Source organism: Streptomyces angustmyceticus (assembly GCF_019933235.1).
Classification (GTDB): domain Bacteria; phylum Actinomycetota; class Actinomycetes; order Streptomycetales; family Streptomycetaceae; genus Streptomyces; species Streptomyces angustmyceticus.
Window position 1 is genome coordinate 3,363,958 of record NZ_CP082945.1, and the last position, 110,333, is coordinate 3,474,290.

Annotated in this window: 109 protein-coding genes, 1 tRNA gene, 2 pseudogenes and 1 riboswitch (2 of these 113 only partly in view); of the genes and pseudogenes, 50 read left to right on the forward strand and 62 right to left on the reverse strand. The window is 72.7% G+C overall.

The genetic code is table 11. The annotated features are described in order from the left end of the window. On the forward strand, positions 1-282 hold the 3' end of the coding sequence (locus K7396_RS15000) for a Cmx/CmrA family chloramphenicol efflux MFS transporter (protein WP_174886944.1). The gene continues 1,056 nt to the left of window position 1, outside the view; 282 of the gene's 1,338 nt are visible here — the last part of the coding sequence; its start codon lies off the left edge, out of view; the stop codon is at positions 280-282. 158 nt (positions 283-440) lie between these two features. Here K7396_RS15000 and K7396_RS15005 read toward each other — a convergent pair whose 3' ends face one another. From K7396_RS15005 to K7396_RS15015, 3 genes are all read right to left on the reverse strand, one after another. Beyond that, positions 441-986 (reverse strand): pyridoxamine 5'-phosphate oxidase family protein, encoded by a 546-nt coding sequence (locus K7396_RS15005; protein WP_086720859.1) that lies wholly within the window; start codon positions 984-986, stop codon positions 441-443. A gap of 270 nt (positions 987-1,256) precedes the next feature. Further along, positions 1,257-1,532 carry a DUF4031 domain-containing protein gene (locus tag K7396_RS15010; protein WP_086721694.1) on the reverse strand — a complete coding sequence of 92 codons (276 nt, stop codon included), beginning with the start codon at positions 1,530-1,532 and terminating at the stop codon, positions 1,257-1,259. A 57-nt stretch (positions 1,533-1,589) separates the two neighbouring features. Continuing rightward, entirely contained in the window at positions 1,590-1,952 is a 363-nt protein-coding gene (locus K7396_RS15015; protein ID WP_086721693.1) for a hypothetical protein, read from the reverse strand. Between the two features lie 129 nt (positions 1,953-2,081). Here K7396_RS15015 and K7396_RS15020 point away from each other — a divergent pair, with 129 nt between their 5' ends. From K7396_RS15020 to K7396_RS15030, 3 genes are all read left to right on the forward strand, one after another. Then, positions 2,082-3,038 carry a MurR/RpiR family transcriptional regulator gene (locus K7396_RS15020; protein ID WP_373866936.1) on the forward strand — a complete coding sequence of 319 codons (957 nt, stop codon included), beginning with the start codon at positions 2,082-2,084 and terminating at the stop codon, positions 3,036-3,038. A 175-nt stretch (positions 3,039-3,213) separates the two neighbouring features. After that, positions 3,214-4,152: an N-acetylmuramic acid 6-phosphate etherase gene (gene murQ, locus K7396_RS15025; protein ID WP_086721691.1), complete on the forward strand. Its 939-nt coding sequence runs from the start codon at positions 3,214-3,216 to the stop codon at positions 4,150-4,152. A gap of 103 nt (positions 4,153-4,255) precedes the next feature. Further along, positions 4,256-5,992 (forward strand): PTS transporter subunit EIIC, encoded by a 1,737-nt coding sequence (locus K7396_RS15030; RefSeq protein ID WP_152104732.1) that lies wholly within the window; start codon positions 4,256-4,258, stop codon positions 5,990-5,992. 83 nt (positions 5,993-6,075) lie between these two features. Here the strand turns inward: K7396_RS15030 and K7396_RS15035 are convergent, their stop codons facing one another. The 4 genes from K7396_RS15035 to K7396_RS15050 all read right to left on the reverse strand — a co-directional run bounded on the left by K7396_RS15035 (position 6,076) and on the right by K7396_RS15050 (position 7,432). After that, positions 6,076-6,282, reverse strand: coding sequence for a hypothetical protein (locus tag K7396_RS15035; RefSeq protein WP_152104759.1), 207 nt, complete (start codon positions 6,280-6,282; stop codon positions 6,076-6,078). Next, a complete protein-coding gene (locus K7396_RS15040; protein ID WP_152104733.1) occupies positions 6,282-6,533 on the reverse strand; it encodes a hypothetical protein in 252 nt (83 codons plus the stop codon). The genes K7396_RS15035 and K7396_RS15040 overlap by 1 nt, the downstream gene beginning before the upstream one ends. A 417-nt stretch (positions 6,534-6,950) precedes the next feature. Beyond that, the gene (locus tag K7396_RS15045) at positions 6,951-7,181 is read right to left on the reverse strand and encodes a hypothetical protein (protein WP_086717140.1); all 231 of its coding nucleotides are present in this window, start codon (positions 7,179-7,181) and stop codon (positions 6,951-6,953) included. Then, positions 7,181-7,432 carry a hypothetical protein gene (locus K7396_RS15050; protein ID WP_223659976.1) on the reverse strand — a complete coding sequence of 84 codons (252 nt, stop codon included), beginning with the start codon at positions 7,430-7,432 and terminating at the stop codon, positions 7,181-7,183. The genes K7396_RS15045 and K7396_RS15050 overlap by 1 nt, the downstream gene beginning before the upstream one ends. A gap of 120 nt (positions 7,433-7,552) precedes the next feature. Here K7396_RS15050 and K7396_RS15055 point away from each other — a divergent pair. The 4 genes and pseudogenes from K7396_RS15055 to K7396_RS15070 all read left to right on the forward strand — a co-directional run bounded on the left by K7396_RS15055 (position 7,553) and on the right by K7396_RS15070 (position 10,357). After that, positions 7,553-8,393, forward strand: a pseudogene (locus K7396_RS15055) (helix-turn-helix domain-containing protein). Further along, positions 8,377-8,703: a DUF397 domain-containing protein gene (locus K7396_RS15060; RefSeq protein ID WP_152104734.1), complete on the forward strand. Its 327-nt coding sequence runs from the start codon at positions 8,377-8,379 to the stop codon at positions 8,701-8,703. Before K7396_RS15055 ends, K7396_RS15060 begins: the two are co-directional and overlap by 17 nt. Positions 8,704-8,959: 256 nt before the next feature. Then, complete coding sequence (locus K7396_RS15065; protein ID WP_152104735.1) at positions 8,960-10,009, forward strand: hypothetical protein; 1,050 nt, start codon at positions 8,960-8,962, stop codon at positions 10,007-10,009. Positions 10,010-10,060: 51 nt separating this feature from the next. Further along, positions 10,061-10,357, forward strand: a complete 297-nt coding sequence (locus tag K7396_RS15070; RefSeq protein WP_086721744.1) for a hypothetical protein — start codon at positions 10,061-10,063, stop codon at positions 10,355-10,357. A gap of 106 nt (positions 10,358-10,463) precedes the next feature. On the opposite strand, the gene groL is transcribed toward K7396_RS15070, so the two are convergent. The 4 genes from groL to thrC all read right to left on the reverse strand — a co-directional run bounded on the left by groL (position 10,464) and on the right by thrC (position 14,696). Then, the gene (gene groL, locus K7396_RS15075; RefSeq protein WP_086721745.1) at positions 10,464-12,089 is read right to left on the reverse strand and encodes a chaperonin GroEL; all 1,626 of its coding nucleotides are present in this window, start codon (positions 12,087-12,089) and stop codon (positions 10,464-10,466) included. A gap of 340 nt (positions 12,090-12,429) precedes the next feature. Next, positions 12,430-12,633, reverse strand: coding sequence for a cold-shock protein (locus K7396_RS15080; RefSeq protein ID WP_003986833.1), 204 nt, complete (start codon positions 12,631-12,633; stop codon positions 12,430-12,432). A gap of 423 nt (positions 12,634-13,056) precedes the next feature. Next, entirely contained in the window at positions 13,057-13,335 is a 279-nt protein-coding gene (locus tag K7396_RS15085; RefSeq protein ID WP_086721746.1) for a MoaD/ThiS family protein, read from the reverse strand. A gap of 77 nt (positions 13,336-13,412) precedes the next feature. After that, positions 13,413-14,696 (reverse strand): threonine synthase, encoded by a 1,284-nt coding sequence (gene thrC / locus K7396_RS15090; protein ID WP_174886945.1) that lies wholly within the window; start codon positions 14,694-14,696, stop codon positions 13,413-13,415. Between the two features lie 17 nt (positions 14,697-14,713). Beyond that, positions 14,714-14,874, reverse strand: a riboswitch (SAM riboswitch). A gap of 169 nt (positions 14,875-15,043) precedes the next feature. Here thrC and K7396_RS15095 point away from each other — a divergent pair. Continuing rightward, on the forward strand, positions 15,044-16,006 hold the full coding sequence (locus K7396_RS15095) for a glucosyl-3-phosphoglycerate synthase (RefSeq protein ID WP_086721748.1): 963 nt from the start codon (positions 15,044-15,046) through the stop codon (positions 16,004-16,006). A 3-nt stretch (positions 16,007-16,009) separates the two neighbouring features. Here K7396_RS15095 and K7396_RS15100 read toward each other — a convergent pair whose 3' ends face one another. Further along, positions 16,010-16,765 (reverse strand): GntR family transcriptional regulator, encoded by a 756-nt coding sequence (locus K7396_RS15100; RefSeq protein ID WP_086721749.1) that lies wholly within the window; start codon positions 16,763-16,765, stop codon positions 16,010-16,012. A gap of 532 nt (positions 16,766-17,297) precedes the next feature. On the opposite strand from K7396_RS15100, the gene K7396_RS15110 reads away from it, so the two are divergent. Next, positions 17,298-18,761 carry an alpha,alpha-trehalose-phosphate synthase (UDP-forming) gene (locus K7396_RS15110; protein WP_086721750.1) on the forward strand — a complete coding sequence of 488 codons (1,464 nt, stop codon included), beginning with the start codon at positions 17,298-17,300 and terminating at the stop codon, positions 18,759-18,761. A 56-nt stretch (positions 18,762-18,817) separates the two neighbouring features. Here K7396_RS15110 and otsB read toward each other — a convergent pair whose 3' ends face one another. The 3 genes from otsB to K7396_RS15125 form a co-directional block, all read right to left on the reverse strand. Beyond that, positions 18,818-19,723 carry a trehalose-phosphatase gene (gene otsB, locus K7396_RS15115; RefSeq protein ID WP_086721751.1) on the reverse strand — a complete coding sequence of 302 codons (906 nt, stop codon included), beginning with the start codon at positions 19,721-19,723 and terminating at the stop codon, positions 18,818-18,820. 173 nt (positions 19,724-19,896) lie between these two features. Further along, positions 19,897-20,232 (reverse strand): DUF3263 domain-containing protein, encoded by a 336-nt coding sequence (locus K7396_RS15120; protein WP_308686907.1) that lies wholly within the window; start codon positions 20,230-20,232, stop codon positions 19,897-19,899. A 94-nt stretch (positions 20,233-20,326) separates the two neighbouring features. After that, positions 20,327-21,595 (reverse strand): ABC transporter substrate-binding protein, encoded by a 1,269-nt coding sequence (locus K7396_RS15125; RefSeq protein ID WP_086719099.1) that lies wholly within the window; start codon positions 21,593-21,595, stop codon positions 20,327-20,329. A gap of 271 nt (positions 21,596-21,866) precedes the next feature. On the opposite strand from K7396_RS15125, the gene K7396_RS15130 reads away from it, so the two are divergent. The 3 genes from K7396_RS15130 (at position 21,867) to pfkB (ending at position 25,160) form a co-directional block, all read left to right on the forward strand. Continuing rightward, the gene (locus tag K7396_RS15130) at positions 21,867-22,832 is read left to right on the forward strand and encodes an ROK family protein (protein ID WP_086719100.1); all 966 of its coding nucleotides are present in this window, start codon (positions 21,867-21,869) and stop codon (positions 22,830-22,832) included. After that, the gene (gene nagA, locus K7396_RS15135) at positions 22,832-24,043 is read left to right on the forward strand and encodes an N-acetylglucosamine-6-phosphate deacetylase (RefSeq protein WP_086719101.1); all 1,212 of its coding nucleotides are present in this window, start codon (positions 22,832-22,834) and stop codon (positions 24,041-24,043) included. The genes K7396_RS15130 and nagA overlap by 1 nt, the downstream gene beginning before the upstream one ends. A 190-nt stretch (positions 24,044-24,233) precedes the next feature. Next, complete coding sequence (pfkB, locus tag K7396_RS15140; RefSeq protein ID WP_086719102.1) at positions 24,234-25,160, forward strand: 1-phosphofructokinase; 927 nt, start codon at positions 24,234-24,236, stop codon at positions 25,158-25,160. A gap of 74 nt (positions 25,161-25,234) precedes the next feature. On the opposite strand, the gene K7396_RS15145 is transcribed toward pfkB, so the two are convergent. Beyond that, positions 25,235-26,143, reverse strand: a complete 909-nt coding sequence (locus K7396_RS15145; protein ID WP_086719103.1) for a CBM35 domain-containing protein — start codon at positions 26,141-26,143, stop codon at positions 25,235-25,237. Positions 26,144-26,391: 248 nt separating this feature from the next. Continuing rightward, positions 26,392-28,068, reverse strand: coding sequence for a diguanylate cyclase CdgB (gene cdgB / locus K7396_RS15150; RefSeq protein WP_086719104.1), 1,677 nt, complete (start codon positions 28,066-28,068; stop codon positions 26,392-26,394). 422 nt (positions 28,069-28,490) lie between these two features. On the opposite strand from cdgB, the gene K7396_RS15155 reads away from it, so the two are divergent. Then, positions 28,491-28,991 carry a flavin reductase family protein gene (locus K7396_RS15155; RefSeq protein ID WP_366419175.1) on the forward strand — a complete coding sequence of 167 codons (501 nt, stop codon included), beginning with the start codon at positions 28,491-28,493 and terminating at the stop codon, positions 28,989-28,991. Between the two features lie 144 nt (positions 28,992-29,135). Here K7396_RS15155 and arfB read toward each other — a convergent pair whose 3' ends face one another. Beyond that, positions 29,136-29,564 carry an alternative ribosome rescue aminoacyl-tRNA hydrolase ArfB gene (gene arfB, locus K7396_RS15160; RefSeq protein WP_152104736.1) on the reverse strand — a complete coding sequence of 143 codons (429 nt, stop codon included), beginning with the start codon at positions 29,562-29,564 and terminating at the stop codon, positions 29,136-29,138. A 203-nt stretch (positions 29,565-29,767) separates the two neighbouring features. Here arfB and K7396_RS15165 point away from each other — a divergent pair, with 203 nt between their 5' ends. Next, positions 29,768-30,343, forward strand: coding sequence for a TerD family protein (locus K7396_RS15165; protein ID WP_006603875.1), 576 nt, complete (start codon positions 29,768-29,770; stop codon positions 30,341-30,343). Positions 30,344-30,496: 153 nt separating this feature from the next. Here the strand turns inward: K7396_RS15165 and K7396_RS15170 are convergent, their stop codons facing one another. After that, positions 30,497-30,766 carry a helix-turn-helix domain-containing protein gene (locus K7396_RS15170; protein ID WP_152104737.1) on the reverse strand — a complete coding sequence of 90 codons (270 nt, stop codon included), beginning with the start codon at positions 30,764-30,766 and terminating at the stop codon, positions 30,497-30,499. Between the two features lie 124 nt (positions 30,767-30,890). Here K7396_RS15170 and map point away from each other — a divergent pair, with 124 nt between their 5' ends. Continuing rightward, positions 30,891-31,658, forward strand: a complete 768-nt coding sequence (gene map / locus K7396_RS15175) for a type I methionyl aminopeptidase (RefSeq protein ID WP_152104738.1) — start codon at positions 30,891-30,893, stop codon at positions 31,656-31,658. A 248-nt stretch (positions 31,659-31,906) separates the two neighbouring features. Then, positions 31,907-32,404, forward strand: a complete 498-nt coding sequence (locus tag K7396_RS15180; protein ID WP_152104739.1) for a hypothetical protein — start codon at positions 31,907-31,909, stop codon at positions 32,402-32,404. 19 nt (positions 32,405-32,423) lie between these two features. Here the strand turns inward: K7396_RS15180 and K7396_RS15185 are convergent, their stop codons facing one another. From K7396_RS15185 to K7396_RS15205, 5 genes are all read right to left on the reverse strand, one after another. Continuing rightward, a complete protein-coding gene (locus K7396_RS15185; protein WP_152104760.1) occupies positions 32,424-33,068 on the reverse strand; it encodes a pentapeptide repeat-containing protein in 645 nt (214 codons plus the stop codon). A 305-nt stretch (positions 33,069-33,373) separates the two neighbouring features. Continuing rightward, positions 33,374-34,477, reverse strand: a complete 1,104-nt coding sequence (locus K7396_RS15190) for an aminopeptidase P family protein (protein WP_152104740.1) — start codon at positions 34,475-34,477, stop codon at positions 33,374-33,376. A 147-nt stretch (positions 34,478-34,624) separates the two neighbouring features. Then, the gene (locus K7396_RS15195; protein WP_152104741.1) at positions 34,625-34,828 is read right to left on the reverse strand and encodes a ferredoxin; all 204 of its coding nucleotides are present in this window, start codon (positions 34,826-34,828) and stop codon (positions 34,625-34,627) included. Positions 34,829-34,933: 105 nt separating this feature from the next. Continuing rightward, positions 34,934-36,226 (reverse strand): cytochrome P450, encoded by a 1,293-nt coding sequence (locus K7396_RS15200; protein WP_152104742.1) that lies wholly within the window; start codon positions 36,224-36,226, stop codon positions 34,934-34,936. Next, entirely contained in the window at positions 36,223-36,993 is a 771-nt protein-coding gene (locus K7396_RS15205) for a DUF3159 domain-containing protein (RefSeq protein WP_152104743.1), read from the reverse strand. The genes K7396_RS15200 and K7396_RS15205 overlap by 4 nt, the downstream gene beginning before the upstream one ends. A 206-nt stretch (positions 36,994-37,199) precedes the next feature. On the opposite strand from K7396_RS15205, the gene K7396_RS15210 reads away from it, so the two are divergent. Together K7396_RS15210 and K7396_RS15215 are read left to right on the forward strand one after the other, a co-directional pair. Then, positions 37,200-37,928 (forward strand): response regulator transcription factor, encoded by a 729-nt coding sequence (locus K7396_RS15210; protein WP_167392736.1) that lies wholly within the window; start codon positions 37,200-37,202, stop codon positions 37,926-37,928. 1 nt (position 37,929) lies between these two features. Continuing rightward, on the forward strand, positions 37,930-39,363 hold the full coding sequence (locus K7396_RS15215) for a sensor histidine kinase (protein ID WP_086717067.1): 1,434 nt from the start codon (positions 37,930-37,932) through the stop codon (positions 39,361-39,363). A gap of 72 nt (positions 39,364-39,435) precedes the next feature. Here the strand turns inward: K7396_RS15215 and K7396_RS15220 are convergent, their stop codons facing one another. Further along, positions 39,436-40,659 (reverse strand): aromatic acid exporter family protein, encoded by a 1,224-nt coding sequence (locus K7396_RS15220; RefSeq protein ID WP_086717066.1) that lies wholly within the window; start codon positions 40,657-40,659, stop codon positions 39,436-39,438. A 344-nt stretch (positions 40,660-41,003) separates the two neighbouring features. Here K7396_RS15220 and K7396_RS15225 point away from each other — a divergent pair, with 344 nt between their 5' ends. Next, the gene (locus tag K7396_RS15225; RefSeq protein WP_086717065.1) at positions 41,004-42,221 is read left to right on the forward strand and encodes a phospholipase D-like domain-containing protein; all 1,218 of its coding nucleotides are present in this window, start codon (positions 41,004-41,006) and stop codon (positions 42,219-42,221) included. Positions 42,222-42,306: 85 nt separating this feature from the next. Here K7396_RS15225 and K7396_RS15230 read toward each other — a convergent pair whose 3' ends face one another. Next, a complete protein-coding gene (locus tag K7396_RS15230; RefSeq protein WP_086717064.1) occupies positions 42,307-43,005 on the reverse strand; it encodes a restriction endonuclease in 699 nt (232 codons plus the stop codon). Positions 43,006-43,091: 86 nt separating this feature from the next. Beyond that, on the reverse strand, positions 43,092-44,105 hold the full coding sequence (locus K7396_RS15235; RefSeq protein WP_086717068.1) for a cation diffusion facilitator family transporter: 1,014 nt from the start codon (positions 44,103-44,105) through the stop codon (positions 43,092-43,094). A 238-nt stretch (positions 44,106-44,343) separates the two neighbouring features. Here K7396_RS15235 and K7396_RS15240 point away from each other — a divergent pair, with 238 nt between their 5' ends. Continuing rightward, complete coding sequence (locus K7396_RS15240) at positions 44,344-44,817, forward strand: nuclear transport factor 2 family protein (protein WP_152104744.1); 474 nt, start codon at positions 44,344-44,346, stop codon at positions 44,815-44,817. A gap of 756 nt (positions 44,818-45,573) precedes the next feature. Here K7396_RS15240 and K7396_RS15245 read toward each other — a convergent pair. From K7396_RS15245 to K7396_RS15255, 3 genes and pseudogenes are all read right to left on the reverse strand, one after another. Then, positions 45,574-45,774, reverse strand: coding sequence for a hypothetical protein (locus K7396_RS15245; RefSeq protein ID WP_143589182.1), 201 nt, complete (start codon positions 45,772-45,774; stop codon positions 45,574-45,576). 793 nt (positions 45,775-46,567) lie between these two features. Next, positions 46,568-46,734, reverse strand: a pseudogene (locus K7396_RS15250) (GntR family transcriptional regulator); the annotation flags it as partial. An 896-nt stretch (positions 46,735-47,630) separates the two neighbouring features. Beyond that, positions 47,631-47,704: transfer RNA gene (locus K7396_RS15255), tRNA-Thr, on the reverse strand. 177 nt (positions 47,705-47,881) lie between these two features. Between K7396_RS15255 and K7396_RS15260 the strand changes: the two genes are divergently transcribed. From K7396_RS15260 to K7396_RS15270, 3 genes are all read left to right on the forward strand, one after another. After that, positions 47,882-49,018 (forward strand): ABC transporter ATP-binding protein, encoded by a 1,137-nt coding sequence (locus K7396_RS15260; RefSeq protein ID WP_086719777.1) that lies wholly within the window; start codon positions 47,882-47,884, stop codon positions 49,016-49,018. Positions 49,019-49,362: 344 nt separating this feature from the next. Next, the gene (locus K7396_RS15265; protein ID WP_086719776.1) at positions 49,363-49,779 is read left to right on the forward strand and encodes a hypothetical protein; all 417 of its coding nucleotides are present in this window, start codon (positions 49,363-49,365) and stop codon (positions 49,777-49,779) included. A gap of 30 nt (positions 49,780-49,809) precedes the next feature. Then, entirely contained in the window at positions 49,810-50,538 is a 729-nt protein-coding gene (locus K7396_RS15270) for a nucleotidyltransferase family protein (RefSeq protein WP_086719775.1), read from the forward strand. Positions 50,539-50,759: 221 nt separating this feature from the next. Here the strand turns inward: K7396_RS15270 and K7396_RS15275 are convergent, their stop codons facing one another. The 7 genes from K7396_RS15275 to K7396_RS15305 all read right to left on the reverse strand — a co-directional run bounded on the left by K7396_RS15275 (position 50,760) and on the right by K7396_RS15305 (position 57,845). Beyond that, positions 50,760-52,394, reverse strand: a complete 1,635-nt coding sequence (locus K7396_RS15275) for a DoxX family protein (protein WP_170314287.1) — start codon at positions 52,392-52,394, stop codon at positions 50,760-50,762. A 157-nt stretch (positions 52,395-52,551) separates the two neighbouring features. Beyond that, positions 52,552-53,508, reverse strand: a complete 957-nt coding sequence (rlmB, locus tag K7396_RS15280) for a 23S rRNA (guanosine(2251)-2'-O)-methyltransferase RlmB (RefSeq protein WP_086717365.1) — start codon at positions 53,506-53,508, stop codon at positions 52,552-52,554. Between the two features lie 128 nt (positions 53,509-53,636). Next, complete coding sequence (gene cysS / locus K7396_RS15285; RefSeq protein ID WP_086717364.1) at positions 53,637-55,031, reverse strand: cysteine--tRNA ligase; 1,395 nt, start codon at positions 55,029-55,031, stop codon at positions 53,637-53,639. Between the two features lie 119 nt (positions 55,032-55,150). After that, the gene (locus tag K7396_RS15290) at positions 55,151-55,555 is read right to left on the reverse strand and encodes a PPOX class F420-dependent oxidoreductase (RefSeq protein WP_086717363.1); all 405 of its coding nucleotides are present in this window, start codon (positions 55,553-55,555) and stop codon (positions 55,151-55,153) included. A 138-nt stretch (positions 55,556-55,693) separates the two neighbouring features. Continuing rightward, the gene (gene ispF / locus K7396_RS15295; protein WP_373866940.1) at positions 55,694-56,224 is read right to left on the reverse strand and encodes a 2-C-methyl-D-erythritol 2,4-cyclodiphosphate synthase; all 531 of its coding nucleotides are present in this window, start codon (positions 56,222-56,224) and stop codon (positions 55,694-55,696) included. Further along, positions 56,217-56,963: a 2-C-methyl-D-erythritol 4-phosphate cytidylyltransferase gene (gene ispD / locus K7396_RS15300; protein WP_086717361.1), complete on the reverse strand. Its 747-nt coding sequence runs from the start codon at positions 56,961-56,963 to the stop codon at positions 56,217-56,219. Before ispD ends, ispF begins: the two co-directional genes overlap by 8 nt. A 399-nt stretch (positions 56,964-57,362) precedes the next feature. Further along, on the reverse strand, positions 57,363-57,845 hold the full coding sequence (locus K7396_RS15305) for a CarD family transcriptional regulator (protein ID WP_003953493.1): 483 nt from the start codon (positions 57,843-57,845) through the stop codon (positions 57,363-57,365). 872 nt (positions 57,846-58,717) lie between these two features. On the opposite strand from K7396_RS15305, the gene K7396_RS15310 reads away from it, so the two are divergent. Beyond that, the gene (locus K7396_RS15310; RefSeq protein WP_152104745.1) at positions 58,718-59,356 is read left to right on the forward strand and encodes a copper chaperone PCu(A)C; all 639 of its coding nucleotides are present in this window, start codon (positions 58,718-58,720) and stop codon (positions 59,354-59,356) included. Between the two features lie 159 nt (positions 59,357-59,515). On the opposite strand, the gene K7396_RS15315 is transcribed toward K7396_RS15310, so the two are convergent. Together K7396_RS15315 and K7396_RS15320 are read right to left on the reverse strand one after the other, a co-directional pair. Next, positions 59,516-60,196 carry a response regulator transcription factor gene (locus K7396_RS15315; protein WP_086721180.1) on the reverse strand — a complete coding sequence of 227 codons (681 nt, stop codon included), beginning with the start codon at positions 60,194-60,196 and terminating at the stop codon, positions 59,516-59,518. Beyond that, on the reverse strand, positions 60,193-61,461 hold the full coding sequence (locus tag K7396_RS15320; RefSeq protein ID WP_086721181.1) for a sensor histidine kinase: 1,269 nt from the start codon (positions 61,459-61,461) through the stop codon (positions 60,193-60,195). The genes K7396_RS15315 and K7396_RS15320 overlap by 4 nt, the downstream gene beginning before the upstream one ends. A gap of 537 nt (positions 61,462-61,998) precedes the next feature. Here K7396_RS15320 and phoU point away from each other — a divergent pair. Together phoU and K7396_RS15330 are read left to right on the forward strand one after the other, a co-directional pair. Further along, positions 61,999-62,676: a phosphate signaling complex protein PhoU gene (phoU, locus tag K7396_RS15325; RefSeq protein ID WP_086721182.1), complete on the forward strand. Its 678-nt coding sequence runs from the start codon at positions 61,999-62,001 to the stop codon at positions 62,674-62,676. Positions 62,677-62,832: 156 nt separating this feature from the next. Then, positions 62,833-62,988, forward strand: a complete 156-nt coding sequence (locus tag K7396_RS15330) for a hypothetical protein (protein ID WP_158101195.1) — start codon at positions 62,833-62,835, stop codon at positions 62,986-62,988. A gap of 215 nt (positions 62,989-63,203) precedes the next feature. On the opposite strand, the gene K7396_RS15335 is transcribed toward K7396_RS15330, so the two are convergent. Continuing rightward, positions 63,204-63,452: an SCO4226 family nickel-binding protein gene (locus K7396_RS15335; RefSeq protein ID WP_086721184.1), complete on the reverse strand. Its 249-nt coding sequence runs from the start codon at positions 63,450-63,452 to the stop codon at positions 63,204-63,206. A gap of 186 nt (positions 63,453-63,638) precedes the next feature. Here K7396_RS15335 and K7396_RS15340 point away from each other — a divergent pair, with 186 nt between their 5' ends. Further along, positions 63,639-64,388, forward strand: coding sequence for a hypothetical protein (locus K7396_RS15340; protein ID WP_152104746.1), 750 nt, complete (start codon positions 63,639-63,641; stop codon positions 64,386-64,388). Between the two features lie 157 nt (positions 64,389-64,545). On the opposite strand, the gene K7396_RS15345 is transcribed toward K7396_RS15340, so the two are convergent. The 3 genes from K7396_RS15345 to mshA form a co-directional block, all read right to left on the reverse strand. Then, positions 64,546-65,307 (reverse strand): phosphoglyceromutase, encoded by a 762-nt coding sequence (locus K7396_RS15345; protein ID WP_086721901.1) that lies wholly within the window; start codon positions 65,305-65,307, stop codon positions 64,546-64,548. A 337-nt stretch (positions 65,308-65,644) separates the two neighbouring features. Then, entirely contained in the window at positions 65,645-66,190 is a 546-nt protein-coding gene (locus K7396_RS15350) for a type III secretion system chaperone family protein (RefSeq protein WP_223659981.1), read from the reverse strand. Beyond that, positions 66,183-67,553, reverse strand: a complete 1,371-nt coding sequence (mshA, locus tag K7396_RS15355; RefSeq protein WP_086721434.1) for a D-inositol-3-phosphate glycosyltransferase — start codon at positions 67,551-67,553, stop codon at positions 66,183-66,185. The genes K7396_RS15350 and mshA overlap by 8 nt, the downstream gene beginning before the upstream one ends. Before the next feature lie 240 nt (positions 67,554-67,793). On the opposite strand from mshA, the gene K7396_RS15360 reads away from it, so the two are divergent. After that, a complete protein-coding gene (locus K7396_RS15360) occupies positions 67,794-68,717 on the forward strand; it encodes a class I SAM-dependent methyltransferase (protein WP_223659983.1) in 924 nt (307 codons plus the stop codon). A 106-nt stretch (positions 68,718-68,823) separates the two neighbouring features. Here the strand turns inward: K7396_RS15360 and K7396_RS15365 are convergent, their stop codons facing one another. Next, positions 68,824-69,711: a helix-turn-helix domain-containing protein gene (locus K7396_RS15365; RefSeq protein WP_086721433.1), complete on the reverse strand. Its 888-nt coding sequence runs from the start codon at positions 69,709-69,711 to the stop codon at positions 68,824-68,826. Between the two features lie 230 nt (positions 69,712-69,941). Here K7396_RS15365 and K7396_RS15370 point away from each other — a divergent pair, with 230 nt between their 5' ends. Beyond that, entirely contained in the window at positions 69,942-70,949 is a 1,008-nt protein-coding gene (locus K7396_RS15370) for an aldo/keto reductase (protein WP_086721432.1), read from the forward strand. 200 nt (positions 70,950-71,149) lie between these two features. On the opposite strand, the gene K7396_RS15375 is transcribed toward K7396_RS15370, so the two are convergent. The 6 genes from K7396_RS15375 to K7396_RS15400 form a co-directional block, all read right to left on the reverse strand. Next, the gene (locus K7396_RS15375) at positions 71,150-71,476 is read right to left on the reverse strand and encodes a histone-like nucleoid-structuring protein Lsr2 (protein WP_086721431.1); all 327 of its coding nucleotides are present in this window, start codon (positions 71,474-71,476) and stop codon (positions 71,150-71,152) included. Positions 71,477-71,684: 208 nt separating this feature from the next. Beyond that, positions 71,685-72,104, reverse strand: coding sequence for an NUDIX hydrolase (locus K7396_RS15380; protein WP_086721430.1), 420 nt, complete (start codon positions 72,102-72,104; stop codon positions 71,685-71,687). Between the two features lie 104 nt (positions 72,105-72,208). After that, positions 72,209-73,324 carry a CHAD domain-containing protein gene (locus K7396_RS15385; RefSeq protein WP_086721437.1) on the reverse strand — a complete coding sequence of 372 codons (1,116 nt, stop codon included), beginning with the start codon at positions 73,322-73,324 and terminating at the stop codon, positions 72,209-72,211. Positions 73,325-73,466: 142 nt separating this feature from the next. Beyond that, complete coding sequence (locus K7396_RS15390; protein ID WP_086721429.1) at positions 73,467-75,749, reverse strand: RNA degradosome polyphosphate kinase; 2,283 nt, start codon at positions 75,747-75,749, stop codon at positions 73,467-73,469. Between the two features lie 413 nt (positions 75,750-76,162). Next, complete coding sequence (locus K7396_RS15395) at positions 76,163-77,206, reverse strand: ABC transporter permease (RefSeq protein ID WP_086721428.1); 1,044 nt, start codon at positions 77,204-77,206, stop codon at positions 76,163-76,165. Beyond that, positions 77,203-78,294: an ATP-binding cassette domain-containing protein gene (locus tag K7396_RS15400; RefSeq protein ID WP_086721427.1), complete on the reverse strand. Its 1,092-nt coding sequence runs from the start codon at positions 78,292-78,294 to the stop codon at positions 77,203-77,205. Before K7396_RS15400 ends, K7396_RS15395 begins: the two co-directional genes overlap by 4 nt. A 101-nt stretch (positions 78,295-78,395) precedes the next feature. Here K7396_RS15400 and K7396_RS15405 point away from each other — a divergent pair, with 101 nt between their 5' ends. Continuing rightward, a complete protein-coding gene (locus K7396_RS15405) occupies positions 78,396-79,013 on the forward strand; it encodes a GNAT family N-acetyltransferase (protein WP_086721426.1) in 618 nt (205 codons plus the stop codon). Between the two features lie 58 nt (positions 79,014-79,071). On the opposite strand, the gene mshD is transcribed toward K7396_RS15405, so the two are convergent. After that, positions 79,072-80,010: a mycothiol synthase gene (mshD, locus tag K7396_RS15410; protein WP_223659985.1), complete on the reverse strand. Its 939-nt coding sequence runs from the start codon at positions 80,008-80,010 to the stop codon at positions 79,072-79,074. Positions 80,011-80,164: 154 nt separating this feature from the next. On the opposite strand from mshD, the gene K7396_RS15415 reads away from it, so the two are divergent. Then, the gene (locus K7396_RS15415) at positions 80,165-81,973 is read left to right on the forward strand and encodes a bifunctional metallophosphatase/5'-nucleotidase (RefSeq protein WP_086721424.1); all 1,809 of its coding nucleotides are present in this window, start codon (positions 80,165-80,167) and stop codon (positions 81,971-81,973) included. Positions 81,974-82,039: 66 nt separating this feature from the next. Here the strand turns inward: K7396_RS15415 and K7396_RS15420 are convergent, their stop codons facing one another. Then, complete coding sequence (locus K7396_RS15420) at positions 82,040-82,966, reverse strand: aminoglycoside phosphotransferase family protein (protein ID WP_086721423.1); 927 nt, start codon at positions 82,964-82,966, stop codon at positions 82,040-82,042. A 170-nt stretch (positions 82,967-83,136) separates the two neighbouring features. Further along, positions 83,137-84,018 (reverse strand): NAD(P)H-binding protein, encoded by an 882-nt coding sequence (locus K7396_RS15425; RefSeq protein WP_223659987.1) that lies wholly within the window; start codon positions 84,016-84,018, stop codon positions 83,137-83,139. 288 nt (positions 84,019-84,306) lie between these two features. Between K7396_RS15425 and K7396_RS15430 the strand changes: the two genes are divergently transcribed. Continuing rightward, the gene (locus K7396_RS15430) at positions 84,307-85,683 is read left to right on the forward strand and encodes an LmeA family phospholipid-binding protein (RefSeq protein ID WP_086721422.1); all 1,377 of its coding nucleotides are present in this window, start codon (positions 84,307-84,309) and stop codon (positions 85,681-85,683) included. Between the two features lie 95 nt (positions 85,684-85,778). On the opposite strand, the gene K7396_RS15435 is transcribed toward K7396_RS15430, so the two are convergent. The 7 genes from K7396_RS15435 to K7396_RS15465 all read right to left on the reverse strand — a co-directional run bounded on the left by K7396_RS15435 (position 85,779) and on the right by K7396_RS15465 (position 96,013). Then, positions 85,779-87,275, reverse strand: coding sequence for a HAMP domain-containing sensor histidine kinase (locus K7396_RS15435; protein ID WP_223659989.1), 1,497 nt, complete (start codon positions 87,273-87,275; stop codon positions 85,779-85,781). Continuing rightward, positions 87,272-88,009, reverse strand: coding sequence for a response regulator transcription factor (locus tag K7396_RS15440; RefSeq protein WP_152104747.1), 738 nt, complete (start codon positions 88,007-88,009; stop codon positions 87,272-87,274). Before K7396_RS15440 ends, K7396_RS15435 begins: the two co-directional genes overlap by 4 nt. Before the next feature lie 113 nt (positions 88,010-88,122). After that, positions 88,123-89,187 carry a S1C family serine protease gene (locus tag K7396_RS15445; RefSeq protein WP_086721082.1) on the reverse strand — a complete coding sequence of 355 codons (1,065 nt, stop codon included), beginning with the start codon at positions 89,185-89,187 and terminating at the stop codon, positions 88,123-88,125. A 117-nt stretch (positions 89,188-89,304) separates the two neighbouring features. Further along, complete coding sequence (locus K7396_RS15450; RefSeq protein ID WP_086721083.1) at positions 89,305-90,330, reverse strand: LacI family DNA-binding transcriptional regulator; 1,026 nt, start codon at positions 90,328-90,330, stop codon at positions 89,305-89,307. A 79-nt stretch (positions 90,331-90,409) separates the two neighbouring features. After that, positions 90,410-91,258, reverse strand: a complete 849-nt coding sequence (locus K7396_RS15455; protein ID WP_086721084.1) for a response regulator transcription factor — start codon at positions 91,256-91,258, stop codon at positions 90,410-90,412. Between the two features lie 1,024 nt (positions 91,259-92,282). Continuing rightward, complete coding sequence (locus tag K7396_RS15460; protein ID WP_152105264.1) at positions 92,283-94,178, reverse strand: ABC transporter ATP-binding protein; 1,896 nt, start codon at positions 94,176-94,178, stop codon at positions 92,283-92,285. A 101-nt stretch (positions 94,179-94,279) separates the two neighbouring features. Next, complete coding sequence (locus tag K7396_RS15465) at positions 94,280-96,013, reverse strand: ABC transporter ATP-binding protein (RefSeq protein WP_086718479.1); 1,734 nt, start codon at positions 96,011-96,013, stop codon at positions 94,280-94,282. A gap of 205 nt (positions 96,014-96,218) precedes the next feature. Here K7396_RS15465 and K7396_RS15470 point away from each other — a divergent pair, with 205 nt between their 5' ends. The 7 genes from K7396_RS15470 to K7396_RS15495 all read left to right on the forward strand — a co-directional run bounded on the left by K7396_RS15470 (position 96,219) and on the right by K7396_RS15495 (position 100,878). Then, positions 96,219-96,464: a MoaD/ThiS family protein gene (locus K7396_RS15470; RefSeq protein WP_040900257.1), complete on the forward strand. Its 246-nt coding sequence runs from the start codon at positions 96,219-96,221 to the stop codon at positions 96,462-96,464. Positions 96,465-96,474: 10 nt separating this feature from the next. Then, the gene (locus K7396_RS15475; protein ID WP_086718478.1) at positions 96,475-97,863 is read left to right on the forward strand and encodes a hypothetical protein; all 1,389 of its coding nucleotides are present in this window, start codon (positions 96,475-96,477) and stop codon (positions 97,861-97,863) included. 176 nt (positions 97,864-98,039) lie between these two features. Beyond that, entirely contained in the window at positions 98,040-98,741 is a 702-nt protein-coding gene (locus tag K7396_RS15480; RefSeq protein ID WP_167392771.1) for an LmeA family phospholipid-binding protein, read from the forward strand. Between the two features lie 223 nt (positions 98,742-98,964). After that, complete coding sequence (locus K7396_RS35960) at positions 98,965-99,072, forward strand: putative leader peptide (protein WP_350252853.1); 108 nt, start codon at positions 98,965-98,967, stop codon at positions 99,070-99,072. Positions 99,073-99,242: 170 nt separating this feature from the next. Then, entirely contained in the window at positions 99,243-100,088 is an 846-nt protein-coding gene (locus K7396_RS15485; protein WP_086718476.1) for a sulfurtransferase, read from the forward strand. 38 nt (positions 100,089-100,126) lie between these two features. After that, positions 100,127-100,414, forward strand: a complete 288-nt coding sequence (locus tag K7396_RS15490) for a DUF1416 domain-containing protein (RefSeq protein ID WP_030085405.1) — start codon at positions 100,127-100,129, stop codon at positions 100,412-100,414. Positions 100,415-100,590: 176 nt separating this feature from the next. After that, a complete protein-coding gene (locus K7396_RS15495; protein ID WP_086718475.1) occupies positions 100,591-100,878 on the forward strand; it encodes a DUF3099 domain-containing protein in 288 nt (95 codons plus the stop codon). A gap of 22 nt (positions 100,879-100,900) precedes the next feature. On the opposite strand, the gene K7396_RS15500 is transcribed toward K7396_RS15495, so the two are convergent. Further along, positions 100,901-101,266, reverse strand: coding sequence for a DsrE family protein (locus K7396_RS15500; RefSeq protein WP_086718474.1), 366 nt, complete (start codon positions 101,264-101,266; stop codon positions 100,901-100,903). A gap of 307 nt (positions 101,267-101,573) precedes the next feature. On the opposite strand from K7396_RS15500, the gene K7396_RS15505 reads away from it, so the two are divergent. From K7396_RS15505 to ygfZ, 6 genes are all read left to right on the forward strand, one after another. Continuing rightward, positions 101,574-102,161 (forward strand): FABP family protein, encoded by a 588-nt coding sequence (locus K7396_RS15505; RefSeq protein ID WP_086718473.1) that lies wholly within the window; start codon positions 101,574-101,576, stop codon positions 102,159-102,161. A 241-nt stretch (positions 102,162-102,402) separates the two neighbouring features. Continuing rightward, positions 102,403-103,497, forward strand: coding sequence for a FecCD family ABC transporter permease (locus tag K7396_RS15510; RefSeq protein WP_174887040.1), 1,095 nt, complete (start codon positions 102,403-102,405; stop codon positions 103,495-103,497). Continuing rightward, complete coding sequence (locus K7396_RS15515; protein WP_107421189.1) at positions 103,497-104,336, forward strand: ABC transporter ATP-binding protein; 840 nt, start codon at positions 103,497-103,499, stop codon at positions 104,334-104,336. The genes K7396_RS15510 and K7396_RS15515 overlap by 1 nt, the downstream gene beginning before the upstream one ends. Positions 104,337-104,345: 9 nt before the next feature. Next, positions 104,346-105,383, forward strand: a complete 1,038-nt coding sequence (locus K7396_RS15520) for an ABC transporter substrate-binding protein (RefSeq protein ID WP_086718472.1) — start codon at positions 104,346-104,348, stop codon at positions 105,381-105,383. Between the two features lie 48 nt (positions 105,384-105,431). Continuing rightward, entirely contained in the window at positions 105,432-105,869 is a 438-nt protein-coding gene (locus tag K7396_RS15525; RefSeq protein WP_086718471.1) for a Fur family transcriptional regulator, read from the forward strand. A gap of 31 nt (positions 105,870-105,900) precedes the next feature. Next, the gene (gene ygfZ, locus K7396_RS15530) at positions 105,901-106,881 is read left to right on the forward strand and encodes a CAF17-like 4Fe-4S cluster assembly/insertion protein YgfZ (protein WP_086718470.1); all 981 of its coding nucleotides are present in this window, start codon (positions 105,901-105,903) and stop codon (positions 106,879-106,881) included. A gap of 51 nt (positions 106,882-106,932) precedes the next feature. Here ygfZ and dtd read toward each other — a convergent pair whose 3' ends face one another. Then, the gene (dtd, locus tag K7396_RS15535) at positions 106,933-107,358 is read right to left on the reverse strand and encodes a D-aminoacyl-tRNA deacylase (protein ID WP_152105254.1); all 426 of its coding nucleotides are present in this window, start codon (positions 107,356-107,358) and stop codon (positions 106,933-106,935) included. Positions 107,359-107,725: 367 nt separating this feature from the next. Here dtd and K7396_RS15540 point away from each other — a divergent pair, with 367 nt between their 5' ends. From K7396_RS15540 to K7396_RS15555, 4 genes are all read left to right on the forward strand, one after another. Then, positions 107,726-108,268: an RsiG family protein gene (locus K7396_RS15540; RefSeq protein WP_308686929.1), complete on the forward strand. Its 543-nt coding sequence runs from the start codon at positions 107,726-107,728 to the stop codon at positions 108,266-108,268. 48 nt (positions 108,269-108,316) lie between these two features. Further along, positions 108,317-109,336, forward strand: a complete 1,020-nt coding sequence (locus tag K7396_RS15545) for an asparaginase (RefSeq protein ID WP_086721755.1) — start codon at positions 108,317-108,319, stop codon at positions 109,334-109,336. 168 nt (positions 109,337-109,504) lie between these two features. Then, the gene (locus K7396_RS15550) at positions 109,505-109,936 is read left to right on the forward strand and encodes an ankyrin repeat domain-containing protein (RefSeq protein ID WP_152105256.1); all 432 of its coding nucleotides are present in this window, start codon (positions 109,505-109,507) and stop codon (positions 109,934-109,936) included. Between the two features lie 325 nt (positions 109,937-110,261). Next, positions 110,262-110,333, forward strand: the 5' end (the start) of a protein-coding gene (locus K7396_RS15555) for an NADPH-dependent FMN reductase (RefSeq protein ID WP_086716681.1). The gene runs 495 nt beyond the window's last position; only the first 72 of its 567 coding nucleotides appear in the window; its start codon is at positions 110,262-110,264; the stop codon falls past the right edge of the window.

Genomic DNA, 110,333 nt, shown 5'->3' on the forward strand with positions numbered 1-110,333 from the left:
TGGCTCGGCGGCCTGGCCATCGGCGCGGGCTGGGGCTACCCATCCGTGGCGTGGACCGGCGCCGCGCTGGCCGCCGGGGCCGTCGTCACCACCGCCGTCGCCTTCCGGCTGCACCGCGCGACCAGCAGCTCCCGCCTGATCGCCTCGTCGGCCGCCGCGGCGTCCGCACCGTCGGCACACCGGACCACGGTGACGACGAAGACGGCAGCCGCCGGAGCCGCCGAGGCGGCAGGAGCGGCCGGAGCGGCAGCCCTGGGAGCGCAGGGGCCCGAGAGCCGGTAGCGACAGGGGAACCGACCGAAACCGCAAGGCCGGTAGAGGCCGGAAGGCCGGTGGCCCGTAGAGGCCGGAAGGCCGGCAGACGCGAGGGGCCCGGCGGGGCGCAGGCACTGTGCGCCCCGCCGGGCCCCTCCGCTCTCCCCCTCACACCCCGCTCTCCCTCACACCCCGCCGTCGAACCTCCACCGGGTCTGGCTGTAGGTCTCTCCCCGGCCGAACCCGAAGGCCGTGACCGGCTCGACACGGAAGACCACGGCCCGGTTGCCCTGTCCCCCGTAGAACGCACCGTCGCGGACGTCGAAGTGCCAGTCGCCGCCGTACTTGTCGACGTACAGCTCGGCCAGGCGGCGCAGTGTCTCCTCGTCGCCGACCTGCACCGCCTCGCCCTCGACGACCACATCGAGCCCCGCGTGCAGATCGTTGCCGCCGGCGGTCGAGGTCGTCAGCACGCAGTGCGCGTTGGCGGCGAGGTTCCTCGCCTTGCGTTCGCCGGGGCCGGTGCAGAAGTGGAGGGCGCCGTCCGACCAGACGGCGAGCAGCGGAGTGACATGCGGGCGACCGTCGGGGCGGACGGTGGTGAGCCAGAAGATCTCCGCCTCGGTCATCCCGCCGACGGCCGCGCGCCATCCGGTCGCCGTGGCGTCCTCGCTGCTGTAGTCGGGGTCGAGATCGGTGGCCGGCTCCCGCTCCGGTTCGCTGGCTGACATGGCTGTCCCCTTCCGATACGGCGCGCGGTCAGGCCCATCGTGCGCGGGCCCGCCGTCGAGCCCCCGCTACGACGCGCCGCGGCGGGCCGTACGGGACGCGACGGCGGCGCCACACTGTCCCGCCTCTCCCCCGCTCCCCCTCCCGCCCCACCCCTCCCCCACCTCACGCCGTCGGCGCAGGCCGGTCACCTGACACCGTCGGCGCCAGCCGGCCGCCTCACGCCCTCGGTGCCACCAGGTGCTTCTCACCGTCGACGCCGGTCAGTCGCCTCAGCCCTCCGGCGCCGGCCGGTTCTTGGGGCGCCGTAGCCCCGCGGCCGTCAGGCGGCGCAACAGTTCCTTGCTGCCGACCTCCACGGCCCCGGCCCGCACCGCGTCGCCGTACCGCTCGGCCGGCAGGTCGTAGTGGTCGCGCTCGAACGCCCGCCGGGGCGCGCCGATTCCCGCCGCGAAGGCGTGCAGTTCGTCGAAGGAGTGATCGCTGACCAGGTGCGACCACATCCGGCCGTGCCCGGGCCAGGTGGGCGGATCGATGTAGACCGCCACGTCAGCCCGCCCGCCGGAGCGCCGTCGCCGCATCAGCCCGCCGCACCATCGACCGCCTCACCCCTCCATGGGGGCGCCGAGCCGCCCGACCCGCGCCACCGCCACCGCCGTCTTGGGGCAGACCCAGTGCGGGTCGGGCCCCAACTCCGGTTCGACGTCGAGCGCATGGGGATCGCCCGTCTCCGTGCACACGGGGCACAGCGGCCAGCGGCCGTACCGGTCCAGCAGGGCGTCCTGGACGTCCTGCGCTATCAGTCCCGCGACGAATGCCGCGCCTTCAGGCCATTGCTCCACCCACCACCGGCGGTGGACCACCGCGTCCTCGACAAGGGAGACGATGTCGGCGTCGGCCACCTTGTCCGCCATCAGGTCGGCGAGCACCAGCGCCCGCGCGGCGTGCAATGCCTGTTCCAGCTCCATGTTCCCCATTGTCCCCGACCACCCGCCGGCGAACGGAGTTGTCCACAGCCCCGGCGCCGATCGTGCGCCTTGTCCACAGCACTCATCGAGGGGATTGACGCCGCGCGTCGATGAAATTACTTTTCAAGCGTGAGCAGTAGCGTGAAGGAAACTTTCAAGGACGCAGGGGACGCGCCCGCCGAGACCCGGCCGGCCCCGGCCCCACCCGCCCCCGCCGCGCTGGCCGCCAAGGTCCGCACCCTCGGCCCGACGATGACCCGCTCCATGCAGCGGGTCGCCGAAACCGTCGCGGGCGACCCGGCCGGCTGCGCCGCCCTCACCGTCACCGGCCTCGCCGAGCGGACGGGCACCAGCGAAGCCACCGTCGTGCGGACGTCCCGGCTGCTCGGCTACCCGGGCTACCGCGACCTGCGGCTCGCCCTCGCCGCGCTCGCCGCGCAGCAGGCGGCGGGAGGCGCGCCCGCGGTGACCGCCGACATAGCGGTCGACGACTCCCTCGTCGACGTCGTCGCGAAGCTCGCGCAGGAGGAGCAGCAGTGCCTGGCCGACACCGCCGCGGCACTGGACGTCACACAGCTCGAAGCCGCCGTCGCCGCGCTCGCCGGTGCCCGCCGCATCGATGTGTACGGCATCGGGGCCTCCAACCTCGTGGGCCAGGACCTCGCCCAGAAGCTGCTGCGCATCGGCCTGATCGCGCATGCCCACGCGGACCCGCACCTGGCCGTGACGAACGCGGTGCAGATGCGGACCGGCGACGTCGCCCTCGCGATCACGCACTCCGGGCGGACCACCGACGTCATAGAGCCACTGCGGGTGGCCTTCGACCACGGCGCGACGACCATCGCCATCACCGGCCGCCCGGACGGCGAGATCGCCGCGTACGCCGACCACATCCTGACCACGTCCACCGCCCGCGAGAGCGAACTGCGCCCGGCCGCGATGTCGTCCAGGACGAGCCAGCTGCTGGTCGTGGACTGCCTGTTCATAGGGGTCGCACAGCGTACGTACGAGACCGCGGCCCCCGCGCTCTCCGCGTCCTACGAGGCCCTCGCCCACCGCCACTCGCCCCGCACCAACCAGCGCTGACCGCACGCCGCCCAACGGCGCGGCCGTCCGTCCGTCCCGCGACGACGGCACCGCGCCCCCGACACGGCGGCACCCCTCACCACTCACAGCCCGGCGACACCGCACCACTCAACGAGGCAGCCCAGGAACCCCGTCCCCCACACACGAGCCCGACCCGGAAAGAGCCGTCATCGCCATGACCTCCCCCGCCGACCACGCCCGTCTGCGCGCCCAGTTGGACACCCTCACCACCGAGGCGTTCCGGCCCGAGCTCGCGGACATCGACCGCCGCTCCACCCTGGACATCGCCCGCACGATGAACGACGAGGACGCCACCGTCCCCGCCGCCGTCGCCCGCCGGCTCCCCGAGATCGCCGCCGCCATCGACGCCACCGCCGCGCGCATGGCCCGCGGCGGCCGGCTGGTCTACGCCGGCGCCGGAACCGCCGGCCGCCTCGGGGTGCTGGACGCCAGCGAATGCCCGCCGACCTTCAACACCGACCCGTCCGAGGTCGTCGGGCTGATCGCGGGAGGCCCCGCCGCGATGGTCTCCGCCGTCGAGGGCGCCGAGGACAGCGCGAAGCTCGCCGTCGAGGACCTGACCGGGATCGGCCTGACCGAAGCCGACACGGTCGTCGGCATCTCCGCCTCCGGCCGCACGCCGTACGCGATCGGGGCCGTCGAGTACGCCCGGGGCCTGGGCGCCCTGACCATCGGCCTGTCCTGCAACGCCGATTCGGCACTGGCCGCGGCCGCCGAGCACGGCATCGAGATCGTGGTCGGCCCGGAGCTGCTGACCGGCTCCACCCGGCTCAAGGCGGGCACCGCCCAGAAGCTGGTGCTCAACATGCTCTCGACCCTCACCATGATCCGCCTGGGCAAGACCTACGGGAATCTGATGGTCGACGTCCGCGCCTCCAACGAGAAGCTGCGGGCCCGTTCGCGCCGTATCGTCGCGCTCGCCACCGGCGCCGGCGACCCGGAGATCGAGACGGCGCTGCGCCGCACGGACGGCGAGGTGAAGAACGCCATCCTCACCCTCCTCGGCGACGTGGACGGCCCCACCGCCGCCCGCCTCCTGGAGGCCGCCGACGGCCATCTGCGCGAGGCCCTCCAGGCCGCCATGTCCGGCTGAGACCCTCCGAGACCCGCTGAGCCCCACCGAGATTCGCCGAGACCCGCCGAGACCCGCTGAAAGTCCCCTGCTCCTGGTTCGTCCCCACAGCAAGGCACCGCATATGTCCGATGACAAGAACCGCGCCACCGCCGCCGCGATCCTCCCCCTCCTCGGCGGCGCCGAGAACGTCACCTCCATCGCCCACTGCATGACCCGGCTCCGGCTCGGCGTCCGGGACCGCTCCCTGGTCCAGGACGAGGCCCTCAAGGCCCTCCCGGCCGTCCTGGGCGTGGTCGAGGACGACACGTACCAGATCGTGCTGGGCCCGGGGACGGTCGCCCGGGTCACCCCCGAGTTCGAGCGCCTGGTCGAGCAGCCCCGCACCCCGGAACCCCAGCCCCTCGCCCCGGACCCGCGGTCCCCCGCCCCGACCGCCGGCGGCCCCCAGGCCCCGGCCCCCACCACCGCTCCGGCTCAGGACGCCCCACCGGAGACCGCCACCCCCGCGCCCGCACCCACCCCGGCACCCGCCCCGGCTTCCCCCTCCACCGCCGAGGAACTGGCCGCTCAAGGTGCCGCCCTCAAGGCCCGGCAGAAGGCCAGGAACGCCACCCCGGTGAAGCAGTTCCTCCGCCGGATCGCCCAGATCTTCGTCCCGCTGATCCCGGCCCTGATCGGCTGCGGCATCATCGCCGGCATCAACGGCCTGCTGGCCAACCTCGGCTGGCTGCCCTCCGTCGTCCCGGCACTGGCGGCCCTCGCCTCCGGCTTCATGTCCCTGATCGCCGTCTTCGTCGGCTACCACACCGCCAAGGAATTCGGCGGCACACCGATCCTGGGCGGCGCGGTCGCCGCGGTCATCGTGTTCCCCGGCGTCACCCACGTCACCGCCTTCGGCCAGAAGCTCGCGCCGGGCCAGGGCGGCGTCCTCGGCGCACTGGCCGCGGCCCTGCTCGCGGTCCGGGTGGAGAAGTGGTGCCGCCACGGAGTCTTCCCCGGCCGGGGCGGAAAGCGAGCCCGGGTCAGGGTCCCCGAGGCGCTCGACGTCCTCGTCACCCCGACCCTGACCGTCCTGGTCACGGGCCTGGTCACACTCTTCGGCCTGATGTTCGTCGCGGGCGAGGTCGCCACCGCCATCGGCACCTCCGCCACCTGGCTGCTGGCCCACGGCGGAGCCCTCGCCGGCCTCGTCCTGGGCGGCCTCTTCCTCCCCCTCGTGATGCTGGGCCTCCATCAGGCCCTGATCCCGATCCACACCACCCTCATCGAGCAGCAGGGCTACACCGTCCTGCTCCCGATCCTCGCCATGGCGGGAGCGGGCCAGGTCGGCGCCGCCCTCGCCGTCTACCTGCGGCTGCCCCGCAACCGCTCGATCCGTAGGACCATCAAGTCGGCCCTCCCGGCGGGCTTCCTGGGCGTCGGCGAACCCCTGATCTACGGCGTCTCACTCCCGCTGGGCCGCCCCTTCATCACCGCCTGCATCGGCGGAGCCTTCGGCGGCGGCTTCGTCGGCTTCTTCAACCAACTCGGCGACGCCGTCGGCTCCACCGCCATCGGCCCCTCGGGCTGGGCCCTGTTCCCCCTGGTCAAGGGCAACCAGGACATCGCCACCACCCTCGTCGTCTACGCCCTGGGCCTGGCCGTCGGCTACCTCACCGGCTTCCTCGCCACCTACTTCTTCGGCTTCGGCGCCCAACTGCTGACGGAACTGAACGCCGACCCGGACGCCACCGCCCCCGGCCGCGCACAGCCCGACGCACCCCCCGCCCCCGACACCGCCGCTCCCCACCACGCACGGACCGCCCCCGGCACACCGGCCGCCGCCCCTGGCGCACCAGCCGGCCTCGGAACAAGCTGAACACCCGACACCCGACACCCAGTAGCCGTCACCCGCCACCCGGCACCAGGTTCGTCCAGGCAGGAACCCCGGGTGACAGCCCCTCAGGGAATCCGGCTCTCCCAGTTCCGTTCCCTGAGGCGGGCCACCAGTACGGCGGACGGCGGGGCGGCACGCAGTAAGTACGGCGGGCAGGCCCACACCGGGCCGCCGCCGGGTTCCCTGAGCCGCACCAACGGCCCCTGATGGGCCACGACCCGGCCGACGCGCCCGTCCCGCCCGTCCACCGCATAGCTGCCCGGTGACGGCATCACGGCCGGCCCTCCTTCGGGCCGTGCCCGGGGGCGGCGGTCTTGGCGTAGTCCACCAGGACGTCGGTCAGCCGCTGCGCGGTGTCCAGATTGCAGCGCCCCAGCTCGACCAGGGGCGCCATTACGCTGCTCGCGCAGGACACCGGGTCGACGCAGAGGGAGGGCAGGGTGATCCCGACTTCCTGGAGCGCGGCGTGCAGTTCCGCCATGACGCCCTCGGCCTGCCGTACCCGATCACGCGCCGTCAACATTTCTCCTCAACACCTTCCACGCTGGGTGCCCCCGTCGTGCACACAGCGTGGCTGTTACCGGCTCAGCCTGCAGAGAGACGCATATCCAACAACCGATCGTGTGTAACAGGGAGTTGCCAAAACACCCACGCCCCGGCTTCTCACCCCCGCCCTCGTCACCCCGCGCCATGCTCGGGGCCGGGCTATCGCACCGGCGCACAGCCACCCGTGGCCGGCGACCCACGCCGCTCCCCCGAGCCGTCCACCCCGTTCCCACCCGTGTTCAGCACTTACGCAACCCGGCACCCCTCGCACGCCGCCCACGCCCCCGCCCGCACTCAACCAGCGGCCCGAGTCCCGGCATGCCCGCACGCCCCCACACCGGCAGCCGACCGTACTGCCGTCAGCCGTACATCCGCACGGGTGGCGGCCCACCCCTCACGGCATCCGGCTCTGCCAGTTCAGCTCCCTGACGCGGGCCGCCAATACGGCGGACGGCGGGGCGGCGCACAGCGCGTGTGCCGGGCAGTCCCACGGCATCCCACCCCCGGGAGGCCGGAGCCGCACCAACGCCCCCTCGTTGCCGACGACGCTTCCGACGGCCACGCCGACGACCAGCCCGACGCGGCCGTCCCGCCCGTCCACCGCAAAGCTTCCGGGCGTCGGCATCACGGCCGTGGCCCCTCCTCGCCGTGTCCCGGCACCGCGACCCGGGCGTAGTCCGCCAGTACGCCGGCGAGCCGCCGCGCCGTGTCCAGATTGCAGCGCCCCAGCTCGACCAGCGGCGCCATATGGGCGCTCGCGCAGGACACCGGGTCGACACCGAGGGAGGGCAGGGTGATCCCCACCGCCCGGAGTGCGGTCCGAAGTTCCGCCATGACGCCCTCCGCCTGCCGCACCCGCTCACGCGCCGTCAGCATTCGCCCCATCACCTTCCACACTGAGTGTTGCCATTGCGCACACAGCGTGGCCACTACGGGTCTAGCCTGCATAGAGGCGCAGACCCAACAACCGATCGTGTGTAACAGGGAGTTGCTGCGATACCCGGACCCAAACCCCTCGACCCGTCCTCGTCACCCCGCGCCATGCTCGGCGCGGAGTTACGCCACAAGCGCGACGAGGCGGGCCTCACCCAGGAAGAACTCGGCAGCCCCCTCTTCGTCAGCGGGTCGTTCATCGGCCAGCTGGAGGCGGGAACGCGGCGGATGCAGATGGAGTACGCCGTGAAGATCGACGAGATCCTCGGGACGGACGGCTACTTCACCCGTAACTGCGAGGCCGCGACGAAGTCCAAATACCCGGATCACTTCGCGGAGGCGGCGGAGGCGGAAGCCATCGCCACCACCATCAAGGAGTACGCGCCGCAACTGATTCCGGGGCTGTTGCAGACGAAGGCGTACGCGTGGGGCGGTTTGCCGCGCCTACCAGCCGACGGCGCCGGAAGACGTGATCGAGGAGACGGTCACGGCACGACTCGAACGCGCGCACCTTCTCGACCATCCAACAACCCCGTTGTTGTGGGTGGTGCTGGACGAGGCCGTGTTGCGCCGCAAGACCGGCGGCCCGGTGGTGATGGCGGAGGCGTTGTGGCACATGGCGGAGTTGATCCGGAAGCATCGGGTCATCGTGCAGGTGTTGCCGTTCAGCGCAGGGGGCCATGCGGCCATGATCAGCGCGCTCAAGTTGATGGCGTTCACCGACGCTCCTTCGCTCGCGTACATCGAAGGTCCAGAAATGGGGTTGCTTGAGGACGGTCCGGCGATCGTCGCCCGCCACGCACTGGCCTACGATTTGGTAGGGGCCAGCGCACTGTCACCCCAAGATTCCCTGGCCCTGATCGAATCAGTGGCGGAGGATTACGCGCATGAAGATCAGCCCTGAGTACGACCTGAGCACCGCCACCTGGCACAAGTCCAGCTACAGCGGCGGCGACGGTGGCAACTGCCTCGAAATCGCCACCTGGCACAAGTCCAGCTACAGCGGCGGCGAAGGTGGCAACTGCCTAGAGGTCGCCACCTGGCGCAAGTCCACCCACAGCGGCGGCGAAGGCGGCGACTGCCTGGAGGTCTCCGACGACCACCCCGGCATCGTGCCCGTCCGTGACTCCAAGGACCCGGACGGTCCGGCGCTCGCGTTCCGGGCACCGGCGTGGGAAGCGTTCATCGAGGGCATCAAGTCCAGCTCCCTCTAGGGCGCGCGACGCCCGCTCGGGGCCCGGGGCTCAAGCCGCGGACCCCGAGCCCTCTTTCCAAGGAACGGGTGGACGGAAGTAACCCACCCACCCTCCCCCGAGCCGCCAACTCCCGCACGCACCAGCGCGGATGACATTCCGTGACCGGCTTGCGACATCACGTCGCCCCGGTCTAGCGTGCCCAGCAACAAACAACCCCGGCAGGTGCTACCAACACCGACCGGGGTCTGACCATCAAGATCGAAAAGGCGATCTCGTGGCTTCCGAAGACTCTAACGCTGCCCCGTGCGCGTCCGCACGCCCCCACCGCGACCACCCCTCCGCCCGCCCCGGCTACGGCAAGCGCGCAGCGCCCGCACAACGCCCCTCCCGGCCCGGCGACTTCGCGCACCTCCCCCGTCGTGAGGCGTCCATCGCCGCCTACCTCGACCGGCTGCCCGAGGGTGCCGACATCTCCGTGAAGACGCTGGCCAAGGTGTTGCCGGACTACGGGCAGTGCGCCCTGCGGACCGCGCTCCGCCGTCTCTCGGAGGCCGGTCATCTGCGGCGGGTCACCGAGACACACACGAGTGACGGCGGCAGTCCGCTCTGGGTGACGCGTACGTACTTCTCGCGCACGCCACGGGACGACGCCTGGTGGATGGCCTTATGCGCCGGGAACGTTCCGTCGACCGACGAGGACGGTGCCGCCCCGCACCGGCCACCCGCCTCCGTCCCGCACCCGCCATCCGCCTCCGCCCCACCTCCCACCGCCGGTCCACCGCGCCCGGAGGGCCCACACACCCACGACCGCACCCACGACCGCGCCCGCCGACCGCGATCCCCCGGCTACGCCGCCCTCGCCGCTCTCGGCCGTGCCGAACCCCGTATGACGCTGTCCGCCGACGACTGCGCGTCCCTCGAAGCGTTCGCGGAGGAATGGCTGGCGCGCGGCGCGACCCGCGACCAGCCCCTGTCCGCCCTGACCCCCGGGCTGCCGCCGCACATCCACCACCCGGGCCGGCTCGCCCGCTCCCGGCTGCTCGCCAAAATGCCGCCCGAGACCGCTGAGCCGGGCCGGGCCCGTGAGCCGTCTTCCGGGCCCCTGAGGATCATGGAGTGCACCGTCTGCCGTACCCCGGGGCGGCCCGCCGCGCTCCCCGGGGGCATCTGCGGCCCGTGCCGGGGCGAGGCTCCACCGGACGACCGGCGGCGTCGCGCGGGGGAGGCGACGGCCGCACAGGTCCGCGCCCGTGTGGAGGGTCTGCGCGCGGTCGCACGGCCACCGGCATCCAGCGGCGGCAAGCCCGCCACCGGCCGACCGTGATCCCGCCGCACCGGGGCGCGGCTGTCAGTGGCGGTCGGTAGGGTCGGCGCCATGCTGATCCGATTACGGCGCCCCTGGCGCGCCAGGCTGATCGTGGCCCTCGCGGTTCTCGTACTGGCCGCCGGCGGGGTGGCACTGATCCTGTGGGGCGAGACGCCGCCCCCGTTCCCGCCGCTGCCCGCGCTGCACGGCTCCGGGCCGCACGGCAATGTCCTGACCCAGGTCGTCTTCGAAAGCACCCTCGACCGCGACGCCCCGCCCGCACCGGCCACCCTCTGCGGCGCGGCAGCGCTGTCCGTGGCGGGGGCCCTGAGCCTCGCGGGCTGCCTCATCGTCCGCCGTCGATAGAGACCCCCGAAAACGCCGCCGGGGCGGCACCCCCGTGAAGGAGGTGCCGCCCCGACGTACGTCTGGACGTGCGGTCCGGGAGGACCAGCGTCTGATCCGCGGGGGATCAGAAGTCCATGTCACCGCCCGGCATGCCGCCCGGAGCGCCCGCGGCAGCGGCCTTCTCCGGCTTGTCGGCGATGACGGCCTCGGTGGTGAGGAAGAGCGCCGCGATGGAGGCGGCGTTCTGCAGCGCGGAGCGCGTGACCTTGGCCGGGTCGATGATGCCTTCGGCGATCATGTCGACGTAGTCGCCGGTCGCGGCGTTGAGGCCGTGACCCACGGGCAGGTTGCGCACCTTCTCCACGACAACGCCGCCCTCAAGGCCGCCGTTGACGGAGATCTGCTTGAGCGGGGCCTCCAGGGCGAGCTTCACGGCGTTGGCGCCGGTGGCCTCGTCACCGTCGAGCTCCAGCTTCTCGAAGACCGAGGAAGCCTGCAGCAGGGCCACGCCACCGCCGGCGACGATGCCCTCCTCGACGGCCGCCTTCGCGTTGCGAACGGCGTCCTCGATGCGGTGCTTGCGCTCCTTGAGCTCGACCTCGGTGGCGGCACCGGCCTTGATGACGGCCACGCCGCCGGCCAGCTTCGCCAGACGCTCCTGGAGCTTCTCGCGGTCGTAGTCCGAGTCGCTGTTCTCGATCTCGGCGCGGATCTGGTTGACGCGGCCCTGGACCTGCTCGCTGTCACCGGCACCGTCGACGATGGTGGTCTCGTCCTTGGTGATGACGACCTTGCGGGCGCGGCCGAGGAGCTCCAGACCGGCGTTCTCCAGCTTGAGGCCGACCTCCTCGGAGATGACCGTGCCACCGGTGAGGATGGCGATGTCGCCGAGCATGGCCTTGCGGCGGTCACCGAAGCCCGGGGCCTTGACGGCGACGGACTTGAAGGTGCCACGGATCTTGTTGACGACCAGGGTCGACAGGGCCTCGCCCTCGACGTCCTCGGCGATGATCAGCAGCGGCTTGCCGGACTGCATGACCTTCTCCAGGAGCGGCAGCAGGTCCTTCACGCTGCTGATCTTGGAGTTGACGATCAGGATGTACGGGTCGTCGAGCGCGGCTTCCATGCGCTCCATGTCGGTCGCGAAGTACGCCGAGATGTAGCCCTTGTCGAAGCGCATACCCTCGGTGAGCTCCAGCTCCAGACCGAAGGTCTGGGACTCCTCGACGGTGATGACGCCTTCCTTGCCGACCTTGTCCATGGCCTCGGCGATCAGCTCGCCGATCTGGGTGTCGGCGGCGGAGATGGAGGCGGTCGAAGCGATCTGCTCCTTGGTCTCCACGTCCTTGGCCTGCTCCAGCAGGGCGGCGGAGACGGCCTCGACGGCGCGCTCGATGCCGCGCTTGAGGGCCATCGGGTTGGCGCCGGCGGCGACGTTGCGCAGGCCCTCGCGGACCAGAGCCTGGGCCAGGACGGTCGCGGTCGTCGTGCCGTCACCGGCGACGTCGTCCGTCTTCTTCGCGACCTCCTTGACCAGCTCGGCGCCGATCTTCTCGTACGGGTCCTCGAGCTCGATCTCCTTGGCGATGGACACACCATCGTTGGTGATCGTGGGGGCGCCCCACTTCTTCTCGAGGACGACGTTGCGGCCCTTGGGGCCGAGGGTGACCTTGACGGCGTCGGCGAGCTGGTTCATCCCGCGCTCGAGACCGCGCCGTGCCTCCTCGTCGAACGCGATGATCTTGGCCATGTGAAGTGGTCCTCCCGGACTGGGGTGGATTGCTCCGGACCGCGCTGGCGCCCGCGACGGACGACCTGCAGACCCGCGGCGGTTCCTTGCCCCACCCGGCCTACGGGCCTCACCGACCCGGTCCTTCATTGTCACTCTCACTGGGAGAGTGCTAACGCAATGATTAGCACTCGCACCCCGCGAGTGCAAGGCGGCTTCATGGATGCGTCTCCCGGCGGCGGCCGTCCGGCGGGTGCGAGCGGGCACCCCGGGACGGGCGCCCGCGACCGCCGGCGGACAGCAGAAGGCCCGCACCCCTCGCGGGGTGCGGGCCTTCACGACGCAGCAGTCGGTCGGCGCCTCAGCCGGCCACCCGGACCATGTCCGCCTGCGGCCCCTTCTGGCCCTGCGAGATCTCGAACTCGACCCGCTGACCCTCCTCAAGGGTGCGGTAGCCGTCCATCTGGATCGCGCTGTAGTGGACGAAAACATCCGCACCACCGTCGACCGCGATGAAGCCGTACCCCTTCTCCGCGTTGAACCACTTGACGGTGCCCTGAGCCATGCCTAACTCCCCTATTACTGGCCCTTGCGCAGGACCGCACTCCGCGGACCCGGGTCAGACCTCACCCCGCGAAAGGCCCGTGGGGTGTGCGCCGGAACGCGTCGACCGCCGCTGAATGTATCTGCACAGATGCCCAGCGCAACAGGTCAATCGGACGAGAATTCTGGGGCCGGGGAATCGGCAATATCAGGTGAAATCCCGGTTCTCCCGGGCAAGCCGGGCCGGGCATAGCGCACTTAAGCGACAAATGCTGCGCACACTTTGGGCACAACTGACCCCGTTCTCATATGCGTTCGGCACACGCATGCGCGATAGCGCCGGGGTATCACCTCAATGGTATCCCCTTTAACAACATGGAATTGCCCCGTCCGCTTTCTGGCGGACGGGGCAATTCCGGTCAAGCAGGAGAAGAGTTGGCGCAAATCAGCACCCGCCGGCCACCGCCGGAATGATGGAGACGCCCGCGCCGTCGGGGGTCGGCGTCTCCAGGCCCTGCTCGAAGCGCACATCGTCGTCGTTGACGTACACGTTCACGAAGCGGCGCAGCTTGCCGGCGTCGTCCAGCACACGGGCCGCGATGCCCTGGTGGTTCTGCTCCAGGTCGGCGATCACCTCGGAGAGGGTCGCGCCCTCGGCGGCGACCTCGGCCTGACCGCCGGTGTACGTACGGAGGATGGTGGGGATGCGGACCTTGACGCTCATGGTGATGCCTTCCGGTGGTGCGGAGTACGAGTGCGGGGGCGGTGGCGCGGCCCCGTGCGCGGACGGGACCGGCGGCCTCAGCCGGCCAGGCCGGCCGCGCGGAACGCGTCCAGGTCCGGACGGATCGTGGCCGTGGGCCCGGAGGTCGGGGCGACCGCGTCCAGCGTCTTGAGGCCGTCACCGGTGTTGAGGACGACGGTGGTCAGGGACGGGTCGAGCAGACCCTCCTCGATCAACTTCTTGGTCACACCGACGGTCACGCCGCCCGCGGTCTCCGCGAAGATGCCCTCCGTCCTGGCCAGCAGCTTGATCGCGTCCACGACCTGCTCGTCGTCGACGTCCTCGACCGCGCCGCCGGTGCGCCGGGCGATGTCGAGCACGTAGGGGCCGTCGGCCGGGTTGCCGATCGCCAGCGACTTGGCGATGGTCTTCGGCTTCTGCGGCCGGACCACGTCGTGCCCGGCCTTGAAGGCCGCGGACACCGGCGAGCAGCCCTCCGCCTGGGCGCCGAAGATCTTGTACGGCTTGTCCTCGACCAGGCCGAGGGCGATCAGCTCCTTGAGCCCCTTGTCGATCTTGGTGAGCTGCGAGCCGGACGCGATCGGGATGACGATCTGGTCCGGGAGCCGCCAGCCCAGCTGCTCGCAGATCTCGTAGGCGAGCGTCTTGGAACCCTCGCCGTAGTAGGGGCGCAGATTGACGTTGACGAAGCCCCAGCCCTCGCCCAGCGGGTCGCCGATGAGCTCCGAGCAGAAGCGGTTGACGTCGTCGTAGTTGCCTTCGATGCCGACCAGGTCACCGCCGTAGACCGCGGCCATGACGACCTTGCCGGCCTCCAGGTCGTGCGGGATGAACACGCAGGACTTGAAGCCGGCCCGGCGCGCCGCGGCGCCGACCGCGCCGGCGAGGTTGCCGGTCGAGGAGCAGGACAGCGTGGTGAAGCCGAAGGCGCGGGCGGCCTCGACGGCGATCGCCACGACGCGGTCCTTGAAGGAGTGCGTCGGGTTGCCGGAGTCGTCCTTGACGTACAGACCGCCGGTGACGCCCAGCTCGGCGGCGAGCCGGTCGGCCTTGACCAGCTTGGTGAAGCCGGGGTTCAGGTTGGGCTTGTCGGCCACGTCGGCGGGGACGGGCAGCAGCGGGGCGTAGCGCCAGATGTTGTCCGGACCGGCCTCGATCTGCTTCCGCAGGCTCTCGGGGTCGCCGCTCGGCAGGTCGTACGCGACTTCGAGCGGCCCGAAACAGTCCTGGCACGCGAAGATCGGGCCGAGCGGGTTGCGCTGCCCGCACTCGCGGCAGGACAGGGCGACAGCGGGGCCCAGAGCGACGGTGGGGGTGTTTTCGGTGACTTGCACAGCCATGGAGGCGAGGCCCTTTCTCCTCATCTTCCTCGCGGCGAATCTCGCCACGAGACGGATTTGGCACCTTCCCTAGCCGGGAGCCTCGCGCGCGGGGACGATCATCGTCCGTGCGGCAAGACCGGCTGGAGGGTTGCCGGGGCTTCAACGGGCCGTATCCCTCTGCCCCTCTGGATGAGCGGTATGGCGCTGGGCCGAAACCCAGGCGTTTGTGGCGCGGACCCCGACATGCGACGGTCATCCGCGTTGTTCAAGACTGTAACCGAAGGCACTGACGGTTGAGATAGTCGTCCGAACCGCGAGATGGATCACAGAGGCCGCCCACCGGCGGCGACCGAGGAGTCGTAGACGTGCTGGAAGAGGTGGAGGGCTGGCTGCGCAGCCGCTCCTGGTCCGCCGCGGACCGCCCGCTGGAACAGCTGCTGGAGGCGAAGCGCCAGACGGGCCGCACGGTCAGCGTCGTCCTGCCGGCGCTCGACGAGGAGGCCACCGTCGGGGCGATCGTGGCGGTGATCCGCGCCGAGCTGATGACCGGCCCGGTCCCGCTCGTCGACGAGCTGGTGGTGCTGGACTCCGGCTCCACCGACCGCACCGCCGAGGTCGCCGCGGCGGCCGGAGCCCGGGTCGTCCACCGCGACAGCGTCCTGCCGCGGCTGCCCGCCCTCCCCGGCAAGGGCGAGGTGCTGTGGCGCTCCCTGCTGGCCACCACCGGCGACCTCATCTGCTTCATCGACGCCGACCTGCGCGAGTTCTCCGCCTCCTTCGTCTCCGGGATCATCGGCCCGCTGCTGACGGAGCCGGACGTCCAGTTCGTGAAGGCGATGTACGACCGCCCGCTGGAGACCGGCGCCCAGGACGCCGGCGCCGGCCAGGGCGGCCGGGTCACCGAGCTGGTCGCCCGCCCGCTCCTCAACCTCCACTGGCCGCAGCTGGCCGGCTTCGTCCAGCCCCTCGGCGGCGAGTACGCGGCCCGCCGCTCCCTCCTGGAGCGCCTGCCGTTCCCGGTCGGCTACGGCGTCGAGCTCGGCCTGCTCGTCGACGCCCTGCACACCGTCGGCCTCGACGCCCTCGCCCAGGTCGACGTCGGCGTCCGCAAACACCGCCACCAGGACGGCCAGGCCCTCGGCCGGATGGCCGCCGCCATCTACCGCACCGCCCAACTCCGCCTGGCCCGCGGCCACCTGGTCCGCCCCCGCCTCACCCAGTTCGACCGCGTCGACCAGACCTTCGTCCCCCGGACGACGGACGTCGACACCGAGGAACGCCCCCCGATGACCGACATCCCGGAGTACACGGCACGCCGGGCGGCGTGAGGGTCAGGCGTCGAAGTCGTACTCCAGCACGTAGGCGGACGAGTCGAGGATCATCTCGTTGACCTCGACCGTGCGCCCGTCGGCGGCACTGGCCGTCCGGCTGATGAGGACGACGGGCGTACCCGCCGGAAGGTGCAGACGGCGGGCCTCTTCCGGCGCCGGCATGCGCGACCGCACCTCCTCCCGGAAGCGGGCGGGCCCCGCGCCCAGCTCGGCGAGCCGGGCGTAGACGCCGCCCGGCCCGGTGTCCGGCTGCACGATCGCCGATCCCGCGACAAGGACAGCGGGGAGGAAGGAGACGGACAGCAACACCGGCTTGCCGTCGAGCACGAACCGGCGCCGCCGCACGATCACCGGGTCCCCGGGCGCCAGGCCGAGCTGCTCGGCGACGCTCTCGGTCGCCGGTTCCTCGTCGACCGTGACCTCGTCCACCACGAGGTCACGGCCCGGGACATCGGCCGACCAGACCGACCTCCCCTCGCCCCATTGCTCGCGGGCCAGGCGCGGGACCCCACGGCGCCGGATCGGCCGGAACGCCCGCACGAAGACCCCGGCACCCTTGCGGGCCTCGGCCAGCCCCTCCGAGGTGAGCACGCCGAGTGCCTGTCGCGCCGTCATCCGCGCGACGCCGTGCCGGTCCATCAGCTCGTTCTCCCCGGGCAGCCGGTCGCCGGGCCGGAACTCCCCCTCTGCGATCGCCCGCTTCAGAGCATCGGCGATCCGCCGGTACTTGGGCGACGAGTTCTCCTGTGCGGCCATGGCGACGCATCCCTCCTGGCGATCTCTAGACATCCTAGAGATCTGTTCGAGTGCCACGGCATCACCACCCATCCCAAGAGGCTCAACATCTCTAGAGAACTGAAGTCGACATGACGCCTCCTGCGCGTCCACGCCTGCTTCCCTGGTCGAGTCCGGAGGGGAAGCCCTGCTACCTGCTCTCCGAGGGGACGGCCCGGTCACCCGGCAAGCGGACGCCGTCGAGCGCGCCCAGCTCGCCTCCGCCGAGATCCTGCTGGGGCACGCCCGCGCTCTCCTCCGCGAGGACGGGGCCACCCCGCCCGAAGTGCGCTTTCTGGCCGGTTGCTTGACGGGGGCGCTCGGCGACACGCTGCGCATCTCGCGCAGCAGGGGCGACCGTCTCGGCTGTGGGCATCCGGAACCCGCGGAGGATGAACTCTCGTGGCACCACGCCGCGTTCCGGACGGGCGACGGCTGAGAGGCGCGCCCCCGCCCAGGCCCCTTGGCCGCTTCCGTACGTTTGCGCGGATCTGTGGCGGGTTAGTGTCGCGACATGGTGTCCGAGCGCAGTGCGGCCCCTGTGGGGGCCGAGGTTCTTGTGGCGTCCAATCGCGGGCCGGTCTCGTACGGCCTGGCGGAGGACGGCACGCTCACCGCCAAGCGGGGCGGGGGCGGGCTGGTGTCCGGGCTGTCGGCCATCGGGCCCGATGCTGACGCGGTGTGGGTGTGTGCCGCGCTCGGGGAGGGCGACCGGGAGGCCGTACGGCGGACGGGTGGTGCGCTGGATCCGGCCGACACCGGTGGACAGCGCGTCCGGATGCTGGACATTCCGGCCGAGGTGCAGGCCGCGGCCTACAACGGCATCGCGAACTCCGTGCTGTGGTTCGTCCACCACATGCTCTACCAGACCCCGCTGGAGCCGGCCTTCGACGCGGAGTTCCGGGACCGGTGGGCGGCGTACGAGTCCTACAACCGCGCCTTCGCCCGGGCGCTCGCCGACGAGGCGGCCGAGGGCGCGGCGGTGCTGGTGCAGGACTACCACCTGTCCCTGGTCCCGGGGGTGCTGCGGGAGCTGCGGCCGGACGTGCGGATCGCCCATTTCTCGCACACGCCGTGGGCGCCGCCGGAGTACTTCCGGATACTGCCGGACGACATCGCCGGGCAACTGCTGCGCGGCATGCTGGGCGCCGACCGGCTGGGGTTCCTCACCCACCGCTGGGCGGACGCGTTCCGCGCCTGCTGCGCGGAGGCGGTCGGCGGCATCGGCGACACCGTGATCGGTGTGCACGGGCTCGGGGCGGACGCCGGGTTCCTGCGGGAGCGGTCGGGGCGGCCGGACGTCGACGAACGCCTGGCCGCGCTGCGGGAGCAGATCGGCACGGCCCCCGACGGGACGCCGCGCCGGACCGTCGTCCGGGTGGACCGGACCGAGCTGTCGAAGAACATCGTGCGGGGGCTGCTCGCCTACCGGGAGCTGCTGGCGGACCGGCCGGAGTGGCGCGAGCGGGTGGTCCATCTCGCCTTCGCCTATCCCTCGCGCCAGGACCTGGCGGTCTACCGGGAGTACACGGCGGAGGTCGGCCGGCTGGCCGAGGAGATCAACGCCGAGTACGGCACGGACCGTTGGCAGCCGGTCGTCCTGCATGTGAAGGACGACTTCGCGCGCTCGCTGGCCGCGTACCGGCTGGCCGACGTGGCGCTGGTCAACCCGATCAGGGACGGCATGAACCTCGTCGCGAAGGAGATCCCGGTGATCTCCGAGCAGGGCTGTGCGCTGGTGCTCTCCCGGGAGGCCGGCGCCCACGAGGAGCTGGGCGACGCCGCCCTGACGGTCAATCCGTACGACATCGTCGGCACCGCGCGGGCGCTGGACGCGGCGCTGTCGATGGAGGCCGGGGAGCGCCGCGAACGCACGGCCCGGCTGGCCGCCGCCGCCACGGCGCTGCCGCCGGCGCAGTGGTTCCTGGACCAGTTGCAGGCTCTGAGGGAGACCACCCCCAAGCGAGCCACGTCCTGAGGACTCCTTGACGGCGGCCGGCGAGTCGCGGCGGGCCCGGCCCCTGTCGTCGGGTTCTAGACCTCCCGGCCCTCCCCCAGGTGATCGGCCAGGGCGGCGAGCAGGCCGACGACTCCGGTGGGGCCGTCGACCACCAGGTCGGCGCGGTCGGCGAGTTCGGTGACCTCGTTGCTGCCGCTGCACACCAGGACGCCGTGGAGGCCGTCGGAGCGGAGCTTCTCGACGGCGGCGAAGGCGGCCAGGTCGCCCAGGTCGTCACCGGCGTAGAGGACGGTGGTGGCGCCGGTCTCGCGGATCCAGTCGGCCAGGGCGACGCCCTTGTCCATGCCGGGCGGGCGGAGTTCCAGGACGAGGCGGCCCGGTTCGACGATCAGGCCGTGGCGTTCGGCGAGCGCCGTGAGCGGGCCGCGCAGCTGGTCGAAGGCGCCCTGGGGGTCGGTGGCGCGGCGGGTGTGGACGGCGATGGCGCGGCCGCCCTTGCGCTCGACGGCGGTCTCGACCCAGGTGCCGTGCCAGACGCCGGACGCGTCCAGGACGCCGGGGAGTTCGGCCTGTATGGCGGCGACGCCGGGGTGCGGGGCGGGTGCGTGGACGGTGCCGGTGGCGGCCTCCCAGCGCTCGGCGCCGTAGTGGCCGAGGACGGTGAGGTGGTCCAGGCCCGGTACGTCGGCGAAGCCGCCGAGGCGGACCGCGACGGTGGCCGGGCGGCCCGTGATCACCGCGGCGGCGCGCAGCCGCGGCACCAGGCGGCCGAGGGCGGCGACGGCGCCCTGATGGGCGCGGGCCTTCTCCGGGTCGGGGACGATGTCGGCGAGGGTGCCGTCGAAGTCGAGGGCGACGACGGTGCGTTCGGGGTGGGCCAGCAGCGCGGCGAGGCCGTCGCGGCCGGCGGGGGTACGCGGTGTCGGCAGGGGGCCGGGAGTCGGCTGGGAGTGCGGCGCGGCGTTCGGGGGGCTGCCCATGGCGCCGACCCTACCGGGGCGGGGCGGGCACCGGGGGTAGCTCCCGGCTATCGTCGGCGGGCGGTCCGCCGGGGCATCGGGGCGCGGCGGGCGCACACGTCGGCGGGGGCCCGGCGGGCGCACGCGTCAGCCGGACAGGGCGGGACGGGCTTCGCGCTCCGCCGCCGCGCATCTCACCGGCGGCCGCGGCGGGCGTCGCGGACGCGGCGCAGGCGGTTGATGGTGACCGGGTCGTGGGCGAGGGCGCGGGGGTCGTCCAGGAGGGCGTTGAGGAGCTGGTAGTAGCGGGTCGGGGAGATGCCCAGTTGCTCGCGGACGGCACGTTCCTTGGGGCCGGGGCCCGGCCAGGAGCGGCGTTCGACGGCGAGCACCGCCTCGTCGCGGGCGGACAGGCCGGCGGGGCTCTCGTCCGTACCGCTGCCGACGCCCGGACCCGCGGGGCTCTCGCCGGTGCCGGGGCCGCCGCCCGGACCTGCCGGGCCGCCCGTGCCCTCCGTACCGCTGCTCATCACGCTTCCACGATAAGCGCACGGTCGGACAGGGCCCGGCCGGCCACCGCCGGAGCGGGGCCGGCCGCCGGTCCGGGTGCCCGCGCCGCCTCCGTCATTCGCCGGTGTTGTCCGCCGCGTCCGCCGTGTTCTGGATGTCGGTGAGCACCCCGGCGGGGTTGCCCCTGGGGTCGACCGCGGCGCCCATCTTGGCCTTGACGGTCTTGGAGATGAGCGGCCAGGAGGTCTTGTTCGCCGGGTAGAACTCGGCGTTGGGGAGCTGCTTGAGGAAGCCGTGCAGCTTGGCGTAGGTGTCGTCGGCCTGCATCGCCTCGGAGGCGGAGGTGGTGACCGGCAGCAGGCCGTACTCGGCGGAGAACTTCTCGACGTTCTTGTCGCTGTAGACGAAGTCGAGGAACTTGCCGACCTGGGCGCGGTGGCCGCCCTGCTTGAAGGCCATCATCCAGTCGGCGACGCCCATGGTGTTCTTGGCCTTGCCGTTGGTGCCGGGCAGCTCGACGCTGCCGTAGTCGATGCCCTTGGCCCCGGCCTGCTTCATCAGGGTGGGGTGGCCGTTGAGCATGCCGACCTTGCCGTCGGCGAAGCCCTGGAAGGCCGCCGCCCGGTTCAGCTTGGCCGGGTCGGTGCCGGTCAGGCCCTTGGCGACGAGGTTCTTCTGGAGCCAGGTGAAGGTCTTGACGTTCTCCGGCGAGTCGATCGTGTACTTGCCGATGCTGTCGGTGTAGCCGCCGCCACCGCTGAGCATCCACTGCAGCGTCTCGGCCTGGGTCTCCTCCGGGCCCAGCGGCAGCGCGAACGGCATCGAGACGCCGTGCGCCTTCAGCAGCTCCGCGTCGTGGGCGATGTCGTCCCAGTCCTGCGGCGGGGAGGCGATGCCGGCCTGGGCGAAGAGCTTCTTGTTGTAGAAGAGCCGCCGGGTGCTGGCGCCGAAGGGCATGCCGTACTGGACGCGCTTGTACTCGCCGGCCTCCGCGAGGGAGGGGGTGAAGTCGGCCTGGACGGGGATGGAGAGCAGCTGGTCGGCGCTGTAGAGCTGGCCCTTGGCGGCGTAGTCGGCGTAGGCGCCGATCTGGGCGAGGTCGGGGGCGTGGCCGTCCTTGACCATGTCCTCGACCTTCTTGTCGACGTCCGTCCAGCTGTAGACGTCGACGTCGACCTTGATGCCGGGGTGCTTCTTCTCGAAGGCGCCGGCGAGTTCGTCCCAGTAGTGCTGGGAGCCGTTGGACTTGCTGTCGCCGTAGTCCGCCGCGACCAGTTTGAGAGTGACGTCGTCGCCGCTACCGGTGCCGCTGCCGCAGCCGGTAAGCGTCAGCGTCATGGTGGTGGCGATTGCCGCCGCCAGGCTCAAGTACCGCCGCTGCACCGCTGTTACCGCCCTTTTCCTGAAATCCGTGCTTGCCGGGTCGTGGACCCTGCCGTCTCAGGGGTCCCCCTCCAACGGCGTGAACAGCGGGTTTCCCCCGTGTCCCGTACCGAAGTGTCCCCCGCGCCCTTTACAAGGTCTACACCACCCCCCGGTTCGCGGAAGTACCGGGCCGCGGGCCGCGTCCCGCGCGCGGGCCGGGTCGTTCTCCGCGCGATCCCACCGGTGAGTGGACTAGACCTTTCTGGGCGGATCGCGCGAAACTGTTCCCGTGAGACACGTCATCGCGCTCGATGTGGGCGGCACCGGAATGAAAGCCGCCCTCGTAGGGGTGGACACGGCGCCTTCCGGCGAGGCGTCCGCCGGTCCGCCCGTCCTGCTGCACGAGGCACGCCGCCCCACCGGCCGCGAGCGGGGCCCCGACGCGGTGGTCGAGGCCGTCCTCGGCTTCGCCGCCGAGCTGCGCGACCTCGGCGCGGCACGCTACGGCGCCCCCGCCGCGGCGGCCGGCGTCGCGGTCCCCGGGATCGTCGACGAGGACACCGGCACCGCCGTCTACGCCGCGAACCTCGGCTGGCGGGACGTACCGATGCGGGCGCTGCTGTCCGAGCGGCTCGGCGGGGTGCCGGTCGCCCTGGGCCACGACGTCCGGGCCGGCGGCCTGGCCGAGGGCCGGATCGGCGCCGGCCGGGACGCCGACCGGTTCCTGTTCGTGCCGCTGGGCACGGGCATCGCGGGCGCCATCGGCATCGGCGGCCGGATCGAGGCCGGGGCGCACGGCAGCGCGGGAGAGATCGGCCACATCGTCGTACGGCCCGGGGGGCGCGCCTGCGGCTGCGGCCGGCGCGGCTGCCTGGAGACGGTGGCCTCGGCCGCCGCGGTCGGCCGGGACTGGGCGGCGGTCTGCGGGGACCCGCGGGCCGGTGCGGCGGACGCGGCCAAGGCCGTGGAGTCCGGCGACGAACGGGCCCGCGCCGTGTGGCAGAACGCCGTGGACGCCCTCGCCGACGGCCTGGTCACCGGCCTCACCCTGCTCGACCCGCGGACGCTGATCATCGGCGGCGGGCTCGCCGAGGCGGGCGACACGCTGTTCACACCTCTGCGGGAAGCGGTCCGCCGCCGCGTTACGTTCCAGCGGCTCCCCTCGATCGTTCCGGCGGCCCTGGGGGACGCCGCCGGGTGCCTGGGCGCAGGACTGCTCGCCTGGGATCTTCTCTCCACGGAGGTAACCGCCTGATGGCACAGCAACAGTCCGCGCAGCGGTCCCCGGCCCCCGGACGCACCGTCCTGACCGGTGCCCGGATCGCCCGGCCCTCCGGTGTCGTCGAGCGCGGCCGGATCACCGTCGAGGACGGCCGGATCGGCGATGTCCTCAGCCGTGACCTGGACGTGGAGGAGGCGGCGGCCGGCCGCGTCGTGGACCTGACGGGCCACCTCGTCGTGCCCGGCTTCGTCGACATGCACGTGCACGGCGGGGGCGGCGGCTCGTTCTCGTCCGCCGACCCCGAGGAGTGCATGACGGCGGTCGAGACCCACCGCAGGCACGGCACCACCTCCCTGCTGGCCTCCACCGTCACCGGCGAACTCACCGACCTCGCCCGGCAGGCCGCGGTGCTCGCCGAGCTGGTCCAGCAGGGCGAGCTGGCCGGCATCCACTTCGAGGGCCCGTTCATCTCCGCCCACCGCTGCGGCGCCCACCAGCCGGAACTGCTGCGCGACCCGGACCCGGCCGACGTGCGCAAGCTCCTCGGCGCCGCCCACGGCAGCGCCTCGATGATGACCCTCGCGCCCGAACTGCCCGGCGGCCTGGAGTCCGTACGGCTGCTCGCCGACGCCGGAGTGATCGCCGCCGTCGGGCACACCGACTCCGACTACGACGCCACCCGCCGGGCCATCGACGCCGGCGCCACCGTCGCCACCCACCTCTTCAACGCGATGCCCGCGCTCGGCCATCGCGCGCCCGGCCCCGTCGCCGCGCTCCTGGAGGACGAGCGGATCACCGTCGAGCTCATCAACGACGGCACCCATCTGCACCCCGCCGTCCTGCAGCTGGCGTTCCGTGAGGCCGGCGCCGGGCGCGTCGCGTTCATCACCGACGCCATGGGCGCGGCCGGCATGAGCGACGGGATGTACCCGCTCGGCCCGATGCGGGTCGAGGTCAAGGACGGCGTCGCACGGATCAGCGAGGGCCCCACGGCCGGTTCCATCGCCGGCTCCACCCTCACCCTGGACCGGGCCTTCCGGCGCGCGGTCACCGTCGACGGCCTGACGGTCGAACAGGCCGTCGACGCGCTTTCGGCCACCCCGGCCCGCCTCCTGGGCATCGACGGCCGGACCGGCTCGCTGCAGACCGGCAAGGACGCCGACCTGGTGGTGCTGGACGCGGCGTACGAGGTGGCGGGGGTCATGCGCCGGGGCGAGTGGGTGGTGCGCCCGGCGGGCGCCTGACGCTCCATGAGGCGGCGGGCAACCGCGCGGCCCCCTCCGCGCCGGCCACCGGGCGTCCGGTGGCGGGTCCGGGTCTGGGCCAATCACCACCGGCGATGGCATGATCGCTCGCGCACTTGTCCGTATGCCACCGCCGTGCGCGGTTGCCCGACGCCCGGCCGCCCGGCCATGTCTGCCCGGAGGGGCGACCATGATCCTCACGGTCACGCTGAACGCCGCCCTGGACATCACCTACCGCGTCCCCCGGCTCCGTCCCCACGCCACGAACCGGGTCACCGAGGTGTCCGAACGCCCCGGTGGCAAGGGCCTGAACGTCGCCCGGGTGCTGGCCGCCCTCGGCCACCGCACGGTCGCCACCGGCTTCGCGGGCGGCGGCACCGGCGCGGCGCTGCGCGCCCTGCTCGCGGAGACCGAGGTCACCGACGCGCTGGTGCCGGTCGGCGGCGCCACCCGCCGCACCGTCGCCGTCGCGGACGCGGGCAGCGGCGACACCACCCAGCTCAACGAGCCGGGCCCGACCGTCTCCCCCGCCGAATGGGACACCTTCCTCGGCACCTACCGCGAACTGCTGGGCGGGGCACGGGCGGTGGCGCTGTGCGGCAGTCTGCCGCCGGGCGTCCCGGTCGACGTCTACGCCCGGCTCACCCGGGCCGCGCGCAGCGCCGGCGTCCCGGTCCTGCTGGACACCAGCGGCGAACCGCTGCGCCGCGGCCTCGCCGCCCGCCCCGACCTCGCCAAGCCCAACGCCGACGAACTCGCCGCCCTCACCGGCAGCACCGAGCCGTTGCGCGCCGCCCGCGACGCCCGGCGCCGCGGCGCCCACGCGGTGGCCGCCTCGCTCGGCCCGGACGGCATGCTCGCGGTGACCGCCGACGGCGCCTGGCAGGCCGCCCCGCCGCGGCGGATCGCCGGCAACCCGACCGGCGCCGGTGATTCCGCGGTCGCCGGTCTGCTGTCCGGGCTGGTGGAGGGGCTGTCCTGGCCGGACCGGCTGACCCGCGCGGTGGCGCTGTCCGCGGCGACCGTACGGGCCCCGGCGGCGGGCGAGTTCGACGCGGCGACCTACGAAGAGCTGCTGGCGGGCGTGGCGGTGACGGAGCACCCGGCGGCTGCGTGAGCCGGACCCGCTCCGGCGGCGCCGCCCCGGCACGGCCGGAGCGGCGGGGGCGGGCCGCGGCCCGAGGCCGGGCGTCAGCTCCTGGCCAGCCACACCTTGTCGAGGTTCACGTCGCACTGGTTCCCGCGCTCGCAGGACAGCTTGACGGTGTTGGTGCCCTTGTTGAGCTGGACGTACGACCAGGTCTTGGTCCAGCCCTTGTCCCAGGCGCCTTCCGGGGCGCCCGCGAAGTTCTCCATGTTGATCGGCCGGCTGTCCGCCGTGCCGTTCACGTTCAGGGTGAGGTTGGCGTCCTTGCCGGGCACGCCGTAGCCGACCCAGAGCTTGTACTTGCCGGGGGCGTCGACGTCCACCGTCCAGGTGGCCGCCGCACCGGGGGTGTTCATGCCGCCCACGTACGTCCCGTTGGACGAGCGCGCGCCCGGGACGTCCTTGACCGTGGTCGCCCCTCCGTCGAGGCGCAGGCTGCCCGCTTCCTCCTTGGGCAGCTTGCCGGGCTTGGGCTTGCCGGCCGGCTTGTCGGTGGGCTTGACCGTGTCACCGGCCGCCGGTCCCTGCTTGCCCGCGGTGTCCTGCCCGTCCTTGCCGTTGGTGAGCATCGCGACGCCGATGCCTATGCACACCACCGCGACCACCGCGACGGCGCCGATCAGCAGGCCGTTGCGGCCGCGGCGCGGCTCGGGACCGGCGTTGCCCTGGCCCCCCGCGGAGCGCGCCCGGTCCCCGCCGGGCAGTGTCTCCGGCGCGGCGTAGTGGGCGTTCTGCTGCCCGTAGGTGACCTGCTGCGGGGCCTGCTGCCCGTACTGGCGCTGGCCGACCGCCCGCACCTGGTTGTAGGAGGTACGCGGGACACCCGGCTGCCGCCCGGCCGGACCGCCGCCCGACGGGCCCGATGCGCCGCCCTCGCCGCCTTCCGAGCGGTAGAGATAGCCGAACGGGTCGTCGTTCTCCGGCGTGTCCGCGCCGTTGTTGCCGGCCGTCATTCCGTGTCACTCCCAAGCGATCTGTGCGCGTCTGTACGCGTCTTCCCGCGTGCGCGGTCGTTCTTTGCGCGAATGTCTTTCGGGCCCCCGGCGGCGCCGCGCCGCATCGGCGCAGCCTACCCTCTCCGCGCTCCCACACACCGGCCCCGGAGGGCCACAAGATCGCTACGGAACGGTGAACGGCTGGTGTGGAGGCCGCGCCGCGCCCGGTGTGAGATACGCGGCACCGGGCCCGGCCGGCCCGCGGCTCAGCCCGCCGCCCGCCGGCCCGCCTTCGAGCGGGAGCGCTTCTCGACGTACATCCGCTGGTCGGCCGACTCCAGCACCTCCTCGGCCGTCATCCCGCAGCTCGCCCAGCCGATGCCGAAGCTGGCGCCCACCCGGACCGCGCGGCCCTCCACCCGGATCGGCGGGATGATCGCGTTGCGCAGCCGGACCGCGAGGTCCTGGGCGTCGGCGGTGCCGAGGCCGTCGGCGAGCACCACGAACTCGTCGCCGCCGAGCCGGGCGACCGTGTCGCCGTCGCGGACGCCGCTGGTCAGCCGCCGGGCGACCTCGATCAGCACCGCGTCGCCGGTGTTGTGCCCGAAGCGGTCGTTGATCGACTTGAAGCCGTCGAGGTCGCAGAAGAGGACCGCGAGCCCCTTGGAGCCGTCGTCGGCCGGCCCGTCCGCGGGGGCGACGAGGTGGACATGGTGGTCGAACGGGGCCGGGGGCCCGCCCTCGAAGCCGTCGAGCCCGTCGAACGGTTCCTGGCTGTCCGGCCGGAAGCCGTGCGGATCGTGGGGGTCGGTGTGCAGGACGGCCGAGGAGGCGTAGGCGTCCGCCATCGAGCCGGGCGTGCGGGAGCACAGCCGGGCACCGAGCCGGGCCCGCAGTTCGGCGCTGTTGGGCAGCCCGGTCAGCGAGTCGTGGCTGGCGCGGTGCGCGAGCTGCAGCTCGTGCCGCTTGCGCTCCTCGATGTCCTCGACGTGGGTGAGCAGGAAGCGGGGGCCGTCGGCGGTGTCCGCGACGACGGAGTTGCGCAGCGAGACCCACACGTAGGTGCCGTCCCGGCGGGCCAGCCGCAGCTCGGCGCGGCCGCCCTCGGCGGAGGTGCGCAGCAGCGTGCCGATGTCCTCGGGGTGGACCAGGTCGGAGAAGGAGTAGCGGCGCATCCCGGATGCGGGGCGGCCCAGCAGCCGGCACAGCGCGTCATTGGTCCGTAGCAGCCGCCCGTGCTGGTCACCGCCCATTTCGGCCACGGCCATCCCGCTCGGCGCGTACTCGAAGGCCTGCCGGAAGCTCTCCTCGCTGGCCCGCAGCGCCTGCTGCTCGCGCTCCAGCCGGACCAGCGCGCGCTGCATGTTCGCCCGCAGCCGGGCGTTGCTGATCGCGATGGCGGACTGGAAGGCGTACATCTGCAGGGCCTCCTGGCCCCAGGGGCCCGGCCGCCGGCCGTTGCGCGGCCGGTCGACGGAGATCACGCCGAGGAGTTCGCCGCCGCCGTTGGCCGCGGTGTACATGGGCGCGAAGAGGCGGTCCATGGGGTGCCACTCGTCGGGGAAGCGGGGCGTGGGCCCGGCCGTGTGCCACTGCGGCACGTCGTCGTCGTCGAGCACCCAGCCCTCGGTGTGCGGGATGAAGATCAGGTCGCCCCAGCGCTCGCCCATGGCCAGCCGGCGGTCCCAGGAGGTGCGCGAGCCGGCCCGTCCGGCCATCAGCGCCTCGGCACCCGCGCTGCCGGCGACCGCGGCGACCACGAGATCGCCGTCGGGGCGGACGAGATTGACCGCGGCCAGCTCGTAGCCGAGCCCGGTGATCGCGCCGTCCGCGACCGTCTGCAAGGTGTCCGCGAGGCTACGCGCGGTGTTCAGCTCGGCGACCACTTGGTGCAGCTGCCGCAGGGTGGCAAGACGGACGTATGGCTCCGACTCGGTCTCCATCGTTCGCTCTCCCTGAGACCTCGACAGCAAACTCCACGATTCTTTGTCGTCCGATTCCTCGCTCACTGAATCACAGTGAGCTGTTCACTCGGTACACAGGGTCAACAATTAGCGCCTGCTGTGACTCAAGTCACAAACCCCGAGAGAGGTTTGGCGATCTCCCATCAAGCCAACCACGGGGGCGCGCCTTCACTCTTTCTACACTTCCTGAACGCAAATTTCCGAGCGTTCCGGACTTCCGTCGTCAGACCTAGGACGCAGGTGGTCCCCGGGCCCGATGCGGGCCGGGGGACGACGAAGTTAGCGTTTGTGGCGTGTTCACGAAAAGCCCTGCCGACGCGGCTGCCCCCGGGACCGCCGCTCCGTCCACTGTCGCCCTCGCCTCCGTGCCGGGCGGCACACCCATCCCGCATTCTGTGGGGGTGAGTGACGACGAGTTCCGTGCCGCCCTGTCCCGCCTCGCCGCCGGCGTGGTGCTGATCACCGCCCACGATCCGGAGGACGGGCCGCAGGGCGAGGACGTCGGGATGACCGCCACGGCGTTCCTGTCGGTGTCCCTCGACCCGCCGCTCGTGATGGTGAGCGTTCGCAACGACTCACGGATGGACGACCTGCTGGAGCTGCAGCCGCTCTGGGCCGTGTCGGTCCTCTCGGGGCACCAGCGGCAGATTGCCGGACGATTCGCGATGAAGGGGCGCATCAGCGACCGGCTTCTCTTCGCGGACATTCCGTTCGTACGGGGCGAAGCATCCGGCGCCCCGCTCATCGGCGGGGCGCTCGCGACCCTGGAGTGCCGCACCGAGCAGCGGGTGGTGGCCGGCGACCACACGCTCGTCATCGCCCGCGTCCTGACCTCGTCGGTCCCCGTCGAGGACGACGAACCGCTGACGTACTTCCGCGGGAAGTACCGGCAGTTGGGCTGAGGGGGCGGAAACCGGGGCCCGGAAGGGGGCCGAGCCGGGCTGCCGGGGCGCTGAGGGGGCCTAGCGGGGCGGCCTTGAGCGGGTGGCCGGGGATGCCGGGGCGGCCCTTGAGGGGCCCGGGCGGGGCGGCATTGAGCGGGCGGGTCAGCCCCAGTCGCGGCCCGAGCGGCCGCGCTTGGTCTCGCCGCGCTGCTTCTTCTCGCGCAGCCGCCGTTCGTTGATACCCCGTGGGATCCGCGACTTGCGGCGCGGCTTGGGCGGTGGCGCGGTGGCCTCGGCGAGCAGCGAGGCCAGCCGGACGGCGGCGGTCTCGCGGTTGCGCCACTGGGAACGGTGCTCCGAGGCCCGTACGGACAGCACGCCGTCGACCAGCCGGCCCGCCAGCCGCTCCAGGGCGCGCTCCTTCCACACGGGCGGCAGCGCCTGCGTCCCGGCGAGGTCGAAGCGCAGCTCGACCTGGCTGTCGCTGGTGTTGACGTGCTGGCCGCCCGGCCCCGAGGAGCGCGAGAAACGCCAGACCAGCTCGGCCTCGGGTAGGACGACCGAACCGCGGATGACATGGGGTCCGGACATGCGTCCTATGATCTCGCGCGCCACGGGACCCGTCACCCGCTTTTCCTGGTCCATCGCGGCAGATCCGCCATCAGGATTCGGCAAAGAAAGTAAAGAGACCTGGAACCTCTCGATGCCCCGATGGCGTTGTGGAGGGTGACGGTAGCTTCGTCCGCAGTACGGAGCCCGACGCTTCGACGAGTCGACAAGGAAAGGGACATCCCATGGCTGTAAGCCTGTCCAAGGGCGGCAACGTCTCCCTCACCAAGGAGGCCCCGGGCCTGACCGCCGTCACGGTCGGCCTCGGCTGGGACGTCCGGACCACCACCGGCACGGACTTCGACCTCGACGCGAGCGCCATCGCGGTCAACGGCAACGGCAAGGTCTACTCCGACCAGCACTTCGTCTTCTTCAACAACAAGGCGACGCCGGACCAGTCGATCGTGCACACCGGTGACAACGTCACCGGCCAGGGCGAGGGCGACGACGAGCAGATCAACGTCAACCTGGCGGCGCTGCCGGCCGACATCGACAAGATCGTCTTCCCGGTCTCGATCTACGACGCCGAGAACCGCAGCCAGAACTTCGGCCAGGTGCGCAACGCCTTCATCCGCATCGTCAACCAGGCCGGCGGCACCGAGATCGCCCGCTACGACCTCAGCGAGGACGCGGCCACCGAGACGGCCATGGTCTTCGGCGAGCTGTACCGCAACGGCGCGGAGTGGAAGTTCCGCGCGGTCGGCCAGGGTTACGCGTCGGGCCTCGTCGGCATCGCCCAGGACTTCGGCGTCAACGTCTGAGCCACACCGCCCCGCCCGGCACGACCGGGCAGGCGCAACCGAGGGCCGGTTCCCCATGGGGGGCCGGCCCTCGGCGCGTTCGGAGGGGGCGCCGGGAGAAGCGGGCCGGGGGCGCGGGTGAGGTGGGGCGCGGCGGGGCCCGTACGGCCCCGCTCAGGCGACCGCGTCCTCCGGTGCCTCGGGGGGCGTGGCGTGTACCGCCACCTCGTCGAGCGAGAGGCCCAGCGCGCCGGCCAGCGCGGCGACCGTGAAGAACGCCGGGGTCGGCGCCCGGCCGGTCTCGATCTTCCGCAGCGTCTCGGCGGAGAGTCCCGCCGCCGCGGCGACCTCGACCATGCTCCGCTCGCCGCGCGCCCTGCGCAGCAGCACGCCGAGCCGCTCACCGCGTTCGCGTTCCCAAGGGGTCAGTGGAGTGCGCACCATGCCCGTGATACTAATACCGGTAAACAAATACCGGTAAAGAAATACCGTCTGCTGCTGCCGTCGCCCCCGTGCCCTGCGGTGCGGTGCCGCGCGGTGCGGCCGACGGTGAGAGGGAGGTCGGACCATGGTGGAGCTCAAGACGGACGCGGCACTGGACGCGATGCGGGTGGCGGGCCGGGTCGTCGCCGACGCGCTGGCGGCGGCGCGGGCGGCGGCCGCCCCGGGCGTGCGGCTGCTGGAGCTGGACGAGGTCGCCCGTACGGTCCTGCGCGAGGCCGGCGCGGAGTCGCCGTTCCTCGGCTACCGCCCGTCCTTCGCCCCCACCCCGTTCCCCGCCGTCCTCTGCGTCTCCGTCAACGACGCGATCGTGCACGGCATCCCGGACTCCTCCCGGCTGCGCGACGGCGACCTGGTGAGCATCGACTGCGGCGCCCTCGTGGACGGCTGGGCCGGGGACGCCGCCCTCAGCTTCACGGTCGGCACCGCGAGCGCCGAGGACCAGCGGCTGATGGACACCACCCGGCAGGCGCTGGAGGCGGGCATCGCGGCGGCCGTGGTCGGCGCCCGGATCGGCGACATCTCCCATGCGATCGGCAGCGTCGGACGCGCGGCCGGCTACGGCATCCCCCGCGACTTCGGCGGTCACGGCATCGGCCGCCAGATGCACGAGGACCCGTCGGTCCCCAACGACGGCCGCCCCCACCGCGGCTTCGTCCTGCGCCACGGCCTGGTCCTCGCCATCGAGCCGATGTTCCTGGCCGGCGGCAACGACGCCTACGGCGAGGACGGCGACGGCTGGACCCTGCGCACCACGGACGCCTCCCGCGCCGCCCACTTCGAACACACCGTGGCAGTGACCGACGAGGGCCCGCGCGTCCTGACGACGACGTAGACGTAACGGGGCGGCGGGGTGGAGGGGCGGCCACGGAGGAGGCGGGGCGGCCGCGCTGAACGCAGACGTCCGGGAGCGGGTGTCGGGCGTCGGGGCGGGCGGGTGTGGCGATGGCCGGGTACGAGACCAGGAGTGGGCGGACGTGGCGGTGGCCGGGTACGGGCCCAGGGGTGGGCGGACGTGGCGGCCGGCGGGGGTGAGCGTCAGGTGGGCGTCGGGGTGCCGGGGTGGCGTGACACCATCGGGGCGTGATCGACCTCGGCTACTCCCTCTCCCGCCGCTTCCCGGATCCGCCGCAGACGGACTACCGGACCGCGGACGTGCGCGCGCTGCGCCACGACCTCTTCTGCGGCGACGTCTACCTCGCCGACACGAAGACGGACCGCGAGCTGTCCACGGCCTGGGGCTGGGTGCCGGTCCTCGACTTCGCCTGGGCGCTGTGCGACATCGTCGAGCAGCTCGACACCGACCCCCGCGGCAACCGCTCCGCCCGCCCGGTCCACGCCGAGCTGGACTTCACCGAATCCGCGGACCGGATCTTCTTCGAGCGCCGCTTCGGGTGGGTGGACGTGGACGCCGACTGGATGCCGGCCGACGAGGCCCCGCTGACCTTCAACCACGCCGCGCTGCGCCGCGAGGCCCGCGACTTCCTGCACGACCTGATCGCCGACCTCACCGACATGCACGACGGGCTCGGCGACAACCCGGCCATCTGGGACCTCCAGGCCCGCTTCCCCCGGGTCTGAGCGCCCGCGGGCCGGCGCCTCACTCCACCCGTACCCCTATCTGCGCCGCGAACGCCGGGGCCAGATCGAGCAGTTGGGACGCGCTGATCACCGCGCCCGACAGCCGGTCGATCCCCCGGGCGACATCCACCGCGGCCGCCCCCCGCAGGTCGACGTCTTTCATCCGCGCCTCGGAGAAGTCCACCCGCGCCAGGGTGCAGTCGTCGAAGGTCACCCGCTCCAGCTGCGCGCCCGCGAAGTCCGCCTCGACCAGCACGCACCCCTCGAAGGCGACGTCGCGCAGCCTGGCCTCCCGCAGGTTCGGGAAGTCGATCTTCCCGCCGCGCACCACGACGCGCTCCAGCACCGCACCGTGCAGCTGGGTCCCGCCGAGCCGGGCGTCCGAGAGCTCCACATCGCGCAGTGACGCCTGGGAGAGGTCCGTGCCGACCCCGCGCACTGCGCTCAGCACACTGTCGATGATCCGCGCCCGGCTGAGCACTGTCTCGTCGAGCGTGCAGCGCCGTACCGCGCAGTCCATGAAGCGGGCGCCGCGTGCCGACTGCCCGGCCCAGTCGGCGTCCGCGAACTCCAGCCCGTCGTAGTCCCCCTCGGTCTCCAGCTCGCCGCCGTCCCAGGCCGCCAGCTCCGGCAGGCGCACCTCCGGCCGCCGCACCGCCCGCACCGTCCCCTTGCCGCGCCCCGCCACGCGATCACCGCCTTCCGTGCTGTCCGCGCCGTACGTGCCGGTCGTCCCTGCCGGTCCGTGCCCGCACACCCCATCGTGGACCACGCCACTGACAATGCGGCCTGACCTGCGCAGACGCCGGGTGCAGGGACGGCGGGACGGGAGGGACAACGGCCTCGTCGGCCGCAGCGGCGGCGGCCACGGCCGGGGCCGGGGCCGGGGCACGGCCGGGCCCGGAACACGACCGGGGCCCACACCGCACCCCGACCCCGAACACGCCCGCCGAGCCCCAACCCCTACCGCTACCGCACCACCGCCATCTCCCGTGCCGTCTCGTTCAGCCGGCGGCCGCCCGACTCCGTGCAGGTCACGATGTCCTCGATGCGGACCCCGAACCGCCCCGGCAGATAGATCCCCGGCTCGATCGAGAAGCACATCCCCGGTACCAGCGGCAGATGCTCGCCCTCCACCAGGTAGGGCGGTTCGTGCGTGGTGACCCCGATGCCGTGCCCGGTGCGGTGGATGAAGTACTCGCCGTACCCGGCCGCCTTGATGATCTTCCTGGCCACCCGGTCGACGTCCTGGCACGCGACGCCGGGCCGTACCGCCTCGAACGCCGCCTGCTGCGCCTCCCGCACGATGTCGTGCACCTTGCGCTCCTCGGCGCCCGGCCGCCCGACGTGCACGGTGCGCGAGGTGTCCGACCCGTACCCGTCCTTGAGGCCGCCGAAGTCGAGCACGACCATGTCGCCGTCCTCGATGACCCGCTCCCCGGCCTCGTGGTGCGGGTTCGCGCCGTTGGGGCCCGACCCGACGACCGTGAAGTCCACCTGGCTGTGCCCGTGCTCGATCAGCAGCCGCGCCAGGTCCGCCGCCACGTCGGACTCCCGCCGGCCGGCGAAGCGCACCCGCAGGATCTCCTCGTACGTGGCGTCCGCCGCGGCGCCGGCCGCGGCCAGCCGCGCCACCTCATGGGCGTCCTTGACGGCGCGCAGCATCGGCAGCGACTCCGACAGCGCGGTGTAGGCGGTCCCCGGGAGCGACCGCTGCAGCCCCAGCAGGTGCAGCGCCCAGGTCGCGTCGGACACCCCGTAACGCCCCTGCGGGTCCACCCACTTGGCGACCTCCGCGTACGGCTCCGAGCCGTCGGTCCAGCCCGCCACCTCCATCACCGGGGCCCCGGGCGAGCACTCCGCGTCCGGGTACTCCAATACGGGCACCAGCAGCCGCGAGCGCCGCCCCGGCTCGATCACCAGGGCGGTCAGCCGCTCGGTGTCCGCGGGCGGCCGGTAGCCGCACAGCCACACCAGATCCGGCCCCGGCGTCACGATCAGCCCGGCCAGCCCGGCATCGGCGGCGGCCCGGCCCGCCCGCTCCATCCGGCGCTCGTAGTCCTCATGCGTCATCGAAGTCACCATGCCGGTGAACTTACGCCCGCGCTCCCCTCCCGTCCCGTCAAAAATCCTCTCCCGAGGGCCTCTTCACCCCACCAGTGCACCGCGCCCCCGTTCACCTTTGCGGCGGCCTCGCCCCCGGGGTCCTCGCCCGGTCCTTCAGGCCCCGCCCCTCCGCACCTCGATGGCCAGCGCCGGGCAGCGCGCCGCGGCGTCCTCCACCGAGGCGTGCAGCGCGTCCGGCGGGCCGGCGTCGAGGAGCACGACGATGCCGTCGGCCTCCCGCTGGTCGAAGACCTCCGCGGCGGCCAGCACACACTGACCGGCACCGACACACCTCTCCTCGTCGACGATGACCTTCATGGGGTTCCTCTCTCGTGCGGGTGTTCTTCCGTGGACGCTCGCGCGCGGGTTCGGGGGCGAGGCGGCGGCCCGGGCCGGCGGGCCGACGCCGGCCGGGCCCGCCGCCTACCAGGTCACGGGCAGTTCGTGGACGCCGTAGATGAGCATGTCGTCGCGCATCGGCACCTTCTCCGCCGGTACGGCCAGGCGCAGGCCGGGGAACCGGTCGAGGAGGGCGGAGAGCGCGGCCTTCATCTCCACCCGGGCCAGTTGCTGGCCGATGCACTGGTGGATGCCGTGCCCGAAGGCCAGGTGCGGGCTGTACGGCCGCCGCACGTCCAGCCGGTCGGGGTCGCCGGAGAACCGCTCGGCGTCACGGTTCCCCGAGGTCACCGAGGCGAGCACCGTGCTGCCGGCCTCGATCAGGTGGCCGCCCAGCTCCACGTCCTCCAGCGCCACCCGCCGCAAACCGAACTGAATGATCGTCAAGTAGCGGAGCAGCTCCTCGACGGCGTTGTCCATCAGCGAGGGGTCCGCGCGCAGCGCCGCCAACTGGCCGGGGTTGCCCAGCAGGCACATGGTGCCCAACGCGATCATGTTCGCCGTCGTCTCGTGCCCCGCGAGCAGCAACAGCGCCCCGACTCCGGCCACTTCCTCGTCGGTGAGCCGGCCGTCCTGCATCAGACCGCTGAGGATGTCGTCGGTGGGGGCGACGCGCTTGGCGAGGGCCAGTTCGTGGATGTACCGGTGCATCGCCAGGTGGGCCTGCCGCGCCTCCTCCTGGGTCGCGTCGAGCCGGAGCATGGCGCTGGAGTCCCGCTGGAAGTCCGCACGGTCGGCGTACGGCACCCCGAGCAGCTCGCAGATCACCAGCGAGGGGACGGGCAGGGCGAAGTCCCGGACGAGGTCGGCCGGCCCGCCGGCGGACGCCATCGCGTCCAGCTGCTCGGCGACGATCCGCTCCACGGCCGGGGTCAGCTGCCGCATCCGGCGCACCGTGAACTGGCCGGTGAGCAGCCGGCGGATCCGGGTGTGCTCCGGCGGGTCCATCATGAGGAACATCCCCGGCGGAGGCGGCGGCAGCGGCGTGTCGGCGGGCGCGGGCGAACCGAGCCGCGCCGGGCGGCGGTTCGCGCCGAACCGCGGGTCGGCCAGTACGGCCCGTACGTCCTCGTGCCTGGTGACCAGCCAGCCGGTCGCGCCGTCCGGGAAGGTCACCGGGGCGATCGGGTCCTGTTCACGCAGCGTCCGGTACTCCTCCGGCGGGTCGAAGGGGCAGGTCCGGACGGTGGGCTGGGGCCTGGGCGCGGGACGGGGGGCGTCGGTGGCGGGCCGGGCTCCGGTGGCGGGGCAGGCACCCGTGGTGGGGCGGAGGTCGGTGCCGGGCCGGGTGTCGGCGCCGGGCGGGGTGTCGTTCATCGAACGGTCCTTTCCATGACGGTGCATTCGGCGACGGTCGCTTCCGTGACGGTCGTCTCCGCGGCGGTCGTCTCCGCGGCGGTCGCTTCCATGGGGCGGGGGGACGGATCGGCGCTCGTCCCGGCCCGCGCGGGGCGGGCGGCGGGGCAGCGGTGCGTACCGAGGGCGCGCCGGTGGACGCGCCAGCCCAGGAGTGCGCCGAGCCCGAAGACGAGCGGCCCGAAGACATCGACCGAGCCGAGGGCGACGGCCTGGCCGGACAGGTACAGCGGGATCTGGACGGACAGCATCAGGGCGTTTCCCGTGAAGAGCACCAGGCTGCCCCTGGCGAAGGCCCGTCGGCGCACCGCGCAGCGGCGCCATGCGGTCCCCTCGCCCGTGAACAGCCCCGCCATCACGCCCAGCGGCGGCCACCCGAGGAGGATCAGCACGGGCGCCGCCACGGCCGTCGCGCAGTGCAGCAGCAGGTGCGGGAGGAAGAAGGTGGTCGCGTCTCCGGTGCGGGCGGCCAGCGCGCCCTGGACGCAGACGAAGCCGAGGACTCCCAGCGCGCGCCGTACCGATTCCCCGCGCACCACCCGGTGGACGAAGACCCCGGCCCCGGCGGTGAGGGCGAGCGCCAGCGCGACGGCGAGCCGGTGCGTGACGGCGAAGGTCAGGGTGAACCCGAAGACGGGCACGAGGTCGGTCACGGTGCCGCGCAGCCGGCTGCGCACGGCGGCCGGGACACGATCCGCGTCGTCTTCGTGAACTGCGGCACGGTCCACGGGCTCTCCAGGCTTCTTCTCGGCGGTCGGTGCTCTTCCCGGTCTCGTGGCTCAAGAGAAACCGGCCTCCCTGACCCGTCCCGGTCGGGAACCTGACCGTTGCCTGACGGCCGCCGCGGCCCCGGGGACCGTGGGCCGCCCCGGGGAACCGGCGGCCGGGGCGGCTCGTTGTGGTCGCAGACTCCATGACCCGATTGGTGCCTGCCATGCCCTCCGCCTCGCCGACGAGCGGCGCACCGTTGCCCCGGGGGACCGGGCAACGGCTGCTCGTCGTGGACGACGACCCGCGGACCGCGGAACTGCTGGAGACCACCCTGAGCCTCGCGGGCTACGCCGTGACGACGGCGGGCGGCGGCGCCGAGGCCCTGCGCGCGTACGAGACGCGGCCCCCGGACCTGCTGGTGCTGGACGTCATGCTGCCCGACACCGACGGCTTCACGGTCTGCCGCCGGCTGATCGGCCAGGGGGCGCGGCTGCCGGTGCTGTTCCTGACCGCGCGGGACTCCGTCGAGGACCGGGTGACGGGCTTCGCCATGGGCGCGGACGACTACCTCACCAAGCCGTTCAGCCTCCCCGAACTCCTCGCCAGGGTGCACGCCTTGCTGCGGCGGGCGGGCCGGTCCGCCGAGGAGAGCCCGGTGCTGCGCTTCGCCGACCTGACCGTCGACGAGGGCAGCAGGCGGGTGCGGCGCGGGGACCGGCTGATCGCGCTGTCGCCGACCGAGTACGCGCTCCTGCGCTACCTGCTGATCAACGCCGACCAGGTGATGTCGAAGGAACAGATCATGGACCACGTGTGGCAGCACCGCTTCGGCGCGGGCGTCGTCGAGAAGCTGGTGTCCCGGCTGCGGGCCAAGGTGGACGCCCACTCCCCCGCCCTGATCCACACGATGCGCGGTTTCGGCTACAGCCTGCGGCTCCCCGGAAGCGGCTGAGATGGCCGGCACCCGGCGCGGCTCCCTGCGGGCCCGGCTGACGGCCGGGGTCGTCCTGCTCGCGGCCGGGGGCATGGTGGCCGTCAACGCGGTGTCGCTGATCGGGCTGCGCCTCAACCTCGTCGACGCCGCCGACGCCACGCTCGCCAAGGCCCGCGCCACCGTGCAGCACCGGGTGCGCGACCGCGCCGCCCCGGTCGACGGGGCCGGCCTCGACTCCCTGGTTCCCGACGGCTTCTACGTCGCGCTGGTCGACGACCGCGGCCGGGTGGTCGCCCAGACATCGGCACGGGACCTCAGCGGCCGGCGCCGCGCCCGCCCCGACCTGCCGGCACCGGTCCCCGACGGGTTCGCCGACCGGCCCCGCACCCTGCCGGCGCGGGGCGCGCCCGTCCCGCGCTACCGCACCAGGACCTTCCGCCTCAACCGGCCCGCCACGATCCGCCCGGCCCGCGGCGCACCGCCCCGGCGCTTCGAGCGGGTCGTGGTCGCCAAGAGCCTGCAGCCGGCGGACGACGTCGTGTACTGGCTGATCGGCGCGGACACCGCCGCCACCCTGGCCGCCCTCGGCGGCATCGTGCTGCTCAGCCGCGGCGTCCTGCGCGTGGGCCTGCGGCCGTTGCGCGAGATGGCCGCCACCGCCACGGCCGTCGCCGACGGCGCCATCGACCAGCGCATCGAGGTCGCCGGCCACCACTCCGAAGTGGGCGAGGTCGCCACCGCCCTCAACCGCGCGTTCGACGAACGGCAGCGGTCCGAGGAACAGCTACGGCAGTTCGTGGCCAACGCCTCGCACGAGCTGCGCACCCCGCTGACCACGATCCGCGGCTGGGCCCAGCTCCATCTGCACGGCCTGGCCCAGGACCCCGCACTCGTCGAACGGGCGATGGAACGCATCGAGGGCGAGGCGGCCCGGATGCACGCCACGGTCGAGGAGTTGCTGCTGCTCGCCCGGCTCGACCAGGGCCGCCCGCTCGACGACGCCCCGGTGAACCTCGGCGCGCTGGCCGACGACGCCGCCGCCGATGCCCGGGTCCGCGACCCCGGCGCGCCGGTCACCGTCGAGGTGCGGGGCGAGGTCTTCGCCGCCGGCGACGAGGACCGGCTCCGGCAGGTCCTGCAGAACCTCCTGGGCAACGCCCTGCGCCACACCCCGCCGGGCACCCCGATAGCCGTCACGGCACGCGCCCTCCCGGACGGCACCGCGGAACTCACGGTCTCCGACGAGGGCCCCGGCATGTCCCCCCGGACCGCGGCCCGCGTCTTCGAACGCTTCTACCGCGGCGAGGAGGCCCGCGCCCCGGCCGCCGGCGGCACGGGCCTCGGCCTGAGCATCGTCAAGTCGATCACCGAGGCCCACGGCGGCACGGTCACCGTCCGCACCGCACCGGGCGAGGGCAGCACGTTCACGGTCCGGCTGCCTGCGGCGCGTTGAACGGGCGTGGCGCGACTTGCTCTGCGTCGGCCGCGTCCCTCGCCGCGTCAGCCGTGCCCCCGCCCAAGAGCTCTAGCCCTCGCCCTCGCCCTCGCCCCGGTCGACGTACCGCTGAAGCACATCGCACGTGTGCTGGAACTCCTCCATCAGCCGGGTGGACTCGACGACCAGCACCCCGTACGGGAGCGCCGGGTCGGCGAGCGGCAGTTCGGCGCGCTCGGCCTCCCCGGTCACCTGGCGGCACCGTTCCTGGGCCGTGTCGGCCAGCCCGCACAACTCCCGCGCCTGGTCGTGCAGGCGGTCCTCGTCGAGCGTGCCGAGGACCTGTGTGATGTCGCCGACGGCCGCCAGGAAGTCGGCGTAGCGCCCGATGAAGTCCCGGCGGGCGGAGCTCTCGTCCCCCTCCCGCCACTTGTCCAGGCTCCGGGTGAGCGACGCCACCTGGTACGACGCCCGCTCCAGCGCCTCCAGCACCGCGCCGTACCCCTCGAAGGAGGTGTGCCGCTCCTGGTACCGGCGCAGGAGCCGGCGCGGGTTGTAGTAGAGGCTCTCCTCGGCGGTCCGCAGCCCCGACCTGGCCTGCGAGATCAGCTTCTCGGTCTGTGCGGCCCGCGACCGCCAGTGCTTGCTGCGCCCCTCGTCGAACCCGCCCTCCCGCAGCGCCGGATGCATGTCGCCGACCAGGTCGCACAGTTCGTGGGCGAGCGTGCGGATGCCGTGCTCGGCGCTGCGGTAGCGCATCGGCGGCACCACCGCCACATTCACGATGACGCCCACCCCGCAGCCGATCAGCACCAGCAGAATGATCTGCCCGAGCTGGGTGACCTTGTCGAGGCCCGAGGCGGCCGAGATGTACGTCGAGAAGGCGAAGAACGCCGCCGTGACGACCTGGGACCCCTGCGACCCGAGCGCCGGCCACCGCCCGATGACCAGCGCGACCAGCGCCACCAGCACGAACGTCAGCAGATCGGGGCCGACCAGGAACCCCAGTGCGGCCTGCACCGCCACACCCGACACCACGGCGCCCACATAACGCAGCGACTGCAGCAGCGACTGGTAGACGGTCACCTGCATGATCAGTACGGCGGAGAACGGTGCGAACGCCGGCGACTGGGCCTGCAGCAGGTCGTACGAGATCACCCAGGCCACCGTCGCGGCCAGGGTGCTCTTGCCGATCAGGAGCAGGGTGTCGCGCTCATGGCCCGGCGTCCCCCACGCCCGCTGCCACCACTGGCGCACCCGCGCGAGCCGCCCCTGATCCGCGGGCCGCTCCCGCCGCCCGTCATCCTCGGCCATCCACCTGCTCCCTTCGTCCCGGCCACGGCGTCCCCTCGGCCGGGGCCGTCGGGCCGTCCAGGCCCGGTACCCGCCGTTTCCCCGGGCATCCGCGCCACGGCCCCGGTGTGTTCCGGCTGACACGGCGCGCGGCCGCCGGAACGGGCCGGGCGCGCGTGCTGAACCCGCCCGTCGGCACCGTCCGGCCGGGCCGGGGACCGGAGCGACCGCGCCGTCTCCGGGGCGAGGAAGCGGACGAGCGCCCTCCTTCCGGCGCGTGGCCGCCCTGTACAGTCGGCACGCCACGCCGCCCGGCCTGCCGGTTTCGCGGCATTTCTCACCCTCGCGCGAAACGGTGACCGCCCATGACCAGCACCCAGGACCAGACGCCACACGCCGCCGGAGCCGGGGCGGCCGCCCCCTCCGCGGACGCCCGTATCCAGCGCCTGCGCCGCCGTCTGGAACGGCTGATCGGCATCGCCGCGACCGAGGGCAACGCCCTGGTGCCGCTGCGGAACGGTGACGAGATCTTCCCGGCGATGCTGGAGGCCATCGGCAGTGCCCGGCACACCGTGGACCTGATGACCTTCGTGTACTGGCGCGGTGACATAGCCCGGCAGTTCGCCGAGGCCCTGTCCGAGCGGGCCCGCGCGGGGGTACGGGTGCGCCTCCTCCTGGACGGCTTCGGCAGCCGGCTGATCGAGAAGGACCAGCTGGAGACGATGGAGCGGTCCGGTGTCCAGGTGACCTGGTTCCGCAGACCGCTCGCCCTCTCCCCGTTCAAGCAGAATCACCGCTGCCACCGCAAGGTGCTCGTCGTCGACGAGCAGACGGCGTTCACCGGCGGCGTGGGCATAGCCGAGGAATGGTGCGGCGACGCCCGCGACGCGAACGAATGGCGCGACACCCACGTCCAGGTCCGCGGCCCCGCGGTGGACGGCATCGCCGCGGCGTTCGCCCAGAACTGGGCGGAGTGCCATGAAGAACTCTTCGACGCCCGGGACCGGTTCGTGGCGCACCGCCCGCACGGCGACGCGATCGTGCAGGTGGTCCGCGGGTCGGCCAGCTTCGGGTGGCAGGACATGCAGACCCTGATCCGGGTCGTGCTGGAGTCCGCCGAGGAGCGGGTCCGCCTCGCCACCGCCTACTTCGCACCCGACGCCTACTTCGTCGAGCTGCTGTGCGCGGCCGCCCGGCGCGGGGTGCGGGTCGAGATCCTGCTGCCGGGGCCGCACACCGACAAGCGCGTCTGCCAGCTCGCCGGCCAGCAGCACTACGAGGCGCTGACGGCCTGCGGCGTCCGGGTCTTCGAGTACCAGCCGACGATGATGCACGCCAAGGTCATCACCGCCGACGGGGTCGCCTCCCTGATCGGCTCCACCAACCTCAACCGGCGCTCCCTCGACCACGACGAAGAGGTCATGCTCGCCGTCCTGGACGAGGGCTTCACCGCCACCCTCGACCGTCACTTCGAGGAGGACCTGAAGGTCAGCGAACAGATCGAGGCGGACCGCTGGAAGAGACGCGCGGTGGTGCAGCGGATCCGCGAAGCGGCCGTGCTGCCGATCCGGCGCTTCCTGTGACACCCGTGCCGTACGGCCCGGCGCCAGGAAGCGGCGCCGGGTAACGGCGGCCGGCCCCGTCCTCGCCGGCCGGCCGCGCGCCCGGCTACTCCCAGGGCGCAGGACCGGTACCGGCCGCCCAGTCGTCGAGGTCCCGCTGGTCGAAGCAGAGGATGCCGCACGCCGCGGCGTACTCCACCGCCGGATCGGTGAACTCACCGGTGGTGACGACGGCCGCGACCTCCGCCCCGTGCACGGCGAAACAGGTGCCGCCGAAGCGCTGCAGATCCTGCGACCCGACCTTGTTGGCCGGCCCGTAGCGCTTGCACTGCAGCACGACCTTGCGGCCGTCGGGGGCCACCGCCACCACATCCGCGCCGAGGTCGTTCGCCCCGCCGACCACCTGGACGTCACCGCAGCCGTCGCGCTCGCACAGCCCGGCCACCGCCACCTCGAAGGCGTCGGCGTCCATCCGCGCGAAGTCCCCGGGCCCCAGGGCCGGTCCGGGCGGGCACACCTCGGCACCGGCGCCGGAGTCCACGGGCACCGCACCGCCCACCGCCCCGCGGCCGACGCGCCGGCGCCGGCCCCAGCGCACGAACGCCATCGTCGCCGACAGCACCACGACGCCCACGATGAGAGCGGAGCCCGGATGGGCGCTCGCCCCCTCCACGGCCTTCTTCAGCGTCAGGCCCACTCCGACGACACCGATGACGACCATGCCGAACGAGAACGTCAACTGCCGCAGACTGAAAACCTGCCGCCGGCGGACCGGAGCATCCGAGGGGCGTATGGGGGTCACCATGGGCTGCCGACTCTCCAGAGGTAGACGAAGATCATTTGATCCGTGTGCCCACAACTTGCCGACTCATCGCCCCCGGTACCCCCCCGCTACACGGCGCCCTCCTGGCGACGCTCCTCGACCACGCCGTCCAGCTCCTCCCGGGCACGACGGGCCCGCACCCGGTCCGCGACCGAGGCATCCGTGACGTCGAGGAACAGCTGCCCCACCTCCGGCCACCGCTCCCGCAGTTCCCGCTTCGTGCGCACCAACGCCTCCTCGACCTCCTCGCTGTCGAGACCGGCCACCAGGTCGACGCGCGCCGCCAGCATCACGGAGTCCGGCCCCAGCCGCATCGTCAGCGCCGCCGTGACGGCATCGATCTCCGGCCGGTCGTCCAGGAAGTCACGGATCCGCTGCTGCATCTCCGGCGCCACGGCCTCCCCGATCAACTGCGCCCGAGCGCTCCTGCCGAGGACGTACGCCACATAGACCAGGAGGGCCCCGATCAGCAGCGAGGCCCACGCCTCGTACACACCGTTCCCCGTGGCCATGTGCAGCGCCATCCCGAGGATCGCGAGAAGCACCCCCACACAGGCCGTACTGTCCTCGGCCAGCACCGTGCGCAGCGCCGGATCGTCATTCCGCCTGATCTCGCCGAACGTGCTGCGCCCCCGCTCCTTCGCCTGCCCACGCACCTGCGACAGCGCCCGCACCAACGACGCGCCCTCCGCCAGCAACGCGACGACGAGCACAGCCAGCCCGACGGCATACCCACCCGCCGACTCCGGCTCCTCCGACCGGAACGCCTCGATCCCCTGCACGAACGAGAAACAGCCACCCGTCACGAAAATGCCCACGGCCGCCAGCAACGACCAGAAAAACCGCTCCTTGCCATAACCGAACGGATGGAGCGGATCCGCCGGCCGCTCACTCCGCCGGAGCGAGGCCAGCAGAAAAACCTCATTGAGACTGTCCGCCACCGAATGCGCCGCCTCGGACAACAACGCAGGCGACCCGGCAATCCCCCCACCAACCCCCTTGGCCACCGCAATCCCCACATTGGCCCCCAGCGCCACCCACACCGTCTTCCGAGTCTCGCCGTCCTGCCCGTCCCGCCCCATCCCAGCCCCCACTCCGTCCCAGCCGGGACGCCCTGCGCAACCCCGGACAACACCACGACGCCCCAAAACCCGCCGCCCCACGCCGGGTGCCCCGGGGGAGAACTCCCACTCCCCCGGCAGGCACGGGGTGCCGCAGTGGAGTCGGGGGCCTCAGGAGAAGGGAGTAAGCACGTGGGGCGTCCGGGAAAAACGAGCCGAGGGCCGACGGGCGCCTTCGTCGCTCTGATACGACAGGGAGATGGTTACTGAAGCGCTCGGTCCCACGGACCGTCTGATCGCCGAGCGAGCTTGTGAGCGCCTGATCACCGAGTTCGTTCACAAGCTCGACCTCGGCGAACCGGGGGAGGTGGCCGAGCTGTTCACGGAAGACGGGGTCTGGGAGTGGGCCGAAGGCGACCGCCGGATCCAGGGCCGTGACGCCCTCCGGTCCTACTTCGGTAGTCGGCCCGCGGACCGGCTCTCGCGCCGGATATGCACGAACGTCCTGGTGACCCTCACCTCCGCGGCAACAGCAACAGCGACGACCTACTTCACGACATACCGCGTCGATGGACATACCGGCGGCTTCATGCCCCCACGGGCCCCTACCCAGGTGGGCCACTACGAGGACACCTTCCTCAAGGTCGACGGCCGGTGGCTGCTCAGTTCCCGTTCCTTGTTCCTGGCCTTCGCCGGCCCCACCGAGCGCCTCGAAGCAGTCGACAAGCCGTGAGCCCCGCTTCGGCAGCGGATCTGGGTGAGCGCGATGAGCGGGGCAGTCCCACGCCAGAACCTATCTGACCTGGGCCTCGACAGAGCCCCCTGTCGGATTCGAACCGACGACCTTCGCTTTACAACTTCGGCGGCTGGCCGCCTGCCTCACCATGCACCCGGGTCTGCGACTGCCGTGCTGGGCCACCCAGGGATGCGCATGTGCGCAGTCGTTGATGTCTTCCTTGGATGTCAGGACTGAATCAGTTGCAGATGGGGACAAGGCTCCAGAGGGTCGTCCGGGCGGTGCGCCCATCTCCACAAAATGTGCCGACCGGAGCACCGCCACAGCATGCGGCAGGCCCACGTGCCAACCGTCTTCCCGACCGGAGAGGACGAAGCCTCCGGCTTTCAAGGGCTGATCGCGCTTAAGGCTGGGTTTGGGGTGTGGTCGCAGGGCCTGCCGTATCCGAGCGAGTACGGCAGTTGCTTCGTAGCGGACAGCGCGTTTGTCGCGACGCCGCGGTACGTGGCTGGGGGCGGCTCGCTGCTGCAAGCGGGAAGGGCAGGCGCACTGGCACCTGCCCTTCCCCGAGATGGATCCGGAAGCCTTACTTGCTGTTACCCATCTTTGTTGCGACTGCAGTTACCGCGCCGCCTGTCACAAAGGTGAAGAGCAGCTGCCCCCACAGAGGGTCAATAAGGTACTTGTTGACCAGGATGAGAGCTACAGCCCAAAGGGCATAGAGCAGCACTTTCATGAGAACCTCGATGCCTTTTAAACGATAGCGGCGACGCACGCGGTTGCGCCAGCGGCGACGGTTTCTTTTGCCAGCTTCTCGGCAGCCGTCTTATTGATTCGGCCGATAACAATAGCCCCTGCCCCCGCGACGGCGCCCTTTATGAGGCAATTTTTGACGTTCTTGGAAATCGGCTTCTGCTCGTAGACAGCCTTACACATGTTCTCATTGCCCTGCATGCAGGCGTATTTAGCTGCCTCGATAGGAGACTCGGCGGACGCGGAAGACGCTGCACCCATCGTGAGTCCGCCAGCAAGCATGGCAACAGCGATTACGCCGGATCCTGCTCGATGAAATTTTGACACTACTCCCCCTGGTTCGAATGATGCCGTGGTCAGCGGCCTAAACGAACCTACGTGCCATCATGCGGATTAGCAAACCGCTTTAGCGCCTCGTGGGGATATCGCAACACGCCCGGACTCCTCAGGGATTTTTTGCGGATACGTACCATGTAAATGCGGGAATTCCTGCATCGTGAGACGCACAGTCACAGTATGCGTATACGGTTTCACCGCTCGCGGGTGCGATTAAGCGCGCAGGCGCGCCTCCATTTCAGTGGCGGCGCTCTATGGGCGGCGCGAGGTCAGGAAGCAGCCGTCCTCCCCAGACAGGGCTGCAGGCCGGGCGGGGCGCTGAGCGGATCCGCCGTCATCTGGGTCCGCCACCTACAGGCAGCCAACTGCACGCTCCTAGAACTCTCTTGATACCCAATTTGGGGAGACAGGCGGATCGTCGAACGTGACGCGCAACCCACCTTGAGTCCAGGAGGCAACGATATGAGCTTCGGAATCACCGATGGCCTGCCTCGCTGATAGGCGCTGACCAGGTGGAACGGATCGCCGGGGGCGCACTGCGAACTTTTGGACTGAGCCGCTGCTTGACCGGGGTTCTCCGCCGCACCTGGTGCGCTTGCCGTGCGGCCATCGGGCATCGGGCATCGGGCATCGGGCATCGGGCATCGAATGCCCCCTGTCGGCTTACGGGGACCTCGTAAACATTCTCACGCAGAGCGGCGGGTACGACGATGTCCGCCGTCTCCACGAGCCGCCCCTCGTCGCTGTAGTACGTCCGCCACCCTTCTGGACCCCGAGGAGCGATGCCTCCTCGGCGTTCGCTTGCCACGGCTCCGGCTGCTCCACTTTCACCGCCCCAACGGGGTCACTTTCCCGAGCTAGACGCTCAACTTGTTCTTCGGCAGCTTCAAGATGTACCCGTCACGCGAGAACAGTCTGTAACCGCTCAGTCACGTTGCATGGATGACGGATGCGCGTCCCGCCCTCGGTGAGCGCCAAGTGCGTGAGGTCGGCTCTGCGGCTTTGGCCGGTGGCCTGCCCGGTTTGGGTCGAGCATGAGCAGGGGGCCGTACGCTGGCCGGCAACTCGGGCAGGCTTGTGAGCTGCCCGGAATTTGAACGAGTGGCCCCCTGGTCTTGCTCGACGCGGGACCCGAACCGGGGAGGCAGGTAAAGCCGTGGAGCCGACCGCCCCACCCCCGGCCTGGTCTTTCACCCCTTGTGGGCGCGGGCGTCGACGCCGCGCGGCCCCGGCGGCGAAGACGAGGAGGGAGCCGTGCGCCGGCGACGGCCGGCGCCGCCGCGCTGTGCGCGGCACCTCTGATCTGTGATCCGACTGCTTGCAGTTCCAGGAGGCCGGGAACGTCAGCGCTCCTGCGCCAACGTGTGGTGTGCTCCTGAACTTCCCCTACCGCGGGGCCGGGTAGCGAGCGGAGCGAGCCTTGATGAAGTAGGGAAAGTTCTATCGCGCCGGGGCCAGCCGCTTGCCGCCATGGCTTCACACGTGAGGCCTGCCCCGTGCAAGGTATCCAGGAGCCGGCCGCAGAGACCTCGGGCATGACACCGGAGCCGCCTCGGTCGTGAGTCCGGTGACCGCCGTCGGCTCGCTACAGGTTCGCCCCTCGTCGCCGACCGACTTACAGCGGCAGACCAGGCCGCGATGCCTCGTGATGTTGTCGTCCGTAGACGTCAGAAGCCCCAGGCCATCCACCGGCCCGGGGCTTCTCCCCTGTTCAAGCTCAGAGCCCCCTGTCGGATTCGAACCGACGACCTTCGCTTTACAAGAGCGGTGCTCTGGCCAGCTGAGCTAAGGAGGCGTGCGTGATGCAGTGTACCCAGGTGGGCCGGGTGCGGGTTCCCAAATTGGTGAGTGCAGGGCTACTGACACCGGGGGTCGGCGCGGGTAGCGTCACGGAGAGTCCATATCAGTGGACTACACCACTCCTTTTACTCGGATCGTCCGGCACGTTCCTGCCGGTGAAGGGACTCTCACCATGGCTACGGTCACGTATGACCAGGCAACCCGTATCTACCCGGGTTCCGACAAGCCCGCCGTCGACAAACTGGACATCGCCATCGAAGACGGCGAATTCCTGGTCCTGGTCGGCCCCTCAGGATGCGGCAAGTCCACCTCGCTGCGGATGCTCGCGGGGCTGGAGGACGTCGACGGAGGCGCCATCCGCATCGGGGACCGCGATGTCACCCACCTTCCGCCCAAGGACCGGGACATCGCCATGGTGTTCCAGAACTACGCGCTCTACCCCCACATGACGGTCGCCGACAACATGGGCTTCGCGCTCAAGATCGCCGGCGTGCCGAAGGCCGAGATCCGGCAGAAGGTCGAGGACGCGGCCAAGATCCTGGACCTGACCGAGTACCTGGGGCGCAAGCCCAAGGCGCTGTCCGGCGGTCAGCGGCAGCGGGTCGCGATGGGGCGGGCGATCGTCCGGGAGCCGCAGGTGTTCCTGATGGACGAGCCGCTGTCCAACCTGGACGCCAAGCTCCGCGTCCAGACCCGTACGCAGATCGCGGGCCTGCAGCGCCGGCTCGGGATCACGACGGTGTACGTCACCCACGACCAGGTCGAGGCCATGACCATGGGCGACCGGGTGGCCGTGCTCAAGGACGGCCTGCTCCAGCAGATCGATTCGCCGCGGAACATGTACGACCGGCCGGCGAACCTCTTCGTCGCGGGGTTCATCGGGTCGCCGGCCATGAACCTGGTCGAGGTGCCGATCACGGACGGCGGTGTGAAGTTCGGCAACAGCGTCGTCCCCGTCAGCCGTGAGGCGCTGACCGCGGCGGCCGACAAGGGCGACACGACGGTGACCGTGGGCGTGCGCCCCGAGCACTTCGAGATCGTCGAGCAGAACGGTGCCGCCGCGAAGTCGCTGTCCAAGGAGACCGCCGACGCCCCGGCCGGTCTGGCCGTCACGGTCAATGTCGTCGAGGAACTCGGCGCCGACGGCTATGTGTACGGCACCGCGGAGGTCGGCGGAGAGGTCAAGGACCTCGTCGTACGGGTCAACGGCCGCCAGGTCCCGGACAAGGGCACCCAGCTGCACGTCGTGCCGCGACCGGGGGAGACGCACGTCTTCTCGACGTCGTCCGGGGAGCGCCTCAGCGACTGACGGCCCCGGACCACGCGCACACGGGAGGGGACCCTCCCTGGGCGGCGAACTCGGGCCGACAGGCGTGTGTGAACGGCGGCGGCGCCGGGGAGAACCTGGTGCCGCCGCCGTCGCGCTGCCCGCCGCACCCGAACCGCCTCCTCGTCGGAACACGCCAACGGGGCGGGCCGGAGGAGGCGCCGCCAGGGCGCCCCCCAGGAGGCTCCACCAAGACGCACCATCGGGACATAACCGCGCTTTTCGCATCAGTGCGTCAACATCGCAACCGCACCAATGAGCCCGTCTGTCCCTCGATATGGTGACCAAATGTCGCCAAATCATCACTCCTCGCTACCATCTCGACCGTGAACTCCGCAGCCCGCCGCATCGGCAGAACTCTCGCCCTCGTCCTTCCCGTCGTCCTCGTGCTGTCCGGGACCCTCGCGGTCACCCGCGTCCCGTGGGCATCGACGGCCACCGACTCCCAGGTGCTGACCGCGTCGGCCGGGAAGGCCTCCACCAAGGCCGGTCCCAGCGCCCCCGAGGACGCTCTGCGCAAGCGCCTCCTCGTCGAACTCCAGGAGAAGGACCCGGGCGTCGCCCTGACCCACCTCCAGGAGGCCACCACCAAGCGGCCCTCACTGGCCAAGCACTGCGTCTCCATCGCCCGTGACCTCGGCCGTGCCGCGGTCGCCAAGTACGGCGCCGCACACCGTGCCCAGGCGTTCTCCCGCCCGGTCTGCGACACCTCCTTCGCCACCGGCGTCGCCGCCGCCCAGTGACCCCCGCCCGCACCGCATAAGGTGCGGCCCATGACAGGTGCCCAGCATCCTCACCCCACGCAGGCCGTGGTCCTGGCCGGTGGCCAGGGCTCGCGTCTCCGCCCGTACACCGACGACCGCCCCAAGCCGATGGTCGAGATTCCCGGCACCGGGACCCCGATCATCGGCCACCAGCTGAGCTGGCTGGCCTCGGAGGGCGTCACCGACGTCGTCGTCTCCTGCGGGCATCTCGCCGGGGTGCTCCAGGAATGGCTGGACGGCGCCCAACTGCCGTTGCGCGTCACGACCGTTGTCGAGACCGTGCCGCTGGGCCGCGGCGGCGGCCTCAAGTACGCGGCCGGCTCCCTCCCCCGCCCGGACGAGCCCTGGTACGCCACCAACGGCGACATCTGGACCCGCTTCCCGCTCCGCGAGATGGCCGCCTTCCACCACGAGCGCGACGCCGAGGCCACCCTCGCGCTGGCCCGCCCCCGCATCCCCTGGGGCGCCGTGGAGACCGACGCGTTCGGGCACGTCCTGGACTTCATCGAGTCGCCGCCCTCGCCGTATCTCATCAACGCCGGCGTCTACGTCTTCTCCGCGGCCTTCACCGAGCTGCTCCCCGACCGCGGCGACCACGAGCGCACCACCTTCCCGCGCCTCGCCCGCGAACGCCGCCTGGCCGGCTTCCCGCTGCCCCAGGGCGCCTACTGGCGCGCCATCGACACCGCCAAGGACCTCACCGAGGCGGCCGAGGAACTGACCGCCCACGGGGGTTGAGGGACCCCGGCCCGGGCCCCGCCTCCGGCCCAGGCCCCGGGCCGGCTCCGGCGCCTCCCCTCCCCCCCCCGCACACAGACCTGTCCCCGACCACCCCACCCCCACACGGCCGGCACACCCAGCCACACAAGGAACAGAGCAATCGGGGACAGGAAGGGACAGGGAAGGGGACAGTCAGCAGCAGCCAGGAACGGCAGGCATCCGCCGGCCTGGAAGACCCCTCAGCCCAGGAGCCCGCCCAGGCTCCCACCCCCGGAGTCGCCTCCGGAGCCACCGGAGCCGGTGCTGCTCGTGCCGGTGGTGCCGCCGCCGGTGCCGCCCGTCGAGCTCGGTACGTGGGTCGGTACCGGGGCGCGGGTCGGGACGGTCTGCTGGGGGGCGCTGGTGGTCGCTCCCGGCTGCTGCGAGAGGCCGCTGCCGCTGCTCGTCGACCGTCCCGTGCCGGAGGTCGAGGCGGACGGCGTGCCGGGCTTGCGGGCCTTGTGCGAGGCGTTGGCGGAGGGCGTTCCCGGACGCGGTGCGGCGCTGCCCCTGTGGTGCTTGCCGGGGCGGGGGGTGTGCTTGCCGGGGCGGGGCAGCGGGGAGCCGGGGAGGTTGTTGATCGCGGGCTCGCCGGGGCGGGGGACGGTCGCGACGGTCGCGGAGCGCACGGCGCCGCCGAGCAGCGAGCCGACGAGCAGGGTCAGTCCGGCCACCACCGTGGTCATCACGGCGCCGCGGCGCAGCACCCGGCGCCGCAGGTCGGCGACCTCGACGCGGGGGCCGAGGCGCCGCCAGGCCTCGCCGGCCAGCCGTCCGTCCATGGAGTAGACGGGCGCGCCCGCGATGATCAGCGGGCTCCAGGCGGCGAGGTAGATGATGTGCGGGGCGTCGTAGGCGGGGACGGTGCGCCAGCTGACGGTCATCAGCAGCGCCGCCGAGAGCAGCGCGCCGAAGGACGCGGCGACGCGCTGCCACAGTCCGCAGATGGTCAGGACGCCGACGACGACCTGGAGGAAGGCGACGGTCAGACCGGCGCCGACGGGGTGCGAGACGGCGAAGTCCCGCAGCGGCACGGCCAGCGCCCAGGGGTCGAGCGCCAGCAGCCACTTGACCATCGAGCCCCGCTCGCCGCCCTCGAAGTAGACGGGGTCGCAGAGCTTGCCCATGCCGGCGTAGACGGAGATCAGTCCGAGGAAGATGCGCAGCGGGAGCAGGACGACGCCGAGGTTCATCCGGCGGCCCGGGTAGTACGCGTGCCGCACGCTGTCGGTGCCGCGGCGCTTGCCGGGGTCGTAGCCGTCCGGCGCGTCGAACCGGTCGTCGCCGTAGTGGTCGTCGTGGCCGCGGTTGCCGTAGGGGCCGCGGTAGGAGGGTTCGCGGTCGGTGTCGCCGTACGCGCTGCCCACGGGGCGTACGCCGCGCAGCAGGGGGGTGCGGTCGGAGTCGGCGGGGCCGCGCTGGCCGATCACGGTCTGGGCGGGGGCGCCGTCGCCGAGGCGGACCCGGGGCAGCACCTGGGTCGTGCCGACGTCGTCGGTCGGCGCGCCGTCGAGGCCGACGCCCGCGTCGCGCACCGCGTGCAGGAGCTGGGTGGTGGCGCCGGCCGTGCCGCCCGGTGCGGTGCGGCCGCTCCACACCACGGGCGCCCGGCGTCTGGCACCGTCCGCCGAGCCCCGGATGGCGGGGATGCGCGCGGTGTCGGACCAGGCGCCGCGCGGCGCGGGCGCGGCGAGCTGTACGCGGAAACTGGCGTGGTTGACGATGACCTGCGCGGGATCGCACGGCACCTTGACCGAGCTCAGGCCCGGCTCGTCATCGAAGCCCGGCGAGCGTCCCCCCGTAGGCGTGCGGGGTGTTCTGGTGTCCACGCTCATCTAACCGAGTGACCCGCGTTTAAGACACTGCCTTGACCGGGGCGATCTGTCCGAGACCCGTCAAAAGATCACGGGACACCGGAAAGGCGTACAGAGGGTCAGGTTCTGCCCCGGGGTGTGGCGCGGGCGTGGGCCGGCCGCCCCGGGGCACCCCGGCTCAGCTGCGGCGGCGCGCCGCCTCCCACAGGACGACACCGGCCGCGACACCGGCGTTCAGCGACTCCGCGCCGCCCGGCATCGGGATCCGCACCCGCACGTCGCAGGTCTCGCCGACCAGCCGCGACAGGCCCTTGCCCTCGCTGCCGACGACGATGACGACCGGGCCGTCCAGCGCCTCGACGTCCTGCAGCTCCAGCTCGCCGTCCGCGGCCAGACCGACGACGGTCAGACCGGCCTTCTGGTAGGACTCCAGGGTCCGGGTCAGGTTGGTGGCGCGCGCGACCGGCGTACGGGCCGCGGTGCCCGCCGAGGTCTTCCAGGCACCGGCCGTCATCCCGGCCGCCCGGCGCTCCGGCACGACCACGCCGTGGCCGCCGAAGGCGCTCACGGAGCGGACCACGGCACCGAGGTTGCGCGGGTCGGTGACGCCGTCGAGCGCGACGATCAGCGGGTCGTCACCGTCGTCGAAGGCGGCCGCGGCCAGGTCCTCGGGGTGCGCGTAGTCGTACGGCGGGACCTGCAGGACCAGGCCCTGGTGGTTGAGGCCGTTGGTCATCCGGTCCAGCTCGGGGCGCGGCGCCTCCATCAGGTTGATGTCGCCGCGCTCCGAGGCGAGCTGGAGTGCGGCGCGCACCCGCTCGTCGGTGTCGATGAACTGCTGGACGTAGAGGGTGGTCGCGGGCACGCCGTCGCGCAGCGCCTCGAAGACCGGGTTGCGGCCGACGACCAGCTCGGCGGTGCCCTTGGCGCCGCCGCGGCGCGGGGCCGGGCGGCGCGACGCGGCCTGCTTCGCCTTGGCGTTGGCGACGCGGTTCTTGACGTGTCCCTTTCGCTCGGAGGCGGGCGGGGTCGGGCCCTTGCCCTCCAGGCCCCGGCGCCGCTTACCGCCGCTGCCGACCTGCGCGCCCTTCTTGTTGGACGTGCGGCGGTTCCTGCGCTGGCTGTTGCCGGCCATGGGTCACCTGTTTCTTCACTGCTCTCGACGTCTCGCGACGTGGAGTGGGTACGTACGTATGGAATGAGTGTCGCCCGCGGCCACCGCGCGGGGCGAATCCGGGTGGCCGACGAGGCGTGCGGCCCAGGTCAGGACAGCGACCAGCGCGGGCCCGACGGGGTGTCCTCGATGGCGAGGCCGGACTGCTGGAGCTGGTCGCGGATGGCGTCGGCGGTGGCGTAGTCCTTGCGGGTGCGGGCGGCCTGGCGCTGTTCGAGGACGAGGCGGACCAGGGAGTCGACGACGCCGTGGAGGTCCTCGCCGCGGTCCGTGCCGCCGCCGGACCAGCGCTCGTCGAGCGGGTCCAGGCCGAGCACGCCGAGCATCGCCCGCACCTCCGCCAGCCGGGCCACCGCCGCCTCCTTGTCGTCGGCGGTCAGCGCGGAGTTGCCCTGGCGGACGGTGGTGTGCACGATCGCCAGCGCCTGCGGGACGCCCAGGTCGTCGTCCATCGCCTCGGCGAAGGCCAGCGGCACCTCGTCCGCCGGCTCGACGGCCCCGGCCTTCTCCACGACGCGCTGGACGAAGCCCTCGATCCGCGCGAACGCGGACTCGGCCTCGCGCAGCGCCTCCTCGCTGTACTCGATCATGGAGCGGTAGTGCGGGGTGCCCAGGTAGTAGCGGAGCACGATCGGGCGCCAGCGCTTGACCATCTCCGAAACCAGCACGGAGTTGCCCAGCGACTTGGACATCTTCTCGCCGCTCATGGTCACCCAGGCGTTGTGCGACCAGTAGCGGGCGAAGTCGTCGCCGTACGCCTTGGCCTGCGCGATCTCGTTCTCGTGGTGCGGGAAGACCAGGTCGACGCCGCCGCCGTGGATGTCGAAGGCGGTGCCCAGGTACTTGTGGGCCATCGCCGAGCACTCCAGGTGCCAGCCGGGGCGGCCGCGGCCCCAGGGCGTCTCCCAGCTGGGCTCGCCCTCCCTGGCCGCCTTCCACATCGCGAAGTCCCGCGGGTCGCGCTTGCCGGTCTCGCCCTCGCCGGACGGCTGGCGGAGGTTGTCCAACTCCTGGTTGGACAGCTGGAGATACTCCGGGAAGGACTGCACGTCGAAGTAGACGTTGCCGTCGGCGGCGTAGGCGTGACCGCGCTCGATCAGGCCGCGCATCATCTCGATCATCTCGGGGATGTGGCCCGTGGCACGCGGCTCGTAGGTGGGCCGCAGGCAGCCCAGCGCGTCGTAGGCCGCGTTGAAGGCGACCTCGTTCTCGTAACCGATCGACCACCACGGGCGGCCCTGCTCGTCCGCCTTCTTGATGATCTTGTCGTCGATGTCGGTGACGTTGCGGACGAACGTCACGTCGTAGCCGCGGTGGGCGAACCAGCGCCGCATGATGTCGAAGTTCAGTCCCGACCTGATGTGCCCGATGTGCGGGGCGGCCTGCACGGTCGCACCACACAGGTAGATCGAGACACAGCCCGGCACGAGCGGGGTGAAGTCGCGAATCTGCCGGGCGCTGGTGTCGTACAGGCGAATCGTCACGGAACCAGGGTAGTCGGAACGAGGCAGTGCCCCGCGACCCATTCGGCCACGGGGTGACAGAAGCCTCACACGCGGCCGATTTCGCCGGCGGCGCGGCGCCGGCGCGGGCCGCGGGCCCGTCAGATGCTGCCGACCACCTTGCGCGGGGTGACCCGGACCACGACCCGCGCGGCGTCGTCGGCCGACGCCGGATTGAACTCCGCGTACGGCTTGCCGGTGTACTTCCGCGACAGCTCGTCGATCAGCTCCGGCCCGCCCTCTGTGGTGAGGACGGCCGAACCCCGGACCTCGGCGTAGGTGTACGGGGCGTCGAAGGGCTGGACGACGACCGAGACCCGCGGGTCGCGCCGGAGGTTGGCCTCCTTGCGCCGGCCGACGGTCGTCGAGAACAGCAGGTCGTCGCCGTCCCGCTTCACCCAGACCGGGGAGACCTGCGGGCTGCCGTCGGGCTGGACGGTCGCCACGGTCACGAAGACCGGGCTGTCGAGGAGCTGCTTGAGGTCGTCGGACAGGGTGGCGGTCACGAGGGGTCCTTCCTGCGGGCCTTCCGGGGACACGGGTACTCCGATCCTCCCCCCAACACCCGTGCGGCGCCCGGCATTCCGCGCGAGCGGGGGAACGCCGGGCGCCGCACCGGCCGTGCCGGACGCCGTGGCCGCCGGTCAGGCCGTACGGAAGACGATCGCCGTGGCGACCGCGGCCAGGCCCTCGGCGCGGCCGGTCAGCCCCAGCCCGTCCGAGGTCGTGCCGGAGACCGAGACCGGCGCGCCGGCCGCCGCCGACAGCGCCTTCTGGGCCTCGTCCCGCCGCTTGCCGACCTTCGGGCGGACCCCGATGACCTGCACCGCGACGTTGCCGATGGTGAAGCCCTCGGCCCGGACGATCCGGGCGGCCTCGGCGAGCAGCGTCACGCCGGAGGCGCCGGACCACTCGGGACGGCTGGTGCCGAAGTGCGCCCCCAGGTCGCCGACGCCGGCCGCCGAGAACAGCGCGTCGCAGGCCGCGTGGGCTGCCACGTCGCCGTCGCTGTGCCCGGCCAGGCCGTAGCCGTCGCTCTCCGCGGCGTCCCAGAGCAGCCCGGCGCACCACAGCTCGCGGCCCGGCTCGAAGGCGTGCACATCGGTGCCGATCCCGACGAGGGGGACGACGGCGGGCACGGCCGCGGCGGGCCGGGTCGGGTCCTGCTCAGACATAGCCATCGGTGGCCCTCCTGCGGGCGAGTACGGCCTCGGCCAGGACCAGGTCCAGCGGCCGGGTCACCTTGAACGCTTCCTCGTGGCCCGGGACGACCACGACCGGCGATCCGAGCCGTTCGACCAGCCCGGCGTCGTCGGTGGCGCCCTCGCCCTCGACGACGGTGTCGTGCGCCTTGCGCAGGGTCGCCAGGTCGAAGCCCTGCGGGGTCTGCACGGCGCGCAGCAGGGCCCGCTCCGGGGTGCCGACCACCGGCTCCGGGGAGCCCTGCGGCTGCGGGTCGACCTGCTTGACGGTGTCGGCGAGCGGCAGCGCGGGGACGACGGCGGGCGCACCGCCGCGCACCGCGGCGACCACCGCGTCGACCGTCTCGACGGGCACCAGCGGGCGCGCGGCGTCGTGCACCAGCACGACGTCGATGGTGTCCGGGAGCGCGGCCAGGCCGAGCCGTACGGACTCCTGGCGGGTCTGCCCGCCGGGGACCACCTCCAGGTCGGTGCGCTCGGGGAGCGGGTGCTCGTGGAGGAGGCGGGAGACCTCGGCGGCGCCGTCGGGCGGGGCGACCACGACGATCAGCGAGACGGCTCGGGAGGCGGCCATCGCGCGGACGGCGTGCACCAGCATGGGGGTACCGCCCAGTGCGCGCAGCGCCTTGGGGGTGCCGGGACCGAGCCGGACACCGCGGCCGGCGGCGGGGATCACCGCGGCCGTGCGGGCCGGGCGGGAGGGATCTGGCATCGATGACTCCGGAGTCCGGGGCGAGCCCGGAATTGACGCAGACAGGTTTGTTTCCTCGGGCGAGGTGGGTATGGCCCTGGAGGTAGCCCCGGCCGGAGGCTGGGGAAGTGCCGGGCGCGACGCCTTGACCGGACCCTTCCGTGACAGCGGTCGAGGCAGCAGCCCGGGCCCGGCACGCCACAGGGGCCGGCGCCTGCCGGTCCCGGCAGGTCATCAACCCCATAAAGCCCCATAAGCCAAGGTCGCACCGCTCATGACGCGGCTCGTGAGGCTCGTGACACCGCAGCAGATATGCCGCAGCGCCCGGCAACAGACCGTCTCACAGGGAAACGGTCGTCACTCGGGCACCGCGGCATTGCTACGTCGTCGCTGCGCTGGCTCTCACCGGCGCACACGTCGTCAGGACGCGAGTACCTCGTCGAGCAGGGCCTCGGCCTTGTCCTCGTTGGTGTTCTCCGCGAGGGCGAGTTCGCTCACCAGGATCTGGCGCGCCTTCGCGAGCATCCGCTTCTCACCGGCGGACAGTCCGCGCTCCCGCTCGCGCCGCCACAGGTCGCGTACGACCTCGGCGACCTTGATCACGTCACCGGAAGCGAGCTTCTCGAGATTTGCCTTGTAGCGACGGGACCAGTTCGTCGGCTCCTCGGCATACGGTGCGCGCAGCACCTCGAAGACCCGGTCCAGCCCGTCCTGACCAACCACGTCGCGTACGCCGACGAACTCCGCATTGTCCGCTGGCACACGAACAGTCAAGTCGCCCTGGGCGACCTTCAGCACCAAGTAGGTCTTGTCCACGCCTTTGATCTGGCGAGTTTCGATGGCCTCGATCAGCGCGGCCCCGTGATGGGGATAGACCACGGTGTCGCCAACCTTGAACGTCATGTGACAGGTACCCCTTCCGTGGCTATCCATGCTAACACGGGAACGGACCGTTCTGAATGGCGTTTTCGCAGGTCAGGGCATATCTCGGGGCTTGACAACAGCGACCGGAACGTGCTGCGAAGGGCCTCGGGAGGCGGGTATTCGCAGGTCGGAGGGGCTGCACGGGTGAGAGGAAACCCGCCCGCCACATACCGGGGAGACAATGATCGACGGGTTGAATGTCACGTTTTGTTCGGATCCAGATGAGCGAGTTCCGGTACTCCGTTCGGCTGCTCACGGGCCCCTCGGGGCCGATTCCGGAATTGATCACGATCGGCCGCCCCCGAAGAGTGTGATCAATTCCGCGAGCCCTTCACATTCCCTGCGAATACTGCTTTTCCGCAGGGAGAAACCCATGAGTCGCCACCCGAACGGCCGCTTGCCGAAAATCCCTTCCCTCTTCCCCGGGAACGTTCTCCGTGGATGATCTCGACGGGTGATCTCCACGGGCCCGGCCGCCGTACCCGTGTCGCGCGGCAGGTCACGGCGGCGTGTCGGGGCCGGGGCGCCGCGGCGGGTCCTCCCGGAGCGCGGCGGCGGGTCCTTGCGGCCGCGCTCCGGCGGGTCATGAAACGGGGTCAGCTGCCGCCGGGTGGTCCCGCTGCCGGGGCCGGGTGACGGGGCAGGGGCGGGCGTGGCGGGCCGCCGAGCGCGCTGGGGGCGGGTCGGGTGCGGCGGCGCGAGGACGGCTCGGTAACCTAGCGGCGCTGACACACCCTTAGGGCGGCTTTACGCACCCGTCGTCATGACGCGTACGTTGCCGCCCCAGCCGTCCATCCGCGACCGGGCACGAACGTTCGGCCGCCGTAGCTCGTCAAGGAGATGCCGCCGCCGTGAGCCGCAGCCTTCGACGCGGCGTCCTCGCCGCCACCGTCCTTTCGCTCTCGATCGCCACGCTGTCCGCGTGCGGAGCCGGGAACGACGCCCAGACGCTGCAGGTCAAGCCGGACAACGCCGCGACCACCGTCGACGGCATCAAGATCCAGAACATCAACGTGATCACCCAGCCCGATGTGAACGCCAAGGGCCCGGCAGTGGTGTCCGCGACGGTGTTCAACAACGGCGCCAAGGACCAGAAGCTGACCGCGATCTCCGTCGACGGCGCCGGCCAGTCGGCCAAGCTCACGCCCGCGGGCGGCGGCTCGGGCGCGATCACCGTGCCGGCCGGCGGCTCCGTGGTGCTCGGCGGCAAGGACAACGCCTCCGCCGTCCTCAGCAGCGGCCGCGAGGCCGTCAAGGACGGGAACGTGCAGCCGCTGACCTTCACCTTCAGCTCGCTCGGCAAGGTGAAGACCAACGCCTACGTCGTCCCCGCGAAGAACTTCTTCGAGGGCTACGGCCCGTCGCAGCTCCCGCAGCCGTCCGGCTCCCCCTCGTCGTCGGGCTCCGCCAAGCCGTCGCAGTCGGGCAAGCCGTCCGGTTCGGCCTCCCCGTCCGGCTCCCCCTCGTCGTCGGCGCACAGCGGCCACTGAGACCGCCCGCGCGACGTGTGACGCAACGCCTCAGGGGCGCCCCTCCGGATCGGAGGGGCGCCCCTGAGGCGTACGTGGCCGGCGCGCGGCGGGAGGGTGGGCGGACGGGCCGGCGAGCACCCCCCGCGCGCCCGGCCCGTGCCCCGTACGGCCCGGAGCTTACGGCTCGAACTTGTAGCCCAGGCCGCGGACCGTGACGAGGTAGCGCGGCGCGCCCGGGTCGGGCTCGATCTTGGCGCGCAGCCGCTTGACGTGCACGTCCAGGGTCTTGGTGTCGCCCACGTAGTCGGCGCCCCAGACCCGGTCGATGAGCTGCATCCGGGTCAGCACGCGCCCGGCGTTGCGCAGCAGCATCTCCAGGAGGTCGAACTCCTTCAGGGGCAGGTCGACCTTGCCGCCGGAGACCGTGACGACATGGCGGTCCACGTCCATCCGGACCGGGCCGGCCTCCAGGGCCTGCGGAGTGACCTCCTCCGGCTCCCCGCGGCGGCGCATCACCGCGCGGATGCGGGCGACCAGTTCGCGGGAGGAGAAGGGCTTGGTGACGTAGTCGTCCGCGCCTATCTCCAGGCCGACGACCTTGTCGATCTCGCTGTCCTTGGCGGTCACCATGATGACCGGGACGTTGGACCGGCCACGCAGCTGGCGGCAGACCTCGGTGCCGGGCAGGCCCGGCAGCATCAGGTCGAGGAGGACGAGGTCGGCGCCGTTGCGCTCGAACTCGTCGAGTCCGTCGGGGCCCGTAGCCGCGATGGCGACCTCGAAACCCTCCTTGCGGAGCATGTACGACAGTGCGTCGCTGAACGATTCCTCGTCCTCGACGACAAGCACTCGGGTCACGGAAGGACCTCCGGGGCTGGGTGAGCAGGGAGCGGATCGTTGAAGGTCTCGTACGGGCGGTCCTCGTCGTCGAGGCCCTCCGCGGAGGGGTCGGCGGGCCGTTCGCGGTCGCGTACGGCTCCGGCTTCCGGGAGACGCAGGGTGAAGGTGGAGCCCTGTCCCTCAGCGCTCCACACCGTGACCTCCCCGCCGTGCGAGGCGGCCACATGCTTGACGATGGCGAGGCCGAGGCCGGTCCCGCCGGTGGCGCGCGAGCGCGCCGGGTCCACACGGTAGAACCGCTCGAAGACGCGGTCCCGGTCCTTTTCGGATATCCCGATGCCCTGGTCGGTCACCGCGATCTCGATCAGGTCGCCGCCGGGCGCGGCGACGCGGCGTCCGGCGATCCCGACGCGGGTGCGTGCCGGGGAGTAGTTGACGGCGTTCTCGACGAGGTTGCCCAGGGCCGCGGCGAGCTGGCCGCGGTTTCCCCAGACGTGCAGGTCGGCGGCGCCGCCGACGGCCATCGTGATCTGCTTCGTACCGGCCTGCTGGCGGCAGCGGTCCATCGCCTCGGCGACCAGCTCGTCGACCCGGACCGGCTCGGCGTCCTCCAGCGGGTTGTCGTTCTGCACCCGGGAGAGGTCGATGAGCTCCTGGACGAGGTTGGTCAGGCGGGTGGCCTCGTTCTGCATCCGGCCGGCGAAGCGCTCGACGGCCTCGGGGTCGTCGCTGGCGTCCATCACGGCCTCGGAGAGCAGCGACAGGGCGCCGACGGGGGTCTTGAGCTCATGGCTGACGTTGGCGACGAAGTCCCGGCGGACCGCTTCTATCCGGCGGGCCTCCGTGAGGTCCTCGACCAGCAGCAGGACGAGCCGGGAGCCGAGCGGGGCGACTCTGGCGGAGACCGCCAGGGCCTCGCCGCGGCCGGTGCCGCGGCGCGGCAGATCCAGCTCGACCTGGCGTATCTCGCCGTCCCTGCGGGTGTCGCGGGCCATCTGCATCATCGGCTCGACGGCGAGCTTGCCGCCACGGACGAGGCCGAGGGCGTAGGCGGCGGAGCTGGCCTTGACGACGGCGTCGGCCTCGTCGAGGACCACGGCCGAGGAGCGGAGCACCGACAGGACGGTGTCGACCCCGGGCGGCAGCACGGCTTCGGTGTGCAGGGAGGTACGGGTGGGTTTGGCCTGGTCGCGTTCGCTCCAGCGGAACGCCAGCATGGCGAAGACACCGGTACAGAGCCCGGCGATCGCAGCCACTGCGGCGACGGCCGCGTCCACGTTCATGACTCCAGGTTATGCGCCTGCTCGGACACTTCCCCAGCCTTGCGGGGCCCTGCTCGAACAGCCGTCGCCCAGAGTTCACCGTCAAGTCCCCGCCGGTTCACTCCGGAGGCCGGGGCGGAACGGTCGGCCGCCGGCCGGACACCCCAGGGGGCACCGGCGCGAGCACCCTCCCACCGGGGTGCCCGGCCAGGTGAACGGGGTCGCGGCCCCCGGGGCCGTGGATGAGTCGCCCAGAGTTCACCTTCACGTCGGTGCCGGTTCACCCCCGGTGGCACCGCACGTCGCGCGGTGCCCGCAGGGTGACGGTGCGGGTGCCACGCGGTGTGCACCGGCGCGCGGCCGGACACCCAGAGCGACCGCGCGGGCCACGGCCCTCCGGGGCACCGGCACCGCGGCGGCCGGCCCCGTGGAACCGGCCCTTCCCGGGCACGGGCCGCGCGGGCACCGACCGTGAGAGCGTGGGCACAGGTCACCCTGCACCCCGTTCCACCTCCCACCCACGCCACACCACCACATCGATGCGAGAGAAGGTCACAGATGCGGGACGCGTACCACGAGGAGCTGGATTCGATCGGCGAGGGCCTGGTCGAGATGGCCCGGCTCGTCGGCTCCGCGATCGGGCGCGCCACCACGGCGATACTCGACGCGGACCTCAAGCTGGCCGAGAACGTCATCGCCGCCGACGAGAAGGTCGACGACCTCCAGCGCGACCTGGAGGCGCGCGCGATCGCCCTGCTGGCGCGGCAGCAGCCGGTCGCCACCGACCTGCGGATCGTCGTCACCTCGCTGCGGATGAGCGCCGACCTGGAGCGCTCCGGCGACCTGGCCCAGCACGTGGCCAAGCTGGCCCGGCTGCGCTTCCCGCAGACGGCCGTTCCGCAGGATCTGCACGCCACCATCCTGGAGATGGGGCAGCTGGCGCAGCGCCTGATGGCCAAGGCCGCCGAGGTCATCATCACCAAGGACGTCGACCTCGCCCTGCAGCTGGAGCAGGACGACGACGCCATGGACATGCTGCACCGCACCCTCTTCCAGCACCTGATGGACGACCGCTGGAAGCACGGCATCGAGACCGCCGTGGACGTGACCCTGCTGGGCCGCTACTACGAGCGTTTCGCCGACCACGCGGTGTCCGTCGCCAAGCGGGTCGTCTACCTCGTCACCGGCGAGCACGCCGACGAGATCGCCCCGCCGACGGCGGTGGAGGGCGCGTAGTCGTTGCGGCGGGGGCGTGGCCCGCGGCGGCGGGCGGAAGGCGCGAGTCCGCCTCCGGAGCCGCCGTGCGCCGTTGACGTGTGCCTCCACGCGCCGTTGACGCGCCTCGGCACCCGGGCTTGCAATGGGCACCAGGTGACCCGTAGGAGGCAATGCATGGCACCCATGGCGGACTCCCCCAACCCCGCGCCCGACGCCCCGACGGCCGTCGAGCGTCCACGGCTCCCCCTGCTCGGCGCCTGCGGCTGCGGCTCCGGCTGCAGCTGCGGCTGCCAGTCGGGCGGACCGTGCCAGTGCGGCGGCGGCTGCTAGCAACCGTCACGCACGGCGGCGCACGGCGGTCGCCACCACGGCACTAGGCGCAGCGCCTTTGCGGCCCCGGCTGGGTTTCTCCGGCCGGGGCTGTTGCTGTTCGGCGGGGCGTTCAGCTGGAGCCGGGGGCGTTGCCGTACGGCGGGTCTGTCCCGGGGCGTTGCCGTACGGCGGGGCCGGGCCGGTCGGTCGGCCCTTCCTCGGGTCCTTGGCGCTCAGAGAGAGATCGACAGCGGATGGATCTCGTCGGCCTTGTGGCCGGCCCGCTCGTGGATGCGTTGCACGGCCCCCGCCGACGGCGCGTCCGACAGGCAGAAGACATCCCCGGAGTCGGTGTCGGCCCACGCGTGCTCGAACGTCACGCCCTCCTCGCTCTGAATGGCGAGATCGGCCTGGTGCGCCGCACTCAGCTCGTCGGGCGTCACGCCCTTCATACCGTGATGGATGTCCATGAACTTGGGCATCGAACTCATCCTTCCGGTCGCAGACGGATACGTCTCCCCTTCCATGCTGCCTCCGAACACCACGGTCCTCGCCCCAAAGGCCATCGCCCGCGGCGCGGCGGGCCCGTAAGCTTCCGCCCTGGTTCCGTCCCCCTTGCCCCCACAGCCGTCCCCGGCCCGCCTTCCGGCACGATCGCGGAGATCCCCATGCCCCTCGAAGGACCGCGCCACCTGCTCGTGCAGGCCCGATCCGAACCCTCGCCCCTGTACGAGCCGTACGGGCACGGGACGCACGAGGACATCGAGACCTTCACCGGCAACGTGCCCCTGGACGACCCCGCCCTGGACCTGCCGGAAGACCTGGCCCGCGCGCTGCACTCGTGGTCCCGGTCCCGTCCGGCCGGCGGTTTCCCCTCCCGCCCGGCCCTGCGGAAGCACGTCGCGCAGGGCCGGGCGGCGGCCCGGCGGCTGGCCCGGCACCTCGGGCCGTCGTGGGCGGTGCGCTGTTGGGACGAGCGGCACCGGACGTCGAAGTGGGTGTGCTGGGGCTGCGAGCGCCTGCACTGGGAACGCGACAGCCACGGCACGCCTCCCCACCCGGTGGACCTCACCGTCGAGGGCGAGTTCCACTACGGTCCGCTGCGCTCCGACGGCTTCGGCGACTTCTTCCCCGACGACCCGGCCGCCGCCCTGCACGTGTCCGACGACCTCGTCACCGCCCTCAACGGCTGGGCGAACGAGATCGACACCACCCTGAACCTCGACCTCCGCGACCGGGTGGAGGGCAAGTACGACGACACCTGGCAGCGCCTGTTCCACGAGGGCGGAGACCTCGCCAGACAACTCGCCCACGAACTCGGCCCCGCCCGCACCGTGACCTACAAGGGCCTGGCGAACGGCGGCCTCGCCGCGATGACGTACGTGGTGTGGCGGGGGGACCGGGAATTGCCGGTGTGAGGGGGGCGGGACATGCGGGGGGGATGGCGAGCTGGTGAGTGCGCTGAGAGCGCGATGATTCAAGATCCGGTGCGCTGGGAGCCCCCCAGTGACACCAGGCCATGACAACGCCCCCGGCCGACGCGATGAGCACAGGTCGGGGGCGTGATCACGCGGGTTACTTCTTCTTGCCCTGGTTCTTCACGGCCTCGATGGCGGCCTTGGCGGCTTCCGGGTCGAGGTAGGTGCCGCCGGGGGTGAGGGGGCGGAAGTCGGCGTCGAGGTCGTAGGCGAGCGGGATGCCGGTGGGGATGTTCAGGCCCGCGATGTCCTCGTCGGAGATGCCGTCGAGGTGCTTGACCAGGGCGCGCAGGGAGTTGCCGTGGGCGGCGACGAGGACCGTCTTGCCGGCGCGGAGGTCGGGGACGATGCCGTCGAACCAGTACGGGAGCATGCGGACGACGACGTCCTTGAGGCACTCCGTCTGCGGGCGCAGCTCCGGGGGGAGGCCGGCGTAGCGCGGGTCGGAGAACTGGGAGTACTCGGCGTCGCGGTCGAGGGCGGGGGGCGGGGTGTCGTACGAGCGGCGCCAGAGCATGAACTGCTCCTCGCCGAACTCGGCCAGCGTCTGTGCCTTGTCCTTGCCCTGCAGCGCGCCGTAGTGGCGCTCGTTCAGCCGCCAGCTGCGGTGGACCGGGATCCAGTGCCGGTCGGCGGACTCCAGGGCGAGCTGCGCGGTGCGGATGGCGCGCTTCTGGAGGGAGGTGTGCACTACGTCGGGGAGCAGGCCGGCGTCCTTGAGCAGCTCTCCGCCGCGGACTGCCTCCTTCTCGCCCTTCTCGTTGAGGTTGACGTCCACCCAGCCGGTGAACAGGTTCTTCGCGTTCCACTCGCTCTCGCCGTGGCGGAGGAGGATCAGCTTGTACGGTGCGTCGGCCATGGCGTCGAGCGTAATCCAAGTCGGCGTGGCGCCCTCTCCGGGTCCGGGACCTGGGCTTCTCGGCGTCGTTCGACGGTTCTCGCCAAATGAGTGGCGGTGGCGGCGGCGTCCTCGGACGCCGGGGCAGAGCGGGGTTCCCACGCCACGGCCGGGCAGGACGCCGGGATCACGGTGGAGACGGCGCGCTCGCCCGTGCAGCAGGAGGTGCCGCAGCCGGTGCCGCACTCGGCCCCCTGAGCGGCGCTGCCCCGGGGCGTAGGACCCACCGCCGGACACGCGCACGGTCCCGTCCGCGGCCGTCCGCGGCGGCCGTCCGCGTCGTCGCGGGCGGGCAGGGCTACGCGGAGCGCTCGCGGGTCAGGTGGGCGAAGGCGTCCAGGTTGCGGGTGGACTCGCCGCGGGAGACGCGCCAGGCGTACTCCTTGCGGATGGCGCTGGCGAAGCCCATCTCCAGGAGGGTGTTGAAGCTGCCATCGGCGTTCTCCAGGACCGTGCCGAGGAGGCGGTCGAGTTCGTCGGGGGTGACGGCGGACAGCGGGAACTTGCCGACGAGGTAGACGTCGCCGAGCTTGTCGATCGCGTAACTCACGCCGTAGAGGCGGGTGTTGCGTTCGAGGAGCCAGCGGTGGACGGCCTCGTGGTTCTCGTCGGGGTGGCGGACGACGAAGGCGTTGAGGGAGAGGGAGTGCCTGCCGACGATGAGCGAACAGGTCGTGGAGAGCTTGCGGGTGCCGGGGAGCTTGACGACGTAGGTGCCGTCGGCGGGTGACTCCCATTCGAGTTCGGCGTCGGTCAGGGTCCGCTCGATCACGGCCTTGGCCCGCACCACCGCCTCGGCCGTGGTGCCGCCCGCCGCGTCGTTCTTCTCTCGCTCGTCACCCATGGAGGGATCGTAGGTGACGGCGGTGTTCCTGCATGGCGTCGGTGTAGACATCGCCCGTGGCCGCGGCGGCGGTGTCCCAGCCGAAGGACTGGGCGTGCCGGGCGGCTTCGGTGCCCATCCGGGCGGGCAGGGCCGGGTCCGCGACGAAGCGGGCGAGCGCGCGGGCGTAGTCGGCCGGGTCGTGGCCGTCGACGAGGAAGCCGCTGACGCCGTCGCGCACGGCCACCGGCAGACCGCCGACCGCGGCCGCGACGACCGGGGTGCCGCACGCCTGGGCCTCGATGGCGACCAGGCCGAAGGACTCGCTGTACGAGGGCATGACCAGCACGGAGGCGGCGCGGTACCAGTCGGCGAGCTGCTCCTGGCCGACCGGCGGGCGGAACTGCACCAGGTCGGCGATGCCGAGGCGGGCGGCCAGCTTCTGCAGCCCCTCGGGCTTGGCCAGGCCGCTGCCGCTGGGCCCGCCGACCACGGGCACCACCATCCGGGAGCGCAGCGAGGGGTCCTCGTCCAGCAGGGCGGCGGCCGCGCGCAGCAGGATGTCGGGGGCCTTCAGCGGCTGTATGCGGCCGGCGAACAGCGGGATGACCGCGTCCTGCGGCAGGCCCAGGCGGGCGCGGGCGGCGGCCCGGCTCTCGGCGACGTCGCCGCCGGCGGGCCGGAAGCGGTCGAGGTTGACGCCGGGGTGCACCACGGCGACCTTGCCGCGCTCGGCCTCGTAATGCCGGGCGAGTTCGTCCGCCTCGCCGGCGGTGTTGGCTATCAGGCGGTCGGCGGCCCGGACGATCTGCGTCTCGCCGATGACCCGGGCGGCCGGCTCGGGGGTGTCGCCGGCGGCCAGCGCGGCGTTCTTGACCTTGGCCATGGTGTGCATGGCGTGCACCAGCGGGACGCCCCAGCGCTCGGCGGCCAGCCAGCCGACATGGCCGGAGAGCCAGTAGTGGGAGTGCACCAGGTCGTAGTGGCCGGGGCGGTGGCCGGCCCAGGCCTGCATCACGCCATGGGTGAAGGCGCACAGCTGGGCGGGCAGCTCCTCCTTGGCCAGGCCCTCGTAGGGGCCGGCGTCCACATGCCGTACGAGGACGCCGGGGGCGAGCTCGACGGTCGGCGGGAGGGTGCCGGTGGTGGCACGGGTGAAGATCTCCACCTCGATGTTGATCGAGGCGAGCTTCTTGGCCAGCTCGACGATGTAGACGTTCATGCCCCCGGCGTCGCCGGTGCCGGGCTGGTGCAGCGGGGAGGTGTGGACGCTGAGCATCGCCACCCGGCGCGGACGGCGCAGGCTGCCGGGCAGGCGCAGCCGGGACGGGCCCGGGAACTGGCCGTGGGGCCGACTGCGGAGCCGGGATGCGTATGGGCTCACGTCGAGCTACCTCCTTGGCACGGGGCGGGCGGCGCGCCTCCGCACCCCTCCAACAACAGACCCCGGCCATCCATTTCCGTCCGGCGGGCTCCGGCCGTACTTTGCCAAAGCGTGACCAAGGGATGTGGCCAAGGGGCGGGATCGAGGGGCCTGGGCAGGCGGAAGGCACCGGGCCTCGGCGGACGGCTCACCCGACCGCGGCGGACGGCGCTCCCCCGGCCACCCCATACCCTCGATGTCATGGTCCGCCGCCCCGCCGTCTCCGGCGCCGCCCTGATACCCGCGCAGTCCCGGCCCCTGGGAAACGCCACCCGCGGGACCACCAACCCCAACCGCCTGCGCCGTATGGACCGCTGGATAGCGGCCGAGCACGGCGCCGCGCTGCGCCGCGCCGCCGACCCCGTGGCGGTCGACCTCGGCTACGGTGCCGCGCCCTGGACCGCGGTGGAGCTGCTGGGCCGGCTGCGTACGGTGCGCCCGGACGCCCGGGTCGTCGGCATAGAGATAGATCCGGCGCGGGTCGAGGCGGCCCGGCCGTACGAGCGGCCGGGGCTGGACTTCCTCCACGGCGGCTTCGAGGTGCCGCTGCCGGGGCAGCGGCGGCGGGCGCCGGTCCTCATCCGGGCCGCGAACGTGCTGCGGCAGTACGACGAGGACGAGGTGGCCGCCGTGTGGCAGCGGCTGTGCGCACGGCTGGCGCCCGGCGGGCTGCTGGTCGAGGGCACCTGCGACGAGATAGGGCGGCGGCACGTGTGGGTGGCGCTGGGCCCCGAGGGTCCGCGCACGGTCACCTTCGCCACCCGCCTCGGCTCCCTCCACACCCCCTCCGACCTGGCCGAACGCCTCCCCAAGGCGCTGATCCACCGCAATGTGCCGGGCGAGGGCGTGCACGCCTTCCTCCGGGACTTCGACCGCGCCTGGGCCAGCGCCGCCCCGCTCGGCGCCCTCGGGGCCCGCCAGCGGTGGCGCGCCGCCGTACAGGCCCTGGCGGCGGACTGGCCGCTGACCGGCGACCCGCGGCGCCGGCGGCAGGGGGAGGTCACGGTGCGGTGGGAGGCGCTGGCGCCCAGGGGCGGGGCGGTGGGCGGTTGGGCCCTGTGGCGGCAGGCCCAAGCCTCTGTCACTGCCTCCGCCTCGGTCCCGGCCCCTGCCTCTGCCCCGTAAGGCGCCGCGCGGGACTGCACCCGGCGGCCGGGCCGTCGCGGTGCGTCGCCGTGCTTCGTGGGGTGTTGCCGGGTGTTGCCGGGTGTCGCCGTACGTCGTCGGGTCGCTACGCCGTCAGGACCGGCCGGCCCAGGGCGCCCAGTTCCCGCAGCCGTCGCTCCGTCGGTGACCCGCGCTCGGCCGTGTACGTCACGAGCGCCTGGTCGGCGTCGGTGGTCAGCCGGAAGCTCTCGAAGGTGAGCACCAGCTCGCCGACGTGCGGATGCTGGAGGGACTTGGTGCCGCACAGGCACTCGTGCACCGACTGCGTCTCCCAGATCCGCCGGAAGTCCCGGCTGTGCGCGAGGAGTTCGTTGACCACCTCGCAGATCCGCGGGTCCTCGGGGTGCCGCCCGCTCTCGGCGCGCAGGTTGCCGACCACCTCCACGGCCTTGGCCTCCCAGTCCGGGTGCAGGGTGCGCGCGGCCGGGTCGAGGAAGACCAGCAGCGCGGTGTTGCGCCGGTCCGGGGCGAGTGCCGGGAGGTCGAAGGCGATCCGGCCGCCGAGCGCGTTCCAGGCCAGGATGTCCAGGCCGCGGCCGAGGACCATGGCCGGGACGGTGGTCTCCATCGCGTCCAGGAGCCGCTGGATCTCGGGGCGCACGGTCTGCCGGGGGCCGGCGCACGGGTCACCGTCCGGGCCCGTCGCCGCGCCGCCGTCCGCCGGGCGGCGCCGGGGTGCGGCGATGTTGCGCAGGTAGGTCACCTCACCGCCGGACAGCCGCAGCGCCCCGGCGATCGCGTCCAGGACGGAGTCGGAGATCGCGGGCGCCCGGCCCTGTTCGATGCGGGTGTAGTAGTCGACGCTGATGCCGGCGAGCTGGGCGACCTCCTCGCGCCGCAGCCCCCGCACCCGGCGGCGGCTGATCCCGCCGGGCAGGCCGAGCGCCGCCGGGTCGAGCGCCCCGCGGCGCGCCTTGAGGAACGAGCCGATCTCGATTTCCGCGTGCAGCATCGCTCCAGTATGCGGCGCACGGCCGGTTGGGTGGTTCCGCCGGACCCAGGCTGTGACGGGCCTGGTCCGCTCCCCGTAGGGGCAGCAGGGTGGTGCACGGGCACCGCGGGGGGCGCCCCGGGGACCGCTCCGGCACGCCCCTGAGCACCCCCGGACGCACCCTGAGAGCATCCGCCTCTCGCCCCCCGTACGCCCCGCACACCTCGCACACCTCGTACAAGGAGCAGCTCATGCGGCGCAGGATCCTCGGTGGCACCGGCATCTCGGTCAGCGAGTACGCGCTCGGCGCGATGATGCTCGGCGCCTGGGGCAACACCGGTCACGACGACTGCGTACGGATCGTGCACCGCGCGCTGGACGCCGGTATCAACGTCGTGGACACCGCGGACGTGTACGCGGCGGGCGAGTCCGAGGAGATCGTCGGCAAGGCGCTCAAGGGGCGCCGCGACGACGTCGTCCTGGCCACGAAGTTCTTCAACCCGATGGGGCCGGACGCCAACCACGGCGGCAACTCCCGGCGTTGGATCATGCGCGCGGTGGAGGACAGCCTGCGCCGGCTGAACACCGACTACCTCGACCTCTACCAGGTGCACCGCCCCGACCCCGCCACGGACATCGACGAGACGCTCTCCGCGCTCTCGGACCTCGTACGGTCCGGCAAGGTACGGGCGATCGGCACCTCGACCTTCCCCGCCGAGCACCTCGTCGAGGCGCACTGGACGGCCGAGCGCCGCGGCCACCTCCGCTTCCGCACCGAGCAGCCGCCGTACTCGATGCTGGCGCGCGGTGTGGAGAGCGCGGTGCTGCCGACCGCGCAGCGCTACGGCATGGGGGTGCTGACCTGGGGTCCGCTCAGCGCGGGCTGGCTCTCCGGCCGCGCCCTCTCGGCCAGTTCGCGCGCCGGGCTGGAGTCCCAGAAGTTCGATCTCTCGGTCCCGGAGAACGCCCGCAAGGCGGAGGCCGTCGGCGCGCTGTCGGAGGTCGCGGCGCAGGCGGGCCTGACGCTGCCGCATCTGGCGACCGCCTTCGTGCGGGCCCATCCGGCGGTGACGTCGGTGATCATCGGGCCGCGCACCCTCGACCAGCTCGACAGCCTGCTGGACGGCGCCGACGTGACGCTCGACGCGGACGTGCTGGACCGGATCGACGCCATCGTGCCGCCCGGCACCGACCTCAACCCCGCCGACAGCTACTACCAGGCACCGGCCCTCGCGGACGCGTCCTTGCGCCGGCGCTGACCGGGGCGTCTCCGGCGGGGGCCCGGCGTGCGGATTGTCCGGGAAAAGAATCGCTTCGGATTGTTCCTTATGCATTCCAGGAACGCCGGACCGCCGCCGACGGCCCCGCCGACGACGCCGCCCGAACCGGGCACAAACCGGAACCGGACACAAAGAAGCCCCTCACCCGTGGCGAGGGGCTTCCGGTTTATCCAAAAAATTCACTTGGCCTTTTGATACGCCTCACGAATCTCGGCGGGCACGCGCCCGCGGTCGCTGACGTTGTAGCCGCTCGACTTCGCCCAGGCCCGGATCGCGGCGGTGTCCTCACTGGCGGCCGCGGCGGCCTTGCGCGGCTTACGGCCCTTGCCGGTCTTGCGCCCGGCCTTCAAGAACGGGCCGACGGCTTCCAGCAGCTGGTCGTAGCTGTCCGGACTCAAATCGATCTCGTAAGTCACACCGTCAAGAGAAAGCGTGTGGGTGGCGGCCTCGGTGGACTCTTCGCCCGTGAGGTCGTCCGTGTAGATGGTGATTACCTTCTGTGCCATGCAGGCAGTCTAAACCCCTGAAATTGAGCAGCCGGCTCTTTCCGCGGCCCCCTGGTGCGACGAACTGGCTGCCGGTAATGCCCCGGCTTTCCACAACCGGGGGCGGAAGCCGCCCGTAAGCCGCCCGAAGACCGCCGCGGAGCCCCGGAATCCCCCGGCCGATGACAGGGTCCAGGGGGCCAAGTCGGGTCTCAGGCCGAGCGCCGCCTCACGCCAGATGCAGCGCCGCGAGCAGGGCGTCCACGAGGGGGCGGTCGCGTTCCTGGGTGAGGAGGTGGCGGGCGTCGGCGGGCGGGAGCCAGAGCAGGCGGTCGACCTCGCGGTTGGGGGTGAAGGCGCCGGCTACCGCCTCGGCCGCCCAGTAACGGACCTGCTTGGGGCGGCCGTCGACGAGGTAGCAGGAGGTGGGCAGCGGCGCGCCCGGACGGCAGTCCATGCCGGTCTCCTCGGCCACCTCGCGGACCGCGCCGGCCAGCGCGTCCTCGCCGCGCTTCAGCTTGCCCTTGGGGTGGGACCAGTCGTCGTACTTGGGCCGGTGGACGAGCGCGATCTCCAGCCCGTCCTCGGACGCCGCGCGGCGCCACAGGACGCAGCCCGCCGCACGCACAGTCTTCTGAGGCACTGTCACATCATCGCTCCTCTCCGTCCGCTCTCCGCGCGTCGCGTCCTGCCGCCCTTCTCGTGTCCCGCCGTCCTCCGTCCTCTGCCGTCCGCCCTGTGTCCCCTCGGTCCTCAGCCCCGGCGCTCCGGGGTCCGCGGCAGCCAGACCCGGCCGAAGGCGAAGCGGGCCGCCTCGACCTCGTGCCGCTGGTCGGCGTGCAGCACCCCGAGGGCGTACGCCGTGGCCGGGGCGATCCGGGGAGTGCGGGCCGCGGCGGCGGCAGCGGCGGCGGCCTCCGCGGCGTCCCGGTGCCAGGCCAGCGCCCGGCCGGCCTCCGCCAGCCGGAAGTCGGCGCACTCCGGCGCGATGACCTCGCGGGCGTAGCGGCTCAGCCGCACCAGCAGCCGCACCTGGTGCCAGGGGGTGTCCTGGCGCTGGTCGGCGGCGAGCGCGGCGGCGTTGTACGGGTAGCCGGCGCGGGAGAGCGGCAGTGCGGCGACCGCCTCGGTGAGCTGTCGGTGCGCCTGCTCGGCGAGCGGGGGCAGGGCCTCGGCGGCCGGCAGCTCGCCCGCCGTACCGGCCAGCGGAGCCTCGGAGGCGAGCACCGCCACCGAGTCGGCGACGGCGTGGAAGCGCGACGAGCCGAGGGCCTGCAGCGCGGCGGAGTGGGCGCGGGTGCGGGCGAGGGTGAGCTGGCGGTCGAGCAGGGCCCCGGCGCGTGCGGCACCGGCCGACAGCGCGCCGTCGGGATCGGGGTCGCCGGCGGCAGCGGAGGAGGACGGGGCGGCGGACGCGGCGCCGGGCCCGGTGGCCGTACGGTCCCCGCGTTTGCCCCGTTCCGCGCGGCCCTGGCGGTCGGGGCGCTCGGGCCGCTCCCCGCGGCCGGTCAGGCGTTGCAGCGCCGTCATCAGCCGCTCGCGGCGGGAGGCGCAGGCCTGTTCGCGGGCCAGGGAGCCGGAGAGCCAGCCGAGTTCGGAGCGGAGCTGGTCGGCCCAGACCTCGTCGGTCAGCGGCCGGAAGGTGTGCAGGGTGGCGCTGATGCGGCGGGCGGCCCGCCGCAGCTGCCGGGCGGCCTCACCGGCGCCCTCCGCGTCCGAGCCGCTCTCCCGGTGCAGCCGCAGGCTGCGCAGGAAGTCCGCGGACTGCTGGTGCAGATAGCCGGCGAGCACCTCCTCGGCCGTGCGGCCGGCGAGGACGGCGCCGGTCTCGGGGCCGGCACCTTCGTCACCCGGACCGTGGGGCGTCATCGGCCGGTACGCGGCGTCGTCCGGTCCCGGTGTGCCGTCGTCCGCGCCGTACGGGCCGTCCACCACCGCGGACCGGGCTCCGCGTGCCGGGCCGGGCTCGTATCCGGTTCCGAGGAGGCCCGCGGCCCCTCCGGTCGGCTGGTCATGTCGCTGGGCCACGCCGGCGCCTCCGGGCGTCGATGAGCATTTCCTGAATGTTGCGCAGCGGGGCGCCGTCCGCGTCCACCGCGTGCCGGGTCCAGTCGCCCTCCGGGCCCAGGTGCCAGGAGGACGTGGTGTCCGCCATCCCCGTCTCCAGCATCCGGTTGAGGGAGGCGCGGTGCGCCGGGTCGGTGACCCGCACCAGCGCCTCGATCCGGCGGTCGAGGTTGCGGTGCATCATGTCGGCGCTGCCCAGCCACACTTCGGGCTCGCCGCCGTTGCCGAAGACGAAGACCCGGGAGTGCTCCAGGAAGCGGCCGAGGATGCTGCGGACGCGGACGTTCTCGCTCAGGCCGGGTACTCCCGGGCGCAGCGCGCAGATGCCGCGCACCCAGACGTCGACCGGCACTCCGGCCTGGGAGGCGCGGTAGAGCGCGTCGATGACGGCCTCGTCGACCATCGAGTTGACCTTGATGCGGACGTAGGCGGGCCCGCCCGCGCGCTGGCTGGCGATCTCCTTGTTGATGCGCTGTATCAGGCCGTCCCGCAGGGACTTGGGGGCGACCAGGAGACGGCGGTAGGTCTCGCGGCGGGAGTAGCCGGAGAGCCGGTTGAAGAGGTCCGAGAGGTCGGCGCCGACCTGCGGGTCGGCGGTCAGCAGGCCGAGGTCCTCGTAGAGCCGGGCCGTCTTGGGGTGGTAGTTGCCGGTGCCGACATGGGAGTAGCGGCGCAGCATCTCGCCTTCCTGGCGGACCACGAGCGAGAGCTTGGAGTGGGTCTTCAGGCCGACCAGGCCGTAGACCACGTGGCAGCCGGACTCCTCCAGCTTGCGCGCCCACTTGATGTTGGCCTGCTCGTCGAAGCGGGCCTTGATCTCGACGAGGACGAGGACCTGCTTGCCGGACTCCGCGGCGTCGATCAGGGCGTCCACGATGGGCGAGTCGCCGGAGGTGCGGTAGAGCGTCTGCTTGATCGCGAGCACGTCCGGGTCGGCGGCGGCCTGCTCCAGGAACGCCTGCACGGAGGTGGAGAAGGAGTCGTAGGGGTGGTGGAGGAGGACGTCGCGGGCGCGCAGGGCGGCGAAGATGTCCGGGGCGGACGCCGACTCCACCTCGGCGAGGTCGCGGTGGGTGCCGGCGACGAACTTGGGGTACTTCAGCTCGGGCCGGTCCAGCGCGCCGATCCCGAAGAGGCCGGTCAGGTCCAGCGGGCCGGGCAGCGGGTAGACCTCGGCGTCGGAGATCTTCAGCTCCTGGACGAGCAGGTCGAGCACCGCGGGGTCGATGGACTCCTCGACCTCCAGGCGCACCGGCGGCCCGAAGCGCCGCCGCATCAGCTCCTTCTCCAGGGCCTGCAGGAGGTTCTCCGCGTCGTCCTCCTCCACCTCCAGGTCCTCGTTGCGGGTGACCCGGAACATGTGGTGCGCGCGCACCTCCATGCCGGGGAACAGCTCCTCCAGGTGGGCGGCGATGACGTCCTCGATGGGGACGTAGCGCTGCGGGGAGGCCTCCAGGAAGCGGGAGAGCAGCGGCGGCACCTTGACCCGCGCGAAGTGGTCGTGGCCGCTGACCGGGTTGCGCACGACGACGGCGAGGTTCAGCGAGAGGCCGGAGATGTACGGGAAGGGGTGCGCCGGGTCCACGGCCAGGGGCGTGAGCACCGGGAAGATCTGCTGCCGGAAGAGGGTGAACAGGCGGGCCTGCTCCTTCTCGGTCAGCTCGGGCCAGCGGATCAGGTGAATGCCCTGGTCGGCCAGCTCGGGGGCGACGTCCTGCTGGAAGCAGGCGGCGTGCCGGGCCATGAGTTCGCGCGAGCGGGTCCAGATCAGGTCCAGCACCTCGCGGGGCTGGAGTCCGGACGCGGAGCGGGTGGCGACGCCGGTGGCTATCCGTCGCTTGAGTCCGGCCACCCGGACCATGAAGAACTCGTCGAGGTTGCTGGCGAAAATCGCCAGGAAGTTCGCCCGTTCGAGGAGGGGGGTGGCCGGGTCCTCGGCCAGTTCCAGCACCCGCTCGTTGAAGGCCAGCCAGCTGCGCTCACGGTCCAGGAACCGGTCGCCGGGCAGCTCCTCGCCGTCCGCGCCCACCACGCCCTCGTCCTCGTACGCGTCGGGGTCGGCGTCCAGGTCGGGCTCCAGGCCGGGCACCGTGCCCCGGACCGCCTGCGGGCGGTGCGCGGCGATCGAACCCACGGACGGCTGGGCCGACGGCGCCGCGGCCCGCGGGGGCTGCGGGGTCGGCGTCTCGGGCTGAGCCTGTGCCTGAGCGCTGGGCTGCTGGTTCATGGACCTATTCTTCCGCGTCCGGGGGGTTCCAGGCGCGTCAGGAAGTGGCGGCGGCGCGAGATGGAGCCTCGGGTGGGGGGCGTTCGGCACAGCGGGCTGCATTCACCGATGCTCGCAAGCGACGTTGAATCACTGGTAACGCGGATATGGCGGCCAGGCAAGCGGGGTGCTACTCCCAGGCGATTTCCGGTCCCGCCGGGGGCTGTTGGCGAGGGGCCGGTGGCCGGGGACGCGGCCCGGCCGCTCCTGGGGCGCCCCGGGTCCAGGGCCCGGTACCCGGGGCCGCCGCCGGGGCCCGTCCCCCTGTGCCTCCCCCGGGGCCGCCGCCGTCACACACCCGGTGTTCTCCGGGGTGCGCGGCCGCGTTTGTCCGGGGTGCGGGCCGCCGCGGCCCGCACCCCGGTCCGTCCGTCTCAGCCGTGCCGGCGCCGCATCACCCGGAAGGCGATCACGGTCAGCGCCGCCGTGAGCGCCAGCACGATCCCCGCCTCGATCCACGCCAGCGGCCAGTGGTGCGAGGCCGGGTGGTGGTCCATGTACTGGCCGACGACACCGTGCTGCCGCAGACAGTCCTCGTAGCCGGCGGCGGCGTCGCACGGGGAGTCGGACAGCCGGGCGCCGGAGCGGGTGTAGTGCCCCTGCCCCACCAGCCACGAGTCGTCCGGCACCTGGGCCGGCCGGTCCTTGGGGAACTCGGTGGTCACGGCCGGCAGCAGGTACGGCCTGAGCTGGGCCAGCACGACCTGCACCGCCACCACGACGCCGAGGGTCACGCCCATCGACAGCACCGTACGGCGCAGCAGCAGACCGGCCAGTACGCCGACCGCCAGGGCCAGCAGGGCGTAGGCGACCGGGACGGGGCCGAGGGCGTGGAAGCCGAGGGTGGAGTACCAGTAGAAGCCGGAGACCTCGTCGCCGGCGACCTGCCAGAGCCAGGTGTAGACCAGCGAGAGCGCCGTGGCGGCGCCGGCCACGGCCAGCGCGGGCAGCCCGGTCTTCGCGGCCAGCCAGCGCAGCGGGCCCACCGACTGGGTCAGGACCAGCTTGTGGGTGCCGGCCTCCAGCTCGCGGGCGATCAGCGGGGCGCCGAGGAACAGCCCGATGAGCGCGGGCAGCAGCACCAGGCCCGTTTCGGCCAGCCGCAGGGACGGGCCGAAGGTGTCGCGGAAGGCGGTGACCGCCTTCTGGGTGCCGTCGCAGCACGGATCGAGGGAGATCTGCGAGCAGCCGGCGATGTGGTGGGCGTCGATGAAGGCGGCCGTCTGGCCGCGCAGCACCGCGCACCAGACCGCGCCGGCGGCCGCCGCGGCCAGCAGCACGCCGAGGACCAGGCGGTGCTGGCGCCACACCAGCCAGAGGAGCCCGCCCAGCGGCGCGCGGCCGTCCCTCTCCCGGGTTCCGCCCGGGTCGCCCGTCGTGCCGCGCCCGTTCGTACCGGGGTGTGCCGTGGTGGTCATGCCGCCGCTCCCTTGCCGCTGTGGTGGTCGTGCGCTGTGCCCGCCGCGCCGCCCGGCGGGCCGTCCCGGCCGCCCGGACGGCTCCCCGGGCCGGGCGGTCCGTTGCGCGGCATGCCGGGGATGCCCGGCTTGTTGCCGGGCCGGCGGTGCCACCGCGCCGGGACCGGCTCCGCGCTCGGCGCTATCAGTGCGGGCGCGTCGGGCGCGCGCAGATAGGCGAGCAGAAGTTCCTCCAGGGACGGTTCGGCCGTCTCCCAGGGCCCGGCGGCGACCGTGCCCAGGCGCCGTACGACCGTGGTGAAGCGGCGCCCCGACGTCTGGGTGTCGATGACCGTGTGGGCCGCGATCGCGCCCGGCAGCGCCGCGCCCCGGTGCTCCCCCATCACCAGGGCGTGCGCGCCGATGAGGTCGTCGACCTCGCCCGCGAGCCGGATCCGGCCGCCGCCCAGCACCAGCAGGTAGTCGCAGACCCCGTCCAGCTCGGCGAGCAGGTCCGAGGACAGCACGACGGTCGTGCCCAGCTCTGCGGCCTGGGCCAGCAGCAGCGCGGTCGTGCGGTGCCGGGCGATCGGGTCGAGACCGGCCAGCGGCTCGTCGAGCAGCAGGAGTTCGGGGCTCGTGGCGAAGGCGAGGGCGAGACCGAGGAGGGTGCGCTGTCCGCCGGAGAGGGCGCCGGCCCGGACGCCGAGGGGCACCCGGCCCTCCCGGACGATCCGCTCGGCGCACCGCGCGTTCCAGCGGCCGGGGTTGAGCGCGCGGCCCAGCCGCAGCGTCTCGGCGACCGTCAGCCGGGGGTAGAGGGGCGTGCCCTGGGTGAGGTGGGCGGTGCGGGCGCGGTTCGCGGCGGTGGCCGGGGCCGCGCCGCCGACCCGTACGGTCCCCTCGCTGGGGCGGGTCAGGCCGGAGACGAGCGAGAGCAGGGTGCTCTTTCCGGCGCCGCCGGGGCCGACCAGTGCGCAGATGCGGCCGGCCGGCAGCCGGAAGGTGCAGTCGCGCAGGGCCCAGCGCAGGCGGTGGCGCCTGCCGAGGCCGATCGCCTCGACGGCGGTGCGCCCCGAGGCGCGGCCGGTCACCTGGTCCGTAGCCATCGGCCGCTCACCCGTCCCCCCGAGTCATTCCACTAATTAAGTAGTGAAAGGGTGGGGGAAATGGGCTGCGCCTGTCAACCTCCGCTGCCTACGCTGACCGGGTGCCCACCCCCTCCGCACCCGTGACGCCGCCGCTGCCGTACACCCCCCGCTACCCGATACGCACCGAACGCCTGGATCTGCGCCCCGTCACCCCCGACGACCTCCCCGCGATCCACGCCTACCAGCGCCGCCCCGAGGTCTGCCGCTACCTCTACTGGGGCCCCCTCGACGAAGCCGGCTCCCGGGCCTCGGTCGCCGCCAAGGCCGCCCGCACCACGCTGCGCGAGCCCGGCGACCTCCTCCAGCTCGCCGTCGTCGTCCGCGAGAGCGGCACCCTGGTCGGCGACGTCACCTTCGTCTGGCGCAGCAGCGAGCACCGCCAGGGCGGCATCGGCTACGTCTTCCACCCCGACCACGCCGGCCACGGCTACGCCACCGAGGCGAGCCGGGCGCTGCTGAAACTGGGCTTCGAGGAGCTGCACCTGCACCGCGTCCAGGCCGAGTTGGACGGCCGCAACACCGCCTCGGCCCGGCTGCTCGAACGCCTGGGGATGCGCCGGGAGGGCCACCTGCGGGAGAACGAGTTCCTCGACGGGGAGTGGAGCGACGAGGTCGTCTACGCGATGCTGGCGCGCGAATGGCGGGCGCGGCAGGACGAGCGCGCCCGGCAGCGGTGAAAAAACGGGGCGGACCCTGGTGGGCCCGCCCCGCGGCACGCTCGTCCGGCGCCCGGTCTCACGTCTCCGAGCGGTACATCAGATCCGTCTCGTGCGTGGCGAACCCCATGCGCTCGTACACGCTCACCGCCGCCGCGTTGTCCGCGTCGACGTAGAGCATCGCCGTCGGCAGTCCCTGGCCCGCGAGGTGCCGCAGCCCGACCGTCGTCAGCGCCTTGCCCAGGCCGCCGCCCTGGGCGCCCGGCCGCACCCCGAGCACATAGACCTCACCGAGGCCGTCGTCGGCGTGCACCTTGGTCCAGTGGAAGCCGACCAGCCGGCCGTCCTTCTCCGCCAGGAAGAAACCCTTCGGGTCGAACCACGCCTCGCCCTTGCGGTCGTCCAGATCGCGCTGGATCAGCGACCCCTGCTCCGGGTGGTGGGCGAAGGCCGCCGCGTTCACCTCCAGCCAGGCCGCGTCGTCGGTGCCCGGCTGGAAGGTGCGCACGGACACCCCCTCGGGGAGCACCGGCTCCGGCAGCTCCAGGTCCGTCAGCGAGCGCCGCATCTGGCGCAGCTCCCGGAACATCGTCAGCCCGAGGGTCTGGGCGAGGTGCCGCGCGGCCGGATGCCCGCCGTGGGCCCAGACCCGCAGCCGGCGCCCGGACTGCTCCAGCAGCTCGCCGCCCAGCGCCCGGCCGTGCCCGCGGCCGCGGTGGCCCGGGTGCACCACCAGCTCGGCGGCCGGCGCCTCCACCGGGTCGGTGTCCTCCAGCTGCCCGTACGCGACCAGCTCCTCGGCCTCGTCGCCGCGCGAGTACAGCAGCACATGGCGCACGCCCGGGCGCACGCCCCCGCGCAGCTGCAGCCGCCCCTGCTCGGACACGGCGGGCTGCCCGTCCGTACGGGCGGCCCGCTCGATCAGCCCGGCGACGGCCGCCGCCTCCTCCGGCGCGAGCTCGTCGACCACCTGGATCCTGCGGCCGGCCCGGCCCATCTCCTGTGCAGCGTCAGTCATGTGTGCAGCGTACGACCCCGCCGGGCTCCCGGCGGGGCACCACCCGCGCTCCCCGCCCCTGTCGGCAACCCGCTCGTCACCAGGAGACCCCTGTTGCACTACGCGCGTCGACAATAAGCTGCCGTCCGCTCAGGACCATCCAGGAGGGGACCACATGCCAGCGACACCGCAACGGGGCCGCACCGCAAGACGTTTGACGATCGGCGCCGCCGTACTGGCCGCCGCCGGGCTCACCGCCGCCGCTGTGCCGGCCGGCGCCGACACCGGCCACGCCGCCCGGACCGGCCGCACCGTCGATGTGCAGCTGCTCTCCTTCAACGACTTCCACGGCAATCTCGAACCGCCGCAGGGCTCCTCCGGCACGGTCGAGGAGGCCCAGCCGGACGGCACGAAGAAGACCGTCCCCGCGGGCGGCGTGGAGTACCTCGCGCAGTCCCTGCGCACGGCCCGCAAGGGTCACCCCTACTCGGTCACCGCCGCGGCCGGCGACCTGGTCGGCGCCAGCCCGCTGCTGTCCGGGCTGTTCCACGACGAGCCGACCGTCGAGGCCATGAACAAGCTGGGTCTGGACGTCACCTCGGTCGGCAACCACGAATTCGACGAGGGCCGCACCGAGTTGACCCGCCTGCAGAAGGGCGGCTGCCACCCGAAGGACGGCTGCTACGAGAAGGGCAGGAAGTTCCGGGGCGCGGACTTCCCCTACCTCACCGCCAACGTCACGGACGAGAAGACCGGCAAGCCGCTGCTCAAGCCGTACACCGTCTGGCGGCACAAGGGCGTCAAGATCGGCTTCATCGGGGTGACCCTGGAGGGCACCCCGGACATCGTCAACGCCGACGGCATCAAGGGCCTGAAGTTCCACGACGAGGTCGCCACGATCAACAAGTACGCCAAGGTGCTGAACAAGCAGGGCGTGAAGTCGATCGTCGCGCTCATCCACGAGGGCGGCATGCCCGCCTCCACCTCGTACAACTACCACTGCGACAGCCCCGGCCCCGGCGACGGCATCTCCGGCCCGATCACCGACATCGCCAAGCACGTCACCTCCAAGGTCGACGCGCTGGTCACCGGCCATACCCACCAGGCGTACGCCTGCACCATCCCGGACCCCTCCGGCCGGCCGCGCACCGTCACCTCCGCCGCGTCCTACGGCAAGCTCTACACCGACACCACGCTGACCTACGACCGCCGCACCCGTGACATCGTGCGGACCAGCGTCAAGGCCCCCGGCGCGGCCAACCACGTCGTCGACCGCGCCCAGCCCAAGGCCGCGGACATGACGTCGCTGATCACCCGCTGGAACAAGCTGGCCGCGCCGGTCGCCGGCCGCCCCGTCGGCCACATCTCCGCCGACATCGCGGGCCGCGGCGCCACCACCCCCGAGTCACCGCTCGGCGACGTCATCTCCGACGCCCAGCTGGAGGCCACCGCGGCCGACGGCAAGGGCGGCGCCCAGCTCGCCCTGATGAACCCCGGCGGGGTGCGCTCCGACCTCGCCTTCACGGCGTCCGGCTCGGAGGGCGACGGGGTCGTCACCTACGGGGAGGCGTTCACCGTCCAGCCCTTCACCAACATGATGAACGTCGTCGACCTCACCGGTGCCCAGCTGCTCACCGCACTCCAGCAGCAGGTCAGCGGCCCCAACGAGGCATCCCCCAAGATCCTCCAGGTCTCGAAGGGCCTCACCTACACCCTCGACATGACCAAGAAGGGCGCCGACCGCGTCGTCAAGGACTCCGTGAAGCTCAACGGCACGGCCCTCGACCCGGCCAAGACCTACCGCGTCGCGATGAACGAGTTCCTGGCCGGCGGCGGCGACGGCTTCGCCGCCTTCAAGAACGGCACCGACAAGTACGTCGGCCCCTCCGACCTCGACGCCTTCACCGCCTACCTCACCGCCCACTCCTCGGCGACCAACCCCCTCACCCCGCCCAAGGCGGACCGGATCACGGTCGTGAAGTAACACGCGGCAGCACAGGGGGCGGCCGGTGAAACCACCGGCCGCCCTTCTTCTTGCCCCGCCCCGTCCTCACCCCGTCCCGAACCACGTCTCCGCGAGGGAGTCCAGGGTCGGTCGGGGCGGGGCGGGCAGTTCGCGGAGGTACCAGGGCAGGTTGCTGTAGCGGTGCAGCAGGGTGTGGGCGAGGAGGGTGGCGGGGGCGAAGGTCTCACCGTAGGCGCGGAGGACGCGGGTGAGGAGGCGGGGGTCGCCGCGGGAGACGAAGAGGCCGACGGCGACGAAGTCGTAGGCGCGGGAGCCGATCATGGCGGGTTCGAAGTCGAGGAGGCCGGTGAGCCGCCAGTCGTCGTGCTCGTCGACGGTCAGATGCTGGCGCATGAACTCGGTGTGGAGGAGGACGGCGGGCCCGGGGGCGGCCGGGGGCGCGGCGTCGAGGAAGCCGGGGATCTGCTCCAGCCAGGGTTCGGGCAGGCCGTGGGCGCGCTGCCGGGCGACCGCCGTGCCGCGCTGCCGGCCGGTGAAGGCGTCCCAGTCGCCGGGGCCGAGCACGTCGGCGAGCGGTGCGGTGTCCCGGGCGTGCAGGGCGGCCAGGGTCTCCCCCGCCTCGGTGGCGATCCGGTCCCGCTCGGCCGGGGGTATCCGCGGCCAGGCGACGGCGAGATCGGTGCCGCGCAGCCGGGACATCAGGACGTAGCGCCAGCCGTTCTCGCAGGCACCGGCGTCGTGGAGGTACGGGGTGGGGACGGGGAGTTGGCCCTGCAGATGGGCGAGCACCCGGGCCTCAACCAGGCCGTCGGTCGCGGCGGAGGCCGGGAAGAGCTTGAGGACGTAGCGGTCCCCGACGGCGTAGACGGGCTGGGAGCCGGCGGGAAAGCGGATCAGGGGGCCCGCGCGCAGACCGAGCCGGTCGCAGAGCGCGGCGGCGCCCGGCCGCATCACCGCTTCGTCGGGGACGATCGCGTCCCACTCGTCGTCCGTGTCCACACGAGGCAGCATGCGCGGACGGTAGGACGGGGAAAGGCCAGGCGGCAAAGGGTTTTCCGGCGGGACCGCGCGTCATCGCGGCGTCTTGCGGCCGGAGTTCGGGCCCCGTGGAACCTCGCCGGGCCCGCCTCTGCGGCCTGCCCGGGCCGGCGGGCCGCCGGGGGCACCGGCGGCCGGGCCGGTCAGGTGAAGTCGGCGGCGTGGTCCTCGGCCCACCGGGCGAAGGTGCGGGCCGGGCGGCCGGTGACCTGTTCGACGGCGTCCGAGACGGGGAAGGGCGGGGCGTCGACGGTGGCGCCGAACATCCGGACCAGTTCCCGTGCGGCCTCCTTGGTCAGGTACCGCCCCACCATCGCCTCGGCCGCCTCCTCCTCGGAGATCTGCTCGACCCTGATCTCCCGGCCGGTCGCGCGTCCGATCGCGGCGACCTGCTGGGCGAGGGTCATCCGCTCGGGGCCGGTGACGACGTACGCCCTGCCGAGGTGCGTGCCGGTGCGGTCCAGGAGGGCGACGGCCGCGACGTCGGCGAGGTCGGCCTCGTGGACGGGGACGCTCTGGGCGCCCGGGTGCGCCTCGCGCACCACACCGGCCGCGCGGATGGAGGGGGCCCAGGCCAGGGCGTTGGTGGCGTAGTTGCCGCCGCGGACGACGGTCCACTCCAGGCCGGAGTCGCGCACCGCGCGCTCCAGTCCGGCGTGCAGCCGGGCGATGAAGTGGGTGTCGTCGGCCGGGGTACCGGTCACCGCCATCGAGGAGTTGAGCACCACCCGGCGGACCCCGGCCCGGACGGCGGCGTCGAGCACCGCGACCGCGGCGGCGTCGCCGCCGGCCGCGAGATTGAGGAACAGGGCGTCGGCTCCGGCCAGCAGCGGGGCGAGGTCGCCGGTGCCGGTGAGGTCGGCGCGGACCGTCTCGGCCGCGGCCGGCAGCCCGGCGCGCGCCGGGTCGCGGGTCAGCGCGCGCACCGCGGCGCCGTCGGCGAGGAGCCGGCCGACAAGGCTGCGGCCGATGTTGCCTGTTGCCCCGGACACCACGATCAGGGGGCGGTCTTGTGGCGATGTCATGGGATGACCACCGTCTTCCGTTTGCCGGTCGGAGGAATTCTGGAAGTGAGGAGCGCGGGCAGGTGTGCCGGGCGGGGAGGTCGGGCAAGGGGGACAGGGCGGACGGAGATCGACGGGCCCTGACATGGTGTGCACTGTCGCCCAGGTCACCAAGAGGTGTGACGGTAGTTCAGGTCGGCCCACAAGCAGGGCAATTTTTTATCAAGACCGACGCGACAACCTTCGCGTATCCGACTTACTGCCGGTGCAACTTGCGTTCGAGGGTCCCGCCCGTGGTGGGATGGACGGATGCGAACCCCCACACGCATACCTGCGTCCCCGCCCTCGCCGACCGGCCGGCACCACGCCGCCGACGCGACGGGCGACCCGGACGACTCCACCGGGGACACCAGAACACTCGGCACGGTCAACCCGTATGCGGACCTGGCGGCGCTCGCCGACCCCGAACCGGAGCCGGAGACCGACGCGTTCGACGCCGCGGGCACGCCCTTCCGGCGCACCTACCTCAACGAGCGCGACGACAGCGACGACCCGCTGGGCCTCGGCCTGCGCTCGGACGACGAGGCCGACGGCGAAGCCTGGAAGCCGCCGAACCACCGCCGCAAGAAGCGCGGCCTGGGCCGGTTCGCCGCCATCCCGCTCGCTCTGAAGCTGCTGGTCACCGTCCTGGTCGGCGTCTCGTTCCTGACCCTCTTCGACCGGTTCGCGGTGCTGTACGCGCAGAACAAGACCGCGGAGAAGGTGAAGGACGCGCTGCATCTGAACGCCACTCCCGAGGTCGACATCGAGGGGTTCCCGTTCCTCACCCAGGTCCTGGGCAAGCGCGTCGACCAGGTGAAGGTCACGATCCCCGACGTCGCCGCCGACCGGGTCTCGCTGGCGAAGTTCGAGGCCACCGCGCACGACGTGCGCATCGACGGCGACCTGCCCAGCTCCATCAAGGGCGCCACGATCGGCCGTATGGACGGCAGCGTGCTGCTCGCCTTCGACGACATGAACCGCGAACTGGGCGCCTCGCAGGTGAAGTTCAGCGAGATGGGGTCCAACGCGGTGCGCGCGGTCGGCCAGTTGCCGATCGCCGGCCACGACCTGCGCGTACGGGCCGAGGCGCGCATCCAGCGGGCCGGTGACCGCGGTATCTCCACCAACATCAGCCGGATGCGCCTGGACATCGGCGACATCGCCGTCTACCGCCCCGGCACCGGCAAGGAGGAGGGCCTGCGGCTGACCCGCAAGACCGCCGCCGAGCTGAGCCGGCAGGCCGAGAAGGTCAAGGCGATGCTCAGCATCCCGGCGATCGTCGACCGCATCGGCATCCCCAAGCCCTACATCCAGGAGGCGCTGAGCAGCGAGGAGAAGCTCCACGAGCTGACCGGCTCGCCGCGCTTCATCCAGAAGCTGATGAAGGTCAATCTCGTCGACGTGGTCGCGGACCACCCGTGGCTGCTGCAGAAGGTCGGCATCGACCCGAAGATCCTCGGCACGCTCACCGGCCTCACCAAGCCGCAGCTCGCCGACCAGCTGTCGCTGTCCTTCCAGCTCCCCAAGACGCCCGGGGACGTCCGGCTGCGGCACATCTCCGTCGAGCGGGACGGCATCCGCGCCGAACTCTCGGGGAAGAACCTGCCGTTCGGGGACGCGGCGAAGAAGCAGAAGGAGAAGTAGCGGGCCCGCCGGGGCACACCGGCGGAGCGCACCGCAAGGGGCGGCGTCTTGGGGGACGCCGCCCCTGCTGCGTCTCCGGTCCCGCGGGGCTGCGTCTACGGTCCCCCGGGCGGGCCCGGCGGCCTCGGCGGCGGCTGCGGCATCCCCGGGGGCGGCGTCGCGGCGCCCGGCAGCGTCAGCACCGCCTCCGTGCCGCCGACGTCGGCGGACCGCAGCCGCACCGCGCCGCCCGCCGCCTGTGCCGTACGCGCCACGATCGACAGCCCCAGGCCGCTGCCCGGCAGGCTCCGCGCGGACGGCGAGCGCCAGAACCGTTCGAAGACGTGCGGCAGTTCGTCCTGCGGGATACCGGGGCCGTGATCGCGCACGGTCAGCTCGCCGTGCGCCAGGCGGACCTCGACGGTGCCGCCGGGCGGGCTGAACTTCACCGCGTTGTCCAGCAGGTTCACCACCGCCCGCTCCAGCGCGGCGGGCTCGGCCCGGACGTACCAGGGGGCGAGGTCCGCCTCGACTCTCAGCGACGGGCCGCGCAGCCGGGCCCGCTCCAGCGCCGAGCCGACGATCTCGTGCAGCGCCACGACCTCGACGACGCTGTGCCCCGGCGCCGGCGGCCGCGACAGCTCCTGCAAGTCGCCGATCAACGCCGCCAGCTCCCCCATCTGTGCCTTCACCGAGGCCAGCAGCGCCTCCTTGTCGGCGGGCGGGATCGGCCGGCCGGACCGCTCGCTGCGCACCAGCAGATCGATGTTGGTGCGCAGCGACGTCAGCGGCGTGCGCAGCTCATGGCCCGCGTCCGCGATCAGCTGCTGCTGGAGGTCGCGGGACGCGGCCAGCGCGGCGGTCATGGAGTTGAAGGAGCGGGAGAGCCGGGCGATCTCGTCGTCGCCGTCGGCCGGGATGCGGATGGCCAGGTCCTCGGTGCGGGCGACGTGCTCGACGGCGTCGGTCAGCCGGTCCACCGGCTTGAGGCCGGAGCGCGCGATGACCAGCCCCGCCGTGCCGGCGCCCACGACGCCCAGCCCGGCCACCGCCGCCAGCAGCAGCGCGAGCCGGTTCAGCGCGCTGTCGATCTCGGTCAGCGGCCGCGAGATCGACACCGCGAACTGCACGCCCTCGACCCCGATGTGCTTGGTCAGCACCCGCACGTCCGTGCCCTCGGTGGTGACGGCGTCGTGCAGGGTGTCGCGCTGCACGCCCTGCGCCACCGCGACGTCCGCGCGCTGCACCTGCACCGGCTGGGAGTTGGGCCCGATGCAGCGCGAGCCGTCGACCTGGACGATCTGGACGTTGTAGTACGACGGCGGGGCGTTCTTGCTCTCGGCGGGGTCGGTGGGCCGGCAGCTGGCGTACGTCGCCTGCAGATACTGCGGCAGGACGCTGACGTTGTTCAGCGAGCTGTCCACCTCGTCGCGCAGCTGGGCCCGGGTCAGCAGCCAGCAGGCCAGCGCGGAGACCGCCACCGCCACCGCCACCGCCACCGCGGTGAGCAGGGTCAGCCGCGAGCGCAGCGGCAGCCGCGCGATCCGGGCGCCGAGCCGGCTCTGCGCGGGGCCCGTGCCGCCCGTCGGCCGCGCGTGGGTCGGGTCGGTCATTCGGCACCGCCGTCCGTGCGCAGGACGTAGCCGACCCCCCGCACGGTGTGCACCAGCCGCGGCTCGCCGCCCGCTTCCGTCTTGCGGCGCAGATACATCACGTACACATCGAGGGAGTTGGAGGTGGGTTCGAAGTCGAAGCCCCATACGGCCTTCAGGATCTGCTCCCGGGTGAGGACCTGCCGCGGATGCGCGAGGAACATCTCCAGCAGGGTGAACTCGGTACGGGTCAGCTCGACATGGCGGCCGCCCCGGATCACCTCGCGGGTCGCCAGGTCCATCCGCAGGTCGGCGAAGCTCAGCGTCTCGCCCTCCTCGGGCGGGGCGCCGGCCGCCGCCGCGTAGGAGCTGCGGCGCAGCAGGGCACGGATCCGGGCGAGCAGCTCGTCCAGCTCGAAGGGCTTGACGAGGTAGTCGTCGGCGCCGGCGTCCAGGCCCGTGACCCGGTCCCCGACCGTGTCACGGGCGGTCAGCATCAGGATCGGCACCCGCACCCCGCTCGCCCGCAGCCTGCGGGCGGCGGTCAGCCCGTCCATCCGGGGCATCAGCACGTCCAGGACGATCAGCTCCGGGTCGTAGGCGGCGACCTTCTCGACCGCGTCCAGCCCGTCCACCGCCTGCTCGGTGACGTACCCCTCGAAGACCAGCGAACGCTGCAGGGCCTCCCGGACCGCGGGCTCGTCGTCGACGATCAGGATGCGGGCGGGATGGTCATCGTGCTCGGCGGGGCTCATGCGCGACTACCTCGGGTGGGATACGGAACGGCCGGTGCCCAGCCTTGCACGGCGGCGGGCGGCGGGACGGGGTGACGCGGAGGATCGCACTCCCGGGCCGGCCGGGCGTCCGGTCAGACGCCGCTGTTGCTGCCGTCGCTCCCGCCGTCGCGCAGCGTGTCGAGGTCGGCCTTGACGGTGTTGATCGGGATGGCGAAGCCGAGGCCGACGCTGCCCGCCGAGCTGCTCGACGCCGAACTCGGCGAGTACATCGCGGAGTTGATGCCGACGATCTGCCCCTGCATATTGATCAGGGCGCCACCGGAGTTGCCCGGGTTGAGCGAGGCGTCGGTCTGGATGGCCTTGTACGAGGTCTTCGACGAGCCGGTGTCCCCGTTGTACTGGTTCCCGCCGAACTCGAACGGCCAGCCCCCGCCGTCGCCCGGACCGCCCTGGCCCTGGTCCTGCCCCCGCCCGTCCTCCTTGGGGACGGTGACGTCCCGGTTGAGGGCGGAGACGATACCGCTGGTCACGGACCCGGTGAGCCCCTCGGGCGAGCCGATCGCCACCACCTGGTCGCCGACCGCGATCTTGTCGGAGTCGCCGAGCGAGGCCGCGGTCAGGCCCTTGGCGCCGCGCACCTTGACCAGCGCCAGGTCCTTGCCGGGGTCGGTGCCGGTGACCTCGGCCGTCTTCCGGCTGCCGTCGCTGAAGGTGACGGTGACCGTGCGCGCCCCGGACACCACGTGGTTGTTGGTGACGATCTCGCCGCTGCTGGTGACCACCACACCCGAGCCGGTGGACTCCCCGCCGCCGGTGCGCGCCTTGATCTCCACGATCGCCGGGCTGACCGCCTTGGCCACCCCCGAGACACCGCTGCCGCTGCTCTTGCCCGCGTTGACCAGCGGAGTGGAGGGGCCGCTCGACGCCGACTGGGAGGTGGCGTCGGCGATCAGCGCCGCGCTGCCCCCGCCGATGAGACCCGAGGCGAGTGCCACGGCCGCGATCAGTGCGACCGGCCGGCGGGCCCGGCGCCGTGACCCGGGTGCGTACCCGGGCGGCGGGGGGAAAGCCTGCTCCCCCGCGCCGGGGGCGCCGGGGCCCGCTGTATGGCCGTGCTGCCGGCCGTAGTGGTCGCCGTACCCGAACGGCCCGTCCTGGGGCATCTCATCGCCGCTGCGGCGGTAGCTCTCGGTCATGGGAACAACTCTTCCGCCGGTCCATGAGAGCAGCGTGAGAACGCCCTGAGAGACCCGACAGAACCGTATATGCCCGGTATAAAGACGGCCCGGCCGGCGGACGGGGGAACGCCTCCGTCAGCCGCCGCAGCCGCAGGACCGCCGCACCACCAGCCGCGACGGGAACTGCCGCAGCCGCTCCCGCCGGGAGCCGACCACCCGCAGCCCGTCGTCCAGCACCAGGTCCACCGCGGCCCGCGCCATCGCCTGACGGTCCGAGGCGACCGTCGTCAGCGGCGGATCGGTCAGCCCGGCTTCCTTCACGTCGTCGAAGCCCGCGACCGCCAGCTCGCCCGGCACGTCGATCCGCAGCTCACGGGCCGCCCGCAGCACCCCGATCGCCTGGTCGTCGGTCGCGCACATCAGGGCCGGCGGCCGGTCCGGGCCCGCCAGCAGCTTCAACGCGACCTGGTAGGCGTCGTAGCGGTTGTACGGCGCCTGGAAGTAGCGCCCGTCCGTCGTCTTCCCGGACTCCAGCATGGCCCGCCGCCAGCCCTCGACGTGGTCGGTGACCGGGTCGCCGGACTTCGGGGTCTCCTCCGTACCGCCCAGGAACGCGACGTACGGATGGCCGTGCTCCAGCAGGTGCCGGGTCGCCAGCTGCGCGCCCCAGATGTCGTCCGTCATCACCGCGACGTCGTCGATGGCGTCCGGCCGCCGGTGCAGCAGCACCACCCGGGCGTCCCAGGCGTCGATCTCGGCGGCGGCGTGCTCGCTGGGCCCCTGGCTGATCAGGATCAGCCCGGACACCCGCATCCCGAGGAACGCGCGCAGGTAGTGCACCTCACGCTCGTCCAGATAGTTCGCGTTGCCGACCAGGACCATCTTCCCGCGCTCGGCGGCGGCCTGTTCGACGGCGTGCGCCATCTCCGCGAAGAACGGCTGCCGGGTGTCCGGCACGATCAGACCTATGAGGTCGGTACGGCGCGACGCCATCGCCTGCGCGACCCGGTCCGGGCGGTAGCCCAGCTCCTTGATCGCGGCGAGTACCCGCTCGCGCGTGGCCGGGGCGACCGGCCGTGGTCCGTTGTTGATGACGTAACTGACAACGGCGGTGGACGTACCCGCCAGTCTTGCCACATCATCCCGCGTCACCTTGGCCACGCGCGGCAGTCTACGCGGGTGGTGCAAGAGCGTGTGCGGCAGTTCACCGCGGGTTCACGGCCTGCCGCACCTCGCGTCCCTACCGGCGTCCGGCCCGCACACCCGGGGCGTCCGCCCCCGCGGCGACCGCCTTCCCCGGGCCGTCACCGCTCCCGGCCCCGCGCCCCTCGGCCGGCTCCGCGCCCGCGGCGGGCTTCGCCGCCTTCGCCGCCTTCGCCGCGTCCTCCTTGGCCTTGGCCTCCGCCGCGCGCTCCACCTTCTCCGGCGTCACGAAGCGGTAGCCGACGTTGCGGACCGTGCCGATCAGCGACTCGTGCTCGGGCCCGAGCTTCGCCCGCAGCCGCCGGACGTGCACATCGACCGTCCGCGTACCGCCGAAGTAGTCGTAGCCCCACACCTCCTGCAGGAGCTGGGCACGGGTGAAGACCCGGCCCGGGTGCTGCGCCAGGTACTTCAGCAGCTCGAACTCCTTGAAGGTCAGGTCCAGGACCCGACCCTTCAGCTTCGCGCTGTACGTCGCCTCGTCCACCGAGAGATCACCGTTGCGGATCTCCATCGGGCTGTCGTCGGTCGAGATCTGCTGGCGGCCCATCGCCAGCCGCAGCCGCGCCTCCACCTCGGCGGGCCCCGCGGTGTCCAGCAGGACGTCGTCGACGCCCCAGTCCGCGGTGACGGCGGCGAGTCCGCCCTCGGTCACCACCAGCACCAGCGGACAGCCGGGCCCCGTGGACCGCAGCAGCTGGCACAGCGAGCGGACGTGCGGAAGGTCGCGGCGGCCGTCGATCAGTATGACGTCGGCGCCTGGAGTGTCGATGAGAGCCGGTCCCTCGGCCGGAGCCACCCGCACGCTGTGCAGCAGCAGGCCGAGCGCGGGGAGCACCTCCGTCGACGGCTGGAGTGCGTTGGTCAGCAACAGGAGTGAACTCACTTGCGACCACCTACCCGCTTCCCGGGGTGTTCCATCCTCCGCTGCTGCGTCCGGTCCTGCCTGCTTCGCTCGCCCATGACGTCTGGTTCCTCCTCGGTCCCTGCGACGGGGCTCCCGGCCACGGCCGGGGGAGTCTGCGGCACTGCTTCGTACGGTTCCCTCAGCCGCGCGACGGGTGCGGCTGAAAGCACAAAAGGACCCGGGGGCTACGCTGCCCGGATCCTTCTTGCCCAGCAGGATAGCTCACGCGGCGGCTCGACCGGAGGTCGGTTCGCGGCTTCTTGTGTTCTGTCGATCACGTCGGGTGGCGAATCCGGCCATGGGCCGAGCCCCGACGATGCCCCCGACCCGGGCGCGGCTCGGGCCCCCCGATCCCCCGTCCGAAGGGGATCCGGCCGGTCGGCCGGTGGTTCTGCGACGGGCCTCGCCAAGGGCCTCGCGGGCGTGGCGGGCGTCCGCGCAAAACTTCTTGGGGTGTTCCACGATGTGGACTGGCTTCCCACGTTTTCGGCTTTCCCGCCGTGGTGGTTGCTCGCCGTGTTTCGCCCCGCTGCGCGGGTGCGCCCTCCGTGGCGCCTGCGGCGGGCGGTGCCGCTGCGCGGGGCGTTTCGGGTGCCGGTGCCGGGCCTCCGCGGGTGGGGTGCCGGACTGCTTCGCTTTACGTCCGGCACCCCACCCGCTCCGGCCCGTCCCCTCCCGTTGAGGGGAGGGAAAGAAGGCCGGTGGGGGTGGATCTGGGCGGTCCGGTGCGCGTTGTGGACGTGGAAAAGCGGCCGTGGACATCGGGAAATGGCTGCGGCGCAGGGAATCGGCTGTGATCGACGCCCGCACCCACTCACGATCACTTCACTCACTCACGGGAGGGGACGGGCCGGAGGGGCAGGGGTGTGGGACGTAAAGCGAAGCAGTCCCACACCCCTGCCCCTCCGGCCCGTCACCGCACCCACAGCCCCGCGCAGCGGACCCCGCCCGCCGCAGGCGAACCAAGAGAAACCCCCACGGCGGGACAGCCGAAAACGCCGGATCAGTCGGTGATCGCAGCGGAGAATTGCGCGGCATAGAGCCGCGCATACGCCCCGCCGGACGCCAACAGCGCCCCATGGGCGCCCTGTTCGACGATGGCGCCGTTTTCCATCACCAGGATGACGTCCGCGTCGCGGATCGTGGAGAGGCGGTGGGCGATGACGAAGCTGGTGCGGCCGGTGCGGAGTTGGGCCATGGCGTGCTGGATGAGGACCTCGGTGCGGGTGTCGACCGAGCTGGTGGCCTCGTCGAGGACGAGGATCGCGGGTTCGGCGAGGAAGGCGCGGGCGATGGTGATCAGCTGCTTCTCGCCGACGGAGACATTGCCGCCCTCGTCGTCGAGAACCGTGTCGTAGCCGTCCGGCAGGGTGCGGACGAAGCGGTCGACGTGGGTGGCGCGGGCGGCCGCCACGATCTTGTCCATGGGGGTGCCCGCGGGGGCTCCGTAGGCGATGTTCTCGGCGATGGTGCCGCCGAAGAGCCAGGTGTCCTGGAGAACCATGCCGATGTGGGAGCGCAGTTCCTCGCGCGACATCGCCGCGATGTCGGTGCCGTCGAGGGTGATGCGGCCGCCGCGCACCTCGTAGAAGCGCATCAGGAGGTTGACGAGGGTGGTCTTGCCGGCGCCGGTCGGGCCGACGATGGCCACGGTCTGGCCGGGGTGGACGGCCAGGGACAGGTTCTCGATGAGCGGCTTGTCGGCGGCGTAGCGGAAGGAGACGTCCTCGAAGGCGACCCGGCCCTCGACGCGGTCGGGCCGGGCGGGGTGTTCGGCGTCGGGGGCCTGCTCCTCGGCGTCGAGGAGTTCGAAGACCCGCTCGGCGGAGGCGACTCCGGACTGGACGAGGTTGGCCATCGAGGCGACCTGGGTGAGCGGCTGGCTGAACTGCCGGGAGTACTGGACGAAGGCCTGGACGTCGCCGATGGACAGGGCGCCGGAGGCGACGCGGAGGCCGCCGACGACGGCCACGAGGACGTAGTTGAGGTTGCCGATGAACATCATCGCGGGCTGGATGATCCCGGAGATGAACTGGGCCTTGAACCCGGCGGCGTAGAGGGCCTCGTTCTGTTCGCGGAACAGCTCGGCGGACTCCCGCCGGCGGCCGAAGACCTTCACCAGGCTGTGGCCGGTGTACATCTCCTCGATGTGTGCGTTGAGCTTGCCGGTGGTCTTCCACTGCTGGACGAACTGGGGCTGGGCGCGCTTGCCGACCTTGGTGGCGACGACGACCGAGACCGGGACCGTGACCAGGGCGACCAGCGCCAGCAGCCACGAGATCCAGAACATCACGACGAGCACCCCGACGATGGTCAGCAGCGAGGCCACGATCTGGCTGAGGGTCTGCTGCAGCGTCTGCTGGATGTTGTCGATGTCGTTGGTGGCGCGGGAGAGGACCTCGCCGCGCTGCTGCTTGTCGAAGTAGCTCAGCGGGAGCCGGGCGAGCTTCTCCTCGACCTGTTCGCGCAGGCGGAAGACCGTGCGCTGGACGACGCGGGTGGCGATCCTGGCCTGGACGAAGCCGAACAGGGAGGCGCCCGCGTAGATCAGGGCGACCCAGAGCAGGACCTGGCCGACGGCACCGAAGTCGATGCCGTGGCCGGGGGTGACCGGCATCGCGTTGATCATGTCGGCGAGCCCGCCCTCGCCGTGCGCGCGCAGCTGGGCCGCGGCCTGCTCCTTGGTGACGCCGGCGGGCAGCCGGCGGCCGATGACGCCGGAGACGATCAGGTCGGTGGCGTGGCCGAGGACCTTGGGGCCGACGACCGTGAGCGTCACGCTGAGCGCGCCCAGCGCCAGCGCGACGAGCATGACGCCGCGCTCGGGCCGCATCCGGGCCAGGAGCCGGGTGCCGGAGCCCTTGAAGTCCATGGACTTCTCGGTGGGCTGGCCGCCCATGAACCGGCCGGGCCCGGCCGCGGGGGCGGGCCCTCGGGGCGGGGCCGGGCGGGGTGTTCCCCCGGCGGTCGCGGGGGCCGCGCCGCTCTTGTCCGCGGTGGTCACGCCGCCTCCTGCTCGGTGAGCTGGGAGAGCACGATCTCCCGGTAGGTCTCGTTGCCGGCCATCAGCTCGGCATGGGTGCCGGTGCCGACGACCCGGCCCTCGTCGAGGACCACGATCCGGTCGGCGCCGCGGATCGTGGCGACCCGCTGGGCGACGATCACCACCGTCGCGCGGTCGGTCTCGCGGGCCAGCGCGGCGCGCAGTGCCGCGTCCGTCGCGTAGTCCAGGGCGGAGAAGGAGTCGTCGAAGAGGTAGATCTCGGGGCGCCGCACCAGGGCGCGGGCGATGGCCAGCCGCTGGCGCTGACCGCCGGAGACGTTGCCGCCGCCCTGGGCGATGGGCGCGTCGAGGCCGCCTTCCATCCGCTCGACGAAGTCGCGTGCCTGGGCGGTCTCCAGGGCGTGCCACAGCTCGTCGTCGGTGGCGTCGGGGTTGCCGTAGCGCAGGTTGGTGGCGACGGTGCCGGAGAAGAGGTACGGCTTCTGCGGGACCAGGCCGATGGCTTTGGCCAGGGTCTCCTGGTCGAGGGTGCGGACGTCCTCGCCGTCGACCAGGACCGCGCCGCCGGTCGCGTCGAAGAGGCGGGGGACGAGCCCGAGGAGGGTGGACTTGCCGCTGCCGGTCGAGCCGATGACGGCAGTGGTCTCGCCGGGGCGGGCGGTGAGCGAGATGTCCTTGAGGACCGGCTGCTCGGCGCCGGGGAAGCGGAACTCGACGCCGCGCAGCTCCAGTTCGCCGTGGCGGCGGAGTTCGGTGACGGGGTCCTTCGGCGGGATGACGCTGGAGTCGGTCGCCAGCACCTCCTGGATGCGTTCGGCGCAGACCTCGGCGCGCGGCAGCATCATCACCATGAAGGTCGCCATCATGATCGACATCAGGATGTACATGAGGTAGCTGAGGAACGCCGTGAGCGCGCCGATCTGCATCGACCCGCTGTCGATGCGCAGCCCGCCGAACCAGACGACGGCCACGCTGGAGAGGTTCACGATCAGCATGACCAGCGGGAACATCATCGACATCAGCCGGCCGGCGCGCAGCGAGATCTCGTAGAGGTCGGTGTTGGCCCCGGCGAACCGCTCGCGCTCGTGCCGGTCGCGGACGAAGGCGCGGATGACGCGGATGCCGGTGATCTGCTCGCGCAGCACGCGGTTGACGGTGTCGATGCGCTCCTGCATCCCGCGGAACAGCGGACGCATCCGGCGCACGACCAGTGAGACGAGGATCCCGAGGACCGGGACGATGACCAGGAGGAGGCCGGACAGCGGCACGTCCTGGTTGAGCGCCATGACGACGCCGCCGACGCACATGATCGGCGCCGAGACCATCATCGTGAACGTCATCAGGACCAGCATCTGGACCTGCTGGACGTCGTTGGTGGTGCGGGTGATCAGCGACGGCGCGCCGAACGCGCCCACCTCGCGGGCGGAGAAGGACTGCACCCGGTCGAACACCGCGGCCCGGACGTCCCGGCCCAGCGCCATGGCCGTACGGGCACCGAAGTAGACGGCGCCGATCGCGCAGACGACCTGCAGGAGGGTGACGGCGGCCATGAATCCGCCGACGCCGAGGATGTAGCCCGTGTCCCCCTTCACGACACCGTTGTCGATGACGTCGGCGTTGAGGGTGGGCAGGTAGAGGGTTGCCAGGGTCTGGATCAGCTGGAGCAGCACGATCACGGATATCGAGCGCCTGTGGGGCCGCAAATGCGCCCGCGCGAGTCGGACCAACACGCATTGAGCCTAGGCGAACACTTGCCCTCGGCAATCGATTTTCCGGTGTCCGCCCCGTACGGCCGGGAGCCTTTCCCGCAATGCGCCCGGAGCCGGCCCGCCCGCCGCGTAGGCCATCATGGAGGCGGCAACGACGGGGCCCGCTCCCACGGGGCGTCCCCCCGACCGACACGACGAAGAGGCCGCCGTGACAACAACTGGCACCGTGCGCTACTGGGCCGCGGCCAAGGCCGCCGCCGGCACGGCAGAGGAGCCCTACGCGGCGGCGACGCTCGCCGAGGCGCTCGACGCGGCGCGGACGGCACATGCCGCGAACCCCGAGTTCGCGCGCGTCCTGCTGCGCTGCTCGTTCCTGGTGGACGGCGATCCGGTCGGCACCCGCGACCACGGGGCGGTGCCGCTGGCCGAGGGCGGCACCGTCGAGGTCCTGCCGCCGTTCGCGGGAGGGTGAACACACGAGCATGAGCGACAACCAGCCGCAGCACCGCAATCCGTACGAGCCGCACGACCCCTACGCACAGCAGCCGCCGTACGGCCGGCCGGCCCGGCAGGCCCCGCAGCCGCCGTACGGGCAGCAGGCACCGTACGAGCACCGGGCGCCCTACGGGCAGCAGCAGCCGTACGGTCAGCAGCCCGCCCAGGGGCCGCAGCAGGCGTACGGTCAGCAGCCGTCCTACGGGCAGCAGGCCCACGACTCCGCCGCCGCGCAGCAGCCGGGAGCCGAGCCGTACGGGTACGGCCGGCAGCACGGCCAGGCCGGACAACCCGGCCAGCACGGCCAGCACGGCCCCGGCCGGCCGGGGCCCGACCCGTACGGGCGGGACCCCTACGGGCGCGGCCCGTACGGCTACGAGACCTACGGGCAGCAGCCGCACCGGCAGCCGCCGCCCCAGCAGCAGCCGCGCCCGGCCCACGGCCAGGACGCCCACGGCGCCCCGCACCCCGCGGACACCGCGCCGCTGCCCGTCCAGCACCAGACCGCCCGCGCGGCCGACGAGCCGTACGCCCGCCGGCACCCGCAGCAGACCGGGCCGGGTCCCGCCGCGCCGGCCTCCGCCGGAGCCGTCTCCGCCGCGTCGGTCTCCTCCGCGCCGCTCGCGCCCAACCAGCGGGCCCGTGCCGAGGGCCGCTCGCCGATCATCCCGCCCGGCATCCAGCCGGCCGCGCTGACCGCCGGGCTCGCCCTGCTGCTGGCGCTGACCGCGCCGCTGGGCCGCCCGGTGCTGGCCGTGCCGGTGGCGCTGCTGCAGGCCGTCACCGCCGCCGGCTGGTTCCGGCTCAACGGCATGTGGCCGGCCCGCCAGGGCATCGCGCTCGCCTTCCTGGGCGGCCTGACCACCGATGTCGCGCTGCTGGCAACGGACCGCGAGAGCGCGCCGCTGGTCGGCATCGGCACGCTCGGGGTGTGGTGCCTGCTCGTCCTCGTCCTCCAGCTGCGCAACCGCAGCAGCGCCGACGAGCGGATGTACGCGCTGACCGCGGGGCTGACCTCGTCCGCGCTCGCGGTGCTCGCGGCCGGCCACCTCGCGGCGAGCCCGCACGCGGTGGTGGTCGGCGCCTGTGCGGTCGCGGTGGCCACCCTCGCCCGCGCGCTGCCGCTGCCGCCGGCCGCCTCGATCGGTGTCTGTCTGGTGGCCGCGGCGGGCGCCGGTATCGCGGCCGGGCAGCTGACCGGCCTCGGCGCGTCCGGCGCGCTGCTGGGCCTGGCCGCCGGCGGCTGCGCCCTGATCGGCCTGCGGGTGGCCAGCTACGACTACCCGTCCCGCTTCGTCCACATGACGGCGGGCGTGGCCCTGCCGCTGGCCCTGGCCGCCCCCGCGGTCTACGTCCTGGGCCGGACGCTGGGCTAGCCCCGCGCGAAGCCGCGAGCGACACCGGGCGGGGGGCGCCGGAAGCGCCTCTGGCGCGTTCCGGCGGCCGCCGCTCCCGCTTCCGCGAGCACGTCGTCTAGGCTCCCCCGGAACGCAGGCAGGGGGCCTGCTCGGACGCGGCCGGGATCCGGCCCAGGTGTGGGGGAAGTGGTTCGATGCGCGCACTTCGTGTGCTGGTGATTCTCGTCGTCATATTCGGCGGGCTGTTCGTCGCCGCCGACCGGGTGGCGGTGAATCTGGCCGAGGACATGGCCGCGGACAAGATCCGCAGCAGCCAGGGGCTCGACAAGGCCCCGGTGGTCTCGATCAAGGGCTTCCCGTTCCTGACCCAGGTCGCCGGCCGCAGCCTCCAGGAGGTGGACGCCGACCTCGGGGGCATCGAGGCCCGCGCCCAGGGGCACGCGCTGCGCATCGACGAGCTGTCGGCGCAGTTCCACGACGTGGCGCTGAGCAGCGACTACACCTCCATCGAGAGCGCCGCCTCGGCCACCGGCAACGCCCGGATCAACTACGCCGACCTGACCCGGGCGGCGGGCGGCGGCGTCAAGATCGGCTACGGCGGGCAGAAGGACGGCCGCAGCCAGGTCAAGATCTCGCCGAACGTCCCGGTGCTCAGCTCGCTGGACGTGACCGGCTCCATCACCATCGTGGGCGGCGACACCGTCCGGCTGCGCGCCGACGGGCTCCCCGCGATGTGCCGGGCCGTCCCCGGCTGTGAGGCCAAGGTCCGCGCCCAGACCGACCACGACTGGAAGCTGGACCAGCTGCCCGGCAACCTGAAGCTGGAGCAGGTCGTGACCACCTCCGAGGGCCTGTCGATCTCCGCCGCCGGCAAGGACGTCAAGCTCCCCGGCTGACCGGACGGCCGCGGCGGGCCGCCCCACCGGTCCGCCGCACCCGTCCCGCGTCCATTCCCTGAGACACCCCGGTCCGTACGCCAGACCCCCCACCGGCGCACGGCCCTCCGGGACCCGCGGGCGCCTGCCCCGGAGGCACACCGATCCCACAATGCGGACAAACGCGTCTCGCCATTCGACACGCCGGTGACACGCCCCGCTCCACGTCCCTACGATCGGTGCCATGCAGAGCTCATTGAGCGGTCTCCGACCCCGGGGACGTGCGGTACTGACGAAGCGGCGGGCAGTCGACCTGTGCCGCGTCGCCGCCATGCTCTGTCGCCCTGTCTGACGGGCCGTTTCCCTCCCGTCGTTCCCCCAGGCCGGCCTCCCCGAGGCCGCCGCCCCGCGTCCCGGCGCAGCGCCGCCCCGGAACCCCGTCCGGAAACCACCGGCGCGCGCCCGGCGTACCCGCGTGCAACTCTGCCACTGCCCCCCGTAACTGCCCCGGAGGAGAAGAACATGAGCCGTAGCGACGTCCTCGTAGACGCCGACTGGGTCGAGGCCCACCTCGACGACCCCAAGGTCGTCCTGGTCGAGGTCGACGAGGACACCTCGGCCTACGACAAGAACCACATCAAGAACGCCGTCCGGATCGACTGGAAGCAGGACCTCCAGGACCCGGTCCGCCGCGACTTCGTCGACCAGGAGGGCTTCGAGAAGCTGCTCTCCGCCAAGGGCATCGGCAACGACGACACCGTGGTCCTCTACGGCGGCAACAACAACTGGTTCGCCTCCTACGCGTACTGGTACTTCAAGCTCTACGGCCACGGCAGCGTCAAGCTGCTCGACGGCGGCCGCAAGAAGTGGGAGCTGGACTCCCGCGACCTGGTCGACGGCTCCGAGGTGCCCGCGCGCCCGGCCACCGACTACAAGGCCAAGGCCCAGGACACCTCCATCCGCGCCTTCCGGGACGACGTCGTCGCCGCGATCGACAACCTCAACCTGGTCGACGTGCGCTCCCCCGACGAGTTCAGCGGCAAGCTGCTCGCCCCGGCGCACCTCCCGCAGGAGCAGTCGCAGCGCCCCGGCCACGTGCCCAGCGCCCGCAACATCCCGTGGTCGAAGAACGCCAACGACGACGGCACCTTCAAGTCGGACGACGAGCTCAAGGCCCTCTACGAGAGCGAGTCGGTGGACCTCGCCAAGGACACCATCGCCTACTGCCGCATCGGTGAGCGCTCCGCGCTGACCTGGTTCGTCCTGCACGAGCTGCTCGGCCAGAGCAACGTCAAGAACTACGACGGCTCCTGGACCGAGTACGGCTCGCTGGTCGGCGTCCCGATCGAGCTCGGCGCCAACAAGTAAGCAAGCAGCTTCTCCCCGACCCTCAAGGAAGTACCCCTATGTGTGGAGCACAGGCCGGCGGCCCGGACGCCTCGACCATCAAGCCCGGTGAGACCACGATCCAGGGCAGCGTGACCCGCGACGGCGAGCCCGTCACCGGTTACGTCCGCCTCCTGGACAGCACCGGTGAGTTCACCGCCGAGGTTCCCACCTCCGCGACCGGACAGTTCCGCTTCTACGCGGCCGAGGGCACCTGGACGCTGCGTGCGCTCGTCCCGGGCGGCACCGCCGACCGCACCGTCGTCGCCCAGCAGGGCGGCCTGGCGGAGGTGGCCATCGCCGTCTGACGGCGGCCGTGGCCGTGCCCCGCAGGGGGCTCCCGCCACGATCAGTACGGCCAAGGGGCCGCATCCCAGAGGTTTGGACGCCTTGACTGGGGGTGCGGCCCTTTGCGCCGTCCGGGTGCGGACGGCGTCTCCCCCGCCGGCTTCTGTCCCGCCCCGCACGGACTTACCGTGGAGGCATGGACGCGCACCGCCGGTCGCCCGTACAGCGCCGCCATCGCAGGTATTTCGTCCTGATGGGCGTGTGCCTGGTGCTGTTCGTCCTGGCGTGGGGCGTGGTGCGGCTGTGGTCGGTGCCGGCCGCGGTGGGCATGTGCGTCGTCGCCATGGTCATCCCGCCCGTCGCGGCGATCATCGGCAACCGCCGGGAGCCCGGCGAGCGCTGGTGGGACGAGTCCGGCGACCCGGAGTCCGACCGCTGGTGGCGCGAGCTGGACGACCGGGGCGACGACAAGCACACCCAGTAGGCCCGCCGGGGCTCCGGCCGGCTCAGTACACCAGCGCCTGGACGTCGTCCGGCATGATCTCGCTGACGAACAGCTGGGACCCGGCGATCCCGGCCCCCTCGATCAGGTCCTTCTGCTCGATGTCGCGCCGGGCCGCGCACTGGGTGCAGACGGTGATCGCGCCGCCGCCGGCCCGGATGCCGTCGATCAGCTCCGGCAGGGGCGCCGCGTGTGGCAGCTCGAACTCCGCCGCCCGCCCCGGCAGCGCGAACCACACCGACTCCCCGGTCAGCCACAGCGACACCTCGACGCCGCTGGCCACCGCCACCGCCGCCACCGTGAACGCCTGCGAGCACCGCTCGGGCGCATCCGCACCCGCCGTCACCTTGATCACGAGCTTCTTCGCCATGGGGCAAGAGTAGGCGCGGTGGACCTCACAGCGCCGTTGTCACCGCCGCCGACTAGACTCTCAGGCGGTCCGTTACACCCTCACTCCGTTCAGGGAGCGCGCTCGTGCTTGAGGCATTCTTCACCACCCTGCTGGTTCTGGTCGCCGTCGGCGTGATCGCGTTCGCCGGTCTGACCTGGAAGAAGCTGTACCAGGGCCAGCGCTGAGCCTCCCTTTCCGGCCACCGGCGGGTGGCAGGTCCCCAGCCTCGGCGGGGCGCACCGCGCGTCCCTGTCGGTTCCCCTCCACATAGATCGTCTGAGCTCTCATGATCGAGATCCCGTCCGACCTGAACCCGGCCCTGGTGCCGCTCGCCTTCCTCCTCGGCAAGTGGGAGGGCGCCGGCGTCGCCGACTTCCCGGGCACCGAGAAGTGCAACTTCGGGCAGGAGGTCAGCTTCACCCACGACGGCCGCGACTTCCTGGAGTACACCTCGCACAGTTGGGTGCTCGACGCCGAGGGCAAGAAGGTCCGCCCGCTGGAGACCGAGACCGGCTACTGGCGCATCGACGCGGACCGCAAGGTCGAGATCGTGATGTGCCGCGACCAGGGCGTGGTGGAGGTCTGGTACGGCGAGCTGGCCGACCAGAAGCCGCAGATCGACCTGGCCACCGACGCCATCGCCCGCACCGCGGCCTCCGGCCCGTACAGCGGCGGCAAGCGGCTCTACGGCTACGTCAACAGCGACCTGATGTGGGTCGGCGAGAAGGCCACCCCGGACGTCCCGCTGCGGCCGTACATGTCGGCGCACCTGAAGAAGGTCGCCGACCTCAAGGAGTGGGCGGAGAGCCTCCCCGACGACATGCCGGACGGGGTCTCCTTCTTCCGCCCCGACGGCACGCCCTACAACCCGTAAACCGCCGGGAGGGCCCCGCCCTCCTTGCCAGCGCCCCGCGGGGGAAGCCGGTCGAAGTCCGGCGCTGACCCGCAACGGTAGGCGGAAGGCATTCCTTCCGTGAGCCCGATCGCCCGTGGTGCGCTCCGCTTCCCGCACAACTCGCCGTGGACTGCGAGGGGACGCCACCCGGACCCGTGCGGTCCCGGGCCGGTCCTCGGTACGTACGGACGCGGCCCGACCCCGAGGCGGCCGACCGACCGTGGCGACCCCCACCGCGCACCCGACGCCCGCCGGGGCCGGCGCACCGCCGCCGCCCCGGCGGCTGCCCGTACCGCCGCTGCTCGCCGCGCTCACCGCCGTGCTGCTGGTGTCCCTGCTGTGCGGGACCGGCCTCGGCGCCGCCGGTCCGAGCTGGGCCGAGGCGCTGCGCTACGCGGGCGCCGGGCTGACCGGCGGCACGATCTCGCCCGACGAGGTCCCCGCCTACACCATCGTGTGGGAGCTGCGCCTGCCCCGGGCCGTCCTGGCAGCCGTCGTCGGCGCCGGGCTCTCCGCCATCGGCGTCGCCGTGCAGGCCCTGGTCCGCAACGCCCTCGCCGACCCGTTCGTCCTCGGCATCTCCTCCGGCGCCGCCGTCGGCGCCAACGCCGTCCTGCTCTTCGGGGCGCTCGGTTCCCTGGGCGTCTGGGCGCTGTCGGTGTCGGCGTTCGGCTCCGCGCTGATCGCCATGGCCCTGGTCTACGCGGCCGCCCGCACCGCCCACGGCCTCACCCCGCTGCGCCTGGTGCTGACCGGCACCGCGATGTACTACGGCTTCTCCGCCGTCACCACCCTCATGGTCTTCACCGCCGACCGCGGCGAGGCGGCCCGCTCGGCGATGATGTGGCTGCTCGGGAGCCTGAGCGGGGCCGGCTGGGGCTCGCTGCCGATCGCCGCGGCCGCGGTGGCCGCGGCCCTGGTCCACCTGCTGCTCTCCGCGGGCCGGCTGAACGCGCTGGCGATGGGCGACGAGACCGCCGCCGCCCTGGGCGTGGACCCGCACCGGCTGCGCCGCGAGCTGTTCGTCGTGGCGGCCGCCGTCACCGGCGCGGTGGTCGCGGTCAGCGGCGCGATCGGCTTCGTCGGGCTGATGGTGCCGCACGCGGCCCGGATGCTGGTGGGCGCCGGCCACGGCCGGGTGCTGGCCGTCGCGCCGCTGCTGGGAGCGGTGCTGCTGGTGTGGGTGGACCTGCTCTCGCGGGTGCTGCTGGCGCCCGTCGAACTGCCGGTGGGCGTGCTCACCGCCGTCCTCGGCGTGCCCTGCTTCGTGCTGCTGATGCGGCGGCGCGGCTACACCTTCGGGGGCGGTGCCTGATGCGGATCGATCTCACCGGGGTGTCCGTGGAGGTGGCCGGGCGGCGGCTGGTCCACGACGTCACGCTGCGGGCCGGCAGCGGCCGGATGGTCGGCCTGGTCGGCCCCAACGGCAGCGGCAAGTCGACCCTGTTGCGCTGTGTCTACCGGGCGCTGCGCCCGGCCGCCGGGACGGTCCGGCTGGACGGCGCCGACCTGCACGCCATGGACGCGCGCCAGGGCGCCCGGCTGCTGGCCGCGCTGCCCCAGGAGGCGGGTACGGAGTTCGACTTCACCGTGGCCGAGGTCGTCGCGATGGGGCGGCTGCCGCACCAGCGCGGCGCGGGCCGGGCGAGCGCCGAGGACACCGCGCGGTGCGCGCGGGCGCTGGCCCGGGTCGGCGCCGGCCGCCTGGCCGGGCGCGGCTTCCTCGGCCTGTCCGGCGGCGAGAAGCAGCGGGTGCTGATCGCCCGCGCGCTGGCCCAGGGCCCGCGGGTGCTGGTCCTCGACGAGCCGACCAACCACCTCGACATCGCCCAGCAGTTGGAGGTGCTGGCGCTGGTGCGGGCCGGGGACACCGACCCGGACGCGGCGGACGGAGACGGCCGGGCCGGGGAGCCCGGGGCACGGCTGACGGTGCTCACCGCGCTGCATGACCTCAACCTGGCCGCCCGGTACTGCGACGAGCTGTACGTCCTCGCCCACGGCCGGATCGCGGCCGCGGGCCCGCCGTACGACGTCCTGACCCCCGAGCTGCTCGCCGAGGTCTTCGGCGTCCGCGCCCACCGCGTACGGCATCCCGAAACGGGCGCCGTCCAGCTGCTGTTCGACCGTCTCGCCGCCCCCGCCGCCGACTCCTGAGGACCCCTCATGCGCCGTCCCGCCGCCCCGCTCGCCGCCCTCGTCCTCGCGCTCGCCCTGACCGGCTGCGGCGCGCGGGTCTCCGACGACGGGCGCGACGCGGCCGCCCGCCGCCCCGCCGGCTCCTCGGGCCACTACCCCGTCACGGTCGGGAACTGCGGCACCCGCACCACCTACGACCGGGCGCCGCGCCGGGTGGTCACCAACGACGTCGGCATCACCGAGATCATGTTCGCGCTGGGCCTGGCGGACCGGATGGCCGGTTACGCCATGCCCGACGACAAGGGCGACGTCGACGGTCTCCCCTGGAAGGACGCCTACGACACGGTCCCCCGGCTCTCCGAGAAGGCGCTCACCAAGGAGCTGGTCCTCGGCGCCCGCGCCGACCTGGTCTTCGCGGGCTGGAACTACGGCTTCGGCGAGGACAGCGGCCTGACCCCCGCCGCCCTGAAGAAGCTCGGCATCGGCAGCTACGTCCTGACCGAGTCCTGCCACAACGGCACGGACGGCGGCAGCGGCCGCGGCGTGATGCCGCCCCTGGAGGCCCTCTACACCGACCTGACGACCCTCGGGAAGATCTTCGGCGTCGAGGACCGGGCGAAGGCCCTGGTGAAGAAGTACCGGAAGCAGGTGGCCGACGCCGCCGCCAAGGCCCCCGCACCCGCCCGGCGCCCCTCCGTCTTCCTCTACGACGACGGCCGCGACAAGCCGTTCACCGCGGGCAGGTACGCCGGACCGCACGACATCATCACCAAGGCGGGCGGCGACCACCTCATGAAGGACCTCGCCGACCCCTGGACGACCGTCGGCTGGGAGACCGTCGTCGACCGCCGCCCCGACGTCATCGTGATCAACGACTACGGCGACACCTCCGCCGCGCGGAAGAAGGCGTTTCTGGAGTCCTACCCGCCGCTCGCCGGCGTCCCGGCCGTCAAGCACCACCGGATCTACGTCATGGACTACGCCGAACTCGTCGAAAGCCCCCGCAACCCCGCCGCCGTCAGCGACCTGGCCCGCTACCTGCGCGGCGTGCGCACGGGCGGCTGAGGCGCCGGGCCCGCCCCCGCCGGCCGCCCGTCCTCCTACACTGGGCATGTGGTGACCACCGACTGGCAGAGCGACCTCCGCAGGCGCGGATACCGCCTGACCCCGCAGCGTCAGCTCGTGCTGGAGGCTGTGGACAGGCTGGAGCACGCCACCCCCGACGACATCCTCACCGAGGTACGCAAGACCGCGGGCGGGGTGAACATCTCCACGGTCTACCGGACCCTGGAACTCCTGGAGGAGCTGGGCCTGGTCAGCCATGCCCACCTCGGCCACGGCGCCCCCACCTACCACCTCGCCGACCGCCACCACCACATCCACCTGGTGTGCCGGGACTGCTCGGAGGTCATCGAGGCGGATCTGTCGGTGGCCGAGCCGTTCACGGCGCAGCTGCGCGGACAGTTCGGCTTCGAGACGGACATGAAGCACTTCGCGATCTTCGGGCGCTGTGCGGCCTGCCGGGACAAGGCCGCCCAGGGCGAGAGCTGAGGCAGCGGCGGGCGGGTCGTAGGCTGGCCCCATGCTGCGACCATCACCCGCCAGCCCCCTGCTGTCGCTGCCCGGCGCCGTCCCCGCCGAGGCTCCCGACGAAGGCGTCGCCGCGCACTACGGAGACCTCTTCCGTGAACAGCGCGCCCTCGCCGACGGATCCGGCTTCGTGGACCTCTCCCACCGCGGCGTGGTCACCGTCACCGGCCCCGAACGGCTGAGCTGGCTGCATCTGCTGCTCACCCAACACGTCAGCGACCTCGCGCCCGGCCACGCCACCGAGGCGCTGATCCTGTCCGCGCACGGCCATATCGAGCATGCCCTCTACCTCGTCGACGACGGCGAGACGACGTGGCTGCACACCGAGCCCGGCCGGCAGGAGGCGGTGATCGCCTACCTGGAGAGCATGAAGTTCTTCTACCGGGTCGACGTCGCCGACCGCACGGACGAGATCGCCGTCGTCCACCTGCCGGCCGGCTCCATCGCCGAGGCGCCCGCCGGCGCCGTCGTCCGCGAGACCGCGCACGGCCGCGACCTGTTCCTGCCCCGCGCCGAACTGGAGGCGTTCGCCGCCGCGCACGGCCCGGCGGCCGGCGTCCTGGCGCTGGAGGCGCTGCGTGTCGAGGCCCACCGCCCCCGGCTGGGCCTGGAGACCGACCACCGCACCATCCCGCACGAGCTGGGCTGGATCGGCACCGCCGTACACCTCCAGAAGGGCTGCTACCGCGGCCAGGAGACCGTCGCCCGGGTCCACAACCTGGGCAAGCCGCCGCGCCGCCTGGTGTTCCTGCACCTGGACGGCAGCGAGGTCCATCTGCCGCCGCACGGCACCCCCGTCCGGCTCGCCGCGGACGGCGAGGAGGGGCGGCAGCTCGGCTTCGTCACCACCTCGGTCCGCCACCACGAGCTCGGCCCGATCGCGCTGGCCCTGGTCAAGCGGAACGTGCCGGTGGACGCGCCGCTGATGGCGGGCGGCACGGCGGCGGCGCAGGAGACCGTGGTCGAGCCGTAGGACGCCCCGCCCGGCGCGGCCGGCCCGCGCCGGGCTCCTCAAGGCGGCCGCCTACACCTCCACCAGCACCGTGAACGGCCCGTCGTTGGTGAGCGACACCTTCATGTCCGCCCCGAAGCGGCCGGTCTCCACCTGGGCGCCCAGCGCCCGCAGCCGCGCGACGACCTCGTCGACCAGCGGCTCGGCGACCGGCCCCGGGGCCGCGGCGTTCCAGGTGGGGCGGCGCCCCTTGCGGGCGTCACCGTAGAGAGTGAACTGGCTGATCACCAACAGCGGTGCGGCGGTGTCCGAGCAGGACTTCTCGCCCTGCAGGATCCGCACCGACCACAGCTTGCGGGCCAGCTGCGCCGCCTTCTCAGGGGTGTCCTCGTGCGTGACCCCCACCAGCACGCACAGCCCCTCACCGACGATCTCCCCGACCGTCTCGCCCGCCACCTCGACGCGGGCACCGTCCACCCTTTGCACCACAGCTCGCATACCCGCCATCATGCCGGGCGGCCCCCCGCGTTCGGACAGCCGTGCCCCTACGGGGGCCGTTCGGGTGCCATGGCCCTGCAGAAGGACCGCCCAGAGTGGCACGATGCGTGCACGTGGTGCGTTTCATGGACAACATGCCCAGGAAGCGGCACCGGACGAGGGGACGGAACGATCCATGAGCACTCCCGGCGCCGGCCAGACACCCGGTCCCGTACCAACCGCCCGTACGACACCGACCGGCCGGACGACCTCCACCGCCCCCACGACAGACCCCGCGCGTGCGGCCACCGCCCCACCACCCCCCACCGCCCTGACGACGACCACGGCAGCGGCTCGCGTCGAGCCCCCCGGCACCGAGGACGGTCCCATGCCCCAGGCAGACCAGGCGCAGCGCCCCCGCCCCCCGCAGCAGCGCGAGTGCCCCCCGGACACCGCGCCCGACCTCTCCGGGCTGGGGCTGCCCGAGCTGCGGGTGGTGCGGCGCGACTCGCAGCAGGAAGAGGCCGATCTCAGCTATCTGCGGCGGCTGTTGCAGGGCCGGATCGACATCCTGCGCGCCGAGATCGCCCGCCGGTCCGCGCAGCACACCCCGCTGATCGACCGGCTCCCCGAGATCCTCACGGACCTGCCCTCCCGGCAGCGCTCCTCGGCCCGGCACGTCACCGTCGGCACACCGCACGGCGCGGAGTACCGCCGGCTCGCCGAGGACATGCTCGGCGAGGTGGAGCTGTCCGACCTCACCGCACGCACCGACGAGGAGCTGCAGGACGCCATGAGCCGGCTGATCCGCCACGAACAGCAGGTGTCGCGCCGCCGTCAGGCACTGCAGCGCACCGCCGACGAGTGCAGTGCCGAAATCGCCCGAAGGTACCGTGAAGGCGAAGCGCAAGTAGACGACCTGCTGTCCTGACCGGACCACCGGCCGGGGGCGGCGGGTCACACCCCCGGAAGGCCACCGATGACCTCGCCCACTCCGATATCCGCCCCGACCCCGGACGCCGCCGCGCGGCCGGGGGCCACGGATGTCGCGCCGCCCGCGGTCTCCCCCGTCCTCGCCGAGGTCGTCCGCTCCGGTTTCGTCGAGGGCCGGCACCGCGGGTCCCTGGTGGTGCTGGCGGCCGACGGCAGCGTGGAGTGGTCGCTGGGCGAGGTGGCCGCCCCGGTCTTCCCGCGGTCGACGAACAAGCCGATGCAGGCCGCGGCGGTCCTGCGGGCGGGCCTGGACCTCTCCGGCGAACGGCTGGCGCTGGCCTCCGCCAGCCACTCCGGCGAGCCCTTCCACCTCGCTCTCGTCCGGACCATGCTCGCGGAGCACGGGCTGACGGCCGAGCAGCTGCAGACGCCGGCGGACCTGCCGCTGGACCCCGAGGAGGCGGAGGCGTACCTCGCCGCGGGCCGGGTCCGCGACCGCCTCACGATGAACTGCTCGGGCAAGCACACCGCGATGCTGGCCGCCTGCGCGCGCAACGACTGGCCGCTCGCCTCGTACCTCGACCCGGCCCACCCGCTGCAGCAGCTGGTCGCCGACGGGGTGCGCACCGCGAGCGGCGAGGACGTCGCGCACGTCGGCACGGACGGCTGCGGCGCGCCGCTGCTCTCGCTCTCCCTGACCGGCCTGGCGCGCGCCTTCCGGCACTTCGTCACGGCCGCTCCCGGCACCCCCGAGCGGCGGGTGGCGGACGCGATGCGCGCCCACCCGGAGTACGTCGCCGGCACCCGCCGCCCCGACACCTGGCTGATGCGGGCCCTCCCCGGCACCCTCGCCAAGATGGGCGCCGAGGCCGTGCAGGCCCTGGCCCTCCCCGACGGCCGCGCCCTCGCCTTCAAGATCGACGACGGCGCCACCCGCACCCTCGGCCCGGTCCTCGCCCGCACCCTGCGCCACATGGGCCTCGACGCCCCCGTCCTGGACCGCCTCGCCGACGCCCCGCTCTTCGGCGGCGGGGCGCGCGTGGGGGAGATCCGCGCGACGTTCTGAGGGGCGGGCGGGGGCGGGCGCTCCAGGGTCGGTGAGTCGGGGACGGGCCTGCCACGCGCCGCCGTACGGCGCGCCCCGCGCCCGCTGCCGCCGTGGCGATGGCCTGCATAAGGTGGCGATGACACAGTGCAGGCACGTATCACCCACCACAGCAGGAGGCCGGCGACCATGAGCGACGCGAATTCCGAGCCGCAGGGGCCCGAGGCGATCGAGCACGCGCACGACCCCGAGGTGCTGCAGCTGGCGGCCAAGGTGTTCGACCTGGCACGGCACGGCGACACCGACACCGTCGCCGCATATGTGGACGCGGGCGTCCCCGCCAACCTGACCAACGACAAGGGCGATTCCCTCGTGATGCTGGCGGCGTACCACGGCCACGCCGCCACCGTGGAGGCCCTGTTGCAGCGCGGCGCGGACGCGGACCGCCCGAACGACCGCGGCCAGACCCCGCTGGCGGGCGCGGTCTTCAAAGCCGAGGACGAGGTCGTCAAGGTCCTGTTGGCCCACGGCGCCGACCCGGCCGCAGGCACGCCCTCAGCGATCGACACGGCCCGGATGTTCGAGAAGACGGAGCTGCTGAAGCTGTTCGGGGCGGAGTGATCCGAGGGGCGCGCCCGGGACGGGCCGGGCGACGGCGGGTGGCCTGCGGGCGGGCCGCGGACGAGCGGACCAGTAGTCGGGGCCGGCCGGACGGGGCCGGGGTCCGCTGGCCGGGGCCGGGCCCGCGAGGTCCCGGCCGCCCGGCCGTGCGCGGTGGCCCGCAGGCGACGCGGCACCCGGCCCGGAGAAGCGGCACCAGGCCCGGACGCGGCACCCCACGCTTGACCTCAAGCTCGCTTGAGGTCCTAGCGTCGCGTGTCGACGGCACCCGCCGCCCCCGGGCGCGCACCCGCCGCCCCTCGCCACGCCGCCACGAAGGACCCGCATGTCCGAGCACCCCTACCGCCTCGCAGTGATCGTCGCCAGCACCCGGGAGGGCCGGTTCGCGCCCGTCATC

What these genes read in the sequence shown, in the direction of transcription:
- K7396_RS15005 (WP_086720859.1), bottom strand. Translation starts at nt 986, where the DNA reads ATGTCAGCCAGCGAACCGGAGCGGGAGCCGGCCACCGATCTCGACCCC.
- K7396_RS15015 (WP_086721693.1), bottom strand. Translation starts at nt 1,952, where the DNA reads ATGGAGCTGGAACAGGCATTGCACGCCGCGCGGGCGCTGGTGCTCGCC.
- murQ (WP_086721691.1), top strand. Translation starts at nt 3,214, where the DNA reads ATGACCTCCCCCGCCGACCACGCCCGTCTGCGCGCCCAGTTGGACACC.
- K7396_RS15030 (WP_152104732.1), top strand. Translation starts at nt 4,256, where the DNA reads ATGTCCGATGACAAGAACCGCGCCACCGCCGCCGCGATCCTCCCCCTC.
- K7396_RS15035 (WP_152104759.1), bottom strand. Translation starts at nt 6,282, where the DNA reads ATGCCGTCACCGGGCAGCTATGCGGTGGACGGGCGGGACGGGCGCGTC.
- K7396_RS15040 (WP_152104733.1), bottom strand. Translation starts at nt 6,533, where the DNA reads ATGTTGACGGCGCGTGATCGGGTACGGCAGGCCGAGGGCGTCATGGCG.
- K7396_RS15045 (WP_086717140.1), bottom strand. Translation starts at nt 7,181, where the DNA reads ATGCCGACGCCCGGAAGCTTTGCGGTGGACGGGCGGGACGGCCGCGTC.
- K7396_RS15050 (WP_223659976.1), bottom strand. Translation starts at nt 7,432, where the DNA reads ATGCTGACGGCGCGTGAGCGGGTGCGGCAGGCGGAGGGCGTCATGGCG.
- K7396_RS15060 (WP_152104734.1), top strand. Translation starts at nt 8,377, where the DNA reads ATGAAGATCAGCCCTGAGTACGACCTGAGCACCGCCACCTGGCACAAG.
- K7396_RS15070 (WP_086721744.1), top strand. Translation starts at nt 10,061, where the DNA reads ATGCTGATCCGATTACGGCGCCCCTGGCGCGCCAGGCTGATCGTGGCC.
- groL (WP_086721745.1), bottom strand. Translation starts at nt 12,089, where the DNA reads ATGGCCAAGATCATCGCGTTCGACGAGGAGGCACGGCGCGGTCTCGAG.
- K7396_RS15080 (WP_003986833.1), bottom strand. Translation starts at nt 12,633, where the DNA reads ATGGCTCAGGGCACCGTCAAGTGGTTCAACGCGGAGAAGGGGTACGGC.
- K7396_RS15085 (WP_086721746.1), bottom strand. Translation starts at nt 13,335, where the DNA reads ATGAGCGTCAAGGTCCGCATCCCCACCATCCTCCGTACGTACACCGGC.
- thrC (WP_174886945.1), bottom strand. Translation starts at nt 14,696, where the DNA reads ATGGCTGTGCAAGTCACCGAAAACACCCCCACCGTCGCTCTGGGCCCC.
- K7396_RS15100 (WP_086721749.1), bottom strand. Translation starts at nt 16,765, where the DNA reads ATGGCCGCACAGGAGAACTCGTCGCCCAAGTACCGGCGGATCGCCGAT.
- K7396_RS15110 (WP_086721750.1), top strand. Translation starts at nt 17,298, where the DNA reads ATGGTGTCCGAGCGCAGTGCGGCCCCTGTGGGGGCCGAGGTTCTTGTG.
- otsB (WP_086721751.1), bottom strand. Translation starts at nt 19,723, where the DNA reads ATGGGCAGCCCCCCGAACGCCGCGCCGCACTCCCAGCCGACTCCCGGC.
- K7396_RS15120 (WP_308686907.1), bottom strand. Translation starts at nt 20,232, where the DNA reads ATGAGCAGCGGTACGGAGGGCACGGGCGGCCCGGCAGGTCCGGGCGGC.
- nagA (WP_086719101.1), top strand. Translation starts at nt 22,832, where the DNA reads ATGGCACAGCAACAGTCCGCGCAGCGGTCCCCGGCCCCCGGACGCACC.
- pfkB (WP_086719102.1), top strand. Translation starts at nt 24,234, where the DNA reads ATGATCCTCACGGTCACGCTGAACGCCGCCCTGGACATCACCTACCGC.
- K7396_RS15145 (WP_086719103.1), bottom strand. Translation starts at nt 26,143, where the DNA reads ATGACGGCCGGCAACAACGGCGCGGACACGCCGGAGAACGACGACCCG.
- cdgB (WP_086719104.1), bottom strand. Translation starts at nt 28,068, where the DNA reads ATGGAGACCGAGTCGGAGCCATACGTCCGTCTTGCCACCCTGCGGCAG.
- arfB (WP_152104736.1), bottom strand. Translation starts at nt 29,564, where the DNA reads ATGTCCGGACCCCATGTCATCCGCGGTTCGGTCGTCCTACCCGAGGCC.
- K7396_RS15165 (WP_006603875.1), top strand. Translation starts at nt 29,768, where the DNA reads ATGGCTGTAAGCCTGTCCAAGGGCGGCAACGTCTCCCTCACCAAGGAG.
- K7396_RS15170 (WP_152104737.1), bottom strand. Translation starts at nt 30,766, where the DNA reads ATGGTGCGCACTCCACTGACCCCTTGGGAACGCGAACGCGGTGAGCGG.
- map (WP_152104738.1), top strand. Translation starts at nt 30,891, where the DNA reads ATGGTGGAGCTCAAGACGGACGCGGCACTGGACGCGATGCGGGTGGCG.
- K7396_RS15190 (WP_152104740.1), bottom strand. Translation starts at nt 34,477, where the DNA reads ATGACGCATGAGGACTACGAGCGCCGGATGGAGCGGGCGGGCCGGGCC.
- K7396_RS15195 (WP_152104741.1), bottom strand. Translation starts at nt 34,828, where the DNA reads ATGAAGGTCATCGTCGACGAGGAGAGGTGTGTCGGTGCCGGTCAGTGT.
- K7396_RS15200 (WP_152104742.1), bottom strand. Translation starts at nt 36,226, where the DNA reads ATGAACGACACCCCGCCCGGCGCCGACACCCGGCCCGGCACCGACCTC.
- K7396_RS15210 (WP_167392736.1), top strand. Translation starts at nt 37,200, where the DNA reads ATGCCCTCCGCCTCGCCGACGAGCGGCGCACCGTTGCCCCGGGGGACC.
- K7396_RS15215 (WP_086717067.1), top strand. Translation starts at nt 37,930, where the DNA reads ATGGCCGGCACCCGGCGCGGCTCCCTGCGGGCCCGGCTGACGGCCGGG.
- K7396_RS15220 (WP_086717066.1), bottom strand. Translation starts at nt 40,659, where the DNA reads ATGGCCGAGGATGACGGGCGGCGGGAGCGGCCCGCGGATCAGGGGCGG.
- K7396_RS15225 (WP_086717065.1), top strand. Translation starts at nt 41,004, where the DNA reads ATGACCAGCACCCAGGACCAGACGCCACACGCCGCCGGAGCCGGGGCG.
- K7396_RS15230 (WP_086717064.1), bottom strand. Translation starts at nt 43,005, where the DNA reads ATGGTGACCCCCATACGCCCCTCGGATGCTCCGGTCCGCCGGCGGCAG.
- K7396_RS15235 (WP_086717068.1), bottom strand. Translation starts at nt 44,105, where the DNA reads ATGGGGCGGGACGGGCAGGACGGCGAGACTCGGAAGACGGTGTGGGTG.
- K7396_RS15240 (WP_152104744.1), top strand. Translation starts at nt 44,344, where the DNA reads ATGGTTACTGAAGCGCTCGGTCCCACGGACCGTCTGATCGCCGAGCGA.
- K7396_RS15245 (WP_143589182.1), bottom strand. Translation starts at nt 45,774, where the DNA reads ATGCAGGGCAATGAGAACATGTGTAAGGCTGTCTACGAGCAGAAGCCG.
- K7396_RS15260 (WP_086719777.1), top strand. Translation starts at nt 47,882, where the DNA reads ATGGCTACGGTCACGTATGACCAGGCAACCCGTATCTACCCGGGTTCC.
- K7396_RS15270 (WP_086719775.1), top strand. Translation starts at nt 49,810, where the DNA reads ATGACAGGTGCCCAGCATCCTCACCCCACGCAGGCCGTGGTCCTGGCC.
- K7396_RS15275 (WP_170314287.1), bottom strand. Translation starts at nt 52,394, where the DNA reads ATGAGCGTGGACACCAGAACACCCCGCACGCCTACGGGGGGACGCTCG.
- rlmB (WP_086717365.1), bottom strand. Translation starts at nt 53,508, where the DNA reads ATGGCCGGCAACAGCCAGCGCAGGAACCGCCGCACGTCCAACAAGAAG.
- ispF (WP_373866940.1), bottom strand. Translation starts at nt 56,224, where the DNA reads ATGTCTGAGCAGGACCCGACCCGGCCCGCCGCGGCCGTGCCCGCCGTC.
- ispD (WP_086717361.1), bottom strand. Translation starts at nt 56,963, where the DNA reads ATGCCAGATCCCTCCCGCCCGGCCCGCACGGCCGCGGTGATCCCCGCC.
- K7396_RS15305 (WP_003953493.1), bottom strand. Translation starts at nt 57,845, where the DNA reads ATGACGTTCAAGGTTGGCGACACCGTGGTCTATCCCCATCACGGGGCC.
- K7396_RS15320 (WP_086721181.1), bottom strand. Translation starts at nt 61,461, where the DNA reads ATGAACGTGGACGCGGCCGTCGCCGCAGTGGCTGCGATCGCCGGGCTC.
- phoU (WP_086721182.1), top strand. Translation starts at nt 61,999, where the DNA reads ATGCGGGACGCGTACCACGAGGAGCTGGATTCGATCGGCGAGGGCCTG.
- K7396_RS15330 (WP_158101195.1), top strand. Translation starts at nt 62,833, where the DNA reads ATGGCACCCATGGCGGACTCCCCCAACCCCGCGCCCGACGCCCCGACG.
- K7396_RS15335 (WP_086721184.1), bottom strand. Translation starts at nt 63,452, where the DNA reads ATGCCCAAGTTCATGGACATCCATCACGGTATGAAGGGCGTGACGCCC.
- K7396_RS15340 (WP_152104746.1), top strand. Translation starts at nt 63,639, where the DNA reads ATGCCCCTCGAAGGACCGCGCCACCTGCTCGTGCAGGCCCGATCCGAA.
- K7396_RS15345 (WP_086721901.1), bottom strand. Translation starts at nt 65,307, where the DNA reads ATGGCCGACGCACCGTACAAGCTGATCCTCCTCCGCCACGGCGAGAGC.
- K7396_RS15350 (WP_223659981.1), bottom strand. Translation starts at nt 66,190, where the DNA reads ATGGGTGACGAGCGAGAGAAGAACGACGCGGCGGGCGGCACCACGGCC.
- K7396_RS15360 (WP_223659983.1), top strand. Translation starts at nt 67,794, where the DNA reads ATGGTCCGCCGCCCCGCCGTCTCCGGCGCCGCCCTGATACCCGCGCAG.
- K7396_RS15365 (WP_086721433.1), bottom strand. Translation starts at nt 69,711, where the DNA reads ATGCTGCACGCGGAAATCGAGATCGGCTCGTTCCTCAAGGCGCGCCGC.
- K7396_RS15370 (WP_086721432.1), top strand. Translation starts at nt 69,942, where the DNA reads ATGCGGCGCAGGATCCTCGGTGGCACCGGCATCTCGGTCAGCGAGTAC.
- K7396_RS15375 (WP_086721431.1), bottom strand. Translation starts at nt 71,476, where the DNA reads ATGGCACAGAAGGTAATCACCATCTACACGGACGACCTCACGGGCGAA.
- K7396_RS15385 (WP_086721437.1), bottom strand. Translation starts at nt 73,324, where the DNA reads ATGACGCCCCACGGTCCGGGTGACGAAGGTGCCGGCCCCGAGACCGGC.
- K7396_RS15390 (WP_086721429.1), bottom strand. Translation starts at nt 75,749, where the DNA reads ATGAACCAGCAGCCCAGCGCTCAGGCACAGGCTCAGCCCGAGACGCCG.
- K7396_RS15395 (WP_086721428.1), bottom strand. Translation starts at nt 77,206, where the DNA reads ATGACCACCACGGCACACCCCGGTACGAACGGGCGCGGCACGACGGGC.
- K7396_RS15400 (WP_086721427.1), bottom strand. Translation starts at nt 78,294, where the DNA reads ATGGCTACGGACCAGGTGACCGGCCGCGCCTCGGGGCGCACCGCCGTC.
- mshD (WP_223659985.1), bottom strand. Translation starts at nt 80,010, where the DNA reads ATGACTGACGCTGCACAGGAGATGGGCCGGGCCGGCCGCAGGATCCAG.
- K7396_RS15415 (WP_086721424.1), top strand. Translation starts at nt 80,165, where the DNA reads ATGCCAGCGACACCGCAACGGGGCCGCACCGCAAGACGTTTGACGATC.
- K7396_RS15420 (WP_086721423.1), bottom strand. Translation starts at nt 82,966, where the DNA reads ATGCTGCCTCGTGTGGACACGGACGACGAGTGGGACGCGATCGTCCCC.
- K7396_RS15425 (WP_223659987.1), bottom strand. Translation starts at nt 84,018, where the DNA reads ATGACATCGCCACAAGACCGCCCCCTGATCGTGGTGTCCGGGGCAACA.
- K7396_RS15430 (WP_086721422.1), top strand. Translation starts at nt 84,307, where the DNA reads ATGCGAACCCCCACACGCATACCTGCGTCCCCGCCCTCGCCGACCGGC.
- K7396_RS15435 (WP_223659989.1), bottom strand. Translation starts at nt 87,275, where the DNA reads ATGACCGACCCGACCCACGCGCGGCCGACGGGCGGCACGGGCCCCGCG.
- K7396_RS15440 (WP_152104747.1), bottom strand. Translation starts at nt 88,009, where the DNA reads ATGAGCCCCGCCGAGCACGATGACCATCCCGCCCGCATCCTGATCGTC.
- K7396_RS15445 (WP_086721082.1), bottom strand. Translation starts at nt 89,187, where the DNA reads ATGACCGAGAGCTACCGCCGCAGCGGCGATGAGATGCCCCAGGACGGG.
- K7396_RS15460 (WP_152105264.1), bottom strand. Translation starts at nt 94,178, where the DNA reads ATGGGCGGCCAGCCCACCGAGAAGTCCATGGACTTCAAGGGCTCCGGC.
- K7396_RS15475 (WP_086718478.1), top strand. Translation starts at nt 96,475, where the DNA reads ATGAGCGACAACCAGCCGCAGCACCGCAATCCGTACGAGCCGCACGAC.
- K7396_RS15480 (WP_167392771.1), top strand. Translation starts at nt 98,040, where the DNA reads ATGCGCGCACTTCGTGTGCTGGTGATTCTCGTCGTCATATTCGGCGGG.
- K7396_RS35960 (WP_350252853.1), top strand. Translation starts at nt 98,965, where the DNA reads ATGCAGAGCTCATTGAGCGGTCTCCGACCCCGGGGACGTGCGGTACTG.
- K7396_RS15485 (WP_086718476.1), top strand. Translation starts at nt 99,243, where the DNA reads ATGAGCCGTAGCGACGTCCTCGTAGACGCCGACTGGGTCGAGGCCCAC.
- K7396_RS15490 (WP_030085405.1), top strand. Translation starts at nt 100,127, where the DNA reads ATGTGTGGAGCACAGGCCGGCGGCCCGGACGCCTCGACCATCAAGCCC.
- K7396_RS15495 (WP_086718475.1), top strand. Translation starts at nt 100,591, where the DNA reads ATGGACGCGCACCGCCGGTCGCCCGTACAGCGCCGCCATCGCAGGTAT.
- K7396_RS15500 (WP_086718474.1), bottom strand. Translation starts at nt 101,266, where the DNA reads ATGGCGAAGAAGCTCGTGATCAAGGTGACGGCGGGTGCGGATGCGCCC.
- K7396_RS15505 (WP_086718473.1), top strand. Translation starts at nt 101,574, where the DNA reads ATGATCGAGATCCCGTCCGACCTGAACCCGGCCCTGGTGCCGCTCGCC.
- K7396_RS15515 (WP_107421189.1), top strand. Translation starts at nt 103,497, where the DNA reads ATGCGGATCGATCTCACCGGGGTGTCCGTGGAGGTGGCCGGGCGGCGG.
- K7396_RS15520 (WP_086718472.1), top strand. Translation starts at nt 104,346, where the DNA reads ATGCGCCGTCCCGCCGCCCCGCTCGCCGCCCTCGTCCTCGCGCTCGCC.
- ygfZ (WP_086718470.1), top strand. Translation starts at nt 105,901, where the DNA reads ATGCTGCGACCATCACCCGCCAGCCCCCTGCTGTCGCTGCCCGGCGCC.
- dtd (WP_152105254.1), bottom strand. Translation starts at nt 107,358, where the DNA reads ATGCGAGCTGTGGTGCAAAGGGTGGACGGTGCCCGCGTCGAGGTGGCG.
- K7396_RS15540 (WP_308686929.1), top strand. Translation starts at nt 107,726, where the DNA reads ATGCCCCAGGCAGACCAGGCGCAGCGCCCCCGCCCCCCGCAGCAGCGC.
- K7396_RS15545 (WP_086721755.1), top strand. Translation starts at nt 108,317, where the DNA reads ATGACCTCGCCCACTCCGATATCCGCCCCGACCCCGGACGCCGCCGCG.
- K7396_RS15550 (WP_152105256.1), top strand. Translation starts at nt 109,505, where the DNA reads ATGAGCGACGCGAATTCCGAGCCGCAGGGGCCCGAGGCGATCGAGCAC.